The sequence below is a fragment of the Leptolyngbya sp. 7M genome (genome assembly GCF_018128485.1).
In genome coordinates, this window is record NZ_CP070897.1 from 6,852,898 (window position 1) to 6,962,797 (window position 109,900).

Below are 109,900 nucleotides of genomic sequence, written 5' to 3' on the forward strand. Positions count from 1 at the left end.
GGCTTCTTCGGCGGCGGCTTCGGTGATTTGAGTCAGGACCGGATCGTTTTGCACCGACGGCACTCCTCGACGATAGTTCATGACATACTTCGCACCATAGGTTTGGCAAACATTTGCGACGATGCCTTCGATCCAGGCTGGCAAAGCGGCACTGGTTTCAGGATGGAGCGAACGCACGGTGCCCAGCATCCGCACTTGGTCTGCAATTACATTGGGTGCTCGCCCGCCTTGAATCTGACCAATCGTCAGCACAACCGGGCGTAGTGGGTTATGGGTACGGCTAATTGCCTGTTGTAGCGTAGTGATCACCTGTGCTCCAATCCAAATGGCGTCAATCGCTTCATGGGGACGCGCTCCATGTCCCGATTCGCCGGTAATGATTAGCTCCAGGTCATCGGCAGCCGCTGTTAACGCGCCATAGCGAATGCCGATCGACCCACCTGGAATCGTTGGAAACACATGCACGCCAAATACGGCACTGACGTTGGTCATGGCCCCATCCCGAATCATCCAGCTTGCGCCTTGGGCCGTTTCTTCTGCGGGCTGAAACAAAAAACGCACGGTTCCTGGCAAGGCTTCTCCCAACTGAGATAACACCATCGCGGTTCCCAACCCAACCGTCGTATGCACATCATGACCGCAGGCATGCATAATACCAGGCTGCTGAGAAGCAAAATCCAATCCTGAGCGTTCTTGAATCGGCAGGGCATCCATATCAGTGCGAATCGCCAGCATCCGAACATCGTTACCGGCTCCTGCCAGGTCGGCTATAACGGGTAGGCGCGTTGCAGAGCCTTGATTTGCCCAGCCGCACGAGGTGCATAGATGCTTTTACTGCGACCGTCACTCGACGCACCAATGCCGCGAATTACTGCATAGATACGGTCGTGATCCCGCTCGGCATCTTCTAACCGCTTCAGCAAAATCATTCCAACTCCTTCTCCCAGCATCATGCCGTCGGCATCAGCACTGAAGGGAGCAATCCGCTGCTGGCGAGAAAGGGCTGGCGTTTTGCTGAAACATAGATATGCAAGGCTAGTATTATCGGTGTCTACGCCGCCCGTGAGCATCATATCAGCCCGGTATTCCGTCAGTTCACTGATGGCCATTTTCAGGGCACCAAAGGAACTGGCACAGGCTGCATCTACCACGCAATTGGTACCTCCCAGGTTAAATCGATTGGCAATCCGCCCAGCGACCACATTAGCAAGGGCACCTGGAAAGGAATTCTCGCTCCAGCCAATATAGGCTAGCTTCAGTTTTTCAATAATTTTTTGGGTGTCAATTTCTGACAACCCGCTTTTGCGTAAAACTTTCTCCCAGACTGGATATTCCAAACGAGTGGAAAGTGGAAAGGCTAGCTGCCGGGCCAAAGCCGTTCCCAGAATTACGCCAGTGCGCTCGCGGTTGAACTCACGACCAACACTATAGCCAGCATCCTCCAGCGTTTCCTTGGCTACAACCAGACCCAACAGTTGCGAAATATCAGTAATCTCTAGCAGATTAGGTGGCAGACCGAACTCTAGTGGATTAAATTTGATATCTGGAATGAATCCACCTTTGCGACAATAGGTTTTATCTAGCGCACTAGGGTCAGGATCATAGAAATCATCAATATTCCAGCGGGAGGCCGGCACATCTGTAATGCAGTCTACCTTCTGCAAAATGTTGGTCCAGTACTCTTGAAGCGTTCTGGCTTTGGGGAAGATGGCACCCATACCAACAATGGCAATAGGAACGCGCTTGAGCTGCTGATGTACCTGAGCACGGGAGTCTATCGACTCTTCTAACGGCCCTTGCGATAACTCTTCTGGCATCTTCGCAGATGTGCCATGACCGCACGCTAGTAACGATGTGGCACCGGTGGATCCGACGATTCGATGCACGGCATGCCCATTCGTGATGATTGGTGTTTCTCAACCCGTGCGTCTCGCGCGAGTCTGGGCCGGGGTGGTCCGACTGGGTCTCGCTCCCTGAACCTGTTCGGCCCAGCGAAAAGATCGCCCGAGATATCAAAGCCAGTCGCGATCGTGGGCACATGGACCTTGGACCTCGGATCTGACGTTCCTGCTCCTTGGTCATGCGCACGAGACTATCTCATGGCTCTGACGTCTCAAACAACCCTCGGGCGTATTTCCTGAACCGAGCCTTGGACCCTTTGGCCGCGATCTCGCGGATGATGGCGGCGTACAGCGTTGCCTCGGGGGTCTTGCCGCTCGGGCTCTTCCACAGGCCTCTGGCGGCCATCTGCTCGATCAACTCCTTCGCCGTCATCGGTTTGTTGGCATCGGCGATGATCTGTGCCGCGGCGTCCAGAGCACCCGGGCGTTTGGGCTTGATTGCCTTGCTGGCCTTTGGTGGCTTCCCCGTGTTCTTGTTCGCACTCCTCGCGGCGCTCGGCTTGCCCTGCAATCGCTGCTGGATCTCGGCGATCGCGGCCTTCCGGGCCCTCTCGGTGCCCGCCACCGGTGCGGCTTTGGAGTTGGCGTCAACCTTCTTGCTCTTTCCACTTCCTGACTTCTTCCCAGTCATAGGACTTCCTTTCCGTTGATGGCGATCGTGGCAGAGTGCCGCGGCAACGCGTGGCCGGCGACGGTGCCGACACGCAACGGATAGGACCATCAACAGGCGAGGAAGGCAAGGTCCATCTGCAGCTACTCCGGCCCATTCACGCGATCGGGCTGGCGTCACCGACTCGCGATGCGTGATCCACTCGCGTCGTCCACCGCTCTCCGGATCTGCGGAACTCGGTTACCGAAGATTCGCGCGGATGTGCGCCGAAACCCCTTGCCATCTCCGAGATTACATGGCTCAGTGTGTGCGCCGAGCCGGGATTGGCGCAACTGACGCGAGGTCCCAGATGACGCACGGTTGGCACCTGGGCAGAAATGGCTTTGGCATCTTCTAACGTTAGAGTCCGCGGTACATCTAAGGTCCGGTTTTGCGCTTCTTCGCTGCCTGGAATGATAAACAGGACATTTGGCCCAAGCGACTCAAATTGTTCCGAAGCATAGCGCTGTGCACCCTGACCCACTCCCACCATCGTAATCACAGACGCATTACCAATGATGATCCCCAACATGGTCAGCGCACTTCGTAATTTGTTGGCAGTTAGAGTTTTTACTGCCATTTTGGTGCTTTCAACAATATTCATAGTTCAAGTTACTCTTGCGGTTTGCCCCACTCAGAGCCTTTAGGAATATCAGTAAAAACTCGCTCTCCAGGCTCCAAACCTTCTAAGATTTGAGTTTGATTATTCACGGCTGTACCGAGCGTCACGGGCCGAAATTCGGGTTGGTTTTCGCTATCGGGCACTAGCACACCAGTTTCACCATCCTTGGTGACAATCGCTACAGTCGGCACCACTACCGCATTCGCCAGTTCATCCCCCAAGAAGGTGACGTCTGTGTTCATGCCAGATAAGAGCTTGTCCTGGCCGGTTTCTAAACCAATCCGCACCTGGAAAGAGGTCACATTTTGCTTCACGACCGCTTCTGGGGCAATCAGCCGTACCCGGCCCCGAAAAGTCTGGCTTGGAAAGGAGTCGGCTCTAATTTCAACCGGCTGCCCTACCCGCAACTGGTAAATATCGACTTCGGGCACTTCGGCCAAAATTTCTAGCCCTCGGGCAATCGCTACAATCGCGGTAGACGTAGCAGAGGTAACTTCTGAGGCCGACGTGGTTGGCGTCACAAAGGCTCCCTCATCAGCAAATTTTTGAGTGACAATCCCGTCGAATGGCGCATAGAGGAATGTGTCCTGCTTTTGCACCTCTACAGCTTTTAAGTTGCCTTCTGCTTCTCTCAGGTCAGCTTCGGCGGCGGCAATGTCTTCAGGACGGCTACCGCTACGCCAGTAGTCGAGGTTGCGCTGCGCTTCTTGAAGCGTGGCCTGAAGTTGTTGAACTGTAGAGCACGGCGGCCCGTACCTCAGCACCTTGGTGCCCGATGACCACATAAATTTTTCGAGGTGCGAGACCAGCGGCTGTTCGGCACACGTGAGCTATAAGCGGTTTTCCATCAAGCAGATGCAACACCTTTGCCAGATTCGACCGCATCCGCGTGCCTAGCCCAGCGGCAAGTACCAGAACGTCTAGCGGCTTATGCTCGGCTGTGATCTCATCCATAAGAAAGATTTTGCCATAAGAGGCGGTGATATATCGAATCAGTATGCTTTGGGAGATGTCATTTCTGTGTTTGGCGATCGATATCTTTCCCCTAATGCGAGAACTGCTTCTGCGAGACGAAGAGGGTCGTGACGAACAAGGTCGCCTTCCGCGAGCAGGTCGGCCAGAAACAGCTCAGTATCGCCGACCTTGGCTTCCTGGATTGATCCATGAATACCTATCTGCTCGGCGCCTTCCCGTCGATATTTCTCTGCCTGTTGGGCAGATATCGGAGCATTGTTCACTACGATCGCGCCAAATCGGAGGTTTGGAAAATATCCTGAAAGAACGTCGAGATGTGCCTTCGCGGTAAGATGATCGGTCTCTCCTGGCTGCGTCATCAGGTTACAAATAAAGACCTTAGCTGCATCCGATGACGATACTGCTTCCAATAACTCTGGCACCAAAAGCGGCGGGATCAGGCTGGTGAACAGGGATCCCGGTCCGAGAGTGATCAGATCTGCCTCGCCGATCGCTTTGAGCGCTTCGGGATGCGGAAGCGGATCGAGCGGATCAAGGAAAAGCTTTTCGATCTTTGGGCCGACCTTAGTTACCGATGTCTCGCCGGCAACCTCAGCACCATCAGTTAATCTGGCACAAAGCCGTACGTCGGAAACGCTTGCTGGATAAATATGGCCCTTACTTGCAAGTATCTCTGATGAAAGACGTACTGCTTCTGAGAAGTCGCCCGTAATCCCGGCCAAAGCGGCGAGGAAAAGATTGCCGAACGAATGTCCGCCGAGGTCGCCTTCGCCCTTGAACCGATATTGGAAGAGCCGGGACAAGAGCTTTCTCGGCAATTACGTATACAGCCGTTTTCCAAAAACTGCCTCCACGCCCGACCGATAGTCGTTCAATATGTTTATCCAACAACGTCTCACAGGCAATTGCGTAGTCGTTAATCAATTCTACATTCATGCCTTCGCTTAGAGATGTGTTTGTGCCTGTAGTTCGTGAACCGGTCTTGGAAGCATTTGCATAGGATATTCCCATCCCCATACTAAACAGTCCCTGCCCCAGCGCACTAGCTTGCGGTAAGCCAAAAATACCAGCGGCTTGGCAGAAGGTTGCTAATCCGTACAGTAAGCTGGGTAATTCCGGCCCCTCTGATGTACGGACTGTAATACTTTCACTGTCTCCTTCTGCTTTTGAGTGAGTTAACGTTAGACGCGCATAACTGTGAACTTCGCTCTTAAGCTGGCGTGCTCGGTCGAGCATGCTGTCTATTTCTTCAGCTAAGACTGGCTCTGCCACTATCATCAGGGCATAGGGTTGTGTACCCAGGGCCGCGGTGATTTGATCTAAGCTTTGCCAGTTAGACAGGTAATCGGTACGAACTAGAGGAATACCCGTGATGGCCAGCAGGGATGACGCCCTTTGCATCAGATGATCGAGTTGAGTAAGGTTGGTGTGATCGAGTGTCCAAGGCTCACTCAGATCAAGCCCAGGGAAATAGGTTCTAAATGCACTGGTTTGCAACTCCAAGTAGTCTCTAGTGGAGCGAGCTGCGTATCCCAGTATGCGTCGAGTGCCCAGGTATAAACGATGGGTCGTTCCGTCACCCTGAAGGACCATCACAACCGCATGGCCTGGTTCGTGGCAGGCTGTCAGAACATAGGGCATAATTTGCGTTGGTGGAACTTGACTATTGCCAATTTGCGTCACCATTCGCAACACAGGTTGAGTCCACTCGGAGGCCGCGGGAGCGAGTTGCCACGCTAGTGGATTCATCCGGTTGAGGTAGCGTCTTTCCAGAGCTTCTACCAACATATAGGGCAACTCATGCCAGAGGGTTTGAGTCGAGAATTCATTCACCTTAAACGGGATTGGCTCGGTGTCCGCAACTGGTCGGTTTGGCTGGATGTATACATTCTGCTGCGCACGGTGTGGGTGGTGCTGTCGGGAGAAGGGGCGTATTGAGCGCTTGGATTAAGTCTGTAAGGGCAGCAAGCCTCACTGAAGACTTAGAGAAGACTTAGAGTAGTTAAAGCAATGAAGAAAATCAGGCAGGACCCTTATGCAACCGATTCAACAGCAGATCCTGGAAACTTTACAGACGCTCTCTTCAACCGAACAACAAGAAGTTTTGGACTTCGCAAAGTTCCTCAGAAGTAAGCGGCGAGAGTCTCAGCCAGAACCCAAACAGCAGCTATCGGCTCTAGAGTTGGCAGGTGACCTCGTTGGCTGCCTGGAGGGAGGTCCATCGGATCTATCCACAAATAAGAAATACATGGAAGGCTTTGGCGAGGAATGAGGCAATCCGTTTTACTTGATACAGGTCCTCTCGTAGCTTTGCTGAAGCAACAAGATCATTATCATGAATGGGCAAAAGCGGAATGGGCAAACATTAAACCGCCTTTGCTCACCTGCGAGTCAGTGATTACAGAAGCCTGTTTTCTGATGCGAGATGTATATAGAGGACAGGAAGTTGTCCTAGAACTGGTTCAACGAGGAGCAGTTCAAATTTCTTTCCGCTTAGATGAAGAAGTTGCTGCGCTAGAAAGATTCCTAACCCGCTACCGTTCCGTTCCAATGTCGCTAGCAGATGCCTGCTTGGTGCGAATGGCGGAGCAGTACAGAGGCAGTGCCATTCTTACACTTGATAGCGACTTTCAGATTTACCGCAAGGACACTAACCAGGTGATTCCAGTAATCATGCCGCCCGTTTGGAGAAAGGCAGACGAAGGTAAGACATAGAAAAACGGCGTTGTGAATCGCTGTCTTGAGGGAACTCTACAGACAAACGATTCGGAAACTCTGACTATGCCTTACACAGACATCAACACCACCCTCACCGACGCTGAGCTGCAAGAAATCAAACAGGCGATCGCCACGATTCAGCAAAAGCTACCCTTCCTGATTACCCTCAGCGCCGAGGGTGATCGAGTTCCCGGTGGTGGTGAAGGCAGATGTGCAGGGTTCGGTCGAGGCGATCGTGACCGCGCTCCACAACCTCTCGAACGACGAGATCAAGGTTCGCGTGCTGCACGCGGGGGTGGGAGCGATTACCGAGAGCGACGTGACGCTGGCCTCGGCGTCCAACGCGCCGATCATCGGCTTCAACGTGCGCCCCAATCCCAAGGCGCGCCAGCTGGTCGAACGCGAGAAGGTGCGGATGATGTACTACGACGTCATCTATCACCTGACCGAGGAGATCGCCAAGGAGATGGCGGGCGAGCTTGGGCCCGAGCGGATCGAGCACGTCATGGGCCGGGCCGAGGTCAAGCAGGTGTTCCCCGCGGGCAAGAAGGACAAGGCGGCGGGCCTGCTGGTGCTCGAAGGCGTCATCCGCAAGGGCTTCCACGCGCGCCTCACTCGGGAGGATGTCATCGTTTCGGCGACCACCATCCACTCGCTGCGGCGCTTCAAGGACGACGTGGACGAAGTCCGCGCGGGCCTCGAATGCGGCGTGGTGCTGGCCGACACCAACGACATCAAGGCGGGCGATATGCTCGAAGTGTTCGAGGTCGAGGAGCGTGAACGGACGCTGTGAAATCTGATTGAAGAAAAATAATGCGCTGAAGACATTGATTCGCTTAAGCTCCCTCTTGTCGCGGTTTGCGACAGGAAGGAGGTAAGCATATGGAAATTCAAACTGTCGTGATTCTAGTCGTCGGGATCGCAACCGTTCTGGTTGCACTCGTCGGGCTGATGATTCAGCTAGTTAAGTTGGGTCGGAAGTAACTAGTGAGGAGGTCGGCGCTGGAACGCCGGCCTCCAATACAATTTGGGCCCGGATGCTGGAACATCCGAGCCCAGGAAGGTGAAGCTATGGAAGCTTCAACCATCGTGATGACACAGATATACACATTTGACTCAACTTTTCAAGATGGCACGCCAGCAATTCACTCCCGAGCAGCAATCGGTCCGCGTCCTCAAGGTGGGGGAGCGGGTGCGGCATATCCTCAGCGAACTCCTCGCTTTTCGCCATCCAGGGCAATTGTCACCAGCCAGGGATGCTCCAGGGCCGTACCGCTTGGTACTGACTTATAGTCAGAAAAATCAGACTGACGAGATTTGAGCGTGCGAGCAATCGCTTCTAGCTGGCCGACTAAATCGATGGCGGCGCGGCGTGGTTCCATCGCGCTATAGCTAAAGCCAATCAGATCCGACAGGCGGTGATCGCGAAACACAATCGACAGATTACCCTGGGGCGTTTCCAGGCGATAGGGCCGATAGAGCAACTCTGGTTCCTGCACGGTTCCGGCAGCATCGCGGTGGAAAAACTGATCGATTGTCCAGCCCAGTACCGCTTCGTCCGAACAGAGCCACTCAAATCCGGCAGCCGCTACATCCGGTAAAATTGCCGGACTGACTGACTGTTCCGAGGGCCACAGTCCTCGCGGTTCGCAGCCAAACCGTTCGCGATACACCTGCTTGGCTTTAATCAGGTGGCGAGGAATATCTTCAGGCCATTGAAAGCGCAGTTCGGGCAGTTTCATCTGCGGTACGGCAATGCGCCCGGTATTGGTATCAGCCAGCAGCGGCAAAATTGGATGGGTGTAGGGCGTGGTAGTGACTTCGATTTGCCCAGTCTCCTGCATCTGCCGGTGTTGAGGAATGATCCGGCTGATAATTTCCCGCTGTTTCGAGTAGATGCGCTGCCGATCGCTGAGGGTAAAGCCTCGTCCCCGCTCTAACCACTCGCCAATCTCAGGATCGTCCCAGAACAGCGGATCGATCCAGGCCAAGTTGTGCCATGCCATCAGGTCACTGTAATCTTGCGGTTGCCAGTGGTTCAGACACCAGGCTTCTCCTTTTTCCTGACGTTGGCTATACAGTTCGGCATAGCGGGGATGGGGATCAATCAAGGTGCGGTGGTGGGCGTCAAAAAAATGCTCTAGCACAAACTGCCGCTGTTCCCAACTCAGGCTCTCGGTAGGCAGCAGGGCAGCAGACAAGTAGGGGTCAAAGGCTGTCCCGGCTACATAATCTTCCAACTGCAAAATCAACGAAGGTACCAGCTGGTTTTTAATTATGCCGAGGTACTTTGTGATCAATTGTTGATTATTGCTGTGGTTAGCGTCATTCACCCGATTATCTGAGGCCAATACGCACTGAGGCCAATACGCAATTGACTAATCGCAAACTCCAGCACTTAAGAGAAAATTATGTTTAATAACTAAAATTTATATAATTTGTGCATTTCAATTCTTCTGGATTATGGTTAACCTATTGATATAACCACTCAATCATGAAGTTTGAAACACTATGTTTTTACCAACCCGTGTTACACCAGCTAGCCGTCAAGCCTTTGATTTATTGCAGCCGCTTCGCCAATGGCTGAACCAACTTGAGATTGGTAATGCTGACATTGCTCAGTTGATTTGTCGAGTCGTTCCAGCCCAGTGTCCATTTGAACGCAATCTGCAATTCAGGGGTCATACTATTGTGCGAATTCCGCCCCTATGCAAACTGAATCCCCTCTATGATGAAGTTGTAGGATTGCGATTTCGAGCGCTTTGCTATTTGGCCGATGTTTGTGGGCAGTTTGATGGACATAGAGAGCAGGAGGGTTGCTAAGCTCGATCATACAGCCTAGAACTTCACAAAAAATCTACACCGGATCTGCAACCCTAATCAAAGCACAATCATTACTGATCTTTTAAGAGTGGTAACAAAACCTTCTCAAGTATAAAGCTGTGTAGAAAAACGCAACAAATCAATACACTGATTCAGCTAAATATCTATCCTGAAGCATAGCTACTGAGCTGCTTTTCGCTTTACAACAGAGTGAAGTTGAATCAATGCAGGTGTAAATGGTTTTAGATAAACCGAATTCGAAGTGGACAGAAGATGTTTATGTCTTTCCGGCCTCGTTTGCTCAACAGCGGTTGTGGTTTATCGAACAACTGTTTCCTGAAGCATCGCTATACGTGATTCCTCTTGTATTCCGGTTAACTGGAATGCTACAGCGCTGGCCGCTACAGCAGAGCATTCAAACCATTGTTCAACGGCATGAAACTCTCCGAACTCAGTTTGACTTAGTGGATGGGCAACTAGTGCAGGGGAAGGCTGCTGGCGCCATCCCCGTAGGGCACGGGCGTGGTCGGGGCATGGTTGGCGGATCAGCGCTGCTCGGGCGGGATGCCGATGCCTCGACGATCTGGGCTTGCGGGCCTTGCGGGCGGGGTGTAGGGGTTTTTCTGGATCTCGGCGAGGAGGACCTCGATGGCCTTGTCGAGCTGCGGGTCCCGGCCTCCCGTCATGAGGGCGGGGTCGTCGATGACCTCGATGTCGGGGTCGACGCCATGTCCCTCGACGCCCCAGTTGCCGTCGGTTTTGAAGAAGCCGAAGGTGGGGACGGTGATGTTGCCGCCGTCGACGAAGCCTGGGTTTCCTGAGATGCCGACGAGACCGCCCCAGGTTCGTGTGCCGATGAGCGGACCGAGGTTGTTGAATCTGAAGAGCCAGGGGAACATGTCGCCGCCCGATCCTGCCAGGCCGTTGATGAGCATGGCCTTTGGTCCCTGGTGGGAGTCGGGTGGCCAGGGCCAGACGGCGTCGCCTCGCTGGGCCCAGTAGTTGGTTCTGGGCCGGTTGAGGAGTTCGATGAAACGGGTGGGGATCTGCCCGCCGCCGTTCCATCGGTCGTCGATGATGAGGGCGGCCTTGTGGCGCTGGCCGTAGAACTGCCGGAAGAGGTCGCTCTGTCCGTCGACGCCGGTGTTGGGGACGTAGATGTAGCCGATCTGGCCGTTGGAGGCCTTGTCGACGTGGGCGCGGTTGGCCTCGATCCATGCGCGGTACCTGAGGTTGACCTCGCTCGAGACCGGCCTGACGAGGACGTCTCTCTGCGTGCCGTCCATGACGGGTTTGGTGCTGACGGTGATGGAGGTGACGCGGCCTGCGGTGCCGATGAAGGCGGCCCATGGATCGCGGGTGGTGTCGATGGGCTCGCCGTTGACGGCGAGGATGAAGTCGCCGACGCTGACGTTGACGCCGTGCTGGCTGAGCGGACCTCTGGCGTCGGCGTCCCAGGGTGCGCCCTGGTGGATTCTGGCGATGCGGTAGGCGGAGCCCTCTGGCGTGGTGACGAGTTCGAAGTCGTGTGCTGCCCGTGGGAGAGACTGGTTTCGGCGATCTGCACAAGGCTTGTTTGGTGAGCATGGCTTCCCGCCGGGTAGGTTTGACCCCTTCAAGTGCTCGTCGAGCGCGCCACTTCGGGCCAAGGTCTGAAGGAGGATTGCGTCATGAAGGGTTTGCCGCTGATTGACCCCAAGGCAACGGGAATCGATGTCGGGGCTGAGCGTTTGCACGTGTCGGTTGGCGGGGATGCGCCCCGGGTTTTCGGCACGATGACGCGCGATGTCGCGGAGCTTGTCGGTTATCTGACCGAGCAAGGCGTGGCTTCGGTGGCGATGGAGGCCACCGGCGTCTACTGGATGTATCTGTACGAGGCGCTGCAGCAGGCTGGGTTCAAGGTGTTCGTGGTCAACGGCCGGCACGTTCGCAACTTGCCGGGACGAAAGACGGACATGGCCGACTGTCAGTGGCTGGCCACATTGCATGCGCACGGCTTGTTGCGGTCCGGCTTTGTGCCGCCCGAGGGTATTCGGCGACTACAGGACTACCTAAGGCTGCGCGAGGACCATATCCGCTCCGGCACGGCTCACGCCCTGCACATGCAAAAGGCGCTGGAGCGGATGAACATCAAGTTCCATACGGTGATCAGCGACGTGACCGGCGCCAGTGGACTGCGGGTGCTGCGCGCGATCGTTGCCGGCGAGCGTGACCCGACCAAGCTGTTGGAGCTGTGCGACCGCCAGATCTCCAAGCGCAAGGCGGATCGTGTCGTGGAGTCCTTGCGAGGCACATGGAAGCTGCAGCATCTGTTTGCGTTGCGCCAGGCCTTGGCTGGCTGGGACTTCTACAAGGCGCAGATCCGGGAATGCGATGAGGCCATAGAGGCTGTCCTGCGAGAGCTGAGCGGCCCGCCCGATGGCGACGACGGAGCGACGACGAAGCGTGGCAAGAACGGGGGTGGCAACACCCCGCAGATTGCCGGGTTGCACCGCATGCTGGTGCGCCTGTGCGACGGCCAGGACCCGACGACCATCACCGGCATGGCGGACCACTCATGGCTGCGCCTGAGCAGTTTGATTTTTCTGATCAAACAGCCGTAGATTTTCTCCGCAATGCCGATATTGCGATGTATCGGGCTAAAGCCGAAGGCAAATCGCGCTACTCGGTATTTGACACTGTGATGCATGCACAGGTGGTGCAACGGCTGCATCTGGAAACCGATCTGCGGCTGGCAATCGAACGACAAGAGCTACAGCTTTACTATCAGCCGATTCTAGCCACCGCCACCCATGAAATTATCGGTTTTGAGGCACTGCTGCGTTGGCATCACCCCACCAGAGGCATGATCGCGCCTGCCGAATTTATCCCAATTGCTGAAGAAACTGGACTGATTATTCCTCTGGGCCGCTGGATTCTTTGGGAAGCTTGCCACCAAATGCAGCGCTGGAAGGCCGAGTTTCCCAATAGCGGCTTGCGATACATGAGCGTTAACCTATCCGGGCGCGAGTTGCTTCAGCCCGATATTACTGACCGCATTACCCAGATCCTGGTAGAAACAGGGCTAGAACCCCATCACCTGAAGCTAGAAGTCACCGAAAGCTCCCTGATCACGAATACTGAAGTGGCCGGCGATCGGTTAAAGCAGCTCAGCGCTACTGGTATCAAGCTCAGCCTCGATGATTTCGGTACTGGCTATTCTTCATTAAGCTATTTGCACCGCTTTCCAGTGAATCACCTCAAGGTGGATCGCTCCTTTGTCAAAGATCTCTGCGATAACGATGAAAGCCTCAAAATTACCGAATCGATTGTGGTGCTGGCCCATAGTTTGAACATGAAGGTGATTGCTGAAGGGGTAGAACATCAATCCCAACTGGCTCGCCTCCGGCAATTGGGCTGTGAATATGTGCAGGGCTATCTATTTTCTCCGGCTATTCCAGCTAATTCTGCCACGGAGCTGTTGAAACAGCGATGCGACGTATTACCATCAGACGAATTTCATTTGTGCAGCTCAGGATAAATACAAGACATTCGCGGTTCGTTGACCCTATCATCTGCCCACAGCAACCGCTGTACGTTCCAAGCCAGATCCAAGAGCTGTAATTTTTCTTTCCGGGCGGTCGGGCAGGTGTAGTTGCCGAACTCCAGCACGACCGGGCCGCGCTGGAGGAGTGCGGTCAGCGAAATGGTCTTGCCCTCGGTCGTGACGAGGGTGAAATCCGGAGCCTTCTCGCCGACGAGCGGGGAGGAGTGCTCGAAGTCCTTTGTGATGCCAGTGCGTTGGGCGCCTTGCGGCTCCACGTCGGTGGGTGTCGCTGGCTGTGCGCAGCCGGATTGCGCCTGACTGCCTTGCGGCGCGGGCGATGATCCCATCATCATCTTCATCATCGGGCACGTTTCCATCATGGTCACCGGCTTGTCGGGGACATCGCCGAGCTTGGCGAGTTGTTCGGGGGTCAGGACCGCGCGTGCTTTCTGGCGCGCCTCGTTCTCGATTTCGCCGAGTTTCTTCTTCTGCTCTTCGCTGAGGCCGAGTTTCTCGGCTTGCGCGAAGATCGGGCACGGCGCATCGAGGAAGATGGGCGTGCGCACCAACACTTGCATCCGCTCCATGATCTGGGGCGTCATGCCCATCTGGCGCATCATCTTCATCATCTGCGGCATCATCTCCTTCATCTTCTCGGGGCCCATCTGGCCGCCTTGCATCATGGGGCACATCGGAGAACCGCTGGCGGGCTTGTCTCCCGCGGCAGGATCAGATGCCTGTTGTTGACAACAGGCGGGCGGTTCGTTCTCTTGTGCCGCAGCGGCGGGAAGACCGGCAACGACCGCGCCCGCAAGGACACCCGCGGTCACAAGATGGAAAGCGAGTTTCATGATTGGACTCCTTGTTGGATGACTGCTGTTGCATGGCTTCGATCCGCAGGCATGAGCGCATCAACTCTCGCAGCACGCCTTGGTGCGGCTCCGCTCCCGGCACACCGACTGCGCGGATCGTGTGATGATTTCCGATTCCTGCTCAACGGTCTTGAGCACGAGCTCAACGAACCTGGGTTGGGTAAGGTAGTAGCAGCGCAGATTGCCATCCTCGTAGGAATCGACGATCTGCTCGCGGCGCAGGACTTGAAGATGCTGCGAGACGTTGGGTTGCGGGATCCGGAAGAACGTCAAATCACCCTTTGTCAATGGGTAGACGGTGCGTATGAAGATACGGTCGTTCGAGGAAGCAATCGTATTCCTTCTGGAATCGTGCCTGAGTTTAAGTTGACAGTGGAACAGGTTTTGGGCATTGAGGAATAATGCAGGATTTGTGCTACTGATTGGTGGGATACGGTACGGCTAACCACCTGTCTCGAAGCAGGTATTCGTACTATCTTAGATAACAGCGGGTATAAGGGGCAGAACACCCTGGGAAAATGCGAGGAGAAAAGTGAGGAAAAATCAATGAGCAGTCCGATTTTGGATCAGGCGCTCCAGGACTACCGCTGGAATTTGAACGAACTTTTGCACAGTATCCAGCGTCTGGCGACTGCGATCAACAATGCCAAGCTGCAAGAAACCGTGGCAGGGCTGAGGCGGAATATTGCTGAGCCATTCCTGTTTGTGGTGGTCGGAGAAGTTAAGGCTGGGAAGAGCAGCTTTGTGAATGCCTTGCTAGAGGCAGAGGTATGCGCTACCGACATCGAACCCTGCACCGACTCGATTCAGCAAATTGTCTACTCTGACAATCGCTACGTTACACAGATCGAGCCGAATCTGCGCAAAGTTGGTTTGCCGATTGAGATCCTCAAGGATATTTCCATCGTGGATACACCCGGAACCAATACAATTGTGGCCGAGCACCAGATCATCACTGAGAAATACATTCCCAACAGCGACCTCACTTTTTTTGTCCTGTTTGCCAAAAACCCCTATCAAAAAAGCGCCTGGGATTTTCTCGATTTCGTCAGTGCCGAGTGGCGCAAGAAGGTTGTGTTTATCTTGCAACAGGCCGATCTGCTCAAACCTGCCGATCTGCAAACTAATATTGAGCGGGTCAAGGGATACGCTAACCAAAAGCAAATCAAATCGCCAATTGTGTTTGCCACCTCAGTAGAACAAGAACTGCAAGGCGACCAAGAAAATAGCGGCTTTGAGCCGGTGCGAAACTATATCAAGCAAATGGTGGCCAGCGGCGAAAGCTACAGGATCAAATGTCTTAGTTACTTTCAGCAGCCAAGTTACTTTCAGCAGCCAAGTTGCTCCCAGCAGCCAAATTCAGCACAAAAATCGCAGGGTCTTGTAGCTCCACTCCCCGTCTTGCTGCTGGCTGAACGCAAAACGTTACATAAGCGTTTTTACCAGAAAATCAGGATCACCTGCGAACGAAACTGCCTATCTGACACAAATTGATAAAAAATCAGAGATGTTTGTTTACATTTCTTGACATTTATGAGAGTGTCTGCTCAGCTTATATAAGAAGCTCCATTTTCCTGAGTCCAATTTTGGATTTGGGAATTCCGTTTTGGCTAAAAATTGCAGGGTCAACTCAAGCCCAGTTAGGCTTGGACAATGTTCTAGTTCAATTTAATTCTGTTGATTGAGAGGTTACTATAGATTTTTCCTGATATTTGGATTAGATACAGTGATCCTTGTGTTGGATCTGAACGGGATGCAGGGGTGGAACCCCTGCGTGGGGGCAGTGCCCCCACCCCCTTCTGTTCACAATCAATTTGTGAACGCTGTAGGATTGATGCTATTAAAAATTGATTGAAACTTGGGGCATTTACTATTAGCTTTTGGGTTGAAAATTGCTGTTAGAGTTAAGTGTAGAAAGCCGGAAACAAATTTGCAGTAACTTACTGGTAAAACCCTTAAGTTTTGCCGAATTTGTGTCAATTAAGAGCTTGGTTGTAAACCAAGATTGAGATTCCCCTAAATCCCCTTAAAAAGGGGGACTTCAGAAATTTGATAAGTGCTCTGCATAGGCTTCGCCTACAGTTCCTTTCCTTTCATAGGCTTTGCCTTCCCGTTAGGGTAGGAGGGGTAGGAAGGATCAAGCATGGAGCCGATTTTAGCCTCTTACAATTCATTTACAAACAAGCTCTCAGGCCGTGCCGAGTCAAGTCGTATTCAGTCAGGGCAGGTCAAGTCGAGCAGTTTAAGTCAAGCGGGACTGAGTAGTTCAACCTAATTTGGATTGATACAGCCTTTTTCAGGCTAGTGAAGTACGAAAAACGGGGTGCAGGGGCAGTGCCTGGCCGTGCTGTTTGCCCTGGTGACGATTCCGGCCAGTTTGGGGGCACCCAACATGTTCCAGTCAAACCAAGCCTACGCAGCGATAACCAACCTGATTCCAGGTCTACCCAACTGGCTGTTTGGCATTGGGCTGGCAATCCTGTCGGGCATCGTGATTTTGGGTGGTATTCGGCGGATTGGGGCCGTGGCCGAAAAGCTGGTACCCGCAATGGCGCTGATCTATGCAGCAGCTTGTCTGTGGATTATTTTGGCCAATTTACCAGAGGTGCCTGGAGCCATTGGCACGGTGATCCGAGAAGCGTTTGCGCCGACAGCCGTAGCGGGTGGGATTGTTGGTACGATGGTTCAGGGAATTCGCCGAGCTACATTTTCTAATGAGGCTGGGGCCGGCTCGGCAGCAACTGCCCATGCCGCTGCTCGAACCGATGAACCCGTGCGGGAAGGCATCGTGGCCTTACTGGAACCATTTATTGATACCATTTGCATCTGCAACCTGACGGCGATTGTGATTGTTCTGACGGGCGTGTATCAGAATACCAATTCGGAATTGGGTGGCGTAGCTCTAACCACTCAAGCCTTTGGCTCGGTGATTGGCTGGTTCCCCGTGGTTTTGAGTATTGCCGTCTTTTTGTTTGCCTTCTCGACGATTTTGTCTTGGAGCTATTACGGGGTGCAGGCTTGGACCTATCTATTTGGTCCGCGTCGCCTGATTCTGTTTAAGTTGATCTATCTCTTCTTTACGTTCTTAGGGCCGATCGCTAGCCTATCAACCGTAATTGATTTCAGCGATATGATGTTCTTCTCGATGGCGATTCCCAACCTGATTGGCTGCTATATTCTCTCTAACGAAGTCGCTGCGGACCTGAAGGACTACTGGCATCGGTTGACCTCTGGCCAAATGCCGACCTATGCGGAACAACAGGCAGTTGAGATTGGCGCAAATCGATAGGGAAACGAGGATTACAAGGGTTTCGATGGCTGAGCCGAATGCTTGCCCATCTGCGCTAGCTTGGCATGACGTTCCCAAGGTGGGGTGGACTCCGGTCTGGACGACATGACAAAAATGCGCTGCAAGAAGCCGCCGAATTTTTACAAGACAAATGGAATGCTGTTCAGCAGAGCTTGAGTCGCACTGAACAACGGCTGAAACAAGCGGTCGATTCTGCCTGGACGCGATTAACAAAACCCCGTGCCTGAGTTGCCACTATACCCTGGCTTGATTCCGTCCTGTCGTCATTCATGGGAGGTTTCTATGGCACAACACTTTATCTTCCATGACTGTCCTCCTTTGATCAAAGAACGAGTTCGCGACTATTGGGACAAAAAACAGCGTCGAATCGATCGCCTGTTGCAGTCCTTTCCAGACGCCCAGCGCCATCTGCGATTAATCGTCGATCAGCAGCCCTATGGTTATCAGGTGCGTGTTGTGTTGAGTCTCCCAAATAGAACGCTGGTGGCTCAATCCAAATCTCGGTTTGAATCCTATCAGGCGGCGATGGATGAGGTGGCAGAAATCCTAACGGAAGAAATTCGTCGTCACAAAGATCAGCTTCGTCGCGATCGATCTCATCGTCGTAGACAACAGCGGCAAAAAGACTTTGCCACAGTCATTCAGTTTTTAGAACAAGATACTCAACAACAGCGCAAAGAATCCTTCTTCGACCTACTGCGTCCGATGCTGCGCAACCTACAGAACCATGCCCGGCGTGAATTAATCTTTGCCCAGCTTGACGGCAACGTGTCCCCCAATGAAATGACTGTATCCGATCTGCTCGATGAGGCGATCGTGCAAGCATGGGAAAAATTTGATCAGCGTCCCCCCCAGCAACCCCTGGATCAGTGGATTAGTAGACTGATGCACGAGATTATCGATGAACAAAAAAGTAAAGAAATTCCCGCTGTTTCCCTGGATGCACCAATTTCAGAGGATGATCCGCGATTTCAAGTCGCCAGTGGTTGGGTGTTGGAGAATGAGCCGTTCTGGGACAGTTTAGCTCCCTTGACACTGGAAGATATCTTACCGCAGCACGAAGTTGAAGAACCTTGGGATGCCTATAGCCTCAGCGAAAGGGAACGCTGGTTACCAGCGGCTTTTCAACGATCCGGGGTTCTGGAACTCGGTTCAGGTGACGGTCAGGTACGTTGCCTTCAATATTCCGCTTCAGATCATCATCGCCATGGCGCTGGCGCTCTTCATGGATCGCGTATCCCAGAGATCTGCCTGGCTGCGAAACATCATCATCATCCCCTGGCTGCTGCCCGGTGTGGTGGTTGCCCTGCTCTGGATGTGGATGCTGGATAACCGGCTTGGCATCGTCAACGCCTTTCTCAACAGCATCGGCATTCCTTCGCAGCCGTTCCTGGGGTCGGTGGATCAGGTGATTCCATCGATTGCGCTCATCAATATCTGGCGCTATGCGGGTTATACCTCCATCCTTCTGTTTGCAGGCTTAAAGACCATCCCCCAGCAGCTTTACGACGCGGCTTCCATCGATGGAGCAGATGGAGTGCGCCAGTTCTGGAATATCACCCTGCCGCTGCTCCGACCTGTGCTGGCGTTTGTGCTGATCACCCATATCATCGGCTCGTTTCAGATTTTCGACACCATCGCTGTTACCTCCGGGGGCGGACCGGTTCGGGCATCACAGGTACTTTATTGGTACATCTATGAGTTTGCTTTTGTGCGCTTCAACATGGGATATGCCACGGCCATCGCAACCGTGTTGTTCGTTGCCCTGGTGGGAGTCACCCTGATCCAGATGCGTTTCTTCCGCGCCAATAACGCGGACCTTGCAGATTTCAGCTAGCCGGGCAGGGGAATTCAATGATGCAGAATGCCATTCGCTCAAATCCCGGACGACGCTCGTTTCTGAGTGTGAGAAATGTGGTGACTTGGGTCACGATTGCGCTGATCCTGTTTGTAAGCCTGTTTCCGTTCTGGTGGGTTGTCCGTACCGCACTGACCGATCCTCAGCAGGTTTATACGAATACAACTGCCATGTTTCCGGAGAATCCCACGCTCTATAACTTCTCCCGCGCGCTTGGCAATGTTGATCTCCAGGAATCGCTGGCACGCGGCGGCTCAGGACAGACACTGAATTTCTGGCTTTACCTGCGAAATTGGCCCCTGACTCTACTGAAATCGACGTTAGCCTAGCAAACGCACTTTTTGCTCAAGGTAAGCTTTCGCCGGAGAAACAGTCGTTTTATGCTGTAGTTACCTATGATTTGGGTCAGCAATACAGGCAACAGGGCAATTGGGAAACTGCCGCCCAGTATTATCGAAAGGCGATTGCTTTAAAGCCAGACTGGGCAGAAGCTTACCATAGCTTAGGGCTAGCACTTCAGAAAGCAAGCAGTAGCAACTTGGATGAGGCAATTGCTTGTTACCAAAAAGCTCAGGCCCTTGAACCAGCCTCTTTAAAGGCTGATGTTAGCTTGGCGAATGCCTGCTTTGCTCGCGGCAAGCTACCTGCCGAAAAGCTAGCTGATTACGCTGCTCGGAATCATGATTTAGGCTACCAGTATCAGCAGCTTGGGGATCTGGAACTTGCAATCGACCATTACCGACAGGCTATTGCAATGGAACCGAACCTAATTGAGGCGCGCGATAATCTACGGCTGGCATTACAAAAGCAAGGCAATGTTCAGATTAAAGTCAGCGTTGCGAAATAGCTATTACATTTCTCTCTGAGAAACTCAATGTTTTGAGTTTGCATCAGTGACTTATTCTCCTTGATTTACAGGATCAGGGTTCCTACAGTAATCCTTTGTAGGATCTGAACGGGGTGCAGGGGTTCCACCCCTGCGTGGGGGCGAAGCCCCCACCCCCTGTTCACAACCAATTTGTGAACGCTGTATTCCCAAAAGCAGCTACGTATTCATCCGCTCATAGATTGCAGATGCAGAAGGCGAATAGCGAGTTAAATAACTAAAAATCCAGAACTTAATCACGGCATCAATCATGACAGGAACCGTCGCGATAAAGCCGTTGATCAAAAACTTGCTCTCCGGCAGGCCAAAATGTCTGGCTGCGCCTTCCAGGATCACTTCCCAACCTTCTGCCGAGTGGAATCCCACAAACAGATCAGTGATCAGGATAAACATAAACACCTTAATCGGATCGCTCAAACCCAGAAATGTGCGGTTTGTAACGCTCCGCACTAATTTACGACTCCAAAATGATTTGGCTGCGAGCTGGAGCCGTGGTGTTGGCGACGGGTGGCGGCGGTCAGGTCTATGCCCAAACCACCAATCCGGCCCTGAGTACAGGCGATGGCGTGGCAATGGCATGGCGAGCGGGTGCCCAACTGCGCGATCTGGAATTTGTCCAGTTTCACCCCACGGCTCTGACCCAACCAGGTGCGCCCCGCTTCCTAATCAGCGAGGCAGTGCGTGGCGAAGGTGCCCACCTCATTGATGCTGAGGGCCGCCGATTTGCCTTCGACTATCACCCCGCCGGAGAACTAGCTCCCAGAGACGTGGTCAGCCGCGCCATTTTTGACCATTTGCAAAAGACTAGCTCCGACCCTGCCAGCGCCCATGTTTGGCTAGATCTACGCCCAATTCCGGCGGAAACCATTCGGCGTCGCTTTCCCAACATCATTCAGGTTTGTCAGCAGTGGGGGGTGGATGTCTTTCAAGCGCCGATTCCGGTTGCTCCTGCTGCCCACTACTGGATGGGAGGCATCACCGCCGACAGCCTCAGCCGCACTACGATTCCAGCCCTGTATGCGGTGGGTGAAACAGCCAGCACAGGGGTCCACGGAGCCAATCGCCTCGCCAGTAACTCACTGCTGGAATGTTTGGTCTTTGGTGCCCAACTCGCCGCGCTAGAAGTGCCCCCCCCTGAGGCAGAAACCGCTCCCATGCCAAATCTAGACAATTCTACACCCACAGAGATTAACCTGTCCGCTTTGGATCTGGCCCAAATCATAGAGTGGCGACATCGCTTAGCTCGGCTGATCTGGCGCAGTGCGGGCATTTGCCGCGAGCAGGCTGGGATGGAGCAGGCAATCACCCAAGTAGAAACTTGGCGAGCAGAGTTTGCAGCATTATCCGTGAGTCAGGCGCTTTTGGCAGGAATGCATTCCAATAGCACCTTGGCCTTAAGCAATAGCGAACCAAAAGCCTTGCGGCAGTGGGGTGAATTACGCAATTTACTGGATATTGCCATGCTGATGCTAAAGAGCGCTGCCTTCCGTGGCGTGATGCGCCTACTGCAGGAATATCGCATAGACCTCAAGGGCAAAAAGGCTGTTGTGATTGGGCGCAGTATTTTAGTGGGCAAACCGCTGGCCCTGATGCTGCTGGCCGAAGATGCCACGGTTACCATCGCCCACTCTCGCAGTCAAGATTTGACGGCCATTGCCAGGGATGCTGATATTTTGGTGGCGGCAGTAGGACGCACCAATCTGATTACGGCAGAGATGGTAAAACCAGATGCTGTAGTTGTAGATGTGGGAATCAATCGAGTTGTTAATCCCGAAACTGGCAAGGGGCGGCTAGTTGGCGATGTAGAATTTGAAAGCGTCCGTGATGTGGCAGCCTGGATCACACCAGTTCCCGGTGGAATTGGACCAATGACTGTGACCATGCTATTGGACAATACAGTATGGAGTTACCGCCAATGGTGTGTAGCTGGGCGGGAGAAGTGAGATCCTATGACAAGCTCAATCGAACGAGGAACTGTGGTAGCAAACGCGCAAGCATCTGACCTAACAGCATTTGACCTAAAACCCTATCTGCAAGAGCGTCAGGCCATTGTTGAATCGGCTCTGGACCAGTCGATCAATGTGGTCTATCCAGAAAAAATTTATGAGGCGATGCGCTATTCGCTGATGGCAGGCGGCAAGCGGCTCCGGCCTATTCTTTGCTTGGCGGCCAGCGAACTAGTGGGCGGAACTATCGAAATCGCGCTTCCAACCGCCTGCGCCCTAGAAATGATCCACACGATGTCGCTGATCCACGATGACTTGCCGGCGATGGACAACGATGACTACCGTCGCGGCAAACTCACCAATCATAAAGTCTATGGTGAAGATGTGGCGATTTTGGCAGGCGATGGCTTGCTCGCCTATGCGTTTGAATTTATTGCGAGCCGAACCCAAAACGTGCCACCCGAACGAGTGCTGCAAGTAATTGCCAAATTGGGCCGAGCGGTGGGAGCTGCCGGTCTGGTAGGCGGGCAAATTGTGGATCTGGAATGCGAAGGTCAATCCAACGTCTCGCTAGAGACGCTCAACCACTTATCGGTAGCACTGAAGCTAATCGGCCCCTCACTGCTAGGCGAGGGAAACAGCCACGCAGACCCCTCAATCGGTGGGTTATAAGCTAGCAGCAGCTCTCGCAAGGTTGGGTGTACTGGCACCTGTCGCGTTTGTCGCTGCCCACTGGGATCCGCTTTGCGAGTGGAGGCCCGAAACGTGATTTGCTCGTGAGGTACGCTCAAGACAGGATTCGCGTAAACATCCCCGACTTGTAGCTGAGCAATTGCACCCCACCTCTCTCCGGTCCAGCGAGCGATATCAAAAAAGAGTTTGTGCGTATCACTTCTAAGCTGTCTGCGGATCTTCACGTAATCCGTTTCACTTAAAATAGCCGCCTGTCCATGACGATTGTTCTTCACTTCGATACCTCCAACTTTACCTCCAACTTTTACCCCGCCATTCAGGAAAACTGGGAGATAATCTCTACCTCCCAGTCAAGCAATCATCTGCAAACTGCTGTCTACCTGGTTTTCAGAGTTCCCAAAAATTCCAACTTCTACATAGAAGTGAGAGTAAAGTTGGCCATAATTAGCCGGGAAAACTAGCGCTGGAGTGACTCGCGCGTGTATGCAAAATTGCCCTCATGGGAGCGCCCCTAAACCGGGTGCTAATCCCACGGCTGGCGTTCTCTATTGGACTGACCTGGGGTTCCCCACTGGAGAACCCTCGCTCGCCGTGAAGTAATACGATGGGCGCAACGTCACGGTAGATGGGACTTGGCTGGCTCAAACCGTGCTGAACCTGCTCGGAGACGCTGACCCCGAATACAACCTGTTCCCGATGAATGATTTCAACGACATCATCGGCTTTTGTAGTCGCACGCCCACGATCAATGACATTGCGACGGGCTATCCCGAATATGTGAGGCAGGCCGCTCTCTATGAGTTGCAGCGCCGTTGGAGTCAAAACTGTCAGTGCATCATTCCGGAACGTCCAGGTTGTGACGATCCGCGCTATGCCGGTCGCGGCCAGTGCGCTTGTGTTCTCTACGATTTCTCAGTGACCGCCCTGGTCTGCGAGAAAAGATGTATCGCCAGGGTCAGCAGGTAGCAGCGGTACGGTCTCAGCTTCAGCGCACTCAAACCGAACTATCGGAATTTCACTGTACCTTGGTGCGCAGTGAAATTTTTGACAAGCTGGGCCCGTTCGATGAGGCCATGCTGAACACGAAAGAACATGTGGACTTTTGCATGAGCGTTGCGGCAGCAGGCGGTACGGTGTATTTTGAACCAGACTGTCTCGCCACCTATGTGCCAACCTCGCCCTTAGCGTGGAGCGATTTGCACTTCTACATGCTGCGCTGGAGCGATGCTTGGGAATTGGCCAGCCTCGATCGACTGCGGCAAAAATGGAATCTGACCGAAGACAGCAGCTACTTCAAGCAAAAATATAAGGCACTGGGTTGGCGACGGCGGAATACGATCTTGATGCCGATTGTGCGGGCACTCACCCTGGGCATCCGCAATGTTTGGCTAGAAAAAGCGATTATGTACGGACTCCTCGCTCCGATCGAGAAACGGCTCAATCGCTACTTGACTGACCAATACGCTAAACGGCATCTGGCTTCCCCAGAGACGATTCAGTGGCAGAATATTTCGTCACCACAGGAGGGGCATGAGAATTCTGCTGCTGCATGACTACGGGACAGCAACGGGTGGGGCTGAGCTGCAAATGCTCTCATTGCGTCGAGGGTTGCGTGAGCGGGGCCATGAGGTGCGTCTGCTGACTAGTCGGGCACAAATAGTGGCCAACAGTCCACTTTTGGCTGATTACAACTGCTTCGGCACCACCGGAAAACTGCAAGTGCTTTCCCAAACCATCAACCCCTCAGCCTATTGGGCATTGCGGCGAGCACTAGAGGAGTTTCAACCCGATGTGGTGCATGTGCGCATGTTCATGTGGCAGTTATCGCCCTTGATCTTGCCGCTGTTAAAAAATATTCCCTGTCTGTATCAAACTGCCGTATACAAAGCGATCTGTCCATTGGGTACCAAGGTGTTGCCCGATGGTCGAGCCTGTTCGTTCACAGCAGGACGAGCCTGTTTGCAAATGCGAACTGGCAAAAGAACCCAGCCCTGCGTGCCTACTTTAACTTGCCAGAACCCTCGGCTGATGCTCCTGCTCCAGATTATTTACGCAACGCCTTTGAACGTCGCAAGAATTTCAATGAGTTAGTCGGAAAGCTGGCCGCTCAATTTAATCTGCGCCGCAGTGGATACGATGCACCATTACCAGACACCGATCGCCCCAGTCGCTGCTATCCTCCTATGTTTGAGACCCATCCCTATTTGGTCAAAGATAATAGCGATCGACGGTCGGCGGTTGCTCGAATTACAGATATTCCGACTCAACCTTGGGTATCTGAACCTTTGGCACGAAAACGTCGAATTGGGCAGATTACAAAACAAGAAAGCGCTGAGGAGCAAGAATGGTATGAAAATTCAGGCTTCACTTGGACGGCTGAAGCTCCCGATAGTTGGGTGAGGAAGTTTGAGCAATTTCTCATCGAAAAGCAGCTAGTAAAGCAATATGATTCCGATTGCCGAATTTTTGATCAGAGTCAACAACTAAAAAATCTGCAAGGACGAGAAGCCCGCTCGCTCAAAGAAATCAGTGACGCCAGCAAGGGTTTTGTTGCCTATATTTATGCCGACGGCAACAATATGGGGCAACACATTCGAGATAAAATTAAAACGCCAGACGAATATCAACGCTTGAGTGAAGATATTTTCGAGGCAACAGAGCATTCGGTTTACATTGCTCTGGCTAAACATCTTGCTCCGCATTACTACGAGCCGGATGCTCAATCCAATCGTAGAAATAAAACCCCGGTTTGGATTCATCCCTTTGAAATTGTCACGATTGGTGGTGATGATGTGCTGTTGATTGTGCCAGCAAATAAAGCGTTAGCAATTGCTAAAACAATTGGTGAAACATTTGAGGAAATTTTAGCTCAGAAACACGAGCCAACAGGAGCCAAAAAATATCCGGCTCCTCCAATATCAGGATCAAATTTGCAGCAATGGCATCGATATAACCAAGAGGCTGCACCGTTTCCCCAGTGTTGCTTCAGTCTCTCCACTGGTGTTCTCAACGCCGTTCAGCGTGAGCACCCGCTGCTGATTCAGCTTCGTGAGGAGTTCATTTGTAAGGGGCAGTCGTGCTAACGCCCGTGTGATGGAGGAAAAAGCCATAGACCCTGGAAAAGAACCACAAACGCAATGACAGCAACCAATGTTTATCTATTGTGATGCTTTTATATTGTGAACTACCCGACGCGCCTTGTCCTTTGCGCCAGAGTGTGGGTTCCCCGCTTGAGTGAAGCCTGCCTCTGTCAAATAAACCAAATAAACTTTCGCTGTCGGGAATTTACTTAAAGTCACCATTTTGACATGATCTGGCTCTGCCGCAAGTAATCCTGATGCATCAGGATCAGCCAACTGAAGTGAGAGAATGTTACCTTGCTCTATATCCAGAACTGTGGCATGGCCTGCTCGGTTGGGTGAAGCGGATCGGTCAGCTCTGGATATGTGGCTCTCAAATTCACTCTTACAAAATAGGCGCTAGCATCGTTCATGTCCCTCGAAATTCTGGTAATCCTGCTGCTGATCCTGGCGAATGGCTTGTTTTCCATGTCGGAGATGGCGATTGTATCGTCCCGTCGAGCCAGGCTTCAGGAGCTGGTCGAGCAGGGAAACCACAAGGCCCAGGTGGCGCTTGACCTCGCCAATTCGCCCAATCAATTTCTTTCGACGGTCCAAGTCGGTATCACCTTAATTGGCATTCTCACCGGTGCGTTTGGTGGTGCTACCCTGGCCAGCAGTCTTGTGCCCTATATCTCACTAATTCCAGCCCTGAGAGCATCGAGCGAGGCAATCGCCTTCGGAATTGTGGTGTTGCTGATCACCTACCTGTCGTTGATCATCGGGGAACTCGTTCCAAAACGGTTGGCCCTCAACAGTCCAGAGCGAATTGCCACTGGAGTGGCGGTTCCGATGCGGAGCATTGCCCGAATCACTAGCCCAATTGTGCATTTGCTGAGCCTATCGACCGAAGCAGTGCTAAAACTACTGCGGGCCAATGTTGCTTCCACCGAGCCGTTAGTGACTGAAGAAGAAATCAAAGTGTTGATCGAGCATCGAGGACGGCCCGACCGTGATGCGATCATCGTCACTGAATTGCCCTACCAAACCAACAAAGCCGCTCTTATTGAAAAGATTGCGGAACTGGTCAACGAACGCCGCTTAGAAGGGATTGCCGACATTCGCGATGAAAGCGACCGAGACGGTATGCGGATCGTGATTGAGCTACGCCGCGATGCCTATCCGCGAGTTGTGCTGAATAACCTCTACAAGCAAACCCCGCTGCAAGCCAACTTTGGCGTCAACATGCTGGCGCTGGTCAACGGTGAACCGCAAACGATTGGCCTCAAGCAGGCGCTGCAGGTCTTCCTCGATTTCCGGGTTGAAACCATTACTCGCCGCACGCGCTATGAGCTGCGCAAAGCCGAGGAGCGAGACCATGTCCTGCAAGGTTACCTGATCGCGCTGCGAAACCTGGATGCGATTATTGACCTGATTCGCCATGCTGCTGATGCCCCAACCGCGCGTCAAGAGCTGATCGAAACCTATGGCTTGTCCGACGTGCAAGCCGATGCAATTCTGCAAATGCAGTTGCGCCGTTTGACCGCTCTAGAAGCCGAAAAGATCCAGCAAGAGCACGAAGACCTACAGCTCAAGATTGCTGATCTGCGCGACATCTTGGCAAAACGCGAGCGAATTTTGCAGATTATTGAAACTGAGGCTGCTGCACTCAAATCCTCCTATGCCAATCCGCGCCGCACGGAAATCGAGCGGGCAGACGGTGAGTTAGTTGATACGGACCTAATCGCAAATGAACAAGCAATTATTCTGGTGACGGAACAGGGATACATCAAGCGTATGCCGGTCAGTACGTTTGAAGCCCAAAGCCGAGCCACTCGCGGTAAAGCTGCAACCCGGATGAAAGAGGATGACGGGATCGAACACTTCCTCACCTGCTGCGATCACGACAATGTCCTGTTCTTCAGCGATCGAGGCGTAGCTTATTGTTTGAAAGCCTATCAAATTCCTACCGGGTCGCGCACGGCACGCGGCACCCCAATTGTGCAAATGCTGCCGATTTCCCACGGATTGGGGTTGGGACTGGCGATTGTCCGCTACTTAGTAGAACTGCATGGTGGCACGGTGCAGGCTGACAGTTTGGGTGAAGGGCAGGGAGCCACCTTTACCGTCAAATTACCGTTAATGCTCCATCAACCAGTAACGAAGCCAGACACAAAATCCTCTGAATCTTCTTTGAATTTGCAGGGTACTCGCATTCTGGTGGTTGATGACGATGACAATACCCGTGAGTTTCTGGCCTTTTTGCTAGAGTTACATGGGGCAAATGTCATCGCTACTGCAACAGCAGATGAGGCAATTGCTACACTCACGCAATTCAAACCAGAGGTGTTGTTGAGCGATATTGGCATGCCTGATATAGATGGTTACATGTTGATGCGGCAAATCAGGTGCTTATCGCCAGAGCAAGGAGGAACGATTCCTGCGATCGCTCTGACGGCCTATGCGGGAGAAATTGACTACCGACAGGCCATGGCAGCTGGATTTCAACGCCACATTGCGAAACCGATTGAACCAGAGGTATTAATTCGAGCGATCGCAGAACTGAAGGAGCATCACAATAGCTCAACCGACTACTGAAAGCAAAACTAGTGATCGGCTTCTCACATCCATCCACTAGGGACCAGAATTTATTACTGCTTAGTCAAAAACCTGGATCGCACCAGCGGCGAGTAGAGTAGCGGCGTTGGTATTCTCAATTACGGCAACCAGGTTATTGACAAAGAGTACATGATCATTAACGACGGTATACCGATTTTGAATGATGAACGTGTCATTGGCAATTCCATCTCCATTGAAGTCTCCCTGCTCGATGATGTAGGAGTTAGAAGGCGAGAGGGGCAGCAGCCCCACTCTGTCACCCTCTGCTAGATTGAAATCTTTCACAATTGCATAAGCTTGATCCCGGCTGGAACTGGGGTCGTTGATGCCTGCGAAATAATTAGATTCAATCCGGAACACATCGGCACCTACTCCACCGTAGAGTTCGTCTTTCTCAGGCACAGAAGAATTGAAGGGAGAGGGATGAGTTCCAATAATATCATTCTTGCTGTTAACCTTTGTGTGATTGTAGTTACGTCTTCATCTGTAACCTGGCTCCAGCGCTTACGCACCCACACAACAGCCCCTATGAGTAAAATAATAGGAGCGAAGGATGCGATAGAAGCGAGCTTATTCCAGTCAAAATTAGACTTCTGGGCATCGGATGGAGAGAGTGCAATTGAAATTGGTTGTCTTGTTGCTTTCATCACCACCGATTTGTTACTTGCTACTTTAACCGTGCAACTGTAAGCTGCTCCATCGGTTCCTTCTGCTACAGTACCTGACAGACAATAGGTGCTGCCGTTACTCGACCAAGTCAACCCATCGGGGAAGTTTGACTCTTCCACAGACCAGGCGTAGGGAGGTTGTCCCTTCTGGGCGGTCAGTGTAGCTTGATAAGGCTGGTTTAGCACAATCGGCGGCAAGTCTGTCCCTAACAATTCAATCGCATCGCGGTTGTCTACCGTAATCTTGACCTGGAGAAGAATCGGCAAATTGATTGTTGTTTCTGTTGTTGGGTCGATTGTTTTCCCATCAACGGCATAAGTTCCCTTTGTGCCTTTGAGCCATGTAGCCATGTTTGAGTCCTTGGGCGGAGACAGGGCGATCAGATAGCTGTAAGACCCAGCCGTTTGTGTACCATTTGTTGTTCTGTGAACCAGTACCGTTGCTTTTGTATAGTCATCAATCTTGCCGGTTTGGCTATCAACCGCAGCAACTCCTCCTGGAGTATCCAAACTACAGGTTGCTTGGTCGCAAAGGGTTAACTCAATTAGATGCGGCTGCTGCGGAGCATCTTGGGCGAGTTGGATTGTCAGCCCATCCGTACAAAGTTTGTCATAGTTCAGAAAACTCAACCGCAATTCATAGTAGTCTGTCTCTACCATCGCAGGCAGGTCATAGACTTCATCCAGCAGATAGCCCACCACCGTGTTTTCGATGCCTGGCATCGGTTCATAGGCACTGTCCAGCTTCTGATAGGCATGCAGCGTTCCTGGTGCCCAGTTCTGGAGCGTTGCTGCATCAATGGAATACTGGTACGAAATCATTCTGGCTGTACGGAACGCCTCACACTGGCATCTGCCAAAGCTTCACGGTTTTGTCCGAACTGCCGCTGATCAGAAATTTAGCATCAGGGCTGATAGCAATGGAGTTTACCGTGTCCGTATGGTCAGACCAAGTGGTTAATACTTTGCCGGTTGCTAGATCCCACAGTTTAATCGTGCTGTCGCTGCTGCCGCTGATCAGGATTCTACCGTTGGGAGTGATTGCCAGTGTATTGACATCGCGGATATGGTCGCTGAAGGTGCGGATCAGTTCACCGGTTTGCACATTCCACAGTCGGATGGTTTTGTCTTTGCTGCCGGTGATCAAGGTTTGACCATCGCGAGTAAATACAATTGCATGGACCGGATTTAGATGACCAATGAAAGTTTGCAGGTATTCGCCAGTCCGTAAGCTCCAGAGCTTTACCTTGTTATCTAGCCCGCCGCTGGCTAGGAGCTTACCGTCCGGGCTGATAGCAATAGCTTTGATCATGCCGGCTACTTCGGCCAAGGTTTTCAGGAGTGCACCGGTGTTGGTGCTCCAGAGGCGAATTGTTCGATCTTCACCTCCGCTGACGAGCAGTTTTCCATCGGGGCTAATGGCTACCGCATTCACATCCCGGCTGTGACCGGTAAGTGCTCCTAGCAGCGCTCCATTTAGATAGCTCCAAACTCTTACCGTATAGTCATCGCTACCGCTGACAAGCGTGCGACCATCAGGACTGATGGCAATCGTATTGACACCCCGGTTATGCCCGGTCATGTTAAATAACAGTTCGCCTGTGTTGATGTTCCAGACTTTAATCGTGTCATCCAAACTGCTGCTGGCAAAAGTGGGTGTATTGGGGCTGGCAACTACGCAGGTTACCCAAGAAGAATGGGCGTTGAGGGTATAGAGGCAGCGCGAGCCACGAGCCGCCGGAGGACGGATTGGATTGATTGGAGTGACGGCAGGGGGAACAGAGACATTCGCGGCAGGTGGGGCCGTAGGCGGCTTAGAAATGGGTGGAGTTGAAGTGGGTGGTTTAGAAGCGATTGGGCAGCAGTTGCTAAATCGCCCGAACCCAACTGCACCAGCATTGCAAGTCGAACCGCAGCCATCGCCTACCGAACAAGTTCTGTCAATCAAGGTAGCTATCGATCGCGATCGCGGCGTTTCCCAAGTTAGTGTGCGAGCCGTCACCAGCGTGATCAAACAGCAAACGTTTGAGATTTCCGCAACCGATGCCCGTCAGCTAGAAGCAGCCATCGCACAGCAGCTCAAACTCTCTCCTCAGCAGGTGAAAGCACTGATTCGCTATCAGGTGAAGTAAGGCAGGTGAAGTAAGGCAAGTGAAATAAGGACCTATACAGTTCTTAGTTTTGAGATTTGATGGCGTAGCCTGTGCGGAGCACATAGTTTTACGTTAGAGTCACAATCGCACGAATTAGCTGCTCCGGCTCAACCGGTTTAGCCAGGTGAAGTTGAAATCCAGCGGCAAGCGCTTGTTGCTGATCGAGTTCTCCAGCATAAGCCGTCAGGGCAATGGCTTTGGGAAGAGTTTGAGGAAACTGTCCAGTTGCTTGCCCGATTTGGCGATCTCTAATCTGCCGCATCAGCATGTATCCATCCATTTCAGGCATGCCGATATCGCAAATCAGTAGATCTGGTGCAAATAGGTCTAGCTGTTGTAAAACCTCAACGGCAGAAGCAACAACCCGCACCTCTGCTCCAGCTTGCTGCAAAATAAATTCAATCAATTCCCGAATATCGGCATCGTCATCGACGGCTAAGACTTTTAATCCAGTCAAGTTAGCCATCATTGGAGATTCCTCTTGCTGATCAACACTGCCCGAACTGGTCATTAAAGGCAATTGCACCGTAAAGGTTGCTCCCAATCCTTCCCCCAAACTCTCTGCCCAAACGGTCCCTCCATGCAGTTCAGTAATATGACGCACGATCGCCAACCCCAATCCCAAGCCACCAAACCGGCGCGTCGTCGTACCATCCTCTTGCCGGAAGTAGTCAAACACATAGGGCAGAAACTCCGGCACAATGCCCTTGCCGGTGTCAGTGACGGTGATGCGAGCGCGCTTTCTTGGAGAGCGCCCAAGGTCATCTTCGTGAACTCGATGAGTGATCTGTTCCATGAGGATGTGCCCTTGCAGTTCATCCGGTCCGTGTTCCGCGTCATGAACGCCTGCCCTCAACACACTTTCCAGGTCTTGACGAAGCGTCCAGAGCGAACCCGCGAGATCTCGGCCAAGGTGACCTGGACGCCGAACATCTGGATGGGCACAAGCGTTGAAAATCGCGCGGTAGTCGATCGGGTTCATGAACTTCGACAGACTCATGCGAAGATCAAGTTCCTGTCCGTCGAGCCACTCCTCGGACCGCTGCCCAGACTGCCGCTTACCGGCATGCATTGGGTGATCGTCGGCGGAGAATCCGGGCCTGGGGCGCGACCCATGGACCCTGCGTGGGTTCGGCAGATCCGTGATCGCTGCGTGGCACGCGGTGTGCCATTCTTCTTCAAGCAATGGGGTGGCGTAGACAAGAGCGCCACTGGGCGTGAGTTGGACGGCCGCACGTGGGACCAGATGCCCGAGACCGCTGCCTTGCTCTTGTGAATCGGTGACAAATGAGCGACCCGAAGCCAACAATCTACGAAGCCGATCCCCATACGCGGGCGAAGCACCGAATCCTCAAGGCGTATCTGGAGCGATGGCTGCCGATCCTGGACCGGCAGGCCCAAGTGGTCAAGCGTGCCAAACACCGCCTCCTGTATGTGGATGGATTCGCCGGCGCTGGCGAGTATGAGGACAGCGTTCCCGGTAGCCCACTGATTCCGATTGAGACAGCGATGGGCCACAGCCATCAGTTCTCTTGTCCCATCGAGATTCGATTGATCGAGAAGCGCCCTGATCGCGTCAATCACCTGAAGAACCTGATCAAAGCCAAGAAGGCCACGCTCGTCGGTAACGCGAATCTCGTGATACCGGATCCCATCGAGGGTGACTGCGAACAAGAGGTGCGGAATCTGGTAACCGCGTGTGTTCGGAGTGGCCAACCGCTCGGGCCGGCATTCTTCTTCCTCGACCAGTTTGGTTACTCCTCCTTTTCGATGGCAAACAGAAACGGCGGGATTAGTTCGGTGGCAATGTAGCGATCCATTACCGGCAGCTTGGGGAATCCCTGCCAGCGAGGAAAGGAAAGGCGAGGCGTTTTCGGAAAGCCGGACGTCATAAAGGCAGCAAAATTAGGAGCGAACGAACTAAAAGCGAACCAAACAAAATTTACAGACAGAACCTACCAACAGAAACACCCAGCTGAAACGTAAACTTTGGCTTGAACCTTAACCAATACCCTCTAAACTTGGAAGCTGTCACCCAGGTAATATTGCCGCACGAGTGGATTGGCGTAGAGTTCTTCGGCACTGCCCGATGCCAAAATCTGTCCATCCCGCATGATATAGGCTCGGTCGATAATTGCCAGGGTTTCGCGCACGTTGTGATCGGTGATCAAGATTCCCATTTGGCGTTCCCGCAGGCGGGCAATGATCTGCTGGATTTCGGCCACAGCAATTGGGTCAATTCCGGCAAAGGGTTCGTCGAGAAACAAGAATTCCGGTCCGTTGATGCCAGCGGCCAGAGCACGGGCAATTTCTGTGCGGCGGCGCTCTCCCCCCGAAACCCGCACGCCCAAGGTGCGAGCCACTTTTTCCAACCGGAATTCTTTTAGCAAAAACTGAAGGCGCTCGTGGCGCAGTTCGGACGGTACATGGGTTTGCTGCAAGACCAGCAGAATGTTGTCCTGAACGCTGAGGTTGCGAAATACGCTGGGTTCCTGAGCCAAGTAGCCAATTCCCATACGGGCACGCTCATGCATTGGCAGCGCGCTAATGTCTCGGTCATCCAGCCAGACTCGCCCTTGGTCGGGTTTTTCTAGACCAGTTGCAATATAAAACGTGGTGGTTTTGCCTGCTCCATTGGGTCCCAATAAGCCCACGATTTCGCCTGTGGCAATCGAGAGGTGGACCCGATTGACCACGACACGCTTACCGTAGGACTTATGAATATTTTCCAGCACAATCTTCAAGGACTCACTCCCAAAGCACGGGTGCAGGCAAGAATTGGTTTCGATTGTATCAAAGGCAGTTACCCCTAACTTCCGAAGCGCTTTTTGTTTGAGATTGGTGCCCTCGGTAGGATTCGAACCTACAGCCAACAGATTATGAGTCTGCTGCTCTAACCGTTGAGCTACAAGGGCACGAACTAACTATGTTAGAGGAATCAGACGCTTCTGGCAACCGTTGGGGTCAAGGGGCGTCTGGCCGGCCTAGGAAGAACCTTGGTTACCAGGAATTGTATCGTCGTTCCTGTGCGGCTCTGTGCTCTTAGGTTCGTAAAAAACCGGCGGCGGGGATTCGGAGTAGAGCCTTTGCAAATTTTCGCGACGCTCTGCCTGCCTTCGCGAGATGTCACGCACGACAACGATAACTAGTACTGCAGCGATCACAGTAACAAGCGACGAAATCAAAAACAAAGCCCCCGAAAAAGGCAAACTCTCGGTGTTTTCCGGATCGAAAACTCTGGATGCAACGTTATTTAATATATTCGACGCTATCCAGAATCCCCACCAGACACCCATATACGTTGGCGCATAATGCAGACTCGCAGTAAGGAATCCGGGGTTGTCGGGTATTTCTGGGTCGCTTTCCCACCAGACCTCCCGTACCACCTAATAGGGTCTCACTAGATTCAGGAATGGAATGAACCACCAGCCAACTGCCCACCCGGGCGAAAAGTCAAGATGTGTGGGCTTAAGAGAGAATAGATTTTTGTGAGCTCGGTAAAGCCAGACCAAGAACAGAACTATTGTCGCGATACCGACCGGAAATGAGACCAAAAAGATCACGCCGATCAAAAGGAATCAGGTTTGTGCCGCAGTTCCATCTCCGAGTTCTAATGTGTGGTCGGGTGAGAACATCAGCCCAAGAGAAGGAATGACCATCAGAACATTCGAAAGACCGTTTATAGCCAAGGCGATCACAGTAAGAAGTGAAAGCGTTGAAAGTGGTTTATAGTCGCCGGTCTCGGGCAGGTTAAACATAAATGTACCTTCCAAAGTTGTGGGTTGATATACTGCGACGTCTTTATCAGGACAGAATATTCTGCTATATTTCCCTAACTCTCTTCAGAGCTGGGCATCTACATGGGCCTGTTCAACGTCTTCATCGTCGTCCCGCAATTGCTGGTGGCGACGGTGATGGGGTCGATCATGAAGGCCTTTTTCCCCGCCGAACCGATCTGGACGATGGCCTTCGCGGCCGGAACCCTGGTGCTTGCCGCGCTTGCCATGCTGCGCGTGCGGGTGCCCGATGAAGGAGTCGCACGATGAAGCGTTTTGCCATTGGACTTGCCCTTGCCACTATCGTCGCCACCGGCGCGGCTTTCGCGATGAGCGACCGGCCCGGCGAACCGGCCACCGATGCCGCGTGGGAGCCCAAGAGCTACGTCGAACTGGAGAATGCCGACTGGACCCGCGATGCCGTGCTCTACCAGATCAACACCCGCCAGTTCACCGAGGAAGGGACCTTCAAGGCCGCGCAGGCCGAACTGCCGCGCCTCAAGGAACTGGGCGTCGACGTGCTGTGGCTGATGCCGATCCATCCGATCGGAGCGGAAAACCGCAAGGGCACGCTCGGCTCGCCCTATTCGGTCAAGGACTACTACGAGGTGAACCCCGAATTCGGCACCAAGGCCGATTTCAAGGCCTTCGTCGATGCAGCGCACGAACAGGGCTTCAAGGTCATCCTCGATCTCGTCGCCAACCATACCGCGTGGGATAATCCGCTGCGCAAGGAACATCCCGACTGGTACGAGAAGACCTGGGACGGCGATTTCCGCCCGACCCCGTGGTGGGACTGGTCCGACATCATCGACCTCGACTGGTCCAAGCCCGGCGTGCGCCAGCATGTGGGCGAGGCGATGGAGATGTGGGTGCGCGATTTCGGTGTCGACGGCTACCGCGCCGATGTCGCCGGCTATGTCCCGGTCGATTTCTGGGAGACGATGCGCGCGCGGCTATCCGCCATCCGCCCGGTGTTCATGCTGGGCGAGGTGCAGGAAACCGCGTTCCACAGGGGCGCGTTCGACGCCACTTACGCGTGGGACTGGCACAACACCTCGAAGAACGTCGCCAAGGGCAATGCCGATGCGACCGCATTCTACGGCTTCGCGGTGCGCGTGGCGGCTGAAATCGCGGCGGCAACCGAATTACCTTTCGTTTCGGCAGACAACAAATTCGCGGCCTTGGCAGCTCATGATGCCATCTGCATGACTAGCGGTGCCCTCAAAACGCTGGCGGCTTCGCTGATGAAAATCGCCAATGACATCCGCTGGATGGGATCGGGACCGCGCTGCGGACTAGGTGAACTGCTGCTGCCAGAAAATGAGCCGGGTTCGTCGATTATGCCGGGAAAGGTAAATCCCACTCAATCCGAAGCGATGACAATGGTATGTGTGCAGGTGATGGGCAACGACACCGCAATTGGCATAGCCGCCAGTCAAGGCAATTTTGAGCTAAATGTCTTCAAGCCAGTGATGATTCATAACTTACTCCATTCGATTCGTTTACTGGCTGATGCTTGTACAGCGTTCACACAGTACTTAGTCATTGATATCCAGCCCAATCTGTCTCAAATTCAGCATTTCCTCTCTAATTCATTGATGCTAGTGACAGCTCTAAATCCCCATATTGGTTACGACCGCGCCGCCAAGGTCGCCAAAAAAGCCCATGCTGAAAACAAAACCCTGCGGGAAGCCTGCATCGAGTTGGAATTTTTAACCGGCGAAGAATTTGATCAATTCGTGCGTCCAGAAAATATGCTGGGATTCCAAAAAAATAGCGGCTCTTAGACTGGCCGCTTTTGTCTTTTGTTGATAGCTTTTTGCCCATTCTGCTTCAAAGATTGGACACTAGGTCAAACCGTCGCTTTTTCAAGTAACCGGATCTGGTCTAGCTGACAGCGAATAATTGCTCCATCGCCGTCGTTACTTTTGAGCTGCACATAGCTGCTGCCGATCTGATGCACCCGATAGGGCTTTCCGGCAAACTCAACCGCATCACCAACAGCAACCACAGGCGTAATGTCGATAAACAAATCATCGGCTTTTGCCTGCCGCTCAATTAGCGTTTGCACCAGGGCGAGCTGCTGTTCGAGTTCATGCAGCTGATCGCGGCGCTGGATGCGAGCCATCCAGTCCATATAGGTTGGGCTTCGATCGAACGGTGCGACACTCACAAAAATGATACGATCGTTTGAAAATTCGTCAGGTCGTCAGGAGTGGCGCATCAACCTGTTGATTCAAGCTAAAGATTGAACAGCCGCATCACCGTGTCGATATGGCTTTCGATCTGTCGGTCATCGAAAACGTCGACACCAAAACTGCGGTCTATCTGTGGGGCCATCATGAAAATGGTCTGGATCGCCCCCATCATGACATAGACCAGGTTGAGCGGAGGGATCTCTTTCGGGAACACGCCATGCTGCTGGGCAATGGATGTCCACGCCATCGTTCGTTCCATGAACTCACGCAAATGGTAACGGGCCAGCCATTCCAGACGCTCGCCACCATCGATCATCTCCAGCAGGGTGATCCGATACAACTCGGGGTTTTTCGCCGAGAATAGGATGTAGCTTCGCGTGGAGTTGCGGATCAGCTCCCTTGTGGACGTGGCTGAGTGTCGCTCTTCGTTGTCCAAGATCGTGTCGGAAAGGGCGCGATAAAGATACGACACCACCGCTTGCCAGAGCTTTTCCTTGGATTGGTAATGATACTTGACTGCGGCGACGTTGGTATCGGCAAGCCTTGCGATATCGCGAAGAGATGCGCCCCGATAACCATGCGCGGAAAATTCCTTTATTCCCGCATACAGCAAGCGTGTTTTCGTACGCGGTCTGGACGCCTTGGCCATGCGTAGTTGGATAGGATCGGTCCGGGCAAAGGACAAGCAAGGCCGTGTTGACGATAGGGACCCCCGAGCGGGCCGGGTTCCGAGTGGGAACTGATCGGATCGCTGTTGCCGCCTGAGCGCGGTCGGTGGCTGCGTCCGGCGGGCGACCTTCAGGTATGGATTTGGTTTGCGCCAAAGGTCGACGGCCTCCGCACGGGCAATCGATCTGTATTCCGTTGACCGATATGGATACACTCCTACATCGTAGTGCTTATGGCAGCCGCTGCTGAACTACCCAGGCCGTTGGCGTTAGCCGAACTTATCGCCACCGGACCGGTCGCGCTGTTTCTTGGTTCTGATTCGACGGTTTCTGATTCGACGGTTTCTGATTCAGCGGTTTCTGCTATCTCTAGCTGCAAACTATCAGACCCTATACTGAGCTGACTAATAGTTCCCTCGCTTTCCTCAAAAATAGTTTCCACAAGGGCATTGTCCACATCCGAGGACTCTGAGATGCCTTCTGACTTTGGGACTGCGGTAATCGGTTTCAAGCACTCCAGCAATTCGGTTTGCCCCTGCTTGGCTAGCTGTTGCAGCGTCTGCTGTAACTCCTGCCGTTGATTAAGCGAAAGTTCTAGAAACTGGTCTGGATAGGCATGGGTGCAAATGTGATAGCCAGCCAAAACTAACTGTTGCCGCGTGGCTTTGCCAAGGGCCGCCAGATACTGCTGATAGGTAGTATGAAACGCCTGGGCTATTGCCGCTACTGTTTGATCTAAAGCAGCAAGTTCCCGCTCAATTTGTTTTACTGCTCGGACCATATCAACCTTTTCCTATCTTCGAATCTATTGTACGAACCTGGCGATAGTAAGAATGGGTAACAGATCATCGGTCAGAGATTGCCTGCCAATCATCCATTACCCATTACCCATTACTAACCCATTAGCTTCAGTAGATCGAAAATGAAGTCGTTTGGATCACTACACTTGGGTTTGTTCGCACAGCTTGTGCATAGCACTAATCCCCCTAAACCCCAGCAGGGATGCGCCTTCGGCGTAGAATAAGGGGAACTTCAAATCATTGTTGGGTTGGTTCCCCCTTTCATAAGGCTACGGTGTCCACACAAGTCGAAGATCCCCCTTAACCCCCCTTCAATCAAGGGGGAAGAGGCGAAGCCTGTGCGCAGCACCTACCAATCAGGGATTGAAGTCCCCCTTGATAAGGGGGCCAGGGGGATCTCAACATGATTTGCGATCTACTGAGCCTGGTTGAGCGAAGCGCGGCTATTTCTTTTTCTTTTTCTTGTCAGATTTACCTTTGGCCGCAGCGTCTTTCGGAGCCGGGGGGGCCGGAGCCTCATCCTGGACTGGAGCTGGTGCAGCTTCACAGTATCGACGGGCGATTACCTGCTTTAACCAAGCGCTGCAACTCGATTCTCAGTTTGCTGAAGCCTACTACAATCGCGGACGCGCCAGCGCCAATCTGCGCCGGATTACGGACGCGGTGGCCGATCTGGTCAAAGCCAGCGAACTTTACCTAGAACAAGGTAATACCACTCCAATTGCTCAGCTTAAACAGGATCTGGAACAGTTGAAGCCACAGAAATAAGGGAAATTAAACTCAAAGCTCTGAGGTTAGGTTTCCGGGGGAAGGGGAATGTCGTCTAGGAAAACTCTGCCTTCTTCTTTTTGGCTTTTCCGAGATTGCTCAATAATCTGATTAAACTTTGGATTTACACTCAAGCTAAGAGTTTCCATATCGATGTCTTCAATCGGGAATAAGGCAGCAACAGGTTGCCCATTACGAGTTAGAACAAGAGGCTGTTCGCTTTTACCGTAATTCTCCCAAAGAGAGGCAAGTTCACTGATTTCTACTGTTTTCATAGTTCAACGATTTCCCCACCGATACGAACTTGGTTGCCTTCCTTAATTCCAATAGCGCGAATATCTACCACAGACTCCTGCTCATCCACATCGTAGTACACTCGCAGGTTGCCTATCCGCAATTCCCAAACGGCAAGTGGGTTTGGACGCATTTCTTTGCGATTTCTAGTCGGGACAGTCGGCTCGTAGCTCAGTTGTTCAACCATAGCATCCCTAATAATTCTTTGTTCCCTTGGTGTCAAAGCTTGCAAGTGGGACAGACTGTTTCTCGAAAGAGCAATACGGTATGGCAAAACTGTAAGCTCCGCAACCAGAGTTTTTGTGTCAACAAAATCTGATTTTTACATGCAAATGCAGCCCAATCGCTGTGCTGTAGAGGATGAGCGAAAGATTTTGGTTCTGAGTTTCAGGACAACTGCCGCTGCTGAACAGCAAGCTTAAACTACAGATTCAGTTCGCTACAACCTATTGGAAGTGACTGCAAATCACTACACTGATATTTAGATCTTGCTAAGTAGGTGAGCATAATTAAACCTTCCAGACCTGCCAGAGCTTGCGAGCTGAAGGTTCCAACTGGCGATACACTTCATAGGCTTGATAGCCTTGCCCCACCGTCACCTGATTCAGTACTGGCGATAGCTTCTGCATCCACAGATCCATGTCGTCTACCGTACCGCGAATCAGCCCATAGGCTTGAGGAATGTAGATGTTTAGCAGGGGATACTTCACCTCTGGATGGTAAATATGGGCAACGGCAGTCACCACTTCCTTGCAGCGCCTCCAAAAGATGGACCAGTCTTCCCAAAGGGGCGGGTCGGCTTGAGCAGCCATCAAAATTGTTTCTAATGCTGTCTCGGTCCGACGAGCGACATCTCCGGCTACCGGCTGGTTGGCATCGGTTAACGCTTCTATTTCGGCATTGGCTTGGCTGATCGCCTCCTCGATCTGTTTGATGGCGGGCTGAGTCCAGCGCACTAGCAGCCAGCGCCAACCGACCAGCAGTAAGGTAAATATCGCCCAGATCCAGTTCAACCGCCACTCGTGAATTTGGGTACCTGCTGCTACTAACAAAAACCCGACGACTAGAACAATTGGCGTTGCTAGGACGATCCACTGCCACTGTTTTAACCGTACCATCGCTCTCTACCTCTCTGGCGAGTGACACTCCCCCGCGCTTTAGCGCGGGGCTTCTCAGGTTGCTCTGAGCTACTTGCATGGTGTCCGCATGAACTATCTGGCGAAAGCCAGAATACTTGACGGGATGAACCCAATGAATCAATTCAGGGATTTGACGATTAGGCAAAAGCTGAGCATGCTCACCGATGCACAATATGTTCGTTCCACCAATCACATCTCTAGGTGCAACCACACCGCACTCGCAGCGATACACTCGCCTGTGCTTGTGTCGTTTCCCGCAAGATGGACAGGTTTGACTCGAATAGTACGAATTGCATGATGCTTCTCAACCATATCGCTCCAAAGCTTTCCGGCTTCCATGCGAGCGGCTGTGAAAACCTCCCAAGAGCGCCTGCCTTGCGGAGTCCATGCGATTTTTATCGTGCGATAACTCAGTCCTGCTGATGCTCAACCGAACTCGATCAACTGCTGGCTTCACTTCTATCAGAGATTAATGGCATACTGGCGATTGGCATACTGGCGATTGGCATACTAGAGTTAAACCGAGTCATTCCTGCTGTCTTTGTGCAGCCGATGCCGTGCCTGTGACCTATTCATCCAACCAACCATCCCACTCCAGTCAATCCTCACCGGATGCTGCACCACACTCATCACCGCCTCCTGAGTCAGTTCAGGGCGTTGTCGAGCGACTGACGTACCATTCAGAAGAGTCGGGCTATACGGTAGCCCGCTTAAAAGCACCCCGGACCAGCGAGCTGATCACCATCGTTGGCAATTTTGCTGGCATTCAGCCCGGACAAACGCTACATCTAGAAGGTACCTGGCGCGATCATCCCAAATATGGTCAGCAGTTTCAGGTGACAAAATATCGAGAAACCAAGCCTGCCACCCTGACCGGCATCGAAAAATATTTGGGTAGCGGTTTGATCAAGGGCGTCGGACCCGTGACGGCAAAGCGAATTGTGGCCCACTTTGGCTTGGATACGCTGGATATTATCGAACACCAGATCGAGCGCTTGGCCGAAGTGCCCGGCATTGCTCAGAAACGTGTCAAGTTGATTCAGGCCGCTTGGGCGGCCCAGCGGGTCATCAAAGAAGTGATGTTGTTCCTACAGAGCCACGGTGTCTCCACGACCTATGCCGTCAAAATTTACAAGCAGTATGGCGATCAGGCAATTGAAACAGTGACCCGGAATCCCTATCAGTTAGCGGCGGAAGTGTATGGGATTGGCTTTATCACTGCCGATGCAATTGCCCGCAATTTGGGCATTTCTCCGGGGTCAGAATACCGCTACCGCTCTGGAATTTTGCATGTGTTGCAAGAGGCTGCCGAGGACGGCCATTGCTTTTTGCCCCAGACGGAACTGGTGGAACAGACAGTGAAACGCTTGGCGCTGGGCGATCACCAACCCGATCCAGCAGAATTAACCGCCCTCACTACCCAAATGGCTCTGGATGGAGAACTAAACGTTATAGCCCTGAAGCCAGCCGGTTGATCAAACGCTGGAGTAATCAATATCGGCGGCCCATTCCTAACTTGGCGCTGCTGCCAGTTACAGTCCCGCTTTTATTCACCTATGGCTACTTGCCCCGCAATGCTTGCATTGTTGTCAGCCAAGGTTTGTTGAACTTCCCAGAGGATGAAATAGCGACCCTGTTGGCGGCAGAGTTGGCTCACCTGCGCTACTGGGATTTTGGCGTGTTGTCGGTGCTGGTGCTGGTGGCTCAGGCTCCCTACGAGGTGTATTGGCGAGTTGCTGCTTGGGGGAATCGCCAGCGGGATCGGGTTTTAAAGACGCTGGCTGTGATCATTTCGGCACTCGGCTATGGCCTATTTCGGCTGTTGCGTGGCACTGGACTGTGGCTGTCGCGGGTACGGCTCTACTACAGCGATCGACTCGCCACTGACCTGACGGGGAACCCCAATGGCCTGACGCGCGCCTTGCTCAAATCGGCGATTGGGATTGCGGACGACATCCAGCAGCAACGGCAGACCAGCGCCCTGTTAGAAAGCTTTGACCTGCTGATGCCGGTGGGCTATCGCACTGCCCTGACTCTTGGCAGCCTGTACAATGCCGATCAGTTCCCGGAGGCCAATCATTTCAATTGGGACCGGTTCAACCCCTATCGCCGCTGGTTGATTTTGAATAACTCCCATCCCACCCTGGGCGAGCGGATCCAGTTGCTGATGCAGTATGCCAACCGCTGGCGACTCCAACCAGAAATTTCAGGATGGCAGGGAAGCCGAAGCGCCCAGTCTAATGTTCGGTTCAGTTCGCGGCGATTGCTGCTGCAAGGCGCACCGTTTTTTGGCGTTCCGATTGGGCTAGCGGTGGGATTGCTGCTCTGGGGCGTAGGTTGGCTGACGCGGCAGTGGCGCTGGGTGGATTTGACCTGGTTAGCCGATGACGGGTCGATTTTGCTCGCCTGTGGCCTGCTCGGCTTCAGTATCGGGCTGTTTTTGCGGATCAATGCCTTCTTTCCAGATAGCCAGCCAGCATCAGCATCGGAATCGAGGTGGCCATAAAGATTTCCTGAAGCTTGTCGCGCACAAACAGGGTCGTTTCAAAATCCAGCGCTGAGAAGGGTTCATCGAGGAACAAAACCTCTGGATCGGCAACCAGTGCTCGCAAGATTGAAACCAACTGCTGCTGTCCGCCAGAGAAACTGTAGGGATAGCGCTTCAAGTCAAGGCGAATATTGAAGGTGTGGATCAGACGCTCAACTCGCTCCCGACATTCCCGCTCTGAAACGCCTTTTACTCGCAGCGGATAGGCAATATTGTCGTAGGCACTCATCCAGGGAAACATGGAATCCCGATAGTTTTGAAACACATAGCCAATCCGGGCGCGGCGAATCGGCTTGCCATGAATCTGAATCTCACCGCGATCGAAGGGAATCAGACCGCTAATCATATTGATCAACGTCGATTTACCGCATCCATTGGGGCCAAAAATCGAAACGAGCTGATTATTCGGCAAATCAAGGTTGAAATCTTCGTAGAGTGGTTGCCCAGCAAACGATTTGCACAACCCCTGCACGGAAATGAAATGCTCTGGTGGAGCAACGGTTGGACTGCTAACTGAGTCGATCATCATACACAATCACTCCAGATAAGGACGCTAAAATCACGATGCTAGAAATCACGATGCTAAAACTAAGAAATTGCAGTGGAATCAGGCAGGTTTGTACATCAGACTGGCTACATCTACCGATTTAGTGAATACTTTGGTATCGGTCATGAAATCAAAGAATTTTTGGAAATAACCGATATCTTCTGGCTTGAATTCGTCATACATCGTGTAGCCCACCAGTGGCACCTTTTGCACCAGATCGCCCTCAATTGCCGTATATCCGACCATATACTGCCGCATCTCATCTGGCTTATTACGAATATCCTCGATAGCGCGACGATAGGCTTCAATATAGGTTTTTGTCGTTGTTGGATACTGCTGAATGAATTTGCTGCTGAGGACTGCCGAGCCACCAAACCAGGGGGCTTTTGGATCGCCCAAAATGTATTTGGAGACGACGTGGTCCGCGTCCTTGGCGTCGCCCTTGGCGACGTTGAACGTGAACGGCACGGTGATTACTTTGCCGTCGTGCTGGAACTGGGCCCAGCCCTTGTAGATACCCTCGGCCTTGAAGTGGGCCTCAAAGTCCACCTTCGGGCCGCCCTTCATGTCGGCGTGACCCTGTTTGGCGTGGTCGTGAGCCCCGTCGGCGTGCTCGTGCGGATGGCTGTGCACGAACTGCTTGAGGTCCTGGCTGATGATGACCAGGTGCCCCATCGCGCCGAGGTAGGGCGTCAGGTCGCTCACCGGCTTGCCGTCCTTGCTGATCGTGTAGGAAAACAACGCGGGCTTGCCGGTGGTCACGGCGCCGCCGGTGTTGATCGTGACGGTGTACCCGTCCACGGTCTTGGGCTTGTCGGCGTCAACCGTGAGCGGCGCCGCGGGCTTGGCCGGACCGTCGACCTTGAGCGTCACCGGCACGACCTGCATGCCGACGTCCTTGGGCGTGAAGTCGTGGAAGAGCGTGTACTCTCCGCCGGCGGGGAAGGTCCACGCGAGCGTGAAGGTGCCGTCGGGCTGCAGGTCGGGGTGCTCGTGGGCGAACCACGACAGGTCCTTGCTGACCATCAGCAGGTGCAAGGGCTTCTCGTGGACGATCTCCACGCCCTTGACGGCCATGCCCATCGGGTCCTTGAGGGTGAAGACCAGGTTGGCGGGCTTGCCGGCCTCGACCTTGCCCCCGACCGGCTTGACGCTCACGGAGAACTCCTCGCTGGTGAGCTTCTTGAGCTTCATGTGGCAGACCGGGCACTCGCCGGGCTTGTCGTAGGTCTTGCTCCCCTCGCAGTGCATGGGGCAGAAGTACTTCGCCGGCGCGGCCGCGGCGAGGGCGTCGATCTGGGCCTTGCCCTTGGCGAACGCGGCCTTGGCGGCGGCGGGGTCCTTCTTTTCGCCCGCCTCGTGGATGGCGTCCATCTGCTCGGCGATGGCCTTGCCGGCGGCGTTGATCTCCTTGACCTTCGCCTTGTCCACCCCGGAGTCGGGCTTGAGGGGGGTTGCGGCACAAATTCTGGCTCTGGTTTCAGGGATTTTGCCAGTTGAAGCACTTGATCTTGTGCCTCAGGAGTGAGTTCGCGCCAGCATTCGAGTAATTGTTCTTCTTTGCCCATAATCAATACCCTCGATACCCATTTGATCCTACTTTATTTGATCCTACTTTTTCTCTGGTTGTAGGGCAGCAAGACGTTCTCTCGCTTTAGGCGACTGAAACCCTAAAACGATGTCTTGAGGTGCAATACCCCGCTGAATTAACTCTCGATCAATAAAAATTTCAGTGCTATCGTGTTGAATCCAAACTTTGCCTTCAACTCAGTCAAGTTGCATCGCACAACCATAGATGCGGTAATCGCTACGCCAACCGACATGCATGGCGAGGTATGATCACGCTCAGTATCAAAAACCAATTGGGTTTCTGGATCATCAGCGGCAAAATCTAGTAAGAAATCTTGTACGATTTTGCGATATTGGGTTACTCGATCCATTGCTCAATGTCCTCCTGTTCTGGACTGTAGCTAATCAATCGAACGTCCACCCATCTTTTGCAGTGCCAGCTTAACCGTATCGTGAAAAATATCCCTCGCCATATAGCCCTATCGAACTAAGGGTAGCCTAACGATAAGTTCGTGGATATCTGCCTCAGCTTCTACCACAAGTACCCGCAAACCATCCAGAGATTGGGGTGATGGCAATGCAGAAGGTGAGATTTGAGGCGTGAGGGTTGCAGATTGTATCAACGCTCCAGGCTCTAAAAAGGGTTGATTCGCCGGATGCACTGCCCGCTTGCTCACCCCTCCACCCAAGATCTATCTACAGGTGCATAAGTTTATTCCTAAACCCTTAAGCACTTGGCGCTATGCTGGAAATAAGCCACTATCCTCCGATCGCCAGTGCCTCGTTATGAGTTCCCCACCCTTGTTGCCCCAAGTTTTCTATCGGCTGATTCTCGATCAAGCCATTGCTACGGTTGAGTGTAGTGAAGCAGAGCGCCGCCAGTTTCGACAAGCTTATGAATGGACGCAGCAAGATAACCTGTTCGGGATTACTTGCTTCAAAATAGTCCTCACCAGGAATTGCAACCTGATGATAGGCTGGTTCGGGACCCAAGATTGGAATACAACCTGCTCGAAATGCATTTAAGAGCTTGGTTGGTGGTTTAATTGAGAGTACATAGTCTGTCGTTTGCCTGATCGCCAAAACTGCATCGGTTTGGCTATAGTCAGTCCATTGATCAGGGTTGGCTCGAACCTCAAGGGATATTCCAAGCTTCTCCAATGCTGTCCTGAACGATTCACTCCGAAATGCGGGTGCAAGATATACTTCTAGGCCGTAGTAAGCCAACCGCTCCAAACGTTGACCTCGAGAACAGTCGCGTGGCTGTAGACCCGGTTGAGTCCAAAATGGGATATAGAAATCAGTCATCTCGTTACGAATACAGAGATGATTCTGCACAATCCGCATATCTGCGATTTCAGGTCTGGCACGATCTGCTTGTATCGCCACTACAAAACTACGGAAAGGTAACCGTTTCCAACCCAGATCGTCATAATGAACAACATTAATCGCATCTGGACGAATCGAAGCTGATAGACAGACATTAGCACCGTGCCGTCGCAAATGCAGATATGTCTGTACAGTCCAGTGCAGAGTTGCATTTGTCTTTAGTAGCGGTAAATCAATTTCACTGGGTAAAGGTGGGTGCTTCATCTGAGCTAGATGTTCCCACAGATCTGGACGTCGATTGACAAAATAGATGATTGGTTCCATAAATTGACTTTTGATATAGTATTGTTTTTTGGAGGTAACCTATCATTAACTCTTGGATTCCTTGACTGATTCAGAAATACTTTCCCCAAGCGGGTTGAACGCTGCCACAGCATATGCAGAATTGGATGGTGCTTCGTTATCCTGAAACTCCAGGACAACTTTGGGAGGCTCCGGTGTATCCCCAAAGCTATGTTCTTGCCCTCTGAGAGTTTTAATCAACGAGTTGTTTCGATAAATCCGAAATTGGGGTAACCCATTCTCTAGGTCGGGTGCAAAGCTCCATGTCACAAGCGCTGTCGCTGATTACACTGTGGGGTTGGGCTGGAGTAGCCGTGCAGTTGCTAGGGTTAGCCCTGATTTCAGCCGTGCTCTGGCGCTGGGAGCAAAAGCACCAGGTTAGAGACAAGATTAGAGCAGTCGAGCCTCCGCCACAGCCATTTAGCTTCAGAACCTTACTGTATGGCCCTTGGTCGCTGGCATTCGGTGCGATTGCGCTAGCGGTACTCAACTGGATCACGCTGTTGATCGCAGGACGGCCTTGGGGTGTAACTTGGGGATTCACGCTATGGACAGCAAAGATTGCGCAGCAGCTAGGCTGGAACCCGGCGACGAGCGAGTTTTGGAGTCAGGGTATGGGAGCGACTGCCTTGAGCCAAAGTGTATTCGCTGATGTAATTTCAGTGATGAATTTTGGCATTGTTCTCGGAGCAACATTGGCGGCAGCATTAGCAGGGAAACTATGGCTGAAAAAGCCGCCATCTAAATTGGCAGTTGCAGCAGCCTTGATCGGTGGCCTGATGATGGGTTATGGGGCTAGGCTCGCTTTTGGCTGTAATGTTGGTGCCTACTTTAGCGGTATTGCTTCAACTAGCCTGCATGGCTGGCTCTGGATTGGTTTTGCGCTTTTAGGCACAGCAGTTGGGGTTAGGCTACGTCCCTGGTTCCGCCTAGTGAATTGATTTGATGAAGAGGCTACGGGCAAACGACGGGCAGAATTCGCTTGGAGCAATCCCAGCGCAAGAGAGCCGCAATCAGTTCGTTTCTATGTTAGTCCTGGCGTTGTAGACATGATACAGACCACAACCCCTAAACCAAAAACGGTTACGGTCATACTTGCGATTACAGACCAGTTAAACGGTTGAATTTGACGCCGACCGGTATAGAACTGACTGCATAAAAGCGCCACCATTAAACCAATCAAGCCAAACAGCAGAGCCATTGGCCAACAGGTGCAATAAATCTGAATCAAAAGCTGCTGAAAGGCCAGAATTGCTGCAATTCCGAGGCCGAATCCGGTTAGGGCCACAGCAACCCGCAGTAGGTCAATTGCAGGAGTTGGGGTAGTAGGAACAGTTGGGGTAACGAGAATCGAATGAGATTGCATAAGAGTTATTGTTGATTAGATGACGTTCAGAATCAGATTCTCTAGAAAATATCGGCTGGATCGGCTGAGCGTAGTTTTTGAGATGCAACGGCTCCGGATACGCTACACATAATTACTGTAAGAATAAAAACAGTAACGGCACGGCTCATGGTCATTCCAATCGGTAAAAGTGTCATGGCATGAGTGAGGTGATATAGCCCCACAGCAACCGCGAAACCAGGAATATAACCAAAAGCAGCCAACAGCAGCGCCTCTTGCAGCAGCATCGTCAGCAGATAGCGGTCGTTGTAGCCCATTGCCTTCAGCGTGGCGTATTCGGGTAGATGATTAGCAACATCAGTGTAGAGAATCTGGTAGACAATCACTGTACCGACAATAAAGCCGACCACAACGCCAATTCCGAAAATAAACCCGATCGTACCCTGACTCTCCCAATAGTGTTTTTCAACAGCAGCAAATTCCTCCACCGTCAGGACGCGCACATCTGAGGGCAGCGTAGCAGCGAGGCGAGCTTGCACCTGCTGAAGATCAACACCAGGTTTGAGTTGAATCAGACCAATGTCTACCTGGCCTGAGCGGCGATCCTGGTAAAGTTTGAGGAATGTAGAGTCGCTGGTAATGATGTTGCCATCTGCCACAAACGACGACCCCATTGTGAACAGTCCGGCCACCTGTACGGTTTGGCGGTTCAATTCTGCGTCAACCTGCCCCTGCTGCAACAGAGTCGGAATCGGTCCATACTCTGGACGACCCGCCTGATCGAACAACACCTGATTCAATTGCTTTAAGCTATCCGTGTGTTCAGCTAACCCTGGCAGGTCAAAGCTGGGCAAGGTTGGTTCCACGCCCCAAACCAGAATCGAGCGCTGAAGTCTGGTTTCGGGATTTTTCCAATCGCCCATGCCAATGTATACCGAACTGACCGAGGCCACATCGTCATCACTTTGAGCCTGATACAGCCGCTCTCTGGACCGATCCACAACGCCGGTGAGGGTTGCACCCAGTTGCTTGAGCTTGTCAGCAATTCCAGAAGTTGACAGGCCATCCTCTTCCCACAGACAGCACAAGACAAGATAGTGAAACGGGGTTAGGCCATAGGGTTCTAGGCGCTCTAAAAAATCCCGATACATTAGCTGAGAAACCAGTTTGACCTTGTATCCCAGGTTATAGGGGGCTAAGGCATAGCGCCACTGTTGAAGAAAATCGGCATCTGAAGACGAACTGGACATTTTGCAACAAAGGAATAGCTCGGATTATTTTCCATAATTCAGCAGCTTATCAATTTCCGCTCAGTTTATAAATATCACCATTGAAGTAATCGGCTACATATAGATTTCCCTGTTCGTCTTCACCAAAGGTAGAAATTCCATAGGGTGAATCTAGCAAAAGCTGATTCTGGACCGTTCCGGCACTACGGCGCACGCCCCAAATCTTGCCGTTGGCGAAGTCGCCATAGAAGTAGATGCCTTGTAGGGCTGGGAATTCACTGCCGCGATAGACATAGCCACCAGTGACAGAAACTCCCTGCGAACGGTCATATTCAACCAGCGGCGCAACCAGGCCAGTCGCATTGCCATTCGAGTAAGGCCGCGTGCCTTCAAAAATATTCCAGCCGTAGTTTTCGCCACCGCGCGAATTGGCGGGCTGGAAATTCACCTCTTCCCGCTGACTTTGGCCCACATCGGCGATATACAAATCGTTCGTCTGCCGGTCAAACGAAATCCGCCAGGGATTGCGCAGCCCCAAGGCCCAGATCTCATCGCGGTAGCGGTCAGTGGGGTCGGTTGGAGCCAGGAAGGGATTGGTGCTGGGAATCCTGTAGGTGGCAACGCCCGGTGCTTCCACATCGATCCGCAGGATTTTACCCAGCAACGACCTAGGATTTTGGGCGTTATTGTTGGGGTCTCCCGCGCCGCCGCCATCACCGACGCCAATGTAGAGAAAACCATCCGAACCAAAGGCCAACTTACCGCCGTTGTGATTGGTAAAGTTGGGATGGGGAATATCGTGCAGCTTGTGCAACGTTGTAAGTGTTTGGATTGGGCTGATCATAAGGATTCGGCACAAGATTGCTAACACCGCTAGCAGGAGGCGTTCGACCAAGCTCGACATGAGTACGCGGCGCAACGACTTGAATATTGTCCAGGTCATACACACCGCCACTCAGCTCAATTGGAGTTAAATGATCGAGTTGATAAACGGCATTACCTCCCCCTCCTGTTCGTTCCGCTGATGGTGCGCCAGGAGCACGTCCTTGTCTCATATTTTCTAAGTTATCTGGTCTCCAGCCAGCGCTAAGATTTGGATCCGCTGCAACCCTTCTCCAAAATGCCTCTCGGAACTGACCAAAGTTATCGAAGTGCATGCCTTGCATATCACGAGCAATTTGACCAGGTACTCTTGCAATGCGGCTCTGCTGATCTTGGAACCAACGTCCTGTTACGTCAGGTAGGTTTTCACCACCAGTAGCGGTACCGGGTTGGCGACGCAATCGATCTGTGTTTGTCGGAGTTGTATCACGCATACCGCGCTCGTTTAACACACTACTGTCACGAGAGGCTTGAGGAAATGCCTCTGCCACAACTTCTTGTTCAGGGGTTTGCCGAGGAGGCGTATCTCTTGCCATAATCTCTTCTCTTAACGCTCGGCGTACCCTAGGATTCTGCCATTGCTCTGGAGTGACATCGCGGAATCGCGGATCGCGGCTGGCTAGATCTTCAATGGCTGCCGTTTCTTCAGGTGTTCGACCAAGCGGTTGATTGCCATCCGAGTTGGTTGAATCGCGGTTAGAACGGAATGGTTCACCATCGGGATTTCCATCGTCAGAATTTCCTCTGCCGCCATTTCCGCCTGTCCGGGGTGGTAGTCTATCTCCACCTGATCCGCCGGAACCACCTGTAGAAGGAGCTGGACGAGAAGATTCTGATGAACTGGGAGGATCGAGACGGCTAGCTCGATCGCTGCTTCCACCGCCACCAGCACTTGCTCTAGGCGAATCGATATCCGAGCGACCACCAACAGTAGCCAACACAGGCCAGCAACTGGGTGCATTTAGACGACATTGTGGGCGCGATTGAGTTTGCCAGAGTGCAGCAGCTTCAGGGAATTTATAACCTGGTGCAGGATCAGCCAATCACTACTGGCGAGCTATTTGACGCCATTTTTAGCAAGCACAACCTGCCCCCAATTCGTTGGGATCCGGCTCAACCCAGTACTCGCCCTTACAACGCGCGGGTTTCTAATCAGAAGCTGCGGGCAGCGGGTTATCAGGTTCAGCATCCGGTGATTGAACCGTAGGCAAAGCCTCCTCAACTTGTTCAGCTATCAACAAACCTAGTGAATCAGTCCATGTCTACCCTAGAGTTTTTTACGAGTCGGACTGCCGTTTTAGCCACGATGCACCGCAAAGAAGACGTAATTGCACCGCTGCTGGAGCAAGAACTGGGACTGCAAATTGTAGTGCCTCAGAATTTTAATACCGATCGGTTTGGTACCTTTAGCCGCGAGGTGAAGCGGGCGGGCAGTCAGCTAGAAGCGGCCCGGATTAAAGCCCAAGCAGCAATGCAGACCACTGGAGCAGCGATCGCTCTGGCTAGCGAAGGCGCATTTGGCCCCCACCCGGCTATGCCCTATTTGCCCTGCAATCGAGAATTGGTGCTGCTGCTCGACTCGCAAAATCAATTGGAAATTGTCGGCGAAGCCCTTTCTACCGAAACGAACTTTAGCCAAACTCAGGTGAAAACGCTGGCCGAAGCACTTGAATTTGCTGAACGGGTTGGGTTTCCGCAGCATGGGCTAGTGGTGATTGCCGGTGAGAATGCTGGTACGGATATGGTGACGGCAGACCAAATCATCAAAGGCATCGTTACCGAAGCGGACTTGGTCGATGCGTTGGAATGGGCCTTAGCGCAGACGCAAACCGCCTGGATTGAAACCGATATGCGAGCCATGTACAACCCAACCCGTATGCAGGTGATTCGCCAAGCTACCGAGAATTTAATCGCTAAGATCAAGCAGTTCTGCCCCCGCTGCGGTCGTCCGGGGTTTGAAATTCGAGAGCGCAAATCTACGACCCCCTCTTCCGCGGTCTGCTTTCGATCTTGATGCTGGTCATGGGTATGGAAGCTTGGTCAAGGATTGGCGAATTGCGCAAGGTGGCCCAGTGGTACGTCGTGTATAGCGTGATGGCACCGTTTGTGCATGGGTTTATCGCCTTCGGTCTCGGCTTGATTGCCCACTATATCACAGGATTCAGCATGGGCGGTGTCGTGGTTCTGGCCGTCATCGCTGCCTCCAGTTCAGACATTTCAGGCCCCCCAACCTTGCGAGCCGGTATCCCGTCGGCCAATCCCTCCGCCTACATTGGTGCCTCCACAGCGATCGGTACACCCGTCGCGATCGGCTTGTGTATACCGTTCTTCCTTGGGCTTGCCCAGGCGTTAGGCGGCATCTAGTCTCAGACGGACGCGGTCTGTCGGCGCTCCCTTGACCCGGCAGACCAAGTGGATCAATATACAAGATCAGTATGCATAGGTAAGGAGGTAACCAACATGGCCAAGCCAGCCAAAAAGCTTGTCATCGTCACGGAAAAGATTCTGCTGAAAAAGATTGCCAATATCATCGAAGAAGCCGGAGCAACTGGCTATACAGTGTTGGAAACTGGTGGTAAAGGCAGTCGCAACGTGCGCTCGTCGGGACAACCCAACGTTTCCGACACTCAGGCGAATATAAAGTTCGAGGTGCTCACCCCGGATCGGGATATGGCCGAGAATATTGCGGACCAGATTGCAATGAAGTTTTTCAATGATTATGCGGGCATTGCTTATATCTGTGACGCGGAGGTACTGTACGCGCACACTTTCTGCGGGCCAGACGGCTGTTGAATCGAAATGACGCAGATCTAAAAAGCCGGGGGCGTGCCCCCGGCTTTTTAGTAGCCGTATTTCCTGCCTGCGTGACTTGGGTCTCAGTTGCAGTCCCCAACGCTTGACTTTCTGATAGGCGTGATCCTGGCAGTTCTCGCCTACTCCAGCTCAGATGCCGGTCTACAAATAAGAACAACTTTGTCAGGAATCTGACGAATGAAGCGACGCCACGTTTCGGGTTTTATGTTTAATTATGCTCACCTACTTAGTACCAAAACCAGCAAGGAGGATGGACTGGGGTTTTATGCAGCCAAGCCTCAGTGCCAGCTCGATACACTAGCCCGATACACTAGCCCAATACAATAGAGCTAAACGGGTAAGCTAAATAGGGACATGTATCCATTGGTGCGGCAAGGCTCGAATCAGTTTGAAGCGACCATTTGAGAGGTGAGTTGCCATGGTTAGGACTCTACCCGAATCAAGCAATTTAATCACCGATGTTTGGATCAAGAAAAGCTGGGATGAATTTCTGGCACTAGCGGAGCAGTCTGAGTACGAGCAGGCAAGGTTTTACTACGACAATGGTTTGATCAGGATTGAAACAATGCCGATCGATTCCGGGCATAGTCGAGATAATACATTGCTTTCTCAAGTTGTCAGCCTGTATGGAACTCTGAAAAACATTCGGATTGTAGGGTTTACAAATGGCAGCTTTCGCAAAGCAGGAGAGCGGGAATGTCAACCAGATTTAGCTTTCTATGTTGGTGCGGATTTCAGAATTCCACCGAAAAGCTCAGAACCCATAGATATCAATGAATTTGGCGCTCCTGCCATTGCAATCGAAATTGCTTCAACTACAATCAATGACGACTTAGGACGCAAGCGGTTACTCTACGAGCGGTTAGGAATTCAGGAATATTGGGCGGTAGATGTGAATGCGGCAGAGGTAATCGCATTCGAGGTATTTGACGGAGGCAGTCGGCAGATTCAAGAGTCTCAGGTGTTGCCAGGGCTAAAAATCACTACGGTTGAGGAAACCCTGAAGCGCAGCCAAACCGAGGATAATGGTGCGATTAACCGCTGGCTGCTACAGGCATTTATGTAAACATCTCAGAAGTGGGCATTGTCTGGGTTATTGGCGCTGTCGCTGTCATAAGTAGTTGTCATAAGTAGATGGGCACAGCACCTGTGCTAGATTGCTAGGAAAGCGGTGGATAGGAGTCGCGAACATGGCACGTTTGTCTGGCACACCGAAACGATTTGCAGCCGAGGGTCATAGATGAAGAGAACATTCAGTGACGGCATTCAGGACCTCCTACAGGCATGCCTTCTAAAAGGGATTGCCGACCAAATTTCCAGCCAAGAAACCGGTAGACGCCTACCGCTAAACTCTTAGCAGGTATTCAATAAAGTCAGACTTGGCAAACGAGGATTTGAAAGCAGTACATGCACCAAACCCTGCTCATGATTCATCCTCACGCATGGATCCTTAGAATACAAGAGAATTACTGAGGACTTTGACGAGTCTTTACATAACTGGGAATTTCTATAAAGCTGGGTTACGTGGATACCTGCCAAGACGCGAAAACAGCATTACCGTTGGAATCGCGACAGCCAAATTGAATACAGTTTTGTTGCTTTTATCCTCTATGCTGATAATTTTGAGCAGCTTAATCCTAAATTTTCTCCCAACGTGCGTTACCAAATTACCCATCAGATTCGTTACAAATACGAGCGTGCTGTTGTTTTAGCACCCCACTTTCTGCGCCTGCGGCCTCGCTGTGATGTCACCCAGAAGCTGCACCGCTTTAGCCTGGAGGTTGAACCAGCCCCCAAGCAGATTTCTGAATTGGTTGACCTCGATGGCAACGCGACCCTAAAAGCCTGGTTCGCTGAGGAGGGAGCAAACGAACTGGTTATTCAAGCTGTCTCTGAAGTAGAAACCTTTCGCACGAATCCCTTTACTTACCTGCTGGAACCTTGGGCCGTGACCTTACCGATCAACTACCCAGTCGCCCTATGGCACCAGCTTCAGCCCTACCTGAGCGGGCAGTTTGCCGGAGGTGTGACGCCTGCTCCGGATCCAACCGCAGCCCAGCTTGCTCAAGAAATTTGGCTAGAGACCAATGGCAATCCAGTGGCCTTCTTGTCAGCATTGAACCAGCGCATCTATCAAACCTGTGGCTACACGCTGCGAGAAACGGGTAGTCCCTATCCGCCCAGTATCACCTGGAGTCGCAAATCGGGATCCTGTCGGGATTATGCCGTGCTGTTTATGGAAGTTTGCCGCTCGGTGCAGCGGTACGAGTCGGTGGCCGACGATCAGGCGCCCCTTCGAGCGCGGATCTACCGGCTCTATCGGCAGGAAGGACTCGGCGTCGGTCGGCGCAAGCCGCGTGGGCATCGCAGCTCGGTCACCAGGCCGGAGTGCACGAAGGCGGCCCGCATCAACGAGAGCTGGAGCATGGACTTCATGGCCGACCAGTTGTTCGACGGGCGTCGGTTCCGGCTCTTGATGTTGGTTGATGACTTCAGCCGTGAGAGCCTGTCCATCGAGCTCGATCAGTGGCTGACGGGCGAGCGCGTGGCGACCATGTTGGACCGGATCGGGCGCGAGCGCGGGCTGCCGGAGAAGATGCGCGTGGACAACGGCAGCGAGTTCACCGGCAAGGTGCTCGACCAGTGGGCGTACCTGAACAAGGTGCGTCTGGACTTCAGCCGGCGCGGGAAACCCACGGACAGCGGGCTGATCGAGGCGTTCAACCGGCGGCTCCGTGCCGAGTGCTTGAAAGAGAACTGGTTCATGAGCCTGGACGACGCACGGTCCAAGGTCGAGGCCTGACGTCAGCATTACAATGAGGATCGACCCCACAGCGCCATGGGCAGCCTAGCCCCCGGGAGTTCGCTGCTTCATCCGGCCGGGCGCGCCCGGCCGGATGAAGCAATGGTCCTCACCCTGCGACTGCTACAGCTTCGGCAACAAGCGCAGAGCGCGGGCTGAGCGCCGACAGCATCGAGAAGTTTGCAGCGTACCTCGGGCTTGAAATCACGATCGAGCCCAAGGGCAGGTCTCGCGAGCGGAGCAAACGATGACCACTCGTTCTCACCATTCGGAGGGGATCGTGGCACGATGACAGATGGGGCGCGCAGGGAACAGGCCGAACGCTGGGACTGAGTTCACGCCGAGATGCAACGGCTGGAAGTCCTGCGGGTGCATCGGCCCCACCAATCGCTGGTGAACTTCGCGAAGCGGGATCAAAGCCCGCAGGGAGAGTTGGACGACATCCAGGCCGCGCTGACAGGACGACGCGGCGCCATTGACAATAACCCTTGGCTTACCGATTGGAATCGAGGTTGGGTTAGTTGAAAGCAACTTGGGAATGCGATAGCAACAGGTAAAAGTTGTACCTTCAGTAGGACCATACCCGTTAATTAACTGAGTCTGGGGTAACTGCTCTTGCGCCATCCGAATGTGAGCCACAGAAAGGGCTTCACCCCCAGTTAGCAATTCCTGCACACCTACCAGAGCTTCTGGATGTTCAGCCACAATTGTGTTGAACAAGGCCGCTGTCAACCACAAGCTAGTAACCTGATAGCGGCAAATTACAGTTTCTAAATCAATGGGTTCAGGAATACCATTCCCAGGGAATAAAACACAACACCCGCCATGCAACAATGCTCCCCAGATCTCGAATGTTGCAGCATCAAACGAAATCGGGGCGAGTTGCAGAATAACTTGATTACCATCTAGCGGCGTGTAGGTCGAGTTAAACACCAATCGCAAAACAGCCTGATGAGGTATGGCAACTCCCTTGGGGCGACCCGTCGAACCAGAGGTGTAATTGACGTAAGCTAGGTTTTGCGAATGAACTGCACAAGCTTGTAACTCAACTTGCTCTTCGTTCCCTGTTCCCCAGCCTGCGTCCAAATAAACAATCTGAGCCTGATGGGGCGGCAAGCCGTCCCTCAGATGAGATTGAGTCAACAACACCGGAGCACAACTGTCTTCTAGCATGAAGGCTAGTCGGTCTGGAGGATAGCTGGGATCAAGCGGAACATAAACCCCTCCAGCTTTGAGGATGGCGAGAATGGCAACGATCATTTCGATCGAGCGTTCCATGATCAATGCCACAAAGGTTTCACAGGCAACTCCCATCTGTTGCAGTTGAGCCGCCAGACGATTGGCTCGGTTATTCAATTCTTGATAGGTGAGACACTGTTCAGATTGAGTTTCCAACTCTGGTAGGATGAGAGCGATAGCATCAGGAGTGTGGAGAACCTGTTCCTCAAACAGTTGATGAACTGTTTTATCTCGTGGGTAGGCCGTCTGGGTGTTATTCCATTCCACTTCTCATCTGATGAGATCAGTAATTTGCGCGTCACTCAACGGGGAGCTGTTGTACTGTTGGTTGGCAAAATTCCCAATCAACGTCTGTTCATTCGTTTGGTGAATGTGGCAATGGCTACAGCTGGCACTGCAGATGTTGAAGTCAATGGAATCAGCGTTGGCTACAGCTTGAAAAACTACTTGGAGGTGAAGCCGTCCCAGGATACGCTAGCAAGGTTGCAAAAGCTAGTTAGTTCCTGACTTGTTGCTCGACCATCTCCTCAAGCGGCTAGACAATCTCAAACTCTAGCCCATAGGTTTCTGACAAGCTGCATGTTTGATGGTCAGTAATATTGGTATCGGCCAACTCTAAATTATAAAAATCCATTGATTCCTGTTCAAACAAAGGACCTGCGTGCCAGGTACCCACTTCTAACTTAATGAAGCAGTTTCCCGGAATCCGGAAGGCCTCGATTGTTACTGGGTCAGGGTAATCTGCCTCGTTGGGGGGCGCAACTGCAATTAGCCACTCTTGTCCAGCAAGAGCGCCAAGGCATTGCGTGCAGCGTTGATGGCGTGTAATCCGCGAGAACGACCGACCTCGATAGTGGAGTCGCATGATATAGAAGCGGGGTGTTCCTTCGCTTAAATGAAGCTGGGCGTCTTCCTGATCAAAGCCCTTACCATCCGGCGCAGCGAAAATCACCTGCCCATAGGGGCGAAAGTTTTCGGGCGTGATGGCTTGAGCAGGCAACTGGTGAATCGTGACAGGTTGATGCATTGCAACTCCACGGACGGGCTAGGCTTACAGTCAAAACCGTTTAACTGTTGTCTAACTGTTTAAGATCAAACAGCTTAAGATCAAACAGCCATTTTTTGATTCTATCCCTGATTGCGAGTTGCCCAGTTTCTAACCCCACTCTCTGATCCCACTCAGTATTTCTCAGAGAGTGACTAAGTACCTCGGCATAATTAAAAACCAGATTCAAAACCCCGCGCAGCGGGCGGCGCAGGGTTTTGGGTTTTATATTTAATTATGCTCACCTATGGCTTCGACTAATTCGGCGGATGGCTCTTGTTCAACGACCTGCTGAACGGTTGCATTAGCCCGTTGGGCAAGGCTGGCTCGTTGCTCGGCAGGTGGGTGTAGAGCCATTACCCCGGACGGCAATAGGGTAATCTGCACATCTGGCAGTTGTTCCAATTGGCTCAGTAGAGCCTCAACCTTACGATTAGAAACATGCAAAATCACCAGATCCAGAGCACGCTCGCTGTTGCTAGCTTCCATTAGAGCCAGATTCGTTCCCTGCTGCTCTTGCGCAATGGTGAGTACCTGCTTTCCCTGCCCGCGTGGAACCTGAATAATGATTTGACGCATAATATCCCTCCTGGTATTCACCATCTTGCATTAACCAGAAGTTTGATCTCTAGCTAGAGACAGATTATGGAAAAGGGTACTTTAATGGCTATTTCCCATGTTGGCAAGCAAGTCAACCAGAGAACCCAGGAAACGGCCAGCAGGAATTTTGGTGTTACCTGATCTTGGATGGAAATTCTGTACGATTCCATTCATTATTTGTCTTTGAGTTAGCATTTATGCAAACCGGCTAATCTACTATTAATTGCCGATACGGCTAGCCTATGTCCTATGGAAACAGAAGCCACAAATCAGTGTTTCTCTTGACTCCCAACTCCCGGTTAAAATCATCCAAAAGCCTCGAAAGAAAGTCCTATTTTAACGAAAAAAGTTGCAATGCTCGTTTAGATAAATCTTGATACGCTAACGACATCAAGAGCGGTGCAACGGCACACGAATGCGAGACGAAACCACGCATTAAATCAGATGGGTTTTTACCATGACAGTTTCTACGAGAGCGTCTGTATCCGTTGACGCCCGGTGTTATTGCGGTGGAAATCATCTTCCACAGGATCACTGGGAATTTTTAGAAAGTATGCCGGAACATCCAGCCGACTGGATCAGTGATTTGGTAAAAATGGGCGTCTACAAGCCCGCGGCTCTAGATCTGGCGAATAACCTGACCCAAGTGGAAATGCGGGAAGCGCTGCTGCTGCAAAGGTTGGCTATCTCTTAGAGCAAGCCAAGCTCCTGGAGCAGCAATATGTTGATTTGATTAAAGTCACGCTGCGAGAGGCATTGATTCGCAGTGAACTGGAAGACTTTAACCCCGATCTACGGCCTGAAGAACGGCGAGACCTCAATAGCCGCTATCAAGAAATTCGGGCAGAATATCAAGTCTGGAAGCGGGTAGCCCATACCTTTCCGGAGCTGCCGTCTGTGCTGTAGTGTAGCTGTCTATCTAGCAAGTAATACCAATTCCCTAAAAACCCACTACAGATGGAAGCCGCCCCGCTTCGCGGGGCGGCTTCCATCTGTAGTCCTGATTTTGAGAAACGGTATAAGGGCGGGACTGATTTACTTCAGACCATTCCAGGTGTTGCGAAACGTCGGCACCGGCAATGAGAAGTTGGAGGAAAGGTCGGCTTGGGTTTCAGAGTCGAGGGCAGCAATTACGCCGTTATAGATGGCTTCGGCTTCATTGGGCGAGTTGCCGATACTTGTGAGGCCCAATTTGCCAAACTCAGACAAACAGCCAATTAGATGGAACACGGTGCCCGTTTCGGTGGTGCTGTTGAAATGCAGATGGTGTTGGGCAATGATATCCATCAGATCGCTGGGGATCAGCCCCGTATAGGACTCTTTGTGCAGATTGTCAGTGGCAATGTAGTATTTGGGACAGCCTTGCTGGTTATAGAACAATCCGGTGGCCAGGTCATAGCGGCCATAGGTGAGCAGCTTCAGCGTCATAAACGGATGGGTAGTGCCGCCTTTGCGCAGGTTGATTTCGATTGCCTGCAAGTCCCATTCACCGTTGGGTTGACGCACCGCAATAAAATCGAGGCCAAATCGTTCCAGGGCACCTTTTGCGGCTAATCTAGCTCCGACTCGCATGCCGTACTCCTGCAGATGCAAGCGGTAGGCATCGTCAGCAGGAAACTGGCAGCCTAAAAACACCTGGCCGTCTGGCCCACCCAGAATTTGATCGTGCGTGGAGAGAATTTCAACCTCGCCGGTGGGCGTTAATGCGGGCGATCGGTTTGTGCTGAATATTTTGGAAGAAGGCAACTATCAGCAGTTGATGAAGCACTTCTTGAAGCGATTTGCTCCTGGAGCTGATCGCTTTGCTGGGATCAAGACCTATCCAGCCGCTAATGGGTCACCGATTCTAGCAGATGCGTTGGCCTATCTAGAATGCGAGGTGATCAGCCGTATGGAGTGCAGCGATCACTGGATTGTCTACAGCACGGTTGATATCGGACGTGTGGCTAAACCCGATGCCTTGACAGCTGTGCACCACCGGAAGGTCGGCAATCATTATTGATGTCTGGTCGTGATGGCCTTCAGACATTTTGGCCCACCGGGATCTCAATCACAAATTCGGCTCCTTGGTTAGGGGCAGAGCGACAGGTCAACCGTCCACCATGCCGTTCGGTGATGATCTGATAGCTGATCGACATGCCCATTCCTGTGCCCTTACCAATTGGTTTAGTGGTGAAAAAGGGGTCAAAGATGCGCGCATGTACGGCTGGCGAAATGCCGGGGCCATTATCCAGAATCGAGATTCTTACCCATTGGGGATCGAGCAGCTCGGTGCGGATGTAGATCTGCGGCGCTGGAATCTGGGCTTCTTCGAGGGCATCAATGGCGTTGGACAAGATGTTCATAAATACTTGATTCAATTGCCCTGCATAACATTCGACTAAGGGCAGGTTGTCGTATTCCTTGATTACTAGAATTTCTGGGAAATGAGGCTTGGCCTTGAGGCGGTTTTGCAAAATTAGCAGCGTGCTGTCGATGCCTTCATGGATATTAACCGCTTTCCGCTCGGCTTCGTCCATGCGGGAAAAGGTGCGCAGCGAGGTGACGATCTGCTGAATCCGGTCGGCCCCTACCTTCATGGAATTGAGCAGCTTGGGTAGATCTTGCTTGAGGAACTCCAGTTCGATGGCGGCGGCGGTGGTTTCAATCTCCGGATCGGAAGTCGGGTAATGCTGCTGGTAAAGATCTAGGAGTTCCAGCAGGTCTTGGATATAGTTGGTGGCGTGGTTCAGCCCTAACACAATCGGGCTTCGCTCTTCCACCAAAATCACCATGATCGCCTCATCAGGATTAGCGGCAGGCTCTAGTTCGACACTAGCAGACCGGACAATCGCCATCCGTAAAAGCCGATCTAATCCCTGTTGTGCTAATACCTCGTCATACGGTGTGCCCGGCTCTAGATTGAATTCCCGTAGAAATACGGAAGGACGGGTATGGCCCTCAAAAATTTCACCATCTCTTCTGAAAAATCTGACTTCAATATCGGTGATTGTCTGTCCAGATCCGGCAGGAGCAATGCCATCAAAAAGTAGACTTGGGCCAGCAGGAGTAAATTCTACTTGAACAGGAGGCTCGGCTGTTTCTGGTTCAGAATCTTCCTCAGGTTGCGACGCGGGCGGGGTTTGAGAGGTAGTCTCAGGAGCGGTTAGATCGGCAGCTGAATTGGAAGAGGCATCTGGTAAGGGTGCGTCTAATAACGGTACATCTGGTAGGGGCGCATCTGGTAAAGGTGCGTCTGTGGAAAAATCAATGGGCAACGGTTCGCGAATCGTTGAATCCGTCTCAGAGGCGGTTTCAGCCGGCGTTAATTCAGGGGCAACATCAAGTTCAGCCGGAGTATCAGCCAGAATCAGATCAGTTGAGGTTGCATCTGATGGCGATGTTTCCCAGCTATAGTACAAAACGCTTGGCTTTGGAATGGGCAATTCGGCGTTGCTCTTGTCTACGAAAACTAAGGGCAGTCCAACTCCTAACAAAGCCGTTAAAACAGGCATCCAACCAGGTGGAATAGCCAGGGATAAGGCACACGATCGGGTTTGTTTAGTACTCACACCACTGTCTCCAAAAAACCGAGTACCAAAATCAAATCAGATCTTGCTGAAGCGGGCAATGATGTTGCACCACTTCTAGTCTGGAAATTAATCAAAATCAATCTTTAAATTTATGAATCGATGCTGCCGGCCTGACAATCTCTCAGCCAAAGGCGAATTGCTTGGGCAATCACTCCTTGGCTGCTGTCGCGGGGTGGGGTCGGACAGCCGCAAAGCTGTTTACGCAGCAGGGAGCCAATGTGGGCCTCATTGACCTTGATGCGGAAGGGTTGGAACAAGCTGCCAGTCAACTGCAACAGTGGAGCGGAGCAATTCCGATTGCTGCTGATGTGTCCGACGCTGGTGCCATGCAGCAAGCCGTCGAGCATCTTGTAGACAAATGGGGCAAGCTTGATATTGTGTTTGCAAATGCTGGAATTAATGGGGTGTGGGCACCTGTACATGAACTAGGGTTAGATGATTGGAATGCAGTTTTGAATGTTAATCTAACGGGTACCTTCCTAACGGTAAAATATGCAGTTCCTTATTTGAAGCAACAAGGTGGTTCAATTATCGTTACGTCTTCGGTGAATGGCACCCGTATGTTTAGCAACACTGGGGCAACCGCCTATGCCTGCTCCAAAGCGGCCCAAGTTGCCTTTACTAAGATGGTAGCGCTAGAGTTAGCGAAATATCATGTCCGTATTAATGTGATTTGCCCAGGAGCCATTGCCACCAACATTATTGAAACAACTCGCAAGTATGATCTAGACGAAATCCGCCCGCGTGTTGAGTTTCCTGAAGGCGCAATTCCCCTTTCGGCAGGGCAAATGGGTAGCCCAGATCAGGTGGCTCAGCTTGTAGCGTTTTTAGCGTCAGATGCGGCTAGCCACATTACCGGAACAGAAATCTGGATCGATGGTGGACAGTCCTTGTTGCAAGGCTAAGTCATAAGCACGATACTGTGAAATTACGATACTGTGAAATCAGGGTACATCAATCGTTTAATCGTTCAATTCGCACTTTCAATTTGCAACTAGCAACTAAAGATCGCAATCGCAATTCAAAAGACGCTCCAACTAGAGGCCGACCGCTATAGTCCAGCTACTGTAGTGGAACGTCTTTGAGAGTTTTTGGTGAATTTTATTCGGATAGCAGGATTGTTTTTACAAGCTAGCTGTTTTACCAGTTTCGGCCTGGGATGGAATGGGTTGGACATCGCTATAACCCATCTGATTAGCAACTTCCCGCCTGGGGCTACTGCTGCAAGCCCGCGACGAAAACGGCCAAGGGTTAAGCATCGCCGAACTCAAGGATCAAATTCTGCTGCTGCTGTTTGCCGGTCACGAAACCCTCACTTCCGCCGTTGCCTCTTTCTGTCTACTCGTAGCCCAACATCCCGACGTGATGGCAAAGCTGCGAGACGAGCAACAGCAATTCTCCGTCCAGGAACCGCTGACACTCGACCAACTCAAGCAAATGCCCTACCTAGACCAAGTGCTGCGCGAAGTGATGCGGCACACTCCTCCTGTGGGCGGCGGCTTTCGGAGAGTACTGGAGTCCTGCCAAATCAACGGCTACCAGATTCCCAAAGGCTGGACTTTACTTTACCAAATCGGCTCCACCCACCAGGACGAGCAGCTCTATCCCGATCCCGATCGGTTTAATCCAGAGCGGTTCAGTTCCGAGCAAATGCAGCAGCAAAGCAGCGACCGCCAAAAATACGGCTACCTGCCCTTTGGCGGCGGCCTGCGCGAATGTCTGGGCAAAGAGTTTGCTCGCTTAGAAATGAAAACCTTTGCAGTCCATCTAGTCCGTGGCTACACCTGGGAGTTGCGGCCCGATCAAGACCTAACCCTCGTCACCATTCCCACACCTCACCCGAAAGATGGCCTCAAGGTTCGCTTCAAAAAGATGGTTTAAACTTCACCCTTCCTCGTTCCACAGTCGCTCTAGCTGATAGCGCCATGCTCCCATCACGTCACTGCGGGCTTGGCTACCGGCATCAATGTCCCCCATAATCCCTTCCTGGTAAAACCGATCCAGCGTTTGCAAGGTTGCCTCCAGGGATTGGCCCTGCTGTTTAGCGGCCCGTACAATCTGACGGATCTGGATTTCGACCAGTTTGTTAAAGCTCTCATTGAGGCCCTGCTGGTGTAGATCAATCAGCCGCACAATTGCCTGCTGAAAGTCCTGGACGGTTAAGTTCGCCAGGTTATGCTGAAACACCCCCCACAGCATTTGCTGAAACAGGGCATAGCGGACTTCTTGAGTGTCTGCTGCCCATCCCCCTGAACCGAGACTCCGCCTGCCGAGCCACTGCCGATCCCACCTCCGACCAGATGCCCCAGTTAATACTGAGAGCTGGTAAACCCAGGGAGCGACGGTAATGGGCTAATGAATCTAAAAATACATTCGCCGCCACATGATTGGCTTGTCCAGGAGAACCAAGCAGGGCTGTAGCCGAGGAGAACAAGACATAGAAATCGAGCGGTTGGGTTTGGGTAAGCTGGTGCAAATTCCAGGCTCCCAAGAGCTTGGGCCGCAACACTGCCGCGAATTTCTCCCAAGTCTGCTGATGCAGCATCCCATCGTCCAGCACACCCGCCGCATGAATAATACCGCCTAGAGGCGGCAGGGATGATTCTAAATTGTTCAAACATTGCGCTAACTGCGAACGGTCGGCCACATCAACAGTTGCTGTTACCACTTGAACACCTGCCTGCTGCCAAGCTTGGATTGTTGGGGCAGTGGTTGGGGAGATGCGGCGGCTGAGCAACACCAGATGCTTGGCTCCCTGCTGCACGAGCCAGTCTGCCATCAAGAGACCCAAACCACCCGTTCCACCCGTAATCAAGTAGGTGCTGTCAGGACGAATCGGAGGAGAGGCAATCGGCTCTGGCTGAGTGATAACCAGCTTGCCCACATGCTTGGCCTGCTGCATCTGGCGGAATGCCTGCACCGCTTCAGTAATGGGAAAAACGCTGTAGGGTAATGGCTGATAAATTCCCTGCTGAATTCGCTCGCTAATCTGTCTCAACATCTCTTGTATTAGATTAGGCTGCTGCTGGCAGAGTTCCATCAAATCCATCTGCATATACTTCATATTCGGATACTGAGCTTGCACTCGCTCATGTGTCCAGTCAGTTTTACCCAATTCAATCCAGCGTCCCTGCGGTTTTAACACCGATAGACTGTGGGAAATAAATTCGCCTGTTAGAGAATTCAACACCACATCGATTCCCTTCCCTTGAGTCAACCGCATTAACTCAGTGGCAAATTCCAGATTGCGCGAGCTGAATAACTCGCCATCCCCAATTGCGCTTGGCCTTTTTCACCTGGCACAATCGCGTAGAAGCCCAACATGCGGGTCACACGCTGGAAGAACTAGAGGCAGTTTATTTCCAACCCGGTTTTGAGCGAGCCAAATTCATTCAGGGCGGCCAGGAAATTCTCAATGCCATCGCGGTATTTTGGGATGGCTTAGAAAGCGACCGGCAGCATCGGATTGGAATGTAAGACTGAACTGTGAGGTTGAAATGTGAAGTTGAAATGTGAGATTGGAACATGAGGCAGCGGCAATGATGCAGCAGGGGTTACTAGCGCAACTGCTTGAGTGCGGTGTAGACAAGGATGAAGCGATTGCCCTTCTACCGCAAATCGAGTCGTGTCTGACTCTACCAGCAGTTGATGCTTGGCAAACCCTAACTCGCGATCTGCTCCAGCCCCATCATCCCTTTTTGCTGCACTGGTTGCTATACGAACTCACCTTTGCTGAATGGGATAGCCAACAAGGTCCGCCGCCCGCCTGGTTTCCCACTCGCGAACAGATCGAGGTGACCCACATTGCTGAATTGGTCCGCCAGCTCAACCTCCGCTCCTATCCTGAACTGCATGCCTGGTCAGTTCAGAATCGCGCCGCCTTCTGGAGCCTGATGATTGAACGGTTAGGGATCCGCTTCCGGCAACCCTACACGGAATTGGTTGATCTATCTCATGGGATAGAATCTCCTGATTGGCTAGTAGATGCACAGCTGAATATCGTGGAAAGCTGTTTTCAAGCCACGGAGGATGCTCCGGCAATTCTGGCTCAGTCAGAAAATCAACCGCTAAAACGATGGAGCTACAAACAGTTGAGATGTTTGGCGAACCGTATCGCAAACGGTCTAGTAGATTTAGGCATGCAACCCGGCGATGCGGTAGCGATCGATTTGCCGATGACGGCAGAGGCGGTAGCGATTTACCTTGGCATTATCCAAGCGGGTGGAGTGGTGATATCGATTGCAGACAGTTTTGCGGCGGCTGAAATTGCCACCCGGCTACGAAATACAGATCGGCTGGCAACTGCAAATCTGCCGTCATCAAAACATGAATCGCCTGATCTGCATCAAAATCCACCGCCAGGAATCCAGCATAGGCATGGAATGAAATCCAGAAGGCAATTGCTGCTACCGTCAGGGCAAGCGCCTTCATGAACAGATTATGCTGCCAAATAAAGCGGAAAATCGCTTGAATTTTGTTTAACATGCAGATGATGCTGGATTGTCTCAGGATGGTCTCAGGCAGTTGTGGCTTTAAGCTTGGTTCTAAGCTCCGGTGCTAAAAGGATTTATTTTTAGCACAACCATCCGATTCCAGCACTTAATTTCAGCAAATCTAGCTGCATTCACTTGAAATCTGCTGAATCAACCCGCTGGTTCCCGCTAAATAAGGTATAGAGCAAAACTTCCTTTTCTCGGAGTTTCTGAGAGTATCGCTAGCGGTCTGATTATGCCTCTACCTCGTGCAAACCTGACACATTTTGGTATTTTTCTATGCTTCAGAGAGGGTGCCCCTTTTTCCTGAAGTTGGTGCTTGTATTTCTGGCATCGACAATGCTTCTCACATCGCCTGCGCTTGCGCTTGAGGTTGCGGCTGTGCCGGTTGAAGTCACCAATCGGGAACCGGTGCGGATCGATGGCTCTGACAATATGGCGGCGATCAATCAACTGCTAAAACAGCGCTATGAGCAGCAGTTCCCTGATGCCGAGGTGAGGCTGAACACCAGCAGTACTGAAACAGCTATTGAGGAATTACTGAATGACGAAATTGATCTGGCGGCGATCGGGCGTCCCCTAACGGCAGCAGAAAAAGCCCAGGGGCTAAAGGAAGTTCCGATCAGCCGCGAAAAAATTGCCATTATTGTTGGTCAGCAAAATCCCTTCAAAGGCGACCTGACGGTAGAGCAACTCAGCCAGATTTTTGGCGGCGAAATCACGGACTGGTCAGAGGTAGGAGGCGAACCCGGCCCGATTCGGGTAATCGATCGGCCCATTCTCAGCGATACGCGCTTAGCACTGCGGCGATATCCAGGCCGCATGGCCCTGTATTTCTACTACCTGAATGAGGAGGTCACGCGCGTCCAGCAGGAGGCGTATTGCGCCTACTGGACCGAGAACGCGATGGGCCAGCGGGCCTTCCCCAGCATGAAGAAGCTGGAGACGGAGGTGCTGGAGATGGGTCTTTCGCTGCATTCGGCGCCGGCCAATGCCGCGGCCACCTTCACCTCGGGCGGGTCGGAAAGCATCTTCCTGGCGCTCAAGACCGCGCGCGACTGGGCACGCGAGACGAAGGGCATCGAGCGCCCGAACATCGTCATCCCGCGCACCGGCCACCCCACCTTCGATCGCGCGGCGCAGCACCTGGGCATCCGCGTGATCCGCGTGCCGACGACGCGCAACGATTTCCGCGCGGACCCGGAGGAGATGGCCAAGCGCATTACGCCGGAGACCATCATGCTGCTGGGCAGCGCACCGAACTATCCGTTCGGCGTGTTCGACCCGATCGAGCGGATCGCGGCGCTGGCGCAGGACCGCGGACTCTGGATGCATGTGGATGCCTGCGTCGGCGGCTTCCTCGCGCCCTTCGTGCGCGAGCTGGGGCAGGAGATCGCGCCCTTCGATTTCGCGGTGCCGGGCGTCATGAGCATCAGCGCGGACCTGCACAAATACGGCTACGCGCCGAAGGGTGCGAGCATGATGATGCTGCGCGATGCCGCGCTGCAACGCTTCCAGACCTTCGAGTTCAAGGATTGGGAACGCGGCGCCTATGTCTCCAACACGGCGCAGGGCACGCGCGCGGGCGGCGCGGTGGCGGCGGCCTGGGCGGTGATGAACTTCCTGGGCCGCGAGGGCTACACCCACTGGGCGCGCGTGATCATGGACACGGTGGAGAAACTCACCGCCGGCATCAACGCCATCCCCGGCCTGCATGTGCTGGAACCGCATGAGCTCTGCCTGTTCGTCTATCGCTCGACCGATCCGGCGCTGGACATCGGCGCGGTGGCGGAAGGGCTGACGGCGCGCGGCTGGTTCGTGGGGCGTCAGGCGGAACCGACCGTCCCGATGACGAAGCTGGGCAGGCTGATGCCCACCAGCGCGACGGCGAGGGTGGAGAGGTCAAGCCAGGAGTTGGGCCTGATCGCGCCCAGAACGCCCGTGGTGAGCCCGATGGCCAGCGCGATGAGGATCGCCAGCCCACCCAGGGTCACGGAGATGGGCAGCGAGCCGGCGATGATCTCGTTGACGTTCCGATCGCGGTACTGCAGCGAGGGGCCCAGGTTGAAGATCGGACGCTCGGGGGGCAACTGCCCGGCGGCCTGTGCGGCCTCGCGCACGCGGGCGGTCTCGCCCGTGGCCCACTCGCGTGCCGCTCGCAGGCCCGAGGCGTTCTCCAGGTAGGACCAGTAGAACTTCCAGAAGTCATCGAGGTTGTACTGCGCCTGCATCGCCGCGATCACCTCCGGGGGCGGCCTTCGCCCCTCGGGGTTCTCGAGCGGATTGCCGGGCACGGCCCAGGCCAGCGCCAGCGTGATCGTGTAGATCGCCGCGAGGATCAGCGGCATCTGCACCAGGCGACGGACGATCAGCCCCAGCATGGGTCGGCTCCTACTGGGCGGTGCGCCCGGTGCGGACGCGGGGCGGCAGCACCTTGAGCGCGTCGGTCCCCTGTCCGTCGCCCAGCACGTCGACTTCGTACATCGCCTGCTCCTGCCGAGGGTGGCTCGAGATCCCGGTGATCCGGTGGGGGTCGAAGAGGTAGACCTGCGAGTAGTGGAAGATCGGGAACATCGGGACGTCCTCCTCCACGATGATTCGCTCAGCCTCGGCCAGCAGGGCCATGCGGCGCTGGGGGTCGAGCTCGGTGGCGGCCTGGTCCAGAAGCTCGTCGTAGCGCGGGTTGGAGTACTTGCGGTCGTTGTTGCCGTCGCCCGTGCGGTTGAGGTAGAGGAAGGTGGTGGGGTCCCCGTAGTCCCCGAACCAGCCGGCGCGGCTGGTCATGAAGTTGGCGTTCTTGAGGTCCTCGCGGAAGACCTTGATCTCCTTCTGCTGGAGGATGACCGAGACGCCCAGGTGCTGGGATCTGCTGCCGGAAATAGTTCCCTCACCAACCTATGCACCACCGCTAGTTGTTTTGGAACCACCGATTCTAAAGCTGTAGATAGTGTAGATAGAAATGTAGATGGGAATGCTGTTGCTCAAAGAGCATAGACCGCTGATTTTTTAAAAGGTACCCTCATGGGTACTACCCAACGCTGCGCTTTCTCTCTAGGATCAAGTTCTTTCATGGCAGAGATGCCGTTATGGAGGAGCAGCAGCTATGCAGTCTATCCAGTCTATCCAGCCTACCCGACCTATACAGGCAAGCAGTGAATGCCGACTTTGCAATGTTTTAGGTGATTTTTATATCGAAAATTATCATTACTTAATCATCTGTCCTGGAAATCAGTTTGACCCTGTTATCGGGCAGGAATTCAAGTTTCCTCTCAGCCGTTTTACAGATGCAGCTGTGGGGCGAGTAAAGATGCGGGGGAAAGAGTGTGTGATTGTAGAAGATGGTTCTAATCAAGCGAGCACTGCCGATATGACAGCCTCTCTAACAGGGAGGGAATTTCAGATTGTGCAATTGATTGCTCAGGGGCATTCAAACAAACAAGTTGCTCATGAATTAAAGATTAGTGAGTGGACGGTTTCAACCCATCTGCGCCGGGTTTTTGCCAAACTGGGTGTAGACAGCCGGGCGGCGATGGTCTATCGGTGCTCTGCGTTGCTCAACAGCTCAAAGTATTGAAACTTATATCATTCTGTAGGGAATTATAAAGCCGGCTGTTTCGCTCCTGTGAAGCTATGGCGTTAAAAGTCCCGGTCCGGCAGTCTGGGTTCAAGCAACTGTCTCTGCGCCTGATTCTAATTGTGCCCTTTGTGCTGCAAATTGCTGTAGCGGTTGGGTTGACTGGTTATCTGGCGATTCGTAATGGTCAAAAATCAGTCCACACGATCACGTCTCAACTGCGGAGTGAAATCAGCAGTCACATCAATCAGCAAATTCTCACGTATCTAGAGAAGCCGTACCTTGTGAATCAGATGATTGCGGCTGGAATCCTATTCACATTTAGGTTCATGGGTTAACTCCTCCTTCAAACAAAACTTAACTAGCTGAAGCCACCGTCTTTGGGCGTGCTCGCTGCAAAAACCAATTGCGTGTGGCGACGGCACGGGGATGAATCAGGCGATGGTTGGCAATTAATTGACTTAGCGTATGGTTGCAGGTCATCCAAACGGCCTTGTGCAGATCTTGTTGACTCACCTGCCGCAGGATGTCTAGCTCAGGTGTGCTGCCCCGTCCCGGCTCTAGACTGTCGGCCAGAAACACAACGCAGCTCAGGGGATCCATCCCCGGTCGGCCCAAGGTATGGTTGGCAATGGCTGTCAAAACTTCTGGATCGCGAATGCCAAACTCGTCGCGGGCCACCACCGCACTGACATCGGCATGCAGCAAATGGGGATTCAACTCATCCACCGGATCGGTAATTAGCGCCTCAGAACGGGCGATTTCCAGCAGAACTTGTGGTTTGAAATTCTTGGCTAAGTCGTGCATCAACCCGGCTTGGGTTGCTTTGCTCACTTCCACCCCATGCCTGCGAGCTAGCTCAGCTGCCATCTGCTCAACGCGCAGCACATGCTCTACCCGCGACTCAGGCACGTTGCTGGCTAACCAATGCAACACCCGTTGGCGCAATCCGGCAAACTCACCCATGCAGTGTCCTTGCTGCTTCAGGTAAACGCTGAATCATTAAGGTCTTGATCTCAAAGAACTGGACAAAAAAGCAGAACTTCAGGTAAACCTAATTTCAAATTTGGCGTTTCTATCTGGGTGCCTTTATTCTAGATCAACTTTCGCAACCGTCACGGGCGGGTTGCCGAATCAATCTGATACATGGCCTGCCATCAGGCATAGCAGCTTCGCCTTGAGTAAACGCGACTACACAAACAAAACCCATCTACAGCGGCCATCAGCAAATGATGAACGATAGGGTCAGTTACATCAAAAACAGGCGGCGGCTGTTTAGCCCACAGCTACCATTTTCTCTAGGGCTTGCAGCAGCACCTGTTCGTTAAAGGGCATTTTGTCGCCTTGATAGGGCATTTCCGCTTCGTAGGTGACCGTTTCTCCAGCTAAGGCGCGTTCCACATACTGCCGAACCCGTTGATAAGCCGATGCACCAATCACTTCCTCAACGGTTTTGCCCAAAATATCTGCTTTTTTGCAATTAAACCAATCTTCGTAGGTGCGGTTGACGAACCGATAGCGAGAGGAGGCATCCACGTAGGAAATGCAGCCGGAAATCGAATCGGTGATCAGCTGAAGTTGGGCTTCGCGTGCTCGTAATGCCTGCGTTTGTTCGGCTACCTGTTGTTCTAACCGCTGCTCATAGGTTTGCCGTAACTGGTTAGCTTTGCGAAACTCCAGCGTCATCTGATGAAACGATGCAGTCAGGGTCTCTACTTCCACAATCCGGGAGGTTGGCAATGGCTGCTCTAAGCCAGCGGCAAAGGTTTGAGTCGCCTGGGTAAGCTGAGCGAGCGAGCGGGTGAGGCGGCGCGCGATCCAGATGCCAATCCCAACTGAACTGACCAAGACCAAACCGCATAACAGCATGGTGCGCTGCCTATTGGCCTGAATTTCAGCCATGAAGTCGGCCTCGGGCACGATCATCACCACGGTCCACTGGTGCTGAGAATCGAGCTGAAACGATATCACCTGCCCAAAATACAACTGATTTTGCCACCGAAACAGGGTTGTTTGCCCAGAATAGCTATGGCGCTCGCTCTGGTTCAACGTCTGGTTTAGTACCTGGTTCAGGCTCCAATTGGCAGCGGCGCGCGTCAGTGGATTTTCGCTATCTTGGGCAGCTAAGCGCAGGGCTGCGGGGGCTAGAGTCCTTTTTTCCGCCGTAGAGAGATCCTGGCGAAACGGCAGTTCACCCGTAGAAGTAGCAATCAACCAGCCCTGTTTGTCCATGATAAAGGCTTGGCCCATCTTGCCGATTTGAAGATGTTGCAAAAACGTACCCATTTGCTCCAAATAGATGCTGGCACTCAGGACGCCCTGCACTTGGCCTTGGGAGTCAGTAAACGGTAAAAACCAATAGCCCCCACAGGCCATCATTAAGTCCTTTCGAACCTGCGATAGAAAAGCATACCGCAGCGCACACGCCGCCAATGATTAGCCAAAGGAGGAAGATTTGTCCCATTCGCTTGCTCCTCGTCTGAAATCATTAGTTCAAGCTCGGGTCGATGCCCTTGCACGCCACCAGCAGTTCCTTGACGGCATCGACGCTGACCTGGAAGTTCTGCTTCGCCTCGTCGCCCAACGCGATCTCGATCACTTCCTCCGCGCCGCCCGCGCCGATCACGGTCGGGACGCCGACGTAGAGGCCGTCGAGGCCGTACTTGCCATCGACATAGACCGCGCTTGGCAGGATGCGCTTCTGGTCGCCCAGGTAGGCCTCGGCCATCGCGATCGCGCTGGTGGCGGGGGCGTAGTAGGCGCTGCCGGTCTTGAGCAGGCCGACGATCTCGCCGCCGCCCGCGCGGGTGCGGGCGACGATCTCGTCGATCCGCGCCTTCGACGACTTGCCCATCTTGACTAGGTCGTCGACCGGCACGCCCGAAATCGTGGTGTAGCTGGTGACCGGCACCATCGTGTCGCCGTGGCCGCCGAGGACGAAGGCGTTCACGTCCTTGACCGAGACCCCGAATTCCCAGGCCAGGAAGGTCGCGAAGCGCGCGCTGTCGAGCACGCCCGCCATGCCCACCACCTTGTTGTGGGGCAGGCCGGAGAATTCGCGCAGCGCCCAGACCATCGCGTCCAATGGATTGGTGATGCAGATCACGAAGGCGTCGGGGCAATGCGCCTTGATGCCTTCGCCGACCGCCTTCATCACGCCCAGGTTGATGCCGAGAAGGTCGTCGCGGCTCATGCCCGGCTTGCGCGGCACGCCCGCGGTGACGATCACCACGTCGGCCCCGGCGATGTCGGCATAGTCGTTGGTGCCGGTGATCTTCGCGTCGAAACCCTCGATCGGGCCGCACTGGCTGAGGTCCAGCGCCTTGCCCTGGGGAATGCCCTCGGCGATGTCGAACAGGACGATGTCGCCCATTTCCCTGGCTCCGTTCAAGAGTAGATAGATCAACAATCACATCGCAATATATCCCGGAAGCTGTTGGATTCTGTTGAGCCAGGTGATGATGTTGAGATAGGGAGATAAATCAATTTGACTGTCTACGGCTCGGTAGATGTAGGGATAGCAGGCAATGTCGGCAATGGTGGGATGGTGGCATTCTAGCCACGGTTGATTTTCGAGATGCTGATCCATTACTTGTAATAACTGCTTGGCTGTGCGCTCGGCTTTAGCCCGGTCGATTGGTGCACCGAGTAAGAAGTGACGTCTAAGAGCTGTGAGGCTATGTTCAATTTCGTTGGCGGCGATTGATAGCCATTGAATTATCTTAGCCATATATTCCGCATCGATCGGCAGCCAGTTGTTATCGTATTTTCGAGCTAAATAAACCAGAATCGCCTGTGAGTCTCGAATATTCACGTTAGCATCTACTAAAACGGGAACTTGCCCGATTGGGTTAAGCTGCAAAAATTCTGGTGAGCGGTGCTCTTTGGCGGCCAGATTAATGCCAATCCATTCGTAGGGCAGATCGAGCAAGGACAGCATTAGGCGTACTTTGTAAACGTTACCGGATTGGTGGATGCCGTATAGTTTGCGCGAAGATTCAGATCGTGGGTTTGGAAGCATGATTGTGCCTGGTTGATTTTCAGCGATGGATCAAGGATTGCTCACCTGCATTATTATCCCTAAATGATGCGGCAACTACTCTATATTCAGACGGTTCTCCGTCGCTGATAATTTGAGCGAAGTGCGTCACCCTATAAGAGTGACCTGATTTTGATGACACTGTGCTAAATTTAACGACTCAAGCATCAACTCAAGCATCGACTCAAGTATCGCCTGTTGAAGCATCTATGCAAGTATCGTCGCCAGTCACTTCAGGGGTGCAACCGCGTCTGTGGATGCCGGAGCGGGTTTTGGTGACGCCTGCGGCCTTAGAGGAACCTTGGGGTCAGCAGATTTTGCAGCGTGTAGAGAAGTTGGGTTTACCGATCAAGAAATTAGCCAACATCCAATAACCCACAATTACCTCAGGCGCTGCCCATTTTATATCAGGACGAGTGGCTGATTGCCGTGGACAAACCAACTGGCCTGCTGTCGGTGCCGGGGCGGTATGGGGATCGGCAGGACAGCATCTTGAGCCGGTTACAACAATCAATACAACAATCAGTACAACAATCAATACAACAATCAAACGGTGCAGCGATTCAAGCCGTACATCGCCTTGATCAGGAGACCTCTGGAATTTTGCTGTTGGCGCGGGACGCCCGAACCCAGCGGCAGCTCAGTCAGCAGTTTCAGCAGCGAACGGTTCGTAAAGTGTATGAAGCGGTGCTAGCCGGAAGGGTGACCAAACAGGCGGGCGTGATTGATCTACCGCTGTGGGGCAATCCAGCCGATCGGCCTCGGCAACAGGTGAACTGGCAGCACGGCAAACCCAGCCAGACGCAGTTTCGAGTTTTGTCCAGTCACGAAAATCTCACCCGCGTTGAGTTTATCCCGATCACCGGACGCACGCATCAATTGCGGGTTCATGCCGCTGAAGGTTTGGGGGTTCCGATCTGGGGCGATCGGCTGTATGGCTGTGAATTACCGGCTCACCCATTACCGGCTGACCGATTGCACCTACACGCTAGGGAACTGCGCGTCTACCATCCCCAGTCGGGACAACTCATTCAGCTCTATAGTTCAACACCTTTCTAGAATGGTTTTCTGAATCAATGACGGCAGTGGTGAGTGGGAGTAGGATGGATTAGATCCAAAACCATCAACGGCTCAACGCCCTCAACTGCAATGGATACTCTTCAATTTCGATCAGCATTCCGAGCGCTGTTTGGATTTTTAGCAAACACGATTCCCGATTTGATTTTGATTGTTTGTTTATTTCTGGCAGCATTGAGACTAACGGACGGCATTGAAACCATCACCGATGTGGTGCTGTCGGATGAGAGTTACTACCTGCACAACGGCGTTGAGTTGCTCAAGTCGGGCTTTCCCACCGCAGAATGGGCACCCTTTTACGCTTTCCAAGAAATCGTCGTCTACTCCCTGCAACGAATTCGGAACGCCATTGCTATGGTGATGGGCGTTGATCAGCCCTGGTAAAACTGCATGTTGGCTAGAACCCAGCACCTCTGAGTTGGGGTATTTGGCCCGTAGGTCAGTCCAGCGACCCAGCTCCATAATCCGGTCAGATTGAATAGCAACGGCCCCATCGTCGATCAGTTCATCTCCTGTGAAGATCCAGCGACCTCGTATCAGTTGGATAGTGCCTGGATGATTGCTCGGATTGCTGTTCGGATTATCGCCCTGAGTGTTGCTCTGAGTGTCGCTCATGGTAGTTGTGTGTTGCTGTGTAGAATACCCGGTCAAGCGCCTTCCTGAAGTTTTGCCAGCATTGCGGCTGGATCCCAGTACGCCCGCATCGTTTGGATTTTGCCTGCGGAATTGAATTGAAATAGATCAATACCTTCAAACGTTACGGACTTGCCATTACGGCCAACGCCATACCCTGTCCATTTTACAGCCGCTTCATTGCCATTAATCGAGATAAAGTCTGCTTGCAAGCCCACCGTTTCAAATAAGCTGAGCACACCTTGAAAAAACTGTTGCAATTCTTGATGACCGCGCAATCCCGGTCGCTCTGCCGGATCATAAGTGACACTATCTACCGCAAAACAGGCCACCATTGCTTCAGCCTGATTGCTGCTGCGACTGGCAGCAAAGTACTGCTGCACCACAGAATGGATGAGTTCAGCCGACAAAGTAGGGTTAATAGAGCTAGTAGAGTTCGACATAAGGCATTGTGAAGTGAGAGGTGGACTTCAAAATCAGCCGGTTAAGGGCAGAGCGGAGACGAGCTGTTCTGCCTAGCCCTAATTGGCCCCTGAGCCAAATGGATCCTAACCATGCTCAATCTGTTCCACCGTGATCAAAAACCTATACGTAGACCTTGTCGAACTGGATTTAGAACTATTTCAGAGCTATTATGGTCGCCTGAGCCGCCGCTGGCATCAGTTGAGGTTCAGCGTCTATCCGAGAACTCTGGGCAATTTGCGAAGTGCCTTGGCATCCAGAGGTGGTGCCGGTGGTAGCCGTGCCTAATTTTGAACTCTCAACGGCTGAAGCTCGTCGTGTCCTGCCTTCCACCTACGACCGCCGCGATGTCATTTTCAATGCGGCCCATCTGGGCTTGCTGTTACGGGGGTTGCAAACGGCAGAACCGGATTGGCTAGCGACAGCCCTCCAGGACCGCATTCATCAACCCTATCGGCAGTCCTTAATTCCAGGATACGAAGCAGTACAGACAGCCGCCCTTGAGGCGGGTGCTTATGGCATGGTGATTAGCGGAGCTGGACCCACTCTCCTAGCGTTGACCAATTCCGCTTCAGCTGCAGCCGTCCAAACGGCTATGAAAAAAGCTTGGGAAGATGTAGGTATCGCTGCTGATGCCCATATCCTCCCAATTGACACCCAAGGAACCGTGGTAGCGGCCTAGGGGGCGTTTCTCTCTGTCTATCGCCTACTTGACGGCCTAATATATGGCCTCCTCTACGGCCTACTGTTGATCTTCAACTGGATAGGCTCCTGCCTGCACCGCAATGGTTTGATCGCGCCCGTCGCGTTTCAGATCAATTTGCAGCGTGCTGCCCACCTGAGTGGCTTCAACGATATTTTGCAGGTCGTCTGCGGTCGCTACATCCTGACCGTTGACCCGTTTCACCACATCGCCAGATCGAATGCCTGCCCGTTCAGCGGGGGAACCTTCCCTGACTCGGATGACCAGTACGCCCTGCTCGTCGCTAACGGTGAAGCCCGCATTCGGGTTGTTGTTTAGCTCTTGCTTGACTTCTGGAGTCAGGGTTGCCATCTGCACGCCCAAATAAGCATGTTCGGCCTTGCCTTTGGTGACGAGCTGGTCAGCAATCCGCTGTACGGTATTCATCGGAATGGCAAAGCCAATCCCTTGAGCATCCGCTCGAATCGCCGTATTCATCCCGATCACTTCTCCCTGCTCATTCAGCAAGGGACCACCAGAGTTACCAGGGTTGATAGCTGCGTCAGTCGAAGCAGAGGTATCAAATTACTGGGGACTGAGCAGTTTAGTCCGCACCCGTGAAGCTCTGGGTAAGTATATTGATGCGTTAGCACACACAGATACAGACCTTCACAGCGTACTATTTGATGTGCTGCATAATTTAGAACAGGCACATGCTGTTTTCCAACAGCAGTATCCCCCACTATGGGATATGTTATCAAACCTTTGTGTAGACAAACTGAGAGTTGAGGCAGCACGGTTATTTGTCTTTACCACCCACGCTAGCAAAAAGCTGTTTAGCCTCAGCTTGCTTGCATATCATAATATCACCGAGGACGATCTAAAGGAGTTACGTATCGGTTTGATTACACTCAAGGACTTGTATGATCTACTGACCTTAATGAAGCAACAAGAAACCGATACTGTCGAAACAATGAGACTCTTGTCTGGATTGCCTTCCAAAGAATTAAGCTGGCAATATTGGATGGTCGGGCTACCCTCACAGGCTGCGACACCGTACATTACTCCCTTACTGCTCACGGAAGATTTGCAGGTGATTTTGTATCCTTATCAGGTAGCTGCGTTAGCTCGGCGTGTGAAACACTGGGATAGCACAATCAATCCTGATATAGTCACTTGCGCCGAATCTTTTACGTCTATATCGAAGCGAGAACGTGTTGCAGGAGTGGCTTCATATACTCGATCAAAGATAACCTTAAGGGATGCGGAGCGTTACATCCTGAAAACGAGTGACGGTAAGACAAGAGAACCCACTTCCGAAAATGAACTGTGGGAGCCATTCGATATTCAGACGGAATTTGCAGTATTGATGGACAACAGCCCAGATTGGCAAGGCGACATATCTACATCCCCAATACTTGGTGAACGTGCGACTGGTACTTCCACACAAGAGTTTATCGAAGAAGCGCTACTAATCGAGTTCACTAGCGGGGATCAAATTCTCCTCAGTCCCGATGAAAAGGTGAATGTTGTTATATCGTCCGGGGGTACTTCAAAGACTGAGGAACGATATCCTTCCTCACTTCGAGTTAGCGGCGATCGCTTACCGCTGGTAGGAGCTGTTCCCAACCGAGACGGACTACATGTGTTCACCGGATTCAGCAATCCCTTCTCGATATTGCCTCCCTTAGCGCGTCGATTTGCCCAAGCCGCTGCCGGACTCAACGAGGCCATTCCGCCCCAACTGCTGCCCAACCGCTTTTGCTGAGACTAGATCAATCGAATGAAGCATTCTGGCTCCTGCCTCCTGCCTCCTAACCTCCAAACAGCATCAATATGGCTACTGAGCAAAAACCGAAATTAACCTGAGAAAAGCTGAGAATTTGTCAGGAATGGTAGAGTATTCGTTAGACTAAGCTTGTTACCCGACAAGCGCTCTACAGAAAAACGACGGCATACCCATGAGCAGTTCTATCGCATTAATTGCAATCGCCCTAGGCCAGTTTCTTCAGATTTACTCGGTTTTGCTGATTGTGCGGATTCTTCTGAGCTGGTTCCCCAATATCGATTTGTACAATCCGCCCTTGTCGTTTTTGAGTCAGATTACTGACCCCTATCTAAACCTCTTCCGTTCGATTATTCCACCGCTTGGCGGCATAGACTTCTCGCCGATCCTGGCTATCTTTGTGCTGAACATCGCCTCTAGACTATTTGTCACAGCAGCAGCTCAGGCAGCAGCTTATCTCTACTAGGTTGCTTTAGTCGATAGTAGTTTCAGTCTAGATCCGGTCTTCTACTAGACCTCCTGCCCAGTGAATCGGGCGGGAGGTTCTGTCACGGTTAGATGATCTTGATAGAAGATAGTTGAAGCCGGTCTAGACGGCCTAGCCGGAAAGCGGCTGCTCTAGAAGTAACCACGGCTCCGAAACCAAAGCGCCTTCCCAAATGCCTGCGGCTGAGGACAAGGTGAAGATAACGCACAGTTCTAACCTGGGCAGGCAGGGTTTGTCTGTGGAGCCGCGACTTTAGTCGCTAAAGCTATCCCAGCCAGAGAACACTCAAGCCTGCGGTTCCACACCCTCACCATCGGCTAAAAGGGCGTCTGGTCTTTCGGCAAACTCCGCGTTGTCGCGCCGCCTGTGCCTGACGGAGGCGCGGCCGCGCCGGCGGCCCCGGTGGTCGGTGCCCCACGGGGGGCTGGAGCAGCTCGTGTCGCGACGCGGCCGTCAGCCCAAACATCAAACGTGCTCTTGATGAGGCCCCGCCTCGCAAGAGGGAACACACAGCTGCAGGTGCCGATCGGGCTCTACCACTCGACATTCTTCAATCAGGCAACTCACGTGGTCAGCGGCCACGACGGTCATCGTCGGCCGATCAGCGCGACCCGCCCTGAGCGCGGGAAGGGCAAGACGAACACGCTCAAGCTCGAGATTCCAGAAGCGAAGTCGATGCAAGCGCCAGTGATCCGATTCGATCGCGCCGAGGGCCAGATTACCTATCGGGTGTACGAAGATCGTTCATCCAGCGGACGCCTCATCGCACAGGCGCTTGAGGATGGAAGACAGTCATCCCCGGTCGCGACGGTTCTCACGAAGCCGTCTACGCCAGATAGTGCGACTTGGTACAGGTTCATTTGATCGCAGCGATCCTGTGCGGAAGCTCGGTACCGGAATCGTGCATGATATCCCGGAGCGCTTTCACCTTGGGCCCTTTGGATCGCTTCGCCGGCGGCTTCGATACGACCACGATGTACTCGTGAACGTTCTTGAAGAGGAAATTCGGGGGATAGGGGTAACTTCCGAAGATTGGTCGCTGTGCGTTTGCCGATCCCCAACGCCCCCCCGTGCCATCCTTGGACCAGACGATCTCGGTGACCAACACAAATCCGCAATCGCGGAGGAGGACGCCGAAGTCGGCCGCGAGGGGAAAGGTCAGGAGGCCGTGGTCAGTGTGCTGGTTGACGTTCGCCGTCACAAGGCAGAGTTTCCTCCCCGGCTGAAGCACACGGAAGCACTCTTCAAACACAGGTCGGATTGCGCGCAGAAACTCCCGGTATCCATCGACGTTTCCGATGTTCGCCTTGCCCGATCCGTAGTCCGCCTTGTTCCAGTAGGGCGGACTGGTCACGTAGGATTCTCCGTAGATGATCAAACCCATAGCGAAAGATGCTTTGGGCTTTGCGCCCATGCTTTTTAATTTTGATAGGCTGATGCTGGGACAACCATTCTCCCGTGCGAAACGCCCAGCATAGGGCAATGGTTAACAGGGCAATCATGCGACTGAGACGTTCACTATCCTTGAGGTGAGTCGCCTCTAAACAAAAGCCTCGGCTCTTCAGACAGCCAAACAAGGTTTCAATTGCCCACCTTTTACCGTAATCGGTCATTGCTAGATGCGGACGATGATGAGTGACGACAATCAACAGTTTTCCATCCTCAAGCCGGAGTGCACTGACGTACACCCAATGTCCCCAAACGCGACGACGATGCCGCAAAACTTGCTGTTGCCCAACGTTGAGGTGGCTGAAGACGACTTTGGCTTTGAGGGATTGACGACCATTATCCAGTTTGTCGCTCTCCCGGATACGAATGCGGAACTCGACGAAAGCTTGCTCTAACAAATACTCAAACCAGTCGTGACCCACAAACTCCCGGTCTGCCGTCAGATACTCAACTTGTGCCTCTGGAAACACCTCGAAAAACTCCTGCAACAAGTCAATGCGCTCGTGAGTATTGGAATTGCCCTTTTTATCGAGCATCCACCACAACAAGGGGAAGGCAACGCCGTTGTGAACCACACCGAGCATCAGAATGTTGTGAACGCATTCGCCAAACTCCCAAGTCGTACGGTCTACCGACAGAACCCACGGTTGCGGAATCGCCATGAGGCTAACGACGAAACGGGCAATCGTGTAGTAATCCAATTCAAACCCGCCTAGAAACCGTTGCAGGCGTTTGTAATGCGACTGAGATTGAGCCGTGCCGATAAAGGCAGTTGCTAGCTCAGCCAGATTCACCGTTTTGACCCGGAAGACCGCAATCAGAAACAGGGCGAGAAAGCTGACCCGTGCGCCGTGCCACCCTAGATGGGGCTGCAAGGTTTGCTGGATTCGAGTAACCTGATTCATAGGGTTTCATGGTTTGAAGTCTATGCAAGGCATCTCGCCAACAGTAAAGGCGCTGCGTCCCGGTCAAATCCATCGTTGGTCCGGCCAGGATCAGCAGATCATCACCATAGAAGCAAATATCACGGATTCCCAGGCCGTCTAGCTGCAAGAAATGTTTTCGATAGCGCTGCTCGCTTGACTCCAATGACTTCAGGGCCAGCGTGTCAACGTCAGTTTCCTCCAGCTCTAGCTCCAGTAGAATGGCCCAACCCCGCAAAACAGGTCCCCGCAGACCTAAAAACAGCCGATTTTGCCGCACTGCGATGCCTTCAACATCCAATCCGTTTTCTTTTCCAGGCAGCAGATTTGTCACATAGTCAGCCAAATGGTCATCATTATGTAGCGCTTTCATCAACTGATTGCCCTGCTTCTTCTGCTTTAGGCAGGCTGCGGTTAACTGCCGATCGGGCTGCTTAGGGTCAGGGCAGGACCGATGGAGTTGGCCATCTACAACCGGAATACGGGCAATCAGGTACCGATTGGGATCGGGTTGTACTTTCATTAGCCGCTGGATATCCTTTTCTAGGCTTTTGCCTTTGGGCTTTTTGCGTTTGGTGCTGTGGGAACCGGTCAGCCACAGATAGGAGTCGGCATAATCCAATCCCTCGATGTCGATTTCTCCCAAGCTGTCGTCAATCTTCAGAATCTCATGCAGCGGAAACGGCTCATGATTGCCATATTCGCAACATTTCAGCACTGATAGCCGATCCAGCGTATTTAGCTCTTGGTCATCAATCTGGCTCAATTCGTCGGAACCAACCCAGAGGTTGCCATCAGAGTCCAGAGCGACAGCAGACAGATTGCGGAGCAGGTTCCCAGAACCGGACCTGAAGCGCAATAAAACTCGACTCAGCAGAAATGACTCCGCCATAGGGTTGCAATGGGATTGAATTAAAACGGTTAACTAGAGCCGACTATAAACCATCCGCTGGACTACTGCCGAGCCTCAAAGCATACAGTCGTCTGACGGCACCGTAGCTTGACTAGCTGGATCAAGCTGGCGCATCAACTGGTCGATTACGTCAAGTACATGGGCTTCAACTATATCGAACTTCTGCCCGTCTCCGAGCATCCCTTTGATGGATCATGGGGATACCAGGTCACCGGGTATTACGCGCCGACCAGCCGGTATGGCACGCCGACTGATTTTATGTACTTTGTCGATCACTGCCACCAGAACGGGATCGGCGTGATTCTCGACTGGGTTCCGGCACACTTCCCGAAGGATGGCCATGCCCTGAGCTATTTCGACGGCACACATCTGTATGAACACGAAGACGCGCGCAAGGGGGAACACCCCGACTGGGGAACGTATATCTTCAATTACGGGCGTAATGAGGTACGAAATTTTCTCGTCTCCAACGCCCTCTACTGGACGAAGCACTTTCACATTGACGGGCTGCGCGTGGATGCGGTGTCGTCGATGCTCTATCTGAACTACTCGCGCAAGGAAGGCGAGTGGCAGCCGAACCAGTATGGCGGCAATGAAAATCTGGAAGCGCTGGCTTTCATCCGCGAGACCAACCAGATCGTGCATACAGAATGTCCGGGCGCGTTCACCATCGCCGAGGAATCCACCGCGTGGCCGATGGTCTCTCGCCCAACGTATATCGGCGGGCTGGGCTTCACGTTCAAGTGGAACATGGGCTGGATGCACGATACGCTGAAGTACATGCAGCTCGACCCGATCTACCGCAAATATCATCACAATGACATCACCTTTTCACTGCTCTACGCCTTCACAGAGAATTTCATCCTGTCGCTCTCCCATGATGAAGTCGTTCATGGCAAAGGCTCTCTGATGGGCAAAATGTCTGGCGACTGGTGGCAGAAGTTTGCCAATCTGCGGCTGCTGCTGGGCTATATGTTCACCCACCCCGGCAAGAAACTTCTCTTTATGGGGCAGGAATTCGGTCAGTGGAATGAGTGGAGCGAAGCGCGCGCGCTCGACTGGAATCTGCTCGATCTTGAGACCCATCAGCGCCTCCAGCACTGGATGCGCTCTATCGCCGCGCCCAGACCCGCGGCCGCGAACGCGCCGATGAGCAGGTCGACGCCCTTGCGTGCGTCGATCATCCCCGCGCACCCCACCGCGCGCCCATCTTCGGGCAGCCCAAGCCGTCGGCGAGCCTCCGCGGTCGTCAACGAATCGGGCGCCTCGACGGGATCGGGCATGAGCGACCACCGCGGCGATCCCCGCACCCGGGCGAAGGCCAGCGGATCCAGGTGGTGGAGGAAGGTGAGCGGCGTTCGCGTCGCGAGGGTCCACGAGGCGATGGTGGAGAGCCGCCGCGCCATCCCCCGGGTGGGGTAGGCGATCGCGGCGCGGAAGTAGAGGCCCTCGGAGGTCGTGCCGCGGGGCCAGAGCGCGCCCGGGCGCAGCCGGCGCGTCGCGAGGATCTGGCCCAGCCCGTCGAGGTACATCGCGTAGAGATGATCGGGACGATGCCGTCGAGCCGCCTCGAGCAGGCGATCGGCCCTGGCGCGGGCGACCTCCGCCGGCGAGCCGCGCTCGGGCTCGAGGGAGGCGTCGAGTTCAAAGGCGTGCTCGATGGGCTTGAGGCAGACCTGGTACGCGGCGCTCGATTCGACGCCCTTGGTGGTGACCAGCACGGGGCGCGGCGCCAGCCCATGGATGGCTGGGAGCATGAGGCTCAGGTACTGGAAATGGTGCCCGCTGGGATCGGGCTCGAAGACCATCGTCCGCACCAAAGCACCTCCGATAACCCCAATGCCTCGACGTCGTGCGGCGCGGGCGCCAAAGGGCCGACGATGATAACGACCCGCAAGCAGGACGCCGATACGGGCGTCTAGCATTGGCCCCTCGGCACGGAACCCGGCCGTCGGCACCCGTACGCATCACGAATCGGAGGCTCGCCTTGCGCATCCTCGTCACCGGATCGTCTGGACTGATCGGCTCCGAGGCCGTCACCTTCTTCGATCGCCTTGGCGTGGACGTCCTGGGCGTTGACAACAACATGCGGGCCGACTTCTTTGGGCCCAAGGGCGACACCACTTGGAACCGCCAGACTTAAGAGCTTTTGCCCAGTTTGGGTGTAGAACCGCAGTTCTCCTTGAGTCAAGCGTAGTTCTAACCCCAGCACTTCACTATAGACAGATAGGCTGCCGTCTGGTAGCAGGTTGGCTGGAATTGGGTGATAGTGTCCTTCGACTAACCGTAACCCTTTGAGTTGGGACCGCAAGTATTCTCCGGTTGGGTCGTACTGAAAGTACTCTAGGACGCCTAGCCGCGCATACTTCTGGGGTTTGTCCTCTTCGTCTTGCTCTTGGGTGGTTTTCGAGGTGATTTCTAGAACAAACGTCGGCGTTTTGCCGCCTTCTTCCCACACCTTATAGCTTCTGCGCTTTTTCTTCTCTACCCCAAAGACAACAAACACATCCGGAGCGATTACCGCATCGGGAACTCCCTGTTTGTAGTAAATAAACAAATTACCTGAAACATAGACATCCGGGCGATCTTGAAAATAGTTGCCCAGTGCCTCAACACCATAAATCAAATAATCGCGAGTTGGATCACTCTCGGCCATTGGCTTGCCATCAGAGTCTGGGTAGAGCAGGTCTGAATCGAGTTGGTCAATCGACAATGTCATACCAATCTCCCTCAACTCATGAATGCCCTCACCATAGCATTGGATACAGCCTTTTTCAGGCTAGTGAAGTACGAAAAACGAGGTGCAGGGGCACCTCACATGAGTGAAAAACGCTGTAAACGTTACATTCAGTTAACAAATCAGATGGGTCAAACCCCATTTCGATATAGGCTAGATCCGGAGCAAACCGCAATCGATTTTACTAAACCGAATGGCTTCGATCCAGCGTTGCTCGTTTAATCAACCGCTTAAGTTCAGACTTTCTTAGCATCCACGATTATGGTGAACACCGTTCCTAACAACCCATCCACTGCAGCCAATAGTCTACCTCCTGCCGATTCCCGTGAGCGCGTCAGTGCATTTCTCAAGGGGCTACAAGACAGCATTTGTCAAGGGTTGGAACAGCTTGATGGCGGCGGCAACTTTCAGGAAGATACTGGCGGCTTAACTTTAGGTAGCTTTACTTGAACTGTGACTCAATCGCATCGGTTGCAAGTTAATACGAATTTAGAAGAACTAGCCCAGATTTTGGAATGGTTTAATAGCCATTATCAGGAAAAGTTGACGCGGAGGGTTTTGATCAAGTCGCAAACCATTCTGGCCGAAGCTTTCACCAATGCGGTGCGCCATGCCCATCGCGACAAACGCACAGAAACACCGATTGAGATTGTTGTCTACCTTCACCCGGATCAGATTGAACTTCAAGTTTGGGACTTTGGGCCTGAATTCGATTGGGAGCAGCAACTCAAACAAGTGCAAGAGGCTGATCCAGTTAATGCTGAGGCCAGCGGCGGTCGTGGTATTTACCTGATTGCCCGCCTCGCCGATCGGTTCCGATACTATCGCACGCATGATGAGCGCAATTGTTTGCAGATGATAAATGACTTTAGGACTGAGCCAGTGAGTGGGCAGGAGTCAGGAGTCAGGAATCAGGAGCCAGGAGTCAGGAGTCAGCACTAGGGCTAGTTACACCGTGTTTTTTTAAAAAAGCATCGAGTTCGGCTCTGGTGGGCAGAGACGGTTGGGCACCTGCTTTGGTGACGGAAAGGGCAGCGACTGCGGCGGCTTGTTGAGTGGCTTCTCGGAGCGGCATACCGGCAGCCAACCCAGCAGCTAATCCACCATTAAAGGCATCGCCTGCGGCAACGGTATCCACGGCTTGAACAGGAAAGGCTGGAATTTCAAACGTTTCGGTTAGCGTCATGCACAGGGCACCCTGTTTGCCCAGCTTGGTGATCACGGTACCAACTCCCCGCTGCTGTAGAACCGTAGCTGCTTTACGGGCCGTTTCTAAATCAGTTACGGGAAACCCCGCAAGCTGACCTGTTTCTACCTGATTGGGCGTGACAATATCAAGCAGAGGGTAGAGCGCGGTTGGCAAATCGGTGCGAGCTGGAGCTGGATCTAAAATCACGGTGACTCCTGACTGTTTGGCAACTTTAGCGGCGGCTGTTGATGCTGTCGCGGAAGTTGGTGAGGCTGGAGATGAGCCGCTGGGTGTTTCTTCCTGGATGTTGAGATTAGCGACGATGAGGTGAATCTGGTTGAGGTCAATTTTGCCGGGACTTTTGCTTCTGATGGTGACTCCACCTAGCGTAATCGTTTCAATCACATTGTTGCCGAACTTAGCATCCTTGAAGGTGGCTTTGGTGAGATTCACTCCATCCAGTTTGGCGTCGATGAGGATGGCATTGGTGAGATCAGCTCCAATTAGCGTGGCATTGCTCAAATCGGCACCGGTTAAATCAGCCTTGGTAAGGGTGGCCTTGGTTAAATTCGCCCCTACAAAGTTAGCGTTCTGTAACTTCGCCTCGTTCAAGTTGACGTTACTGAGATCGGTGTTGCTAAAGTCAGCTCGCTGCAGTTCAACGCCGCTCAAATCGGCCCCGTTTAACTTCACGTCTTTAAAGATGGCTCCAGTGAGGTCTGCTTGGTTCAGGTTGGTTTGCTCCAAATTTGCACCGCTGAAATTGGTCCGCTGACAGCTGGCCTCAGACAAATCAGCCTCTGTTAGATCGGCGTCCTTTAAAATCGCATCATCCAGGATGGCGTAGGCTAGTTGCGCTCGGTTCAGCTTAGCAGCAGTCAAATTGGCCTTTTCTAGGTCGGCCTGTTTCAAGTTTGCTTCTTGTAAGTTGGCTGCCTCTAACTTTGAGGCAGACAGCATAGCTTGCTCCAAATTGGCTCCTTGCAGATTCGTCTGAGAGCAATTTGCCTTCATTAATCGAGCTAGCGGTAATTCCATGTCATGCAGATCTAGTCCAGATAGATCTCTCCCGGCTAGATTGGCATTTTTGTGGACACTGATCAGCGTAAGAAATAACGCTTTCTGCTCGAAGTCTGCCATAGCGATAGAAGAAACGAGGGGGCGGGCGGGGCGAATGCAATCGCTGTCAGGATACCTCAGGCTGGCTCCAGCAGCGCCATAATTTCTTGAAATAATTGCTCAAACTCTTCCGCGGCTTCCTCGGTATCGGACGCATTGAACTCACTGTGGGTAATGCCGGTGCCAGCGGTGATTCGCTGCACTTCATTAGCGTGAATTGTGGCGGTGTTGCCCATACTGTCGCGATGACTCAGCGCCCCCGAAAGCACATAGGTAAGAATTTCCATGTCCCGATGGGGATGGGTAGGAAAACCACCGCCACCCGCTACCCGGTCTTCGTTGATCACGCGCAGGGCACGAAATCCCATATGAGCCGGATCGTAGTAATTGCCAAAGGAAAAGCTGTGACGGCTATCTAACCAACCAAAGTTAGCATGACCCCGCTCACCGGCAGGACGTAGCGTAATCATAGTCTTCCTCCAAAGTGTTTTTAGAATTTCGATGAGTGTATACCAGCAGCAAATCAGCAGGGCAGCTAAGCGATTCAAGTCAGCAATTCAAGTAGATGTAGAGAACTATCGGACTGGATTTGGGGCTGTTTGGGACTGCGTTGAGACTATCTAAATTAACCCCGCCTTGAATCAACATCGCTGTCCTTTCACTGCTTCTAAATTGAGTTTATAGTAGAAACAGGTTAAACGGGAAGTATGCACTTCAAAGTAAGGTACTATCCAAAAAGATACTATGTAAACACCATCTGAATTAATGAAAGTTCTGTCAGATTGAATCTAGTCAGCTCTATGAGTACTCAAACCAATAATCAAATCAACAATCAAACCGAATCTCCTGAGACAACCTATTCCCACGGTAGACTCACCTGTGCTGTCGAAAGTACGCTTGATGTGATCGGCGGACGCTGGAAGGTGCTAATTTTACGCGAACTGTTTCAGGGCGTGCGGCGCTTCAATGAACTGCATCGTTCCCTGCACGGCATTACCCAAAAAATGCTGACCCAGCAGTTGCGTGAGCTAGAGGAAGACGGCATCATTCATCGGGAGGTGTATCTTCAGGTGCCGCCAAAGGTGGAATATTCTCTCACCGAAACAGGCAAAACTCTTAAACCAATCCTCGATGCCATGCACGAGTGGGGTGTCATGATCCCAATATTTGCTGTCCTTCCGCCCTAGCTGGAACAGGGCTTCGGCTGTCGCTGGGTCGTCGGGATGTTGCTTAATTAGCGCTTTCCAAGTCTTCTCAGCCTCGGTAGCGTCGCCGGTAGCCGCTTGGGCCTGTGCGCGTTTGGCCAGAATTTGCGCCTCTAGGACCGGATAGCTTTTTTCCAGGCCATCCAGCAACGGTAAGGCTTGACCACCACGATCTTGAGCAATTAAGTCAGTAGCCAGTAAATAGCGTGCTCGGTGACGGTCAATGGATTTAGAACCTTTGGCAGTTTCAGCCAGAATCTCAGCTCGTTCTTTGGCAGGTAAAGCCACATAGGCCAGCACCGAAGAAGATTCGTTCTCGCCCGCCTCGATCTGGCTAGCTTGGTCTGATCCCGACCAAGGCCCAGGCAGCTTGCTCAACAAACTACCCACGGAGAGCACCGAAACCATCGCGCCTACTGCTAGCACTGAGAGAAAAATCGGCTTGCGTCTCACCATAGCGCTGCTCGAATTACGACGGATGGATTTGGCTGATCTGGTTGATCTGCTTGCTCGCTCGGCAGAGGGGTCATGGGCCGCAGAGGAGGAAGCTGAACGGGCTGGCTTACTCGAACCTGACCGAAAGACTTTCTTCAGGGGCATAGATGCTAGACCATTAGGAAAGGTTCCAGCTACGCATGATAGCCTCTCCTGTTGGATTTGATCCGTAAATTGCTCGGCAATTGCTCAGCAAATCTATAGTCCAGGCGAGATTGATTTAAGCAATACTTAGAGTAGAAAGATATTGGTGGCGTGAATCACATGGATGTGCGAGGCATAGAAACACCACTGCTAGCGTGGTCAGGCGATTGTCTGGTGATTGGTTTATTCGAGAACAGAGTTGAGCTAACGGGAGATTTGGCCGAGCTGGATCAAAAACTGGCTGGCACCCTGACAGAACTGATTGCCGAAGCCGAATTCAAAGGCAAAGAAGGCAGTAGCGCGGTGGCCCGGGTTGGGTCTGGCAGGAACATTGCTGGATCACAACCTGCTCTAGCAAATCACCCGGATTGAGGTGAATCCGTTGTTTCAGCAGGTTCTTTTCCCCATTGAGACAATAGCCGCCTTTTCCTGAGAGGCGATGCTCTACCCGCTCATACAACCCTACCCAGATCAGCGCATAGTCAAATCCGGTTTGGAGATAATCCAGGACAATTTTGACAGCGCCATCTACAGTTTCCTCTTCTCGTAATGCCTGAAGAGCGCGTCCTAGGGTAACTAATTGTTTTTCATTGTTTGACGGCTCTTTCGAAAAAACCATGCCAACTTAACTCCTGGGCCGCACAGGTTAGCGATTTTACTAAAGGTGTAGTCTAAATCTTCACTGGGGTGGCTGTCGCCAAGGGTAGCCCTGTTTCTAAAGTTCCCGCAGAAAAGGGGTCTGATACCTTTTTGAGTTCCTGGCTTTGAGATCCCGGCTGGGGGATTTAAGCAGTACTCTGGAAAGTAGGTCGCATGTAAGGTTTCTTCCAGTTTGGACATCTACAAATTTGGGCTTCGTCCCCTTCTGTTTTCCGGCTTAAAGGCCGATCCAGAACAGATTCACCATCAAATGCTGCAAGTGTTGAGTCGTCTGGACAATCAGCCTAATCACCCACTCGCACATTGGGCAAAGCTAGTTCTGAGTCAGTCCTGTCGCTTTTACCACCCGGCTCTAACTCAATCACTGTGGGGCTTGTCCTTTGTAAACCCGATAGGACTGGCAGCTGGTTTTGATAAAGACGGTGTGGCGACTGGTCTCTGGTCAGCTTTTGGGTTTGGGTTTGCTGAACTGGGAACCGTCACCCTCCATGCCCAACCCGGCAACCCACCACCACGTTTGTTTCGCCTGCCGCTCGACCAAGCCGCATTAAATCGCATGGGTTTTAACAACCAGGGAGCTGCGGCCTTAGCCAAGCGTCTAGAAAGACAGCGACAGCGCTGGGTTGACCGAGAAGAAACCAACCTAATTCCGCTGGGGGTGAATTTGGGCAAGTCAAAAGTCAGACTAGTTTTCGGATTAGTTACTGCGAGAAAGCGATTCAGAGGGCAAGCAAAGCAAGTTGTCACCGTAGGTACGGATCAGACCCCGCTGCCGCAATTTGCCCATCAGACGGGTTACCGTGACGCGAGTAGAGCCAATAGCACTGCCGATCTGAGCATGAGTGAGCGCCCAGGGCAAACAGTAGCCCTCTTCGCAAGGTTCGCCAAATTCTTCGATTAACAGCGTTAAAAAGCCCAATAGACGGTCAATGGTGCGGCGCTGACCAAGCGTACTGAGCCACAGCAGCTTGCGCTGATGCTGATAACGGAAAGCATCGAGGACCTCTCGCCGGAAGTGGGGCCAGTTGTCTAAGTCATGCCAGTACAACCAAATCACCGAGGTTTGATCGACATGGGCAAAGCTTTGAATTGTAAATGGCGATTGCGCCACGATTTCAAAGGGCTGGCCAGCACCCACAAATCCTAAAAACGCTTCTTCTGAATTAATTCTCGGCACTCGGGATGAGCCAGAAGTAGCGCTAACCTGAGCTTCTCCCACTAACCGCACCGCGCCTCGCTGCACTAGATAAAGCAAGCCCGCTCGCGTTGGAATTTTCTCGTCCTTGCCGAAGGTACGACAGCGATAATGCTCCTGCGCCCAGTCCAGAATGCGCTGCCAGGTCAGGAACGGACGAGAGGCTTCAGATGGCGATGGTGATGACACTGAGAACATAGGAGAGAGGGTTTACAACCAGTTGAGATGGGAGGAATCCGCACCAAGGCTAACTGGGCAGCCCACCTCCCTGTTTTCCAATCAATCAGCGGACCTTAACTCAAGATTAGCTTAACTCTAGAATTTTTTAGAATTAAGACTCTACTAAGCTTAACTCTACAATCAATTAATGAAACAGAAAAAGTACGGAGTTAAAAATACCAAATCGTTCCTAATAATTCCTATTATTTCTAAGCTAGCTCTTTCTAGACGGAGTATTCTCCCGTTCTTTGAAAAAGCAACAAACGTTTAGAATTTGGATCTCTAGTTTTCGGGGTACATTATACTGACCCATCACTCTAAACCCAGACTTGGTACATTTCTAGCTAAGCCACCGCATAGCCTGTGTGTTGCCGAATGTGGGGTGGATGAAATGCCAGCACGATCTGATCTTTAGGGATGCCTGCGGCTACTAGTTCCTCGGTAATGCCGTGATCGATGCCATCATGGTGGATCCAGAGTTTTCGATCACGAAATTCGGCATGAAAGACAAGATTATGGATACGTCTTTTGCCCTCCCAGCCTTCGTTTATCACGATGAAATGATTGCGATCTTCACTGATAATCACAGTACTGGTGATGCCAGATTGACTCATCAGTGGTGTATATTGCGAAAGGATTTTATATACAACGTCGCGGTATTGATCTAGTGTATCCATTGGGTGATGATCTCCTGGATTTCATCAAAAACTAAGAGTCTAATATGACGGCTCTTGAGCGGAATTTGCACAATCGGTTCAGAGAAAAAAGACAGATGAACTGCCTCTCGAATGGCTAAGTAAAGCCGGCGCTCTGGATATTCCTGCGCGATGATGTCTTCGTAGAGAATGTACTGCCCAAGCGCATTTTCTAAATCTTTGACCAAAGATGGACTGATGAAGCTTTTCACCTCTACAGCAATCTTTTGGTTTCCCCGATCGGCGATGAGTAGCTTTTCAGCACCCAAATCAATAAACAGATCACGCCCACCAACTTCTAAAGACAAAGGATCGTCGGTAATCGTCCAACCGTCTTTAATCAGAGCCGTTTTAACAGTGTCATGGTAGAGATCTTTGGCAGGCATAAGGTAGCATCGGGCATCACTTCTAATTTTATTTTGATTCTGAGTCTCCAAGGTCGCTTCACTATGCTTAGGAATTACAGAATTCACCGTTCAACTTTAGGGGCCAAATGTAGAAGAACAACAGGCATGCTAGAGTATTGATAAAACTACTTTTATATGTCAGTACTTACTACTCTACAAGCCCAATTATGCGCTCGTCATTTGCTTGAATTGACTTGTAGATTGGCGTTGAAGGCTAAATTTTCTGGCTTGAAGTCGCCATAGTAGCGGGCGCGTGGGTAGAAAAATTGGTCCTTTTGATCTTCTTTGTCTGCCACAGATTTTAGGAAGGAATGGGTTGACCAGAGAAACCTAACCATTTAACTGAAGCTGGTTAATACCAGGTAATGGCAGGTTGGTTGATGAAAACAGGTAACCAAATCAGGTAGAACGGTACAAGAGGACGCCAGAACCGTGAGATGTAGCCTACGGAATTTGCAGCCCACAGTATGGTTGAATTCGCATACGAGCTTTAGTTTACTCTTGCTAGCTTTTGGCGTCTACATAAACAAAATTTGACTGCTGCACAGCATAGCTTAACAAAGCTGCAACCTAATGCTTTGACAGACTAATGTTCTGACAGACTTACCGTGCCTACAAGCTTGCGCTGATGGCCTGCTGGGCTAGCTCAATCGCGGCCTCTGGGTTTTGAGCCACTACAGCATAGACAGACAGTTCTTGAAAAAATGCCGCACAGGTCGCACTGACGTTAAGCAAAATCACCGGTTTTTGAGCCTTGAGCGCCAAAGCTACTTCTGAAGCAGTGCCACTGCCCATACCGCAGGCAATCACCACATGACTGCTGAGGATGTTGATCACATTGCGAGCATTGCCCATACCGGTTGGAATCACAATATCAACGGCTGCTGACACATCGGTGGTTTTGGAGTCGGGCAAAATGCCAATCGTTAACCCCTGCGCTTGTTTTGCACCGCGGCTGGCTGCATCCATCACTCCAACATTTCTACCGCCTGTGAGCAGAATCCAACCCTGCTGAGCAACTCGTTGTCCCAGTTCATAGGCTAGCTGCCGATCAGTAGCCGTGGCCTGTTCGCCTGGACCCATCACGCCTACAATAACCTGTCTCATCGCTCCTTTCCGACCCTCTAAGCTAAGCCCTGTGCTGTTCTATCATGATGCCGACTGAGATGCGCTGGGCAAACTGAAGGCAGATCGATTGATCATTCCTCTACAGCAACATTTCGTTTGGTTTACAATCTCCTGTCTCGACTGCTGTAATCCTTCCAGCCAACTTCAAGCCCAGGCTCTCAGATGATTAGGATAGAGTTTAAGCTACACCTGGACCGAGTTGTATAGATCAAGGCATCGATAAGCTTCATAAAAATTATAAAAATCGTATTGAATCCGGTTGAACCTATGTCTCGCAAAAACGAAACGCCTGTTCTCGTCCTTTCCCTATTGATTACCCTGGGACTAATTGGTGGTGCCGCCTGGTGGTTTACACGGGGGCTATTCTCTGGGCAGAACGGCGCTCAATCCAATTCATCGCTCAACTCTCAAACCGGCAATGGTCAGGCATCCTTTACCGACCGATCGAGTACAGGAACCAGGGTGCTTAACCCCCAATCTGCCGCCGCCGAGAAGTTGGCCGGTGCTCAAGCGATGGCCAATCGCAACTACACCCAGGCCGTAACAGACTTTGAGACCGCGCTGCAAACCAACCGCAACGATCCAGAAGCGCTGATCTATCTCAACAATGCCCGCATTGGTGATCAGAAAGCCTACACCATTGCTGTGTCTGTGCCGATGGCGACTTCTACCAATCCGGCCCTAGAGATCTTGCGTGGAGTAGCCCAAGCCCAAACCCAGGTGAATCAGGCTGGAGGCATGGGTGGCGTACCGCTCAAGGTAATGATCGTCAGTGATGATAACAATCCGACTGTGGCCCAGCAGATCGCTAGTGCGTTAGTCAAAGAAGCTGAAGTCTTGGGGGTAATCGGCCATTTTGGCAGTGAAGCCACTCTAGCTGCCGCTCCAATCTATGAACAGGGCAAGCTCGTGATGGTTTCTCCTACCAGCACATCAGTGCAGATTTCCAACGCAGGCAATTTCGTTTTTCGTACCGTACCCAGCGATCGCTTTACCGCAACGGCCCTATCTCGGCATCTCTTGAATAACCTAAGCAAACAAAATGCCGCGATTTACTACAACTCAGCCAGCGACTACAGCCGCTCCCTCAAGGATCCAGGTTTTCGGGTCGATGGTGGTAGGGACATAGGGTTCGGTGCCCGCATCTAGCCGCGATAGATCCAGCAGGTTATTGATCAGCGTAATTTCTCGCTGTCCCTCATCCTTGAGGATTTGCAAATAACGAAAGACCGATTCAGCCGTGGCCTCGGTTAGCCCGATCCGCTCCAGGCTCATCTCCAGAAGCTGGGTCGCCATTTTGATATTGGCCATTGGTGTCCGCAACTCGTGGGAAACGGTGCTGAGGAAGTCGTCCTTGATTCGGTGCAAATGTTCTAACTCCTTGACTTGGGCTTGGGACATTTGGTAAAGCCGCGATTGACGTAGAGCAATCGCGCACTGATTGGCCACCTGCTGCACCAAGCGAATTTCCTCTGGATTGAACCACCACTGATGCGATTTAAACAACCACAGATCACCCAGCACTCCCTGGTCATCGGTAACTGGACAGGCTAAACAAGCAAACCGAGCATCTTCACAAAAGTCCCGTAGCAGTGGCTGGGTGAGGCAAAACTGGGCGTACTGCCGTTGCAGCAACTGCTGATAAAGTTCTGGAACCCGGTCCATCGCCATTGATTTTCCCTCAGCTTTGGGATAGTCGGCGCAGAGATACTCGTAGTAAACCGTTGAGGTGCGAGTCTCCAGATTGTAGAGCGCCACATCACAGCCCTGAAGGCCCAGTTCCAGCGCTAGCTCTCGCACAACCGTTTGCAAGATTTGGGCTTCGTCAAGACTGTCCCGCACTTTTTCAGTAATCCGCCGCAGCAGATCTTCAAACTCCAGGGCTTGTCGCAGTTGGGCCGTCTGTTCGCGTACTTGAGTTTCTAAGGCAGTATTGGCAACCTCGATCTGCTGAAAGGAAAGACCAAGCGTTTCTGCCATTTGATTAAAGGCTTGTGCCGTGATCTGGATCTCCTGAATCGGCAGCACTTCCGGTACTCGTTGGTTCCGGTCCCCGTTCGCCACCGCTTGGCTGGCTTGGCTGAGTTGCTGCATAGGTTTAGCGATACAGCATCAAAAAATAGGCGCGTTTTTGCCTCAGATCTTCTAACATTAACTTTTCCTGATTGATGCCGTTGTTGAGTTTGGCTCAAGCCGCGCCCAACAGCAAACCAATCGGCAATTTCTGCCTTCTCGCCCTCTATGAACGCCATGAGTGAATCCAATGCAGCCGAAGTCATCTCTGTTGGTACAGAATTACTGCTCGGTGAAATCCTCAACACCAACGCTCAGTTTTTAGCGCAAGAGTTAGCCAGATTGGGGATTCCGCATTATTACCAGACCGTGGTCGGAGATAACATTCTGCGGCTACAAAAGGCAGTGGCGATTGGCTGCGAGCGGTCTCGGCTGCTAATTTTCACGGGCGGTTTGGGTCCCACCCCTGACGATCTCACCACCGAAGCCCTAGCTGATTTTTTTCAAGCCCGTTTGATTGAGCGAGCCGAGATTTTAGAAGACATTGCTCAAAAGTTTGCCCGTCGAGGTCGGCAGATGTCACCCAGTAACCGCAAGCAAGCTTTGATTCCAGAAGGAGCTGAGGTATTACCCAACCCAACCGGCAGCGCTCCTGGGATGATCTGGCAACCGCGGCCCGGATTGACCATCCTGACGTTTCCGGGCGTACCCAGCGAAATGCAGGTGATGTGGCGAGAAACTGCCGTGCCCTTTCTGCTCAGCCAGGGTTGGGGTGAAGCAGTTATCTACAGCCGCACCCTTCGGTTTTGGGGAATAGCGGAATCAACGCTGGCTGAAAAGGTATCTGCCCAGTTGGCGCTGCCAAATCCCACGGTGGCTCCCTATGCGGGCAAGGGCGAAGTGCGGTTGCGAATTTCTGCCAAAGCCAAAACCGAAGCCGAAGCAACGCAGCTGATTGCACCCATAGCTCAACAGATCCAGGAAACAGTCGGTCTAGATTATTACGGCAGCGATGATGACACCCTCGCCTCAGTGGTGGGCGCGTTACTCAAGCAGGCAAACCAAACCGTGGCCGTAGCAGAATCCTGTACCGGAGGTGGCTTGGGTCACCCGGTCTTCAATCAGACAATTGTGTCCCACATGCACGTAGGCCATCAGCAGGTTGTTGTTGCCGATGATGGTGGCTTCGCCTGCTCCCGTAGCCCGGTTGATCGTGACATATTCCCGAATCAAATTGTCATCCCCAATTTGCACCAAGCTAACGGCTCCGTCGTACTTCAAATCCTGGGGTTCAAGACCGATCGCCGCACCTGGAAAAATCTGATTGCGAGCACCAATTTCCGTCCAGCCGTCGATCACCGCATGGTGACCAATGACCGTACCGGGACCCACCTTGACCCGTTCTCCGATCACCGCATAAGCGCCAACCTGCACGGTGGGATGCAGTTCTGCACGGGGATGAATCACGGCGGTGGGATGAATCAGAGTAGTCAAGGGAACGCTTAGGAGAAACTAAGGGGTAGAAGTCAGGAGCTAGGAGAAACTAAGGGGTAGGGTATATGAGGGGCTGGGATAGCGTCAATCAAAGCGCAGGTGCAGATCGTGCATCGCCTAGCGATCGACCACCGAAAACATCAATTCCCCTTCGGCAGCGAGTTGACCGTCTACTTCAGCCCGACCCTGCATTTTGCCAAAGCGACGCCGTTTGATCGAAAGTAACTCGACGGTCATAATCAACTGGTCGCCAGGAATCACCGGACGCCGAAACCGCACCTTATCGATGCCTGCAAACATGAACAGGCCATTCTCAGGAAACTCCGGCATTTGAGTCAGCACAATTCCGCCCACTTGTGCCATTGCCTCAACAATCAGCACGCCCGGCATAATTGGACGACCGGGGAAATGACCTTGAAAATGCGGCTCGTTGACTGTCACATTTTTGATACCCACCGCCAGCTTTTCTGGAATATATTTGATGATTCGATCCACCAGCGAAAACGGATAGCGGTGGGGCAACAGACGCTGAATATCTTCGATCAGCAATACCGATTCTGAGTCATGAGATTGGGACTCGGGTGCATCGGGTGCTTCTAAATCAGGTACGGCAGTGTGGGCATCATAGTCATCCAGTTTTCCTTTCGCTGAAATTGCTGACGGTGCTAACGTTCGGTTTCATCTTCGGTTTCATCATAGTGGCATATCTGACTGCATCCGCTTCAGCCAACTGCCGTATCCGTCAGAATTTGTCGCACCTGATTGTGAGTTAGGGTGGGATTAGCGCTGAGCATCAGAGCAACGGTACCAGCCACATGGGGAGTCGCCATCGAGGTGCCACTGAGAAAACCGTAGGAATTACCGGGGAGAGTTGAATAAATTTGTACGCCTGGAGCCACCACATGCCGCAGCCGTGGACTACCTCCAGCCCGGTTAGAGAAGCGGGCAACTGAGCGCTCCCGGTTAACGGCACCAACCGACAAGCCATACTGGGTGGCATAGCGAGCGGGTGCTCCCGGACTCAATAAGCCTTCGTTGCCAGAGGCACTGACCGTAACTACGTTGCGTGAGGCAGCATAGGCTAAGGCACTCTGGAGTTGGGGAGAATCCGCACTGCCTAAACTGAGGTTGATGACCCGTGCTCCATTGTCCACAGCATAGCGAATCGCTTCCGGCAAACTGCCGCCATTCACAAACCAGCCATCTGCTACATCGCCCAACCGCAATGCCATGATTTTGGCATCGGGAGCAACGCCCGTATTGCCACTTCCATTATTTCTAGCAGCGATTGTGCCTGCTACATGGGTACCATGCTCCTGTCCAGAATTATTGGTACCGGGGGATACATTGGCGTTGTTTTGACCGATACCAAAATTCCAGCCGTTGATATCATCGATGTAACCATTCACATCGTTATCAACCCCATCACCAGCAATTTCATCCAAATTAATCCAAATATTGTCTCTCAAATCGGGATGGGTAATATCCACACCGGAATCAATCACCGCAACGGTGACTCCTTGGCCTGTAAATCCTCTGGCCCAAACATCCGGTGCCTGAACAGCATCTAAGTTCCAATTGTTGCCGCCAAAATCCGCGAGGCTAGCAAACCTCGGTGCATCAATTGATCTAGCAACTAAATTCATCAAAGCTGACGGGCGGTTCTAAAAAAGGCTCGCTCAGTTGTGCAGTCATTCCCTCACCTCTTGCGGTTGTTCAGAATTACGAACGAATATGAATGATTTGCCTGTTTCTGGCTTGTTTTCTGGCTTCGCTAATCGCTCTTGTTAGATAGCGACTAACCGCTGCTGTATCAGTCATCTCAATTTTGCGATAGCGATAGTTCCCACAGTAGGTTATCTAAGTAGGCTACCTCAATTTCTGCTCGCGAGTCTTCAATCTCTACCGTGACGCGATTTGCCACAAGCTCGTGCCCTTTGCAATGATTCATTCCCAGCTTACCTTGAGCTATCGAAGCGATCTTGTTTCCCTATGACGATACGCTTTCAACTGCTCGACGCACTGCTCAAATGTTAAACCATTCTTGAATACGGAAATAGACATTTATTTGGTTAATTCTGCATACAAAATGAAGCCAAAATCTTGATGGTTAAGATGATTGTAAGTCTGATGTTTTTGGAATAGTGCACTGAATTTTGAAAATTGTGAAGAATATTTGCAGTGGTGTGTTCAAGTGAATACAGAATCAAGTTTTTGGAGAAATTTGGATTTTATTGATGTGAACACTACAGAGGTTAATTGTTTCATCAAATAAAAAGCCCTCTACTAGGAGTCAAGTAGAGGGGGATAACTATTGACAAAGAAACGATTGTAAATACACCCACAGAAATCATTAGCCTTGCTGTCGAATTAACCTCACAATCTCATCTGCGAGGTTCCTTGCCCAGACTTGCTCAAAGGGACAGCTGACCTTAGCCTGTTCGCGTTGGAACTCGTGCCAGATGCAACTTTTAGAGGCTTCTGAACCTAGGACAAGCCCAATAGAGCTAGGCTCCAACGACTCAAGTTCTACGAAGTGTTGTAGAGTACACTGGTAATATCAGAGCAATGCCTGTTTGATATTGACTGTTTTGGTATTTTTGGTATTTACTGTAGGCCAGTTTTGAATCTGCAATCGGTGTGTTTATGTCATTGCCGAAACAGGCGGCGAAGTTACCCTGGTTGAGCTGTTCCAGATCGGCTTCCAAGAAAGCGGTTTTCGCGCAGGGCAGCAGCGGCTGGAAGTACTGCTTCTTCAGTTTGCTGCGCATCAGTTGGTCGAGCTTGCTTTGGGGAATGCCTTGGCCTTTTAGCAGTTCCTCATCGGAGAAGAAGCCCGCCTTGCACTCCATCTGCATGAATTGCTGGTCGCCAATAAAGCACTTGTGGGTAAAGGTGAACAGCAGCGTCTCGCCCATGCGGCTAAAGGAATGGGCCGTGACCTCGCAGCGCATGGTTTCGCCTTCTTTGGGCAAGCGGCCTGTAAAAGTAATCGTGCCGCCCAGCGCCCGGTACACCCGCTCGCCCTTGGTTTCAAAGTCAACCCCGATATAGCTCATCAAAAAGATGTTGGAGTGGGACGCTTCTACCGCTACGGCACAGGGCATATAGCCACCCGTGGTATACCAGGCTCCGTAGGGAATGTCATACTCGGTTTCGATAAAGCAATCTTCTAAACTGCCGCGTTTCGCCTCAAGTTTGGTGACGCGACTGATGAACAAATAGGGTGGCATTGGAATCCTTGTACAGCGCGGCAAGGCATCCACCATCTCGTACTCAGGACCAAACACCTTTGCTAGTTTGCCGCAGGCCACCTCTAGTACTTCAGCCTCATCGAAAATCACCTTAGCTGGCTTTGGTTGCGGCCGGGGTGATCGTTGAGCGGATTGCTGAGCGGATTGCTGAGCGGATGATTGAACCTGTTGAACCTGCTGGACTTGAGGTAACTGCTGAGCTTGCGGTACCGCTGGTGTAGTCGAGGCCGGCGTAACTGAAGACAACGACTGTTCCGTCAATTTTGTTTGCAGCAGCAGCAGTTCACCCAATTGGCGCAGGCCGTCTTGCCGTGCTTTCAGGAAGGCAACGTTGGTGGCTGTGAGCTGAGACTGGTGCTGAGTCAGCTTCTGTAACCCTTGGCTAATGGCCTGGAAGGCTGCGGCAAAGCTGGTTTACGGCACTGTAGGCATTGACTCCCTGGCCGGACCATCCGAGGTGCTGATCATCGCCGATAGTTCTGCCAATCCAGTGCATGTAGCGGCTGATCTACTCGCCCAAGCCGAACATGACCCGTTAGCTGCCGCCATTTTGCTGACCACCGATGCCGATTTGGCAATGAAGGTGGTAGCCGAGGTGAAGCAGCAGTTGATCAACCACCCGCGCCGGATGCTGACCGAAAAGGCGATTGCCCATTACGGTTTGGTAGTGGTGGTGGAATCGCTGGAGGTTGCGGCAGAACTCTCGAACGAATTTGCCCCAGAGCACTTGGAGCTGGAAATTGAGGATCCCTGGAGCCTGTTGGAAAAAATCCGCCATGCCGGAGCCATCTTCTTGGGCAACTCTACCCCGGAAGCGGTGGGCGACTATTTGGCCGGTCCCAATCACACGCTGCCAACATCGGGTTCGGCTCGCTATGCTTCAGCCCTAAGTGTAGAAACCTTTATTAAGAGTTCTAGCTTGATTCAGTACTCGCCCAAGGCGCTAGAGCGGGTGGCTTCGGCAATCGATATACTGGCAACCGCTGAGGGGCTACCCTCCCATGCCGATTCGGTCAGACTGAGGGTCCAAGACCCGGCAGAACTGGAACGGCTCGATGCCGAGATACCGACAGCGGAGTAGGATGCGGCGACAACTGGATTGGATCAATTTAAGGTGAGGGGGCGTCAATCGTGTTTAAGAAAATTCTGGTGGCTCTCGATGGTTCCGATCTATCAGAACAGATCATCGCGATGGTGCCCCAATTCCACCTCCAGTCCGACGCAACCGTGGTACTGGCCCATGTGATTATCAATCTAGGTGCCGATCCAGACATCGCCGTTGACCGCCCCCAAGCCGATACCGAAACGATCTCGCACCAACAGCTAGAAAAGCTGCAATACTACCAATCACTCTTACCCTGCCAAAGTGAGATCGAAATCGTTATGGGCGAGCCAGCCGAAGAAATTATCCGTTTGGTCCTTTATTGCTCGCCGTCAGGAACTCTTTGCAACGATTGAGACCAACCTGGCAACTCTGCAAACCCTACAAATTGACGCTCAAGCCAGCGAATATGGACAGCTTTTGAATCAAGCACTACAAATTGGCTTGAGTTTGCGCCATGAAATTAACCAGTGGAATGAACACTAGGCTATGCACCTAATTCACGCTCTTCTCTTCTTGTCGCATCCACTCAATGAGCGAAGTGCTCCTGATTGCTCTTTCTAGGTGTAATGTTGATATAACATCAGAGGTTTATTCAAGCAAAATGGAGCAGTAGGAATGGTATGGCCTATCGCAAGCGAGCAGTACCAGCAATAGCAAAAAGTCAGAGTTTTAGAAAAGCGATATTTGAAGCTGTATTCAACGAATCTACTGATGCGATTTTTCTGGTTGATACTGAAACAGGGCTAACGGTTGACTGTAACGAACGAGCTATAGAGCTGTTTGAAGCCAGTAGTAAAGAAGAGCTACTTGGGATTGAAGAACAAAGATTACAGAAACGGCCCTTTACCGACAAAGAACTCAAGATAATTGCTCTAACTCTTCGTGAACAAGGTTTTTGGTCTGGGGAAGTTGAGTGTGCAACAAAAACAGGAAAACTATTTTGGGGAAATCTAGCAGTTCGGCTAATCCAGAGTGCAGATAAGGCCATACATTGGGTGCAAATTGCAGATATTAGCAAGCGCAAGCGGGCAGAAAGACTGCTACAGCAAACCTACGATCAACTAGAACAACAAAATCATCACCTGCAAGCAGTTAATCGAGAGCTGCAAAATGCCCTTGAGGAAATTTCGGTTGCGGAAGAAGAGTTGAGAATTCAAAATGAGGAGCTAGAACGCCTCCGTCATCTAGCTGAACAAGAGCGGCGACGTTACCAGGATTTGTTTGATTTTGCCCCGGATGGCTATTTAGTAACTGATATATGTGGTTTGATTCAGGAAGCTAATCAGGCAATTGCTAATTTACTGGGGCGTCAGCGAACAAGGTTGGGCTGGGAGCCAAACTAGGAGAAGGGGTTGGCGGATTGGACTGGCGATTCTGAGATAAAAGCGCAATGGTAGCCAACGTTAAACCCACAATTGACGCTAAAATTACTCCAACCACAATCCCAGTTGCGGCACTGTTGTTCTCACGAGTTCGCCGCAGGTTTTCTCGCACTCGTTCTTCTTGCTGCGCTTCAGCATAGCCATTCCGATAGGCGATCTCATCGGATGTAGCGGGTCGGGTATGGATGGTTTCATCGGCAATTGGTGCAGGATTTGCATCAGGATTGGGCCGATTCAGATCAGGTCGATTAGAAAAATCATTTCCTCTAGTCATATGCAGTAAACCTCCAGTTATCTAAGCCAACATTAGGCTGTTCAAAATCCGGTCAAAATACATACGGTCAAAATACGAACTGTTCAAAACCGTTTTTCACAGCTCTAACTTAGCCACTCAACCGGCAAAATCCTGCTCTCCTTTAGATAGGGAATCTCTCTACCCTAGGAGATAAGTTAGTGACAAAATTAACTTGGCGGTGGCTGATCCATGGCTTGCTGCGACCATTGCATGATCTGCTCAAACTCGAATTCTTCGACCTTCAGCCTTAGCTCCTGTGCCAGAGCTGCGTGTTCCACAGGTAGAGATTGAATCAAGGCAACCAGGGTCTTTTCGTCGAGTTGAACAGCAGCTCGATATAGCTGTTCTAGCCAAGCTGAGGGCATGACTAGCAGAGCATCTGCCACCAAACTAGAGGGGTGTGAACGGCTGCTTGAAGGATTGCCTGGTAACCCAGAAGGATTATCCAATGAACTATCACTCGAACCATCTGCATCGGCATAACTCAATGGCTTGATGCAATCTCGATACGGTTGACCGAACGACTCAGTGAATAAATCACTCAATGATTCTAAGGATTCTGAAGCTGATTTTGCAGTAGATTCTGCCGCAGATTCGTCAAAGTTGGGCGGCCAAGGTTGGGATTCGAGGCGAGACAGGGCGAGAATGCGGTCAAAAAACATTATTGGCAGTCACCAACGTCGCAGTAGAACCTTCCCCATTGTAACGAGTTGCCGTAGGTGAATCGCAAGGGCTGTTGTGAAATCTTGACGGTGTGAAATCTTGCCTAGGCAGAATCGGGTAAATGCGCTAACTCAAAATCAAAACTTAACCCAAAATTCATCAGCTTCTGCCAAAAAGCAACGACCGCAAGCCATACTGGTATGGAACCAATCAATCCAGTTCTTCAGGGGCTTGACTGACCGGATCAACCTGTATTACGACCGTATGGTTAAACAGCGTTCTTCAGATCGGAATCAGCGCATGGGGTTAAGAAAATCTGTTACGCAGCAACGGGAATGGTCGTCTTTGACTCAGAACTTGCAGCAGGCGTTGCAGCAGCGACTACAAGCTCAACCGCTACAAATCCGCTGTGCGACACGCGATAAAGCTTTGCTGGTGCTGGCAGAACATTTGCTCCATATTGAACCAGAGCCAGAGCAGACGTTGCGCGATTTGGAGCTAACGGTTAAGGCACTGCTGCCAGATTTGCTGCGCACTGAATCGGATCTGCAGGGTTCTAAGCAGTTATCAGTACAACTATTTCTACGAATTGCTGGCTATCAGCAGCCATATGCATCTCGCAAATTCCGCTTTGAGCCAAGCGTTGAGCCAAGCGAATCTGAGGCCACAACACCGCGAATTATCAGAGGGACGTTTGAAGCACCGGTCAACCCAGTGGTTGAGCCAGTGTCTATGTTATCCAGCGAGTCGTTGGCTACGGAAGGCGTTGCAGAGCTAATCACCGAATCTGTAGCTGCACCAATCATTCAGCCAGATCCAGAAGTAGTGATTGTCTCACCTGATCCATCTGAAGATCTGACCAGTGAACCAGCCTACGGACTAGTTGATGAACCAACTTCCGTAGAAGCAAGTCTGCCCGAAACGATCGAGGCTGAACTGGCAATCGCTGAAGAACCTCCAGCGGAAACCTCGGCGGAAATCTCACAGGAAGCTCCCGAGGCAACCCACTGCGGATCAATCCAAATCAGCCGCTGATTCTGCCAAACCTCAGTACGAGAGCGCCATTCACCCGTCGCAAACCGTTCACCCCGCGCACTACGCCCCAAGCGAGTAATCTCCCAACCCAGCCAATTGGCTTGATCGGCCAAGTCTACCCGCAACTGCTGGCGATACCGGGCACCGTCAAATACAATCGTTTCCTGTGGCAACCATTCTAAGCAAGCACCGGAGGCAACTCGGATTTGGGTGGTCTGCTGGGCTTCTAGACCGTTACTGCGATAGACCTTAGTGGCGGCAGCCGTCGTCAGTAAAGCGTGGGACTTGGGTTCCACCTGTACCTGCACAGCAAGCTGGTCTCCGCCCACAATTCCACCTGCCGTATGCAGCATGACGCTATGGCAGATTGAGTCTCCTTCTGGGTAAAACGGTCGCTGCCCCTTAAGCGGAGCCTGAACCCGACTGCGGCTAAGAATGGTTTTGCTGTCGCGGCGTTCAAATTCCAGAGATAGGCTACCTCGCCATGCTCGCTGAGTTGAAGCGGGCTGTGGCTCTGCTGAATCAATTGGAAGCGGTTGATTAATCAAAGTGGGATTTCATTCGTAGGTTCTGAAATCCCAGCATATCGCTCTGGAAGTTAAAAAAAGCTGAATAGTTGTGTTAGTTGTCTTACAGCCTTTTCCAGGCTAATGAAGTACAAAAATTGGGGTGCAGGGGCTGTGCCCCTGTGTGGGAGCGAAGCCCCCACACCCCCTATACCTTACGTGGGTGAAAAACGCTGTAAGCAACTAGCCGACTAAAACTTGCCGTTTAAAACGGCCTGAAATCGCTTGTTTTTGCGCAAGCTTTCCAGATCAGGGTCGGTTTTAGCAGCGGGCAAATAGCGGCTAGGATTGAGCCGAATCGCCTCAGCCAGATGATCGACTGCTAGAGCAGTTTTACCTTCGCAGGCGTAGCAGTAGCCTTTGTTGTAGATCCCGTTGGCATGATCGGGTTTGATCTTGAGCGACTGATCGGCAGGATTGAAATGCGCTCCACTAATGTGACCAAGGGCATAAATCAGCGCTGCAACTACAGATCCGAACACAAAACTGATACCCAGATGAGTAACTGCACCATCGCTGATTCGATTGACCATGACGGCACCTGTTCCAGCAAATACTAAAACAAATGTACCGATACCTTCTGCGATAGCTTCTGGAGATGTAAACAATTTCATGCTGGTTTTCTACTGGCCGATTTCCTTCACTAATACAGATAACTATGCCTGATTCAGTAATTATCTAAGAAACATCCTACTTCTTCGTCTGTAAAACCAGACATGATTTCCGTCTTCTCCAATCGATTACCCATTTGTCTTTTAAAGTGACTGTTCCTTTTGCAGCACCTCTTTGATGGTCAGGTAAGGCTGGGGTTTACCTTCATAAGCGGTGCCATACTCGCCTTTATAGAGGTGAACTGCCCCAATCTCATAGGCATCTCCCGGCATCGGAATATAGTTAACCGACTCAACAATCTGCTGAGCATTGACCATGTAGAAAGTGACAAAATCGCGCAGATTCACGTTCTGCTGCGAGGCTCGACCATTGACATAGATAAACAGCGGACGAGATAGCGGCACATAGGTAGCGTTCTCCACAGCTTCGCGGGAGGGAGCAACGGCTTGATTGGCCTGAGCTTGTATGTCGTCTTGAACCGCAACGGCTTTTAGTTTGTCCTGATTGCGCTCAAAGTAGGAGAAACCGAAAAATCCGAGGGCGTTTGGATCGCTGGCTACACCCTGCACCAAAACATCATCATCTTCACTGCTGGGGAAGTCAGGACGCAGATCTGACCCGCCGGTAATCACCTCAGCGAAGTAGTCATAGGTGCCTGAATCGGTGCCTGCTCCATAGAGCTTGAGGGGACGATCGGGAAAATCAGGGCGAATCTGGTTCCAGTTGGTGATTTTGCCCTGGGCGACCGGTTCCCACATCTTTTTCAGTTCCGACACCGTTAAGGTTTGTGCCCAGGTGTTTTCAGGATGGGGAGCAGAGACGGCTGTTAGCTGTAGGGCATTAAAGAAAGCCACCAGCACAAAGGCCATGATCAGCCAGAAAACAGCCGTACCAATCCATTTTTCAATGGGAATTCTATTCTCGGCTCCCCGACCCCCGCCGGCCCATGCCGCAATGCGGTTGTCAAAATCGGTTCGTTTCAGCAACCCTTGCACCACAGCGGCCACGATCAAGGCAACAAGCCAGCCAATGATCAAAATCGCAATGGCACCTAGCAAGTTAGGCAGAAACGCAGCCAAGCTAGAAAGAAACTGTCCAGTTGTATTCACTGTGACTTCAATCGGGTTTGCCTGAGCCAACGTAGGGGGAAGTTGTGCTCTGGCTGGTCCCAGTCCACAGGTGACGCACCAAATAGAATTCATGATCGTCTTCGTAAGAAATTACAAGTTTGGGCTTGTGAAAAAATATCTCTGAGTCTGGTGAAAAAGTCAGGTAGTAACGAAAATAAACTGCTTTAGGGGAAATACATCGTCTGCGGCAATACGAAATGCCTTCTAGTTCGGCATCTCGGGCTGACATTTAGACGTAAGACTGAGTTAGTAGGTCAAGTAAGTTAGCAGTTTGGTGATTAATTCAGGTCACTTAAAGAATAAAGTTCCTGGAGAGAGTTTTGAAGAGCGTGCAAATGGTTTGTAACAATTACAAATAGCCAGTGCAAATCCCAGTGCAAATCCCAGAAGCAGAAATGAGGTCCAGTAGCTGTCGATGAGAGCGCTTCGCAGTCAGCACTGCCCTGCGGCTGATCATCCATCTACCCTTTTCAAATAGGTCCTCCTTACACTCTGCTTGACTGCTAGAGTACAGGAAACCAATGTGAAAAAAAATTAACTTTTCGATGTCAATGCAGGTGTTTGAACAATCGATTCACATCAAAGCCAGCGCCACAGCTGTTGAGCAGTGCTTTACCGATCTAGCTCTGATGCACCGTTGGTTAAATCCAGTGCTGCGCTGCGAACCCATCGGTGATTGGAACACGGTCATGACTTTCAACAGGACCTTTAGGTCAACGGCCTGCTGGTCAACAGGGTCAACCAGTTCAACTTCGGAGTCATGAAAGTCAGCCGTAAAATGGCTTGTTTCTGTGACGGCAAAAACCGGTAGATGAAAACTGAATGTAGTGCCTTGGCCTAATGCGCTACGAACGGATAGCTGACTGCCTATTAATCGGGCCAATCTCTGGCTAATTGCCAATCCCAAGCCTACTCCCTCTGAGATTTGCTTCCCAGCCTGGGTCTGAGTAAAGGCTTCAAAAATGCTTTCTTGGTCCGCTAGAGCAATGCCAATCCCCGTGTCTTCTACTTCAAACTTGAGGATTACTTCTTGATGATTCATCTGCTCGGCTGCTTGACAGTAGAGTGATTCTGGATCAGATTCTACTGACACCTGCAGCACCACCCCTCCTTTGTGGGTAAATTTAATCGCATTCGTGAGCAAATTAATCAAAATCTGTCGTAGTTTTTGTTCATCAGCAATCACCAATCTAGGAACATTTGCGTCAATTTTTAATAGCAGTTTCAAACCTTTATTGGTAACCTTTTGATAAACCATACCCCTGATTGTCTGAAGCATAAACAGCAAGTCAATCTCAGTTTCATTTAGATTTACGTAACCAGCTTCTATTTTTGATAAATCTAAAATATCGTTAATTAAATTCAGAAGGTGATCACCACTGCGTTCGATAATTTCTAACGTCTCTTGCTGCTCTCGACTGAGCAGCGGATTATGGCTCATCAATTGCGTAAAGCCAAGGATAGCATTCAGAGGAGTCCGCAGTTCATGGCTCATATTTGCCAAAAATCTGCTTTTGGCCTGATTTGCGATCTCCGCTTCTTCTTTCGCTTTCTGCAGGGCTAGTTCAATCTGTTTGCGCTGAGTAATGTCTCGAATAGACCAACGGATTCCACTCATTTTTCCAGCAGAATCGGCAATGGTGGTGACCGTAATTGCGACCGGAATAGGTTCAGTTGTAAGCGGCTTCAGTCTGAGTCGCAAGTGCGTCTGAAGATTGCTCAGACATGATCCTAAATTGCCTCAATCGGCCTGTTCAGATTAATTTGCCCAGACTAAGTTTGCCCAAATTAAGCCTAATCCAACCCACTCATCCTAACTAGGGCTAAAAACTGCAAGTGACCAAACGTCTTG

General features: G+C 52.2%; 134 protein-coding genes, 1 tRNA gene and 8 pseudogenes (1 of these 143 cut by a window edge). 69 read left to right on the plus strand and 74 right to left on the minus strand.

Annotated features, from left to right (window positions below; genetic code table 11):
- From JVX88_RS37115 to JVX88_RS37145, 7 genes are all read right to left on the minus strand, one after another.
- Nucleotides 1–771: the 5' portion of an amidohydrolase gene (locus JVX88_RS37115; RefSeq protein WP_317134691.1), read on the minus strand. 228 nt of this gene lie to the left of the window's left edge; the window shows 771 of its 999 coding nt (coding positions 1–771); it begins with the start codon at nt 769–771; its stop codon lies off the left edge, out of view.
- Nucleotides 768–1,817 (minus strand): beta-ketoacyl synthase N-terminal-like domain-containing protein, encoded by a 1,050-nt coding sequence (locus JVX88_RS37120; protein WP_211624265.1) that lies wholly within the window; start codon nt 1,815–1,817, stop codon nt 768–770. The genes JVX88_RS37115 and JVX88_RS37120 overlap by 4 nt, the downstream gene beginning before the upstream one ends.
- Before the next feature lie 280 nt (nt 1,818–2,097).
- On the minus strand, nt 2,098–2,532 hold the full coding sequence (locus JVX88_RS37125) for a winged helix-turn-helix domain-containing protein (protein ID WP_211624267.1): 435 nt from the start codon (nt 2,530–2,532) through the stop codon (nt 2,098–2,100).
- A 136-nt stretch (nt 2,533–2,668) separates the two neighbouring features.
- Nucleotides 2,669–3,154: an ABC transporter permease gene (locus tag JVX88_RS37130; protein ID WP_211624269.1), complete on the minus strand. Its 486-nt coding sequence runs from the start codon at nt 3,152–3,154 to the stop codon at nt 2,669–2,671.
- A gap of 8 nt (nt 3,155–3,162) precedes the next feature.
- The gene (locus JVX88_RS37135) at nt 3,163–3,957 is read right to left on the minus strand and encodes an efflux RND transporter periplasmic adaptor subunit (RefSeq protein ID WP_211624271.1); all 795 of its coding nucleotides are present in this window, start codon (nt 3,955–3,957) and stop codon (nt 3,163–3,165) included.
- Nucleotides 3,848–4,126: an NTP transferase domain-containing protein gene (locus JVX88_RS42865; RefSeq protein WP_211624281.1), complete on the minus strand. Its 279-nt coding sequence runs from the start codon at nt 4,124–4,126 to the stop codon at nt 3,848–3,850. Before JVX88_RS42865 ends, JVX88_RS37135 begins: the two co-directional genes overlap by 110 nt.
- A 38-nt stretch (nt 4,127–4,164) precedes the next feature.
- Nucleotides 4,165–4,965, minus strand: coding sequence for a uridine diphosphate-N-acetylglucosamine-binding protein YvcK (locus JVX88_RS37145; RefSeq protein WP_225931310.1), 801 nt, complete (start codon nt 4,963–4,965; stop codon nt 4,165–4,167).
- Between the two features lie 982 nt (nt 4,966–5,947).
- Between JVX88_RS37145 and JVX88_RS37150 the strand changes: the two genes are divergently transcribed.
- The 4 genes from JVX88_RS37150 (at nt 5,948) to JVX88_RS37165 (ending at nt 7,658) form a co-directional block, all read left to right on the plus strand.
- Nucleotides 5,948–6,085, plus strand: coding sequence for a hypothetical protein (locus tag JVX88_RS37150; protein ID WP_211629126.1), 138 nt, complete (start codon nt 5,948–5,950; stop codon nt 6,083–6,085).
- Nucleotides 6,086–6,182: 97 nt separating this feature from the next.
- Nucleotides 6,183–6,419 (plus strand): DUF2281 domain-containing protein, encoded by a 237-nt coding sequence (locus JVX88_RS37155; protein ID WP_051925204.1) that lies wholly within the window; start codon nt 6,183–6,185, stop codon nt 6,417–6,419.
- Nucleotides 6,416–6,862, plus strand: coding sequence for a type II toxin-antitoxin system VapC family toxin (locus tag JVX88_RS37160; protein WP_211624285.1), 447 nt, complete (start codon nt 6,416–6,418; stop codon nt 6,860–6,862). The genes JVX88_RS37155 and JVX88_RS37160 overlap by 4 nt, the downstream gene beginning before the upstream one ends.
- Nucleotides 6,863–7,043: 181 nt before the next feature.
- Complete coding sequence (locus tag JVX88_RS37165) at nt 7,044–7,658, plus strand: hypothetical protein (protein ID WP_211624287.1); 615 nt, start codon at nt 7,044–7,046, stop codon at nt 7,656–7,658.
- A gap of 412 nt (nt 7,659–8,070) precedes the next feature.
- Here the strand turns inward: JVX88_RS37165 and JVX88_RS37170 are convergent, their stop codons facing one another.
- On the minus strand, nt 8,071–9,105 hold the full coding sequence (locus JVX88_RS37170) for a hypothetical protein (protein WP_410503751.1): 1,035 nt from the start codon (nt 9,103–9,105) through the stop codon (nt 8,071–8,073).
- A gap of 271 nt (nt 9,106–9,376) precedes the next feature.
- On the opposite strand from JVX88_RS37170, the gene JVX88_RS37175 reads away from it, so the two are divergent.
- Together JVX88_RS37175 and JVX88_RS44870 are read left to right on the plus strand one after the other, a co-directional pair.
- The gene (locus tag JVX88_RS37175; protein WP_211624289.1) at nt 9,377–9,688 is read left to right on the plus strand and encodes a Mo-dependent nitrogenase C-terminal domain-containing protein; all 312 of its coding nucleotides are present in this window, start codon (nt 9,377–9,379) and stop codon (nt 9,686–9,688) included.
- A 236-nt stretch (nt 9,689–9,924) separates the two neighbouring features.
- Nucleotides 9,925–10,161, plus strand: a pseudogene (locus JVX88_RS44870) (condensation domain-containing protein); the annotation flags it as partial.
- A gap of 72 nt (nt 10,162–10,233) precedes the next feature.
- Here the strand turns inward: JVX88_RS44870 and JVX88_RS37180 are convergent.
- Nucleotides 10,234–11,337: a PDZ domain-containing protein gene (locus JVX88_RS37180; RefSeq protein WP_211624291.1), complete on the minus strand. Its 1,104-nt coding sequence runs from the start codon at nt 11,335–11,337 to the stop codon at nt 10,234–10,236.
- 21 nt (nt 11,338–11,358) lie between these two features.
- Here JVX88_RS37180 and JVX88_RS37185 point away from each other — a divergent pair, with 21 nt between their 5' ends.
- Nucleotides 11,359–12,291, plus strand: coding sequence for an IS110 family transposase (locus JVX88_RS37185; protein ID WP_211624293.1), 933 nt, complete (start codon nt 11,359–11,361; stop codon nt 12,289–12,291).
- Nucleotides 12,246–13,208, plus strand: coding sequence for a putative bifunctional diguanylate cyclase/phosphodiesterase (locus JVX88_RS37190; protein ID WP_211624295.1), 963 nt, complete (start codon nt 12,246–12,248; stop codon nt 13,206–13,208). The genes JVX88_RS37185 and JVX88_RS37190 overlap by 46 nt, the downstream gene beginning before the upstream one ends.
- Here the strand turns inward: JVX88_RS37190 and JVX88_RS37195 are convergent.
- Nucleotides 13,187–14,065, minus strand: a complete 879-nt coding sequence (locus JVX88_RS37195; protein WP_211624297.1) for a peroxiredoxin family protein — start codon at nt 14,063–14,065, stop codon at nt 13,187–13,189. The genes JVX88_RS37190 and JVX88_RS37195 overlap by 22 nt on opposite strands.
- A 51-nt stretch (nt 14,066–14,116) precedes the next feature.
- Here JVX88_RS37195 and JVX88_RS37200 point away from each other — a divergent pair, with 51 nt between their 5' ends.
- The 8 genes from JVX88_RS37200 (at nt 14,117) to JVX88_RS37235 (ending at nt 20,101) form a co-directional block, all read left to right on the plus strand.
- Entirely contained in the window at nt 14,117–14,488 is a 372-nt protein-coding gene (locus JVX88_RS37200; RefSeq protein ID WP_211624299.1) for a hypothetical protein, read from the plus strand.
- Nucleotides 14,489–14,632: 144 nt separating this feature from the next.
- Nucleotides 14,633–15,580 carry a dynamin family protein gene (locus JVX88_RS37205; protein WP_211624301.1) on the plus strand — a complete coding sequence of 316 codons (948 nt, stop codon included), beginning with the start codon at nt 14,633–14,635 and terminating at the stop codon, nt 15,578–15,580.
- A gap of 829 nt (nt 15,581–16,409) precedes the next feature.
- Nucleotides 16,410–17,375: an alanine/glycine:cation symporter family protein gene (locus JVX88_RS37210; protein ID WP_211624303.1), complete on the plus strand. Its 966-nt coding sequence runs from the start codon at nt 16,410–16,412 to the stop codon at nt 17,373–17,375.
- A 65-nt stretch (nt 17,376–17,440) separates the two neighbouring features.
- The gene (locus JVX88_RS37215; protein WP_211624305.1) at nt 17,441–17,623 is read left to right on the plus strand and encodes a hypothetical protein; all 183 of its coding nucleotides are present in this window, start codon (nt 17,441–17,443) and stop codon (nt 17,621–17,623) included.
- A 55-nt stretch (nt 17,624–17,678) separates the two neighbouring features.
- Nucleotides 17,679–18,728 (plus strand): HPF/RaiA family ribosome-associated protein, encoded by a 1,050-nt coding sequence (locus JVX88_RS37220; RefSeq protein WP_211624307.1) that lies wholly within the window; start codon nt 17,679–17,681, stop codon nt 18,726–18,728.
- Entirely contained in the window at nt 18,622–19,233 is a 612-nt protein-coding gene (locus JVX88_RS37225; protein WP_211624309.1) for a carbohydrate ABC transporter permease, read from the plus strand. Before JVX88_RS37220 ends, JVX88_RS37225 begins: the two co-directional genes overlap by 107 nt.
- Before the next feature lie 17 nt (nt 19,234–19,250).
- A complete protein-coding gene (locus JVX88_RS37230; protein WP_211624311.1) occupies nt 19,251–19,583 on the plus strand; it encodes a hypothetical protein in 333 nt (110 codons plus the stop codon).
- On the plus strand, nt 19,547–20,101 hold the full coding sequence (locus JVX88_RS37235) for a tetratricopeptide repeat protein (RefSeq protein WP_211624313.1): 555 nt from the start codon (nt 19,547–19,549) through the stop codon (nt 20,099–20,101). Before JVX88_RS37230 ends, JVX88_RS37235 begins: the two co-directional genes overlap by 37 nt.
- 198 nt (nt 20,102–20,299) lie before the next feature.
- On the opposite strand, the gene JVX88_RS40295 is transcribed toward JVX88_RS37235, so the two are convergent.
- A complete protein-coding gene (locus tag JVX88_RS40295; protein WP_263975443.1) occupies nt 20,300–20,590 on the minus strand; it encodes a hypothetical protein in 291 nt (96 codons plus the stop codon).
- Nucleotides 20,591–20,607: 17 nt separating this feature from the next.
- Between JVX88_RS40295 and JVX88_RS37245 the strand changes: the two genes are divergently transcribed.
- The 7 genes from JVX88_RS37245 (at nt 20,608) to JVX88_RS37275 (ending at nt 28,436) form a co-directional block, all read left to right on the plus strand.
- Nucleotides 20,608–22,083 (plus strand): FAD-binding protein, encoded by a 1,476-nt coding sequence (locus JVX88_RS37245; RefSeq protein ID WP_211624318.1) that lies wholly within the window; start codon nt 20,608–20,610, stop codon nt 22,081–22,083.
- Nucleotides 22,084–22,089: 6 nt separating this feature from the next.
- On the plus strand, nt 22,090–22,758 hold the full coding sequence (locus JVX88_RS37250; RefSeq protein ID WP_317134603.1) for a polyprenyl synthetase family protein: 669 nt from the start codon (nt 22,090–22,092) through the stop codon (nt 22,756–22,758).
- A 669-nt stretch (nt 22,759–23,427) separates the two neighbouring features.
- Nucleotides 23,428–23,745 (plus strand): hypothetical protein, encoded by a 318-nt coding sequence (locus JVX88_RS43775; protein ID WP_211624320.1) that lies wholly within the window; start codon nt 23,428–23,430, stop codon nt 23,743–23,745.
- A complete protein-coding gene (locus tag JVX88_RS37260) occupies nt 23,721–24,332 on the plus strand; it encodes a glycosyltransferase family 2 protein (protein WP_211624322.1) in 612 nt (203 codons plus the stop codon). Before JVX88_RS43775 ends, JVX88_RS37260 begins: the two co-directional genes overlap by 25 nt.
- On the plus strand, nt 24,310–24,870 hold the full coding sequence (locus tag JVX88_RS37265; protein ID WP_211624324.1) for a glycosyltransferase: 561 nt from the start codon (nt 24,310–24,312) through the stop codon (nt 24,868–24,870). The genes JVX88_RS37260 and JVX88_RS37265 overlap by 23 nt, the downstream gene beginning before the upstream one ends.
- The gene (locus tag JVX88_RS37270) at nt 24,789–25,862 is read left to right on the plus strand and encodes a Cas10/Cmr2 second palm domain-containing protein (RefSeq protein ID WP_211624330.1); all 1,074 of its coding nucleotides are present in this window, start codon (nt 24,789–24,791) and stop codon (nt 25,860–25,862) included. The genes JVX88_RS37265 and JVX88_RS37270 overlap by 82 nt, the downstream gene beginning before the upstream one ends.
- A gap of 408 nt (nt 25,863–26,270) precedes the next feature.
- On the plus strand, nt 26,271–28,436 hold the full coding sequence (locus JVX88_RS37275) for a DNA gyrase subunit A (RefSeq protein WP_211624337.1): 2,166 nt from the start codon (nt 26,271–26,273) through the stop codon (nt 28,434–28,436).
- Nucleotides 28,437–28,496: 60 nt separating this feature from the next.
- On the opposite strand, the gene JVX88_RS37280 is transcribed toward JVX88_RS37275, so the two are convergent.
- From JVX88_RS37280 to JVX88_RS37290, 3 genes are read right to left on the minus strand one after another with little or no spacing between them, the layout of a single operon-like run.
- Complete coding sequence (locus JVX88_RS37280; RefSeq protein WP_211624339.1) at nt 28,497–28,859, minus strand: hypothetical protein; 363 nt, start codon at nt 28,857–28,859, stop codon at nt 28,497–28,499.
- Complete coding sequence (locus tag JVX88_RS37285; RefSeq protein WP_211624341.1) at nt 28,826–29,947, minus strand: hypothetical protein; 1,122 nt, start codon at nt 29,945–29,947, stop codon at nt 28,826–28,828. The genes JVX88_RS37280 and JVX88_RS37285 overlap by 34 nt, the downstream gene beginning before the upstream one ends.
- 19 nt (nt 29,948–29,966) lie before the next feature.
- Nucleotides 29,967–30,980, minus strand: a complete 1,014-nt coding sequence (locus JVX88_RS37290; protein WP_225931849.1) for a WD40 repeat domain-containing protein — start codon at nt 30,978–30,980, stop codon at nt 29,967–29,969.
- Here JVX88_RS37290 and JVX88_RS40305 point away from each other — a divergent pair.
- Nucleotides 30,880–31,257: a hypothetical protein gene (locus tag JVX88_RS40305; protein ID WP_225931873.1), complete on the plus strand. Its 378-nt coding sequence runs from the start codon at nt 30,880–30,882 to the stop codon at nt 31,255–31,257. The two genes, JVX88_RS37290 and JVX88_RS40305, sit on opposite strands and share 101 nt — an antisense overlap.
- 88 nt (nt 31,258–31,345) lie before the next feature.
- Here the strand turns inward: JVX88_RS40305 and JVX88_RS44875 are convergent, their stop codons facing one another.
- On the minus strand, nt 31,346–32,074 hold the full coding sequence (locus tag JVX88_RS44875; protein WP_410503752.1) for a response regulator: 729 nt from the start codon (nt 32,072–32,074) through the stop codon (nt 31,346–31,348).
- On the opposite strand from JVX88_RS44875, the gene JVX88_RS44880 reads away from it, so the two are divergent.
- Nucleotides 32,057–32,554: a DUF5131 family protein gene (locus JVX88_RS44880; protein WP_315875316.1), complete on the plus strand. Its 498-nt coding sequence runs from the start codon at nt 32,057–32,059 to the stop codon at nt 32,552–32,554. The genes JVX88_RS44875 and JVX88_RS44880 overlap by 18 nt on opposite strands.
- Nucleotides 32,555–32,565: 11 nt before the next feature.
- A complete protein-coding gene (tcmP, locus tag JVX88_RS37300) occupies nt 32,566–33,090 on the plus strand; it encodes a three-Cys-motif partner protein TcmP (RefSeq protein WP_211624345.1) in 525 nt (174 codons plus the stop codon).
- Nucleotides 33,091–33,293: 203 nt separating this feature from the next.
- Here tcmP and lptB read toward each other — a convergent pair whose 3' ends face one another.
- From lptB to JVX88_RS37325, 4 genes and pseudogenes are all read right to left on the minus strand, one after another.
- A complete protein-coding gene (lptB, locus tag JVX88_RS37305) occupies nt 33,294–34,013 on the minus strand; it encodes an LPS export ABC transporter ATP-binding protein (RefSeq protein ID WP_225931850.1) in 720 nt (239 codons plus the stop codon).
- A 104-nt stretch (nt 34,014–34,117) separates the two neighbouring features.
- A tRNA-Ile gene (locus JVX88_RS37310) sits at nt 34,118–34,193 on the minus strand.
- Between the two features lie 69 nt (nt 34,194–34,262).
- A pseudogene (locus tag JVX88_RS37315) lies at nt 34,263–34,841 on the minus strand (DUF4328 domain-containing protein).
- Between the two features lie 15 nt (nt 34,842–34,856).
- Nucleotides 34,857–35,036 carry a hypothetical protein gene (locus JVX88_RS37325; RefSeq protein ID WP_211624351.1) on the minus strand — a complete coding sequence of 60 codons (180 nt, stop codon included), beginning with the start codon at nt 35,034–35,036 and terminating at the stop codon, nt 34,857–34,859.
- A 102-nt stretch (nt 35,037–35,138) separates the two neighbouring features.
- Here JVX88_RS37325 and JVX88_RS37330 point away from each other — a divergent pair, with 102 nt between their 5' ends.
- Nucleotides 35,139–35,324 (plus strand): hypothetical protein, encoded by a 186-nt coding sequence (locus JVX88_RS37330; RefSeq protein WP_211624352.1) that lies wholly within the window; start codon nt 35,139–35,141, stop codon nt 35,322–35,324.
- Nucleotides 35,321–36,844, plus strand: coding sequence for a lyase family protein (locus JVX88_RS37335; protein ID WP_211624353.1), 1,524 nt, complete (start codon nt 35,321–35,323; stop codon nt 36,842–36,844). Before JVX88_RS37330 ends, JVX88_RS37335 begins: the two co-directional genes overlap by 4 nt.
- A 65-nt stretch (nt 36,845–36,909) precedes the next feature.
- On the opposite strand, the gene JVX88_RS37340 is transcribed toward JVX88_RS37335, so the two are convergent.
- The 3 genes from JVX88_RS37340 to JVX88_RS37350 form a co-directional block, all read right to left on the minus strand.
- Complete coding sequence (locus tag JVX88_RS37340) at nt 36,910–37,230, minus strand: hypothetical protein (RefSeq protein ID WP_211624354.1); 321 nt, start codon at nt 37,228–37,230, stop codon at nt 36,910–36,912.
- 68 nt (nt 37,231–37,298) lie between these two features.
- The gene (locus JVX88_RS37345) at nt 37,299–37,904 is read right to left on the minus strand and encodes a TetR/AcrR family transcriptional regulator (protein WP_211624355.1); all 606 of its coding nucleotides are present in this window, start codon (nt 37,902–37,904) and stop codon (nt 37,299–37,301) included.
- 236 nt (nt 37,905–38,140) lie between these two features.
- Complete coding sequence (locus JVX88_RS37350; protein WP_211624356.1) at nt 38,141–38,704, minus strand: hypothetical protein; 564 nt, start codon at nt 38,702–38,704, stop codon at nt 38,141–38,143.
- Nucleotides 38,705–39,200: 496 nt separating this feature from the next.
- On the opposite strand from JVX88_RS37350, the gene JVX88_RS37355 reads away from it, so the two are divergent.
- Entirely contained in the window at nt 39,201–39,491 is a 291-nt protein-coding gene (locus tag JVX88_RS37355; protein ID WP_211624357.1) for a tetratricopeptide repeat protein, read from the plus strand.
- Between the two features lie 26 nt (nt 39,492–39,517).
- Here the strand turns inward: JVX88_RS37355 and JVX88_RS37360 are convergent, their stop codons facing one another.
- From JVX88_RS37360 to JVX88_RS44885, 4 genes and pseudogenes are all read right to left on the minus strand, one after another.
- Nucleotides 39,518–39,766, minus strand: coding sequence for a type II toxin-antitoxin system Phd/YefM family antitoxin (locus JVX88_RS37360; RefSeq protein ID WP_211624358.1), 249 nt, complete (start codon nt 39,764–39,766; stop codon nt 39,518–39,520).
- Complete coding sequence (locus tag JVX88_RS37365) at nt 39,763–39,972, minus strand: type II toxin-antitoxin system RelE family toxin (RefSeq protein ID WP_211624360.1); 210 nt, start codon at nt 39,970–39,972, stop codon at nt 39,763–39,765. The genes JVX88_RS37360 and JVX88_RS37365 overlap by 4 nt, the downstream gene beginning before the upstream one ends.
- A gap of 322 nt (nt 39,973–40,294) precedes the next feature.
- The gene (locus JVX88_RS37370) at nt 40,295–40,903 is read right to left on the minus strand and encodes a hypothetical protein (protein WP_211624362.1); all 609 of its coding nucleotides are present in this window, start codon (nt 40,901–40,903) and stop codon (nt 40,295–40,297) included.
- A gap of 202 nt (nt 40,904–41,105) precedes the next feature.
- Nucleotides 41,106–41,204: pseudogene (locus JVX88_RS44885) on the minus strand (zinc ribbon domain-containing protein); the annotation flags it as partial.
- A 283-nt stretch (nt 41,205–41,487) separates the two neighbouring features.
- Between JVX88_RS44885 and JVX88_RS37380 the strand changes: the two are divergent.
- Complete coding sequence (locus JVX88_RS37380) at nt 41,488–42,399, plus strand: helix-hairpin-helix domain-containing protein (RefSeq protein ID WP_211624364.1); 912 nt, start codon at nt 41,488–41,490, stop codon at nt 42,397–42,399.
- On the plus strand, nt 42,396–43,430 hold the full coding sequence (locus tag JVX88_RS37385) for a M48 family metallopeptidase (RefSeq protein WP_211624366.1): 1,035 nt from the start codon (nt 42,396–42,398) through the stop codon (nt 43,428–43,430). Before JVX88_RS37380 ends, JVX88_RS37385 begins: the two co-directional genes overlap by 4 nt.
- Here the strand turns inward: JVX88_RS37385 and JVX88_RS37390 are convergent.
- The 5 genes from JVX88_RS37390 to JVX88_RS37410 all read right to left on the minus strand — a co-directional run bounded on the left by JVX88_RS37390 (nt 43,372) and on the right by JVX88_RS37410 (nt 47,241).
- The gene (locus tag JVX88_RS37390; protein WP_211624367.1) at nt 43,372–44,001 is read right to left on the minus strand and encodes an ATP-binding cassette domain-containing protein; all 630 of its coding nucleotides are present in this window, start codon (nt 43,999–44,001) and stop codon (nt 43,372–43,374) included. The two genes, JVX88_RS37385 and JVX88_RS37390, sit on opposite strands and share 59 nt — an antisense overlap.
- A gap of 78 nt (nt 44,002–44,079) precedes the next feature.
- Nucleotides 44,080–45,450, minus strand: coding sequence for a heavy metal-binding domain-containing protein (locus tag JVX88_RS37395; RefSeq protein WP_211624369.1), 1,371 nt, complete (start codon nt 45,448–45,450; stop codon nt 44,080–44,082).
- Between the two features lie 180 nt (nt 45,451–45,630).
- Nucleotides 45,631–45,768: an element excision factor XisI family protein gene (locus JVX88_RS44890; protein ID WP_211629077.1), complete on the minus strand. Its 138-nt coding sequence runs from the start codon at nt 45,766–45,768 to the stop codon at nt 45,631–45,633.
- Entirely contained in the window at nt 45,726–45,959 is a 234-nt protein-coding gene (locus JVX88_RS37405; RefSeq protein ID WP_211624371.1) for a hypothetical protein, read from the minus strand. Before JVX88_RS37405 ends, JVX88_RS44890 begins: the two co-directional genes overlap by 43 nt.
- A 388-nt stretch (nt 45,960–46,347) precedes the next feature.
- The gene (locus JVX88_RS37410) at nt 46,348–47,241 is read right to left on the minus strand and encodes a hypothetical protein (protein ID WP_211624373.1); all 894 of its coding nucleotides are present in this window, start codon (nt 47,239–47,241) and stop codon (nt 46,348–46,350) included.
- 281 nt (nt 47,242–47,522) lie between these two features.
- On the opposite strand from JVX88_RS37410, the gene JVX88_RS37415 reads away from it, so the two are divergent.
- Nucleotides 47,523–48,200: a YeeE/YedE thiosulfate transporter family protein gene (locus tag JVX88_RS37415; RefSeq protein ID WP_211624375.1), complete on the plus strand. Its 678-nt coding sequence runs from the start codon at nt 47,523–47,525 to the stop codon at nt 48,198–48,200.
- Nucleotides 48,201–48,283: 83 nt separating this feature from the next.
- Here the strand turns inward: JVX88_RS37415 and JVX88_RS37420 are convergent, their stop codons facing one another.
- The 5 genes from JVX88_RS37420 to JVX88_RS37435 form a co-directional block, all read right to left on the minus strand.
- The gene (locus JVX88_RS37420; RefSeq protein WP_211624377.1) at nt 48,284–48,625 is read right to left on the minus strand and encodes a hypothetical protein; all 342 of its coding nucleotides are present in this window, start codon (nt 48,623–48,625) and stop codon (nt 48,284–48,286) included.
- A gap of 41 nt (nt 48,626–48,666) precedes the next feature.
- Entirely contained in the window at nt 48,667–49,854 is a 1,188-nt protein-coding gene (gene devC, locus JVX88_RS37425) for an ABC transporter permease DevC (RefSeq protein ID WP_225931312.1), read from the minus strand.
- Nucleotides 49,855–49,903: 49 nt separating this feature from the next.
- Complete coding sequence (locus JVX88_RS37430) at nt 49,904–50,647, minus strand: PQQ-dependent sugar dehydrogenase (RefSeq protein ID WP_225931313.1); 744 nt, start codon at nt 50,645–50,647, stop codon at nt 49,904–49,906.
- Nucleotides 50,592–51,251, minus strand: coding sequence for a hypothetical protein (locus tag JVX88_RS40315; protein WP_225931314.1), 660 nt, complete (start codon nt 51,249–51,251; stop codon nt 50,592–50,594). Before JVX88_RS40315 ends, JVX88_RS37430 begins: the two co-directional genes overlap by 56 nt.
- Nucleotides 51,252–51,334: 83 nt before the next feature.
- Nucleotides 51,335–51,676: a hypothetical protein gene (locus tag JVX88_RS37435; RefSeq protein WP_211624381.1), complete on the minus strand. Its 342-nt coding sequence runs from the start codon at nt 51,674–51,676 to the stop codon at nt 51,335–51,337.
- On the opposite strand from JVX88_RS37435, the gene JVX88_RS37440 reads away from it, so the two are divergent.
- From JVX88_RS37440 to JVX88_RS37465, 6 genes are all read left to right on the plus strand, one after another.
- Nucleotides 51,671–51,922, plus strand: coding sequence for a hypothetical protein (locus JVX88_RS37440; RefSeq protein ID WP_211624383.1), 252 nt, complete (start codon nt 51,671–51,673; stop codon nt 51,920–51,922). The two genes, JVX88_RS37435 and JVX88_RS37440, sit on opposite strands and share 6 nt — an antisense overlap.
- Nucleotides 51,923–51,973: 51 nt before the next feature.
- Nucleotides 51,974–52,729 (plus strand): DUF6671 family protein, encoded by a 756-nt coding sequence (locus JVX88_RS37445; protein WP_211624385.1) that lies wholly within the window; start codon nt 51,974–51,976, stop codon nt 52,727–52,729.
- Complete coding sequence (locus JVX88_RS37450) at nt 52,729–53,079, plus strand: sodium-dependent bicarbonate transport family permease (RefSeq protein WP_317134692.1); 351 nt, start codon at nt 52,729–52,731, stop codon at nt 53,077–53,079. The genes JVX88_RS37445 and JVX88_RS37450 overlap by 1 nt, the downstream gene beginning before the upstream one ends.
- 96 nt (nt 53,080–53,175) lie before the next feature.
- Nucleotides 53,176–53,508 (plus strand): P-II family nitrogen regulator, encoded by a 333-nt coding sequence (locus JVX88_RS37455; RefSeq protein WP_036002860.1) that lies wholly within the window; start codon nt 53,176–53,178, stop codon nt 53,506–53,508.
- Between the two features lie 439 nt (nt 53,509–53,947).
- Nucleotides 53,948–54,595, plus strand: coding sequence for a Uma2 family endonuclease (locus JVX88_RS37460; protein ID WP_211624387.1), 648 nt, complete (start codon nt 53,948–53,950; stop codon nt 54,593–54,595).
- A gap of 588 nt (nt 54,596–55,183) precedes the next feature.
- Complete coding sequence (locus tag JVX88_RS37465; protein WP_211624389.1) at nt 55,184–56,332, plus strand: transglutaminase N-terminal domain-containing protein; 1,149 nt, start codon at nt 55,184–55,186, stop codon at nt 56,330–56,332.
- A gap of 261 nt (nt 56,333–56,593) precedes the next feature.
- Here JVX88_RS37465 and JVX88_RS37470 read toward each other — a convergent pair whose 3' ends face one another.
- The 3 genes from JVX88_RS37470 to JVX88_RS37480 form a co-directional block, all read right to left on the minus strand.
- Entirely contained in the window at nt 56,594–57,838 is a 1,245-nt protein-coding gene (locus JVX88_RS37470) for an AMP-binding protein (RefSeq protein ID WP_211624391.1), read from the minus strand.
- Nucleotides 57,839–58,106: 268 nt separating this feature from the next.
- Nucleotides 58,107–58,598 (minus strand): ureidoglycolate lyase, encoded by a 492-nt coding sequence (locus tag JVX88_RS37475; protein WP_211624393.1) that lies wholly within the window; start codon nt 58,596–58,598, stop codon nt 58,107–58,109.
- Nucleotides 58,599–58,847: 249 nt separating this feature from the next.
- Nucleotides 58,848–59,195, minus strand: coding sequence for a hypothetical protein (locus JVX88_RS37480; RefSeq protein ID WP_211624395.1), 348 nt, complete (start codon nt 59,193–59,195; stop codon nt 58,848–58,850).
- A 574-nt stretch (nt 59,196–59,769) separates the two neighbouring features.
- Between JVX88_RS37480 and JVX88_RS37485 the strand changes: the two genes are divergently transcribed.
- Both JVX88_RS37485 and JVX88_RS37490 read left to right on the plus strand, forming a co-directional pair.
- Nucleotides 59,770–59,910 carry a hypothetical protein gene (locus tag JVX88_RS37485; RefSeq protein ID WP_211624397.1) on the plus strand — a complete coding sequence of 47 codons (141 nt, stop codon included), beginning with the start codon at nt 59,770–59,772 and terminating at the stop codon, nt 59,908–59,910.
- Between the two features lie 35 nt (nt 59,911–59,945).
- On the plus strand, nt 59,946–60,122 hold the full coding sequence (locus tag JVX88_RS37490) for a hypothetical protein (protein WP_211624399.1): 177 nt from the start codon (nt 59,946–59,948) through the stop codon (nt 60,120–60,122).
- A gap of 129 nt (nt 60,123–60,251) precedes the next feature.
- Here JVX88_RS37490 and JVX88_RS37495 read toward each other — a convergent pair whose 3' ends face one another.
- Nucleotides 60,252–60,788 (minus strand): peptide ligase PGM1-related protein, encoded by a 537-nt coding sequence (locus JVX88_RS37495; RefSeq protein ID WP_317134604.1) that lies wholly within the window; start codon nt 60,786–60,788, stop codon nt 60,252–60,254.
- 127 nt (nt 60,789–60,915) lie between these two features.
- On the opposite strand from JVX88_RS37495, the pseudogene JVX88_RS37500 reads away from it, so the two are divergent.
- A pseudogene (locus JVX88_RS37500) lies at nt 60,916–61,218 on the plus strand (flavin reductase family protein); the annotation flags it as partial.
- 19 nt (nt 61,219–61,237) lie between these two features.
- Here JVX88_RS37500 and JVX88_RS37505 read toward each other — a convergent pair.
- Complete coding sequence (locus JVX88_RS37505; protein ID WP_225931315.1) at nt 61,238–62,767, minus strand: ATP-binding protein; 1,530 nt, start codon at nt 62,765–62,767, stop codon at nt 61,238–61,240.
- 161 nt (nt 62,768–62,928) lie between these two features.
- Between JVX88_RS37505 and JVX88_RS37510 the strand changes: the two genes are divergently transcribed.
- A complete protein-coding gene (locus tag JVX88_RS37510; protein ID WP_211624402.1) occupies nt 62,929–63,693 on the plus strand; it encodes an SDR family oxidoreductase in 765 nt (254 codons plus the stop codon).
- Nucleotides 63,694–64,009: 316 nt separating this feature from the next.
- Nucleotides 64,010–64,669 carry a cytochrome P450 gene (locus tag JVX88_RS37515; protein WP_263975692.1) on the plus strand — a complete coding sequence of 220 codons (660 nt, stop codon included), beginning with the start codon at nt 64,010–64,012 and terminating at the stop codon, nt 64,667–64,669.
- 3 nt (nt 64,670–64,672) lie between these two features.
- Here JVX88_RS37515 and JVX88_RS37520 read toward each other — a convergent pair whose 3' ends face one another.
- Together JVX88_RS37520 and JVX88_RS37525 are read right to left on the minus strand one after the other, a co-directional pair.
- Nucleotides 64,673–64,975, minus strand: a complete 303-nt coding sequence (locus JVX88_RS37520) for a hypothetical protein (protein ID WP_211624404.1) — start codon at nt 64,973–64,975, stop codon at nt 64,673–64,675.
- The gene (locus tag JVX88_RS37525) at nt 64,962–66,065 is read right to left on the minus strand and encodes an SDR family NAD(P)-dependent oxidoreductase (protein ID WP_225931852.1); all 1,104 of its coding nucleotides are present in this window, start codon (nt 66,063–66,065) and stop codon (nt 64,962–64,964) included. Before JVX88_RS37525 ends, JVX88_RS37520 begins: the two co-directional genes overlap by 14 nt.
- A gap of 5 nt (nt 66,066–66,070) precedes the next feature.
- Between JVX88_RS37525 and JVX88_RS37530 the strand changes: the two genes are divergently transcribed.
- The 3 genes from JVX88_RS37530 to JVX88_RS37540 all read left to right on the plus strand — a co-directional run bounded on the left by JVX88_RS37530 (nt 66,071) and on the right by JVX88_RS37540 (nt 69,465).
- Nucleotides 66,071–66,265, plus strand: a complete 195-nt coding sequence (locus tag JVX88_RS37530) for a hypothetical protein (RefSeq protein WP_263975445.1) — start codon at nt 66,071–66,073, stop codon at nt 66,263–66,265.
- Between the two features lie 35 nt (nt 66,266–66,300).
- A complete protein-coding gene (locus JVX88_RS37535; protein ID WP_225931316.1) occupies nt 66,301–67,221 on the plus strand; it encodes an AMP-binding protein in 921 nt (306 codons plus the stop codon).
- Nucleotides 67,222–67,662: 441 nt separating this feature from the next.
- Nucleotides 67,663–69,465 carry an aminotransferase class V-fold PLP-dependent enzyme gene (locus tag JVX88_RS37540; RefSeq protein ID WP_225931317.1) on the plus strand — a complete coding sequence of 601 codons (1,803 nt, stop codon included), beginning with the start codon at nt 67,663–67,665 and terminating at the stop codon, nt 69,463–69,465.
- 47 nt (nt 69,466–69,512) lie between these two features.
- Here the strand turns inward: JVX88_RS37540 and JVX88_RS44895 are convergent.
- A pseudogene (locus JVX88_RS44895) lies at nt 69,513–69,662 on the minus strand (hypothetical protein); the annotation flags it as partial.
- On the opposite strand from JVX88_RS44895, the gene JVX88_RS37545 reads away from it, so the two are divergent.
- From JVX88_RS37545 to JVX88_RS37555, 3 genes are all read left to right on the plus strand, one after another.
- On the plus strand, nt 69,661–70,275 hold the full coding sequence (locus JVX88_RS37545) for a hypothetical protein (RefSeq protein ID WP_211624410.1): 615 nt from the start codon (nt 69,661–69,663) through the stop codon (nt 70,273–70,275). The pseudogene JVX88_RS44895 and the gene JVX88_RS37545 sit on opposite strands and share 2 nt — an antisense overlap.
- Nucleotides 70,276–70,384: 109 nt before the next feature.
- Nucleotides 70,385–70,855, plus strand: coding sequence for a response regulator transcription factor (locus tag JVX88_RS40325; RefSeq protein WP_225931318.1), 471 nt, complete (start codon nt 70,385–70,387; stop codon nt 70,853–70,855).
- Between the two features lie 56 nt (nt 70,856–70,911).
- Nucleotides 70,912–71,193, plus strand: a complete 282-nt coding sequence (locus tag JVX88_RS37555) for a hypothetical protein (RefSeq protein ID WP_211624412.1) — start codon at nt 70,912–70,914, stop codon at nt 71,191–71,193.
- 19 nt (nt 71,194–71,212) lie between these two features.
- On the opposite strand, the gene yqeK is transcribed toward JVX88_RS37555, so the two are convergent.
- From yqeK to JVX88_RS37575, 4 genes are all read right to left on the minus strand, one after another.
- Entirely contained in the window at nt 71,213–71,821 is a 609-nt protein-coding gene (gene yqeK / locus JVX88_RS37560) for a bis(5'-nucleosyl)-tetraphosphatase (symmetrical) YqeK (RefSeq protein WP_211624414.1), read from the minus strand.
- A gap of 309 nt (nt 71,822–72,130) precedes the next feature.
- On the minus strand, nt 72,131–73,234 hold the full coding sequence (locus JVX88_RS37565; protein ID WP_211624416.1) for a PAS domain-containing protein: 1,104 nt from the start codon (nt 73,232–73,234) through the stop codon (nt 72,131–72,133).
- A gap of 109 nt (nt 73,235–73,343) precedes the next feature.
- A complete protein-coding gene (mdh, locus tag JVX88_RS37570) occupies nt 73,344–74,228 on the minus strand; it encodes a malate dehydrogenase (protein ID WP_211624418.1) in 885 nt (294 codons plus the stop codon).
- Between the two features lie 36 nt (nt 74,229–74,264).
- The gene (locus tag JVX88_RS37575) at nt 74,265–74,876 is read right to left on the minus strand and encodes a glutathione S-transferase family protein (RefSeq protein ID WP_211624420.1); all 612 of its coding nucleotides are present in this window, start codon (nt 74,874–74,876) and stop codon (nt 74,265–74,267) included.
- 161 nt (nt 74,877–75,037) lie between these two features.
- Here JVX88_RS37575 and JVX88_RS43785 point away from each other — a divergent pair, with 161 nt between their 5' ends.
- Nucleotides 75,038–75,268: a hypothetical protein gene (locus JVX88_RS43785; protein WP_211624422.1), complete on the plus strand. Its 231-nt coding sequence runs from the start codon at nt 75,038–75,040 to the stop codon at nt 75,266–75,268.
- A 55-nt stretch (nt 75,269–75,323) separates the two neighbouring features.
- Nucleotides 75,324–75,953 carry an RluA family pseudouridine synthase gene (locus JVX88_RS37585; protein WP_263975446.1) on the plus strand — a complete coding sequence of 210 codons (630 nt, stop codon included), beginning with the start codon at nt 75,324–75,326 and terminating at the stop codon, nt 75,951–75,953.
- A gap of 198 nt (nt 75,954–76,151) precedes the next feature.
- Here JVX88_RS37585 and JVX88_RS37590 read toward each other — a convergent pair whose 3' ends face one another.
- Both JVX88_RS37590 and JVX88_RS37595 read right to left on the minus strand, forming a co-directional pair.
- Nucleotides 76,152–76,586, minus strand: coding sequence for an imidazolonepropionase-like domain-containing protein (locus tag JVX88_RS37590; protein ID WP_211624425.1), 435 nt, complete (start codon nt 76,584–76,586; stop codon nt 76,152–76,154).
- Between the two features lie 32 nt (nt 76,587–76,618).
- Nucleotides 76,619–77,014 carry a nuclear transport factor 2 family protein gene (locus JVX88_RS37595; RefSeq protein WP_225931319.1) on the minus strand — a complete coding sequence of 132 codons (396 nt, stop codon included), beginning with the start codon at nt 77,012–77,014 and terminating at the stop codon, nt 76,619–76,621.
- A 296-nt stretch (nt 77,015–77,310) separates the two neighbouring features.
- Between JVX88_RS37595 and JVX88_RS37600 the strand changes: the two genes are divergently transcribed.
- Nucleotides 77,311–77,748 (plus strand): homoserine kinase, encoded by a 438-nt coding sequence (locus tag JVX88_RS37600; protein WP_263975447.1) that lies wholly within the window; start codon nt 77,311–77,313, stop codon nt 77,746–77,748.
- A 60-nt stretch (nt 77,749–77,808) separates the two neighbouring features.
- On the opposite strand, the gene JVX88_RS37605 is transcribed toward JVX88_RS37600, so the two are convergent.
- Nucleotides 77,809–78,276, minus strand: a complete 468-nt coding sequence (locus tag JVX88_RS37605; RefSeq protein ID WP_263975448.1) for a S1C family serine protease — start codon at nt 78,274–78,276, stop codon at nt 77,809–77,811.
- A gap of 22 nt (nt 78,277–78,298) precedes the next feature.
- Between JVX88_RS37605 and JVX88_RS37610 the strand changes: the two genes are divergently transcribed.
- The 3 genes from JVX88_RS37610 to JVX88_RS37620 all read left to right on the plus strand — a co-directional run bounded on the left by JVX88_RS37610 (nt 78,299) and on the right by JVX88_RS37620 (nt 80,885).
- Complete coding sequence (locus JVX88_RS37610) at nt 78,299–79,516, plus strand: FAD-binding oxidoreductase (RefSeq protein ID WP_211624429.1); 1,218 nt, start codon at nt 78,299–78,301, stop codon at nt 79,514–79,516.
- 193 nt (nt 79,517–79,709) lie between these two features.
- Entirely contained in the window at nt 79,710–80,000 is a 291-nt protein-coding gene (locus JVX88_RS37615; protein WP_036000850.1) for a YggT family protein, read from the plus strand.
- Between the two features lie 387 nt (nt 80,001–80,387).
- Nucleotides 80,388–80,885 (plus strand): hypothetical protein, encoded by a 498-nt coding sequence (locus tag JVX88_RS37620; RefSeq protein WP_211624431.1) that lies wholly within the window; start codon nt 80,388–80,390, stop codon nt 80,883–80,885.
- Here JVX88_RS37620 and JVX88_RS37625 read toward each other — a convergent pair.
- Genes JVX88_RS37625 through JVX88_RS40335 form a run of 3 tightly spaced genes read right to left on the minus strand, consistent with a single transcriptional unit; the run spans nt 80,878 to nt 83,285 of the window.
- Nucleotides 80,878–81,375, minus strand: coding sequence for a DNA methyltransferase (locus JVX88_RS37625; protein ID WP_211624433.1), 498 nt, complete (start codon nt 81,373–81,375; stop codon nt 80,878–80,880). The genes JVX88_RS37620 and JVX88_RS37625 overlap by 8 nt on opposite strands.
- Nucleotides 81,266–82,345 carry an IS4 family transposase gene (locus JVX88_RS37630; protein ID WP_225931854.1) on the minus strand — a complete coding sequence of 360 codons (1,080 nt, stop codon included), beginning with the start codon at nt 82,343–82,345 and terminating at the stop codon, nt 81,266–81,268. The genes JVX88_RS37625 and JVX88_RS37630 overlap by 110 nt, the downstream gene beginning before the upstream one ends.
- Nucleotides 82,251–83,285, minus strand: coding sequence for a DUF3616 domain-containing protein (locus JVX88_RS40335; protein ID WP_225931320.1), 1,035 nt, complete (start codon nt 83,283–83,285; stop codon nt 82,251–82,253). The genes JVX88_RS37630 and JVX88_RS40335 overlap by 95 nt, the downstream gene beginning before the upstream one ends.
- A 108-nt stretch (nt 83,286–83,393) precedes the next feature.
- Here JVX88_RS40335 and glgB point away from each other — a divergent pair, with 108 nt between their 5' ends.
- Both glgB and JVX88_RS37640 read left to right on the plus strand, forming a co-directional pair.
- Nucleotides 83,394–84,728 carry a 1,4-alpha-glucan branching enzyme gene (gene glgB / locus JVX88_RS37635; RefSeq protein WP_211624435.1) on the plus strand — a complete coding sequence of 445 codons (1,335 nt, stop codon included), beginning with the start codon at nt 83,394–83,396 and terminating at the stop codon, nt 84,726–84,728.
- Nucleotides 84,729–84,847: 119 nt separating this feature from the next.
- Nucleotides 84,848–85,228, plus strand: a complete 381-nt coding sequence (locus tag JVX88_RS37640) for a hypothetical protein (protein WP_211624437.1) — start codon at nt 84,848–84,850, stop codon at nt 85,226–85,228.
- Here the strand turns inward: JVX88_RS37640 and JVX88_RS37645 are convergent.
- Nucleotides 85,225–86,025 (minus strand): Uma2 family endonuclease, encoded by an 801-nt coding sequence (locus tag JVX88_RS37645; RefSeq protein WP_211624439.1) that lies wholly within the window; start codon nt 86,023–86,025, stop codon nt 85,225–85,227. The two genes, JVX88_RS37640 and JVX88_RS37645, sit on opposite strands and share 4 nt — an antisense overlap.
- A gap of 279 nt (nt 86,026–86,304) precedes the next feature.
- Here JVX88_RS37645 and JVX88_RS37650 point away from each other — a divergent pair, with 279 nt between their 5' ends.
- Entirely contained in the window at nt 86,305–86,493 is a 189-nt protein-coding gene (locus JVX88_RS37650) for a hypothetical protein (RefSeq protein ID WP_317134605.1), read from the plus strand.
- Between the two features lie 3 nt (nt 86,494–86,496).
- A complete protein-coding gene (locus JVX88_RS37655) occupies nt 86,497–86,985 on the plus strand; it encodes an ATP-binding protein (RefSeq protein ID WP_211624441.1) in 489 nt (162 codons plus the stop codon).
- Here JVX88_RS37655 and JVX88_RS37660 read toward each other — a convergent pair.
- Nucleotides 86,969–88,372, minus strand: coding sequence for a PfkB family carbohydrate kinase (locus tag JVX88_RS37660; protein ID WP_211624443.1), 1,404 nt, complete (start codon nt 88,370–88,372; stop codon nt 86,969–86,971). The two genes, JVX88_RS37655 and JVX88_RS37660, sit on opposite strands and share 17 nt — an antisense overlap.
- Before the next feature lie 56 nt (nt 88,373–88,428).
- Nucleotides 88,429–88,821: a pirin family protein gene (locus JVX88_RS37665; RefSeq protein ID WP_211624445.1), complete on the minus strand. Its 393-nt coding sequence runs from the start codon at nt 88,819–88,821 to the stop codon at nt 88,429–88,431.
- Nucleotides 88,822–89,175: 354 nt separating this feature from the next.
- Between JVX88_RS37665 and JVX88_RS37670 the strand changes: the two genes are divergently transcribed.
- The 3 genes from JVX88_RS37670 to JVX88_RS37680 all read left to right on the plus strand — a co-directional run bounded on the left by JVX88_RS37670 (nt 89,176) and on the right by JVX88_RS37680 (nt 90,567).
- Nucleotides 89,176–89,538 carry a winged helix-turn-helix transcriptional regulator gene (locus tag JVX88_RS37670; protein WP_410503823.1) on the plus strand — a complete coding sequence of 121 codons (363 nt, stop codon included), beginning with the start codon at nt 89,176–89,178 and terminating at the stop codon, nt 89,536–89,538.
- A 460-nt stretch (nt 89,539–89,998) separates the two neighbouring features.
- A complete protein-coding gene (locus JVX88_RS37675) occupies nt 89,999–90,217 on the plus strand; it encodes a hypothetical protein (RefSeq protein ID WP_211624449.1) in 219 nt (72 codons plus the stop codon).
- 98 nt (nt 90,218–90,315) lie between these two features.
- Nucleotides 90,316–90,567 carry a M17 family peptidase N-terminal domain-containing protein gene (locus JVX88_RS37680; RefSeq protein WP_211629085.1) on the plus strand — a complete coding sequence of 84 codons (252 nt, stop codon included), beginning with the start codon at nt 90,316–90,318 and terminating at the stop codon, nt 90,565–90,567.
- On the opposite strand, the gene JVX88_RS37685 is transcribed toward JVX88_RS37680, so the two are convergent.
- Nucleotides 90,473–90,814, minus strand: a complete 342-nt coding sequence (locus JVX88_RS37685; RefSeq protein WP_211629127.1) for a hypothetical protein — start codon at nt 90,812–90,814, stop codon at nt 90,473–90,475. The two genes, JVX88_RS37680 and JVX88_RS37685, sit on opposite strands and share 95 nt — an antisense overlap.
- A 291-nt stretch (nt 90,815–91,105) precedes the next feature.
- Here JVX88_RS37685 and JVX88_RS37690 point away from each other — a divergent pair.
- Nucleotides 91,106–91,525: pseudogene (locus JVX88_RS37690) on the plus strand (dihydroorotate dehydrogenase (quinone)); the annotation flags it as partial.
- A gap of 27 nt (nt 91,526–91,552) precedes the next feature.
- On the opposite strand, the gene JVX88_RS37695 reads toward JVX88_RS37690, so the two are convergent.
- The 4 genes from JVX88_RS37695 to JVX88_RS37710 all read right to left on the minus strand — a co-directional run bounded on the left by JVX88_RS37695 (nt 91,553) and on the right by JVX88_RS37710 (nt 94,478).
- On the minus strand, nt 91,553–92,248 hold the full coding sequence (locus tag JVX88_RS37695; protein ID WP_211624451.1) for a Crp/Fnr family transcriptional regulator: 696 nt from the start codon (nt 92,246–92,248) through the stop codon (nt 91,553–91,555).
- Nucleotides 92,249–92,613: 365 nt separating this feature from the next.
- Nucleotides 92,614–92,946 carry a XisI protein gene (locus tag JVX88_RS37700; RefSeq protein WP_211624453.1) on the minus strand — a complete coding sequence of 111 codons (333 nt, stop codon included), beginning with the start codon at nt 92,944–92,946 and terminating at the stop codon, nt 92,614–92,616.
- Nucleotides 92,934–93,437: a XisH family protein gene (locus JVX88_RS37705; protein ID WP_263975449.1), complete on the minus strand. Its 504-nt coding sequence runs from the start codon at nt 93,435–93,437 to the stop codon at nt 92,934–92,936. Before JVX88_RS37705 ends, JVX88_RS37700 begins: the two co-directional genes overlap by 13 nt.
- Nucleotides 93,438–93,983: 546 nt before the next feature.
- Nucleotides 93,984–94,478 carry a TIGR00725 family protein gene (locus JVX88_RS37710; RefSeq protein ID WP_211624455.1) on the minus strand — a complete coding sequence of 165 codons (495 nt, stop codon included), beginning with the start codon at nt 94,476–94,478 and terminating at the stop codon, nt 93,984–93,986.
- Nucleotides 94,479–94,766: 288 nt separating this feature from the next.
- Here JVX88_RS37710 and JVX88_RS37715 point away from each other — a divergent pair, with 288 nt between their 5' ends.
- On the plus strand, nt 94,767–95,648 hold the full coding sequence (locus tag JVX88_RS37715) for an ABC transporter substrate-binding protein (RefSeq protein ID WP_211624457.1): 882 nt from the start codon (nt 94,767–94,769) through the stop codon (nt 95,646–95,648).
- On the opposite strand, the gene JVX88_RS37720 is transcribed toward JVX88_RS37715, so the two are convergent.
- Nucleotides 95,562–96,593 (minus strand): histidine kinase dimerization/phospho-acceptor domain-containing protein, encoded by a 1,032-nt coding sequence (locus JVX88_RS37720; RefSeq protein WP_211624459.1) that lies wholly within the window; start codon nt 96,591–96,593, stop codon nt 95,562–95,564. The two genes, JVX88_RS37715 and JVX88_RS37720, sit on opposite strands and share 87 nt — an antisense overlap.
- A gap of 156 nt (nt 96,594–96,749) precedes the next feature.
- On the opposite strand from JVX88_RS37720, the pseudogene JVX88_RS37725 reads away from it, so the two are divergent.
- A pseudogene (locus JVX88_RS37725) lies at nt 96,750–97,601 on the plus strand (CinA family nicotinamide mononucleotide deamidase-related protein); the annotation flags it as partial.
- On the opposite strand, the gene JVX88_RS44900 reads toward JVX88_RS37725, so the two are convergent.
- The 4 genes from JVX88_RS44900 to JVX88_RS37740 form a co-directional block, all read right to left on the minus strand.
- A complete protein-coding gene (locus JVX88_RS44900) occupies nt 97,557–97,979 on the minus strand; it encodes a hypothetical protein (protein WP_410503824.1) in 423 nt (140 codons plus the stop codon). The pseudogene JVX88_RS37725 and the gene JVX88_RS44900 sit on opposite strands and share 45 nt — an antisense overlap.
- 144 nt (nt 97,980–98,123) lie before the next feature.
- A complete protein-coding gene (fabZ, locus tag JVX88_RS37730) occupies nt 98,124–98,555 on the minus strand; it encodes a 3-hydroxyacyl-ACP dehydratase FabZ (protein WP_211624463.1) in 432 nt (143 codons plus the stop codon).
- Nucleotides 98,556–98,728: 173 nt separating this feature from the next.
- On the minus strand, nt 98,729–99,652 hold the full coding sequence (locus JVX88_RS37735; protein ID WP_211624465.1) for a S8 family peptidase: 924 nt from the start codon (nt 99,650–99,652) through the stop codon (nt 98,729–98,731).
- 876 nt (nt 99,653–100,528) lie between these two features.
- On the minus strand, nt 100,529–101,551 hold the full coding sequence (locus tag JVX88_RS37740; RefSeq protein ID WP_211624467.1) for a hypothetical protein: 1,023 nt from the start codon (nt 101,549–101,551) through the stop codon (nt 100,529–100,531).
- 94 nt (nt 101,552–101,645) lie between these two features.
- Between JVX88_RS37740 and hisD the strand changes: the two genes are divergently transcribed.
- From hisD to JVX88_RS37755, 3 genes are all read left to right on the plus strand, one after another.
- Nucleotides 101,646–102,341 (plus strand): histidinol dehydrogenase, encoded by a 696-nt coding sequence (gene hisD / locus JVX88_RS37745; RefSeq protein ID WP_317134606.1) that lies wholly within the window; start codon nt 101,646–101,648, stop codon nt 102,339–102,341.
- A 50-nt stretch (nt 102,342–102,391) separates the two neighbouring features.
- Nucleotides 102,392–102,718, plus strand: a complete 327-nt coding sequence (locus tag JVX88_RS37750) for a universal stress protein (RefSeq protein ID WP_211624469.1) — start codon at nt 102,392–102,394, stop codon at nt 102,716–102,718.
- Between the two features lie 267 nt (nt 102,719–102,985).
- Nucleotides 102,986–103,708, plus strand: a complete 723-nt coding sequence (locus tag JVX88_RS37755; RefSeq protein WP_211624471.1) for a PAS domain S-box protein — start codon at nt 102,986–102,988, stop codon at nt 103,706–103,708.
- Here JVX88_RS37755 and JVX88_RS37760 read toward each other — a convergent pair.
- The 6 genes from JVX88_RS37760 to JVX88_RS37785 form a co-directional block, all read right to left on the minus strand.
- Nucleotides 103,659–104,021 carry a hypothetical protein gene (locus tag JVX88_RS37760; RefSeq protein WP_211624473.1) on the minus strand — a complete coding sequence of 121 codons (363 nt, stop codon included), beginning with the start codon at nt 104,019–104,021 and terminating at the stop codon, nt 103,659–103,661. The genes JVX88_RS37755 and JVX88_RS37760 overlap by 50 nt on opposite strands.
- 188 nt (nt 104,022–104,209) lie before the next feature.
- Nucleotides 104,210–104,704 (minus strand): hypothetical protein, encoded by a 495-nt coding sequence (locus JVX88_RS37765; protein WP_211624475.1) that lies wholly within the window; start codon nt 104,702–104,704, stop codon nt 104,210–104,212.
- Nucleotides 104,705–105,304: 600 nt separating this feature from the next.
- Nucleotides 105,305–105,511 (minus strand): hypothetical protein, encoded by a 207-nt coding sequence (locus JVX88_RS37770; protein WP_211624477.1) that lies wholly within the window; start codon nt 105,509–105,511, stop codon nt 105,305–105,307.
- A gap of 66 nt (nt 105,512–105,577) precedes the next feature.
- A complete protein-coding gene (locus JVX88_RS37775; RefSeq protein WP_263975450.1) occupies nt 105,578–106,288 on the minus strand; it encodes an urease accessory protein UreD in 711 nt (236 codons plus the stop codon).
- 209 nt (nt 106,289–106,497) lie between these two features.
- The gene (locus JVX88_RS43790) at nt 106,498–106,920 is read right to left on the minus strand and encodes a TPR end-of-group domain-containing protein (RefSeq protein WP_263975451.1); all 423 of its coding nucleotides are present in this window, start codon (nt 106,918–106,920) and stop codon (nt 106,498–106,500) included.
- A 141-nt stretch (nt 106,921–107,061) separates the two neighbouring features.
- Nucleotides 107,062–108,120 carry a mechanosensitive ion channel family protein gene (locus JVX88_RS37785; RefSeq protein WP_211624480.1) on the minus strand — a complete coding sequence of 353 codons (1,059 nt, stop codon included), beginning with the start codon at nt 108,118–108,120 and terminating at the stop codon, nt 107,062–107,064.
- A 479-nt stretch (nt 108,121–108,599) separates the two neighbouring features.
- Here JVX88_RS37785 and JVX88_RS43795 point away from each other — a divergent pair, with 479 nt between their 5' ends.
- Nucleotides 108,600–108,812 carry an SRPBCC family protein gene (locus tag JVX88_RS43795; protein WP_317134607.1) on the plus strand — a complete coding sequence of 71 codons (213 nt, stop codon included), beginning with the start codon at nt 108,600–108,602 and terminating at the stop codon, nt 108,810–108,812.
- 50 nt (nt 108,813–108,862) lie between these two features.
- Here the strand turns inward: JVX88_RS43795 and JVX88_RS37790 are convergent.
- A pseudogene (locus JVX88_RS37790) lies at nt 108,863–109,666 on the minus strand (sensor histidine kinase); the annotation flags it as partial.
- Nucleotides 109,667–109,900: the final 234 nt, after the last annotated feature.

Bases quoted from the DNA above. Each gene is read 5' to 3' on its own strand.
- JVX88_RS37120 (WP_211624265.1), bottom strand. From the start codon at position 1,817: ATGCCAGAAGAGTTATCGCAAGGGCCGTTAGAAGAGTCGATAGACTCC.
- JVX88_RS37125 (WP_211624267.1), bottom strand. From the start codon at position 2,532: ATGACTGGGAAGAAGTCAGGAAGTGGAAAGAGCAAGAAGGTTGACGCC.
- JVX88_RS37130 (WP_211624269.1), bottom strand. From the start codon at position 3,154: ATGAATATTGTTGAAAGCACCAAAATGGCAGTAAAAACTCTAACTGCC.
- JVX88_RS37135 (WP_211624271.1), bottom strand. From the start codon at position 3,957: ATGTGGTCATCGGGCACCAAGGTGCTGAGGTACGGGCCGCCGTGCTCT.
- JVX88_RS42865 (WP_211624281.1), bottom strand. From the start codon at position 4,126: ATGGATGAGATCACAGCCGAGCATAAGCCGCTAGACGTTCTGGTACTT.
- JVX88_RS37150 (WP_211629126.1), top strand. From the start codon at position 5,948: ATGCCAGAGGGTTTGAGTCGAGAATTCATTCACCTTAAACGGGATTGG.
- JVX88_RS37155 (WP_051925204.1), top strand. From the start codon at position 6,183: ATGCAACCGATTCAACAGCAGATCCTGGAAACTTTACAGACGCTCTCT.
- JVX88_RS37160 (WP_211624285.1), top strand. From the start codon at position 6,416: ATGAGGCAATCCGTTTTACTTGATACAGGTCCTCTCGTAGCTTTGCTG.
- JVX88_RS37175 (WP_211624289.1), top strand. From the start codon at position 9,377: ATGTTTTTACCAACCCGTGTTACACCAGCTAGCCGTCAAGCCTTTGAT.
- JVX88_RS37185 (WP_211624293.1), top strand. From the start codon at position 11,359: ATGAAGGGTTTGCCGCTGATTGACCCCAAGGCAACGGGAATCGATGTC.
- JVX88_RS37190 (WP_211624295.1), top strand. From the start codon at position 12,246: ATGGCTGCGCCTGAGCAGTTTGATTTTTCTGATCAAACAGCCGTAGAT.
- JVX88_RS37195 (WP_211624297.1), bottom strand. From the start codon at position 14,065: ATGAAACTCGCTTTCCATCTTGTGACCGCGGGTGTCCTTGCGGGCGCG.
- JVX88_RS37200 (WP_211624299.1), top strand. From the start codon at position 14,117: ATGAGCGCATCAACTCTCGCAGCACGCCTTGGTGCGGCTCCGCTCCCG.
- JVX88_RS37205 (WP_211624301.1), top strand. From the start codon at position 14,633: ATGAGCAGTCCGATTTTGGATCAGGCGCTCCAGGACTACCGCTGGAAT.
- JVX88_RS37215 (WP_211624305.1), top strand. From the start codon at position 17,441: ATGACGTTCCCAAGGTGGGGTGGACTCCGGTCTGGACGACATGACAAA.
- JVX88_RS37220 (WP_211624307.1), top strand. From the start codon at position 17,679: ATGGCACAACACTTTATCTTCCATGACTGTCCTCCTTTGATCAAAGAA.
- JVX88_RS37225 (WP_211624309.1), top strand. From the start codon at position 18,622: ATGGATCGCGTATCCCAGAGATCTGCCTGGCTGCGAAACATCATCATC.
- JVX88_RS37230 (WP_211624311.1), top strand. From the start codon at position 19,251: ATGATGCAGAATGCCATTCGCTCAAATCCCGGACGACGCTCGTTTCTG.
- JVX88_RS37245 (WP_211624318.1), top strand. From the start codon at position 20,608: ATGATTTGGCTGCGAGCTGGAGCCGTGGTGTTGGCGACGGGTGGCGGC.
- JVX88_RS37250 (WP_317134603.1), top strand. From the start codon at position 22,090: ATGACAAGCTCAATCGAACGAGGAACTGTGGTAGCAAACGCGCAAGCA.
- JVX88_RS37260 (WP_211624322.1), top strand. From the start codon at position 23,721: ATGTATCGCCAGGGTCAGCAGGTAGCAGCGGTACGGTCTCAGCTTCAG.
- JVX88_RS37265 (WP_211624324.1), top strand. From the start codon at position 24,310: ATGAGAATTCTGCTGCTGCATGACTACGGGACAGCAACGGGTGGGGCT.
- JVX88_RS37275 (WP_211624337.1), top strand. From the start codon at position 26,271: ATGTCCCTCGAAATTCTGGTAATCCTGCTGCTGATCCTGGCGAATGGC.
- JVX88_RS37285 (WP_211624341.1), bottom strand. From the start codon at position 29,947: ATGATTTCGTACCAGTATTCCATTGATGCAGCAACGCTCCAGAACTGG.
- JVX88_RS44880 (WP_315875316.1), top strand. From the start codon at position 32,057: ATGAGTGATCTGTTCCATGAGGATGTGCCCTTGCAGTTCATCCGGTCC.
- JVX88_RS44875 (WP_410503752.1), bottom strand. From the start codon at position 32,074: ATGGAACAGATCACTCATCGAGTTCACGAAGATGACCTTGGGCGCTCT.
- tcmP (WP_211624345.1), top strand. From the start codon at position 32,566: ATGAGCGACCCGAAGCCAACAATCTACGAAGCCGATCCCCATACGCGG.
- JVX88_RS37325 (WP_211624351.1), bottom strand. From the start codon at position 35,036: ATGTTTAACCTGCCCGAGACCGGCGACTATAAACCACTTTCAACGCTT.
- JVX88_RS37330 (WP_211624352.1), top strand. From the start codon at position 35,139: ATGGGCCTGTTCAACGTCTTCATCGTCGTCCCGCAATTGCTGGTGGCG.
- JVX88_RS37335 (WP_211624353.1), top strand. From the start codon at position 35,321: ATGAAGCGTTTTGCCATTGGACTTGCCCTTGCCACTATCGTCGCCACC.
- JVX88_RS37345 (WP_211624355.1), bottom strand. From the start codon at position 37,904: ATGGCCAAGGCGTCCAGACCGCGTACGAAAACACGCTTGCTGTATGCG.
- JVX88_RS37350 (WP_211624356.1), bottom strand. From the start codon at position 38,704: ATGGTCCGAGCAGTAAAACAAATTGAGCGGGAACTTGCTGCTTTAGAT.
- JVX88_RS37360 (WP_211624358.1), bottom strand. From the start codon at position 39,766: ATGAAAACAGTAGAAATCAGTGAACTTGCCTCTCTTTGGGAGAATTAC.
- JVX88_RS37365 (WP_211624360.1), bottom strand. From the start codon at position 39,972: ATGGTTGAACAACTGAGCTACGAGCCGACTGTCCCGACTAGAAATCGC.
- JVX88_RS37370 (WP_211624362.1), bottom strand. From the start codon at position 40,903: ATGGTACGGTTAAAACAGTGGCAGTGGATCGTCCTAGCAACGCCAATT.
- JVX88_RS37390 (WP_211624367.1), bottom strand. From the start codon at position 44,001: ATGATGATCGACTCAGTTAGCAGTCCAACCGTTGCTCCACCAGAGCAT.
- JVX88_RS37405 (WP_211624371.1), bottom strand. From the start codon at position 45,959: ATGGATCGAGTAACCCAATATCGCAAAATCGTACAAGATTTCTTACTA.
- JVX88_RS37410 (WP_211624373.1), bottom strand. From the start codon at position 47,241: ATGGAACCAATCATCTATTTTGTCAATCGACGTCCAGATCTGTGGGAA.
- JVX88_RS37415 (WP_211624375.1), top strand. From the start codon at position 47,523: ATGTCACAAGCGCTGTCGCTGATTACACTGTGGGGTTGGGCTGGAGTA.
- JVX88_RS37420 (WP_211624377.1), bottom strand. From the start codon at position 48,625: ATGCAATCTCATTCGATTCTCGTTACCCCAACTGTTCCTACTACCCCA.
- devC (WP_225931312.1), bottom strand. From the start codon at position 49,854: ATGTCCAGTTCGTCTTCAGATGCCGATTTTCTTCAACAGTGGCGCTAT.
- JVX88_RS40315 (WP_225931314.1), bottom strand. From the start codon at position 51,251: ATGGCAAGAGATACGCCTCCTCGGCAAACCCCTGAACAAGAAGTTGTG.
- JVX88_RS37435 (WP_211624381.1), bottom strand. From the start codon at position 51,676: ATGCACCCAGTTGCTGGCCTGTGTTGGCTACTGTTGGTGGTCGCTCGG.
- JVX88_RS37445 (WP_211624385.1), top strand. From the start codon at position 51,974: ATGTCTACCCTAGAGTTTTTTACGAGTCGGACTGCCGTTTTAGCCACG.
- JVX88_RS37450 (WP_317134692.1), top strand. From the start codon at position 52,729: ATGCTGGTCATGGGTATGGAAGCTTGGTCAAGGATTGGCGAATTGCGC.
- JVX88_RS37455 (WP_036002860.1), top strand. From the start codon at position 53,176: ATGGCCAAGCCAGCCAAAAAGCTTGTCATCGTCACGGAAAAGATTCTG.
- JVX88_RS37460 (WP_211624387.1), top strand. From the start codon at position 53,948: ATGGTTAGGACTCTACCCGAATCAAGCAATTTAATCACCGATGTTTGG.
- JVX88_RS37475 (WP_211624393.1), bottom strand. From the start codon at position 58,598: ATGCATCAACCTGTCACGATTCACCAGTTGCCTGCTCAAGCCATCACG.
- JVX88_RS37480 (WP_211624395.1), bottom strand. From the start codon at position 59,195: ATGCGTCAAATCATTATTCAGGTTCCACGCGGGCAGGGAAAGCAGGTA.
- JVX88_RS37485 (WP_211624397.1), top strand. From the start codon at position 59,770: ATGCCGGAACATCCAGCCGACTGGATCAGTGATTTGGTAAAAATGGGC.
- JVX88_RS37495 (WP_317134604.1), bottom strand. From the start codon at position 60,788: ATGCGAGTCGGAGCTAGATTAGCCGCAAAAGGTGCCCTGGAACGATTT.
- JVX88_RS37545 (WP_211624410.1), top strand. From the start codon at position 69,661: ATGGGTCGGCTCCTACTGGGCGGTGCGCCCGGTGCGGACGCGGGGCGG.
- JVX88_RS40325 (WP_225931318.1), top strand. From the start codon at position 70,385: ATGCAGTCTATCCAGTCTATCCAGCCTACCCGACCTATACAGGCAAGC.
- JVX88_RS37555 (WP_211624412.1), top strand. From the start codon at position 70,912: ATGGCGTTAAAAGTCCCGGTCCGGCAGTCTGGGTTCAAGCAACTGTCT.
- yqeK (WP_211624414.1), bottom strand. From the start codon at position 71,821: ATGGGTGAGTTTGCCGGATTGCGCCAACGGGTGTTGCATTGGTTAGCC.
- JVX88_RS37565 (WP_211624416.1), bottom strand. From the start codon at position 73,234: ATGATGGCCTGTGGGGGCTATTGGTTTTTACCGTTTACTGACTCCCAA.
- mdh (WP_211624418.1), bottom strand. From the start codon at position 74,228: ATGGGCGACATCGTCCTGTTCGACATCGCCGAGGGCATTCCCCAGGGC.
- JVX88_RS37575 (WP_211624420.1), bottom strand. From the start codon at position 74,876: ATGCTTCCAAACCCACGATCTGAATCTTCGCGCAAACTATACGGCATC.
- JVX88_RS37590 (WP_211624425.1), bottom strand. From the start codon at position 76,586: ATGAGCGACACTCAGAGCAACACTCAGGGCGATAATCCGAACAGCAAT.
- JVX88_RS37615 (WP_036000850.1), top strand. From the start codon at position 79,710: ATGAGCAGTTCTATCGCATTAATTGCAATCGCCCTAGGCCAGTTTCTT.
- JVX88_RS40335 (WP_225931320.1), bottom strand. From the start codon at position 83,285: ATGGCGGAGTCATTTCTGCTGAGTCGAGTTTTATTGCGCTTCAGGTCC.
- JVX88_RS37640 (WP_211624437.1), top strand. From the start codon at position 84,848: ATGATCGGGACGATGCCGTCGAGCCGCCTCGAGCAGGCGATCGGCCCT.
- JVX88_RS37645 (WP_211624439.1), bottom strand. From the start codon at position 86,025: ATGACATTGTCGATTGACCAACTCGATTCAGACCTGCTCTACCCAGAC.
- JVX88_RS37650 (WP_317134605.1), top strand. From the start codon at position 86,305: ATGGTGAACACCGTTCCTAACAACCCATCCACTGCAGCCAATAGTCTA.
- JVX88_RS37660 (WP_211624443.1), bottom strand. From the start codon at position 88,372: ATGGCAGACTTCGAGCAGAAAGCGTTATTTCTTACGCTGATCAGTGTC.
- JVX88_RS37665 (WP_211624445.1), bottom strand. From the start codon at position 88,821: ATGATTACGCTACGTCCTGCCGGTGAGCGGGGTCATGCTAACTTTGGT.
- JVX88_RS37680 (WP_211629085.1), top strand. From the start codon at position 90,316: ATGGATGTGCGAGGCATAGAAACACCACTGCTAGCGTGGTCAGGCGAT.
- JVX88_RS37685 (WP_211629127.1), bottom strand. From the start codon at position 90,814: ATGGTTTTTTCGAAAGAGCCGTCAAACAATGAAAAACAATTAGTTACC.
- JVX88_RS37695 (WP_211624451.1), bottom strand. From the start codon at position 92,248: ATGTTCTCAGTGTCATCACCATCGCCATCTGAAGCCTCTCGTCCGTTC.
- JVX88_RS37700 (WP_211624453.1), bottom strand. From the start codon at position 92,946: ATGGATACACTAGATCAATACCGCGACGTTGTATATAAAATCCTTTCG.
- JVX88_RS37710 (WP_211624455.1), bottom strand. From the start codon at position 94,478: ATGAGACAGGTTATTGTAGGCGTGATGGGTCCAGGCGAACAGGCCACG.
- JVX88_RS37715 (WP_211624457.1), top strand. From the start codon at position 94,767: ATGTCTCGCAAAAACGAAACGCCTGTTCTCGTCCTTTCCCTATTGATT.
- JVX88_RS37720 (WP_211624459.1), bottom strand. From the start codon at position 96,593: ATGCAGCAACTCAGCCAAGCCAGCCAAGCGGTGGCGAACGGGGACCGG.
- JVX88_RS37735 (WP_211624465.1), bottom strand. From the start codon at position 99,652: ATGAATTTAGTTGCTAGATCAATTGATGCACCGAGGTTTGCTAGCCTC.
- hisD (WP_317134606.1), top strand. From the start codon at position 101,646: ATGGCCTGGAAGGCTGCGGCAAAGCTGGTTTACGGCACTGTAGGCATT.
- JVX88_RS37755 (WP_211624471.1), top strand. From the start codon at position 102,986: ATGGCCTATCGCAAGCGAGCAGTACCAGCAATAGCAAAAAGTCAGAGT.
- JVX88_RS37760 (WP_211624473.1), bottom strand. From the start codon at position 104,021: ATGACTAGAGGAAATGATTTTTCTAATCGACCTGATCTGAATCGGCCC.
- JVX88_RS37765 (WP_211624475.1), bottom strand. From the start codon at position 104,704: ATGTTTTTTGACCGCATTCTCGCCCTGTCTCGCCTCGAATCCCAACCT.
- JVX88_RS37770 (WP_211624477.1), bottom strand. From the start codon at position 105,511: ATGATTGGTGCAGCTACAGATTCGGTGATTAGCTCTGCAACGCCTTCC.
- JVX88_RS43790 (WP_263975451.1), bottom strand. From the start codon at position 106,920: ATGAAATTGTTTACATCTCCAGAAGCTATCGCAGAAGGTATCGGTACA.
- JVX88_RS37785 (WP_211624480.1), bottom strand. From the start codon at position 108,120: ATGAATTCTATTTGGTGCGTCACCTGTGGACTGGGACCAGCCAGAGCA.
- JVX88_RS43795 (WP_317134607.1), top strand. From the start codon at position 108,600: ATGCAGGTGTTTGAACAATCGATTCACATCAAAGCCAGCGCCACAGCT.